Origin of the sequence: Asaia sp. VD9, assembly GCF_037150015.1 — a bacterium.
Taxonomy (GTDB): domain Bacteria; phylum Pseudomonadota; class Alphaproteobacteria; order Acetobacterales; family Acetobacteraceae; genus Asaia.
This window is the reverse complement of the sequence record NZ_JBBCQM010000004.1, coordinates 1-115343: the sequence shown is the minus strand read 5'-3', so window position 1 is coordinate 115343 and position 115343 is coordinate 1. Positions and strand designations below refer to the sequence as shown.

Annotated in this window: 86 protein-coding genes and 2 pseudogenes (1 of these 88 running past the window's edge); 38 read left to right on the top strand and 50 right to left on the bottom strand. The window is 61.0% G+C overall.

Going from position 1 to position 115343, the window contains the following annotated elements; translation table 11 throughout:
- The 7 genes from WFJ47_RS06890 to frc all read right to left on the bottom strand — a co-directional run.
- Positions 1-2273, bottom strand: the 5' portion of a protein-coding gene (locus tag WFJ47_RS06890) for a TonB-dependent receptor domain-containing protein (RefSeq protein WP_336761858.1). It extends 1021 nt beyond the left edge of the window; only the first 2273 of its 3294 coding nucleotides appear in the window; its start codon is at positions 2271-2273; the stop codon falls past the left edge of the window.
- 201 nt (positions 2274-2474) lie between these two features.
- The gene (locus WFJ47_RS06885; protein ID WP_336761857.1) at positions 2475-4328 is read right to left on the bottom strand and encodes a hypothetical protein; all 1854 of its coding nucleotides are present in this window, start codon (positions 4326-4328) and stop codon (positions 2475-2477) included.
- 205 nt (positions 4329-4533) lie between these two features.
- Entirely contained in the window at positions 4534-4821 is a 288-nt protein-coding gene (locus tag WFJ47_RS06880; protein ID WP_336761855.1) for a GNAT family N-acetyltransferase, read from the bottom strand.
- A 104-nt stretch (positions 4822-4925) separates the two neighbouring features.
- Positions 4926-5648, bottom strand: coding sequence for a YoaK family protein (locus WFJ47_RS06875; protein ID WP_336761854.1), 723 nt, complete (start codon positions 5646-5648; stop codon positions 4926-4928).
- Positions 5645-6838, bottom strand: coding sequence for a CoA:oxalate CoA-transferase (yfdE, locus tag WFJ47_RS06870; RefSeq protein ID WP_336761852.1), 1194 nt, complete (start codon positions 6836-6838; stop codon positions 5645-5647). The genes WFJ47_RS06875 and yfdE overlap by 4 nt, the downstream gene beginning before the upstream one ends.
- A gap of 8 nt (positions 6839-6846) precedes the next feature.
- A complete protein-coding gene (oxc, locus tag WFJ47_RS06865) occupies positions 6847-8568 on the bottom strand; it encodes an oxalyl-CoA decarboxylase (RefSeq protein WP_127101810.1) in 1722 nt (573 codons plus the stop codon).
- A 108-nt stretch (positions 8569-8676) separates the two neighbouring features.
- Positions 8677-9987: a formyl-CoA transferase gene (frc, locus tag WFJ47_RS06860; RefSeq protein ID WP_127101811.1), complete on the bottom strand. Its 1311-nt coding sequence runs from the start codon at positions 9985-9987 to the stop codon at positions 8677-8679.
- A gap of 302 nt (positions 9988-10289) precedes the next feature.
- Between frc and WFJ47_RS06855 the strand changes: the two genes are divergently transcribed.
- The 5 genes from WFJ47_RS06855 to WFJ47_RS06835 all read left to right on the top strand — a co-directional run bounded on the left by WFJ47_RS06855 (position 10290) and on the right by WFJ47_RS06835 (position 19441).
- Positions 10290-12053 (top strand): NAD(P)-binding protein, encoded by a 1764-nt coding sequence (locus tag WFJ47_RS06855; RefSeq protein WP_336761851.1) that lies wholly within the window; start codon positions 10290-10292, stop codon positions 12051-12053.
- Positions 12054-12074: 21 nt separating this feature from the next.
- The gene (gene nifJ / locus WFJ47_RS06850; RefSeq protein ID WP_336761850.1) at positions 12075-15827 is read left to right on the top strand and encodes a pyruvate:ferredoxin (flavodoxin) oxidoreductase; all 3753 of its coding nucleotides are present in this window, start codon (positions 12075-12077) and stop codon (positions 15825-15827) included.
- Positions 15828-16102: 275 nt separating this feature from the next.
- On the top strand, positions 16103-17056 hold the full coding sequence (locus WFJ47_RS06845; RefSeq protein ID WP_336761848.1) for a bifunctional enoyl-CoA hydratase/phosphate acetyltransferase: 954 nt from the start codon (positions 16103-16105) through the stop codon (positions 17054-17056).
- Between the two features lie 316 nt (positions 17057-17372).
- Positions 17373-18356: a putative oxygenase MesX gene (locus tag WFJ47_RS06840; protein WP_336761846.1), complete on the top strand. Its 984-nt coding sequence runs from the start codon at positions 17373-17375 to the stop codon at positions 18354-18356.
- 44 nt (positions 18357-18400) lie between these two features.
- Positions 18401-19441: a methionine synthase gene (locus tag WFJ47_RS06835; protein ID WP_336761844.1), complete on the top strand. Its 1041-nt coding sequence runs from the start codon at positions 18401-18403 to the stop codon at positions 19439-19441.
- Positions 19442-19504: 63 nt separating this feature from the next.
- Here the strand turns inward: WFJ47_RS06835 and urtE are convergent, their stop codons facing one another.
- The 5 genes from urtE to urtA are packed head-to-tail and all read right to left on the bottom strand — an operon-like array spanning position 19505 to position 25003.
- Positions 19505-20200, bottom strand: a complete 696-nt coding sequence (gene urtE / locus WFJ47_RS06830) for an urea ABC transporter ATP-binding subunit UrtE (RefSeq protein ID WP_127101815.1) — start codon at positions 20198-20200, stop codon at positions 19505-19507.
- A gap of 10 nt (positions 20201-20210) precedes the next feature.
- Positions 20211-20951, bottom strand: coding sequence for an urea ABC transporter ATP-binding protein UrtD (gene urtD, locus WFJ47_RS06825; protein WP_127101816.1), 741 nt, complete (start codon positions 20949-20951; stop codon positions 20211-20213).
- The gene (gene urtC / locus WFJ47_RS06820; RefSeq protein WP_336761841.1) at positions 20948-22072 is read right to left on the bottom strand and encodes an urea ABC transporter permease subunit UrtC; all 1125 of its coding nucleotides are present in this window, start codon (positions 22070-22072) and stop codon (positions 20948-20950) included. The genes urtD and urtC overlap by 4 nt, the downstream gene beginning before the upstream one ends.
- Positions 22069-23682 carry an urea ABC transporter permease subunit UrtB gene (urtB, locus tag WFJ47_RS06815; RefSeq protein WP_336761839.1) on the bottom strand — a complete coding sequence of 538 codons (1614 nt, stop codon included), beginning with the start codon at positions 23680-23682 and terminating at the stop codon, positions 22069-22071. The genes urtC and urtB overlap by 4 nt, the downstream gene beginning before the upstream one ends.
- Positions 23675-25003, bottom strand: a complete 1329-nt coding sequence (gene urtA / locus WFJ47_RS06810) for an urea ABC transporter substrate-binding protein (protein WP_336761838.1) — start codon at positions 25001-25003, stop codon at positions 23675-23677. The genes urtB and urtA overlap by 8 nt, the downstream gene beginning before the upstream one ends.
- Positions 25004-25128: 125 nt before the next feature.
- On the opposite strand from urtA, the gene WFJ47_RS06805 reads away from it, so the two are divergent.
- Positions 25129-28548, top strand: coding sequence for an ATP-binding protein (locus tag WFJ47_RS06805; protein WP_336761836.1), 3420 nt, complete (start codon positions 25129-25131; stop codon positions 28546-28548).
- Positions 28545-29432, top strand: a complete 888-nt coding sequence (locus WFJ47_RS06800) for a response regulator (RefSeq protein ID WP_336761834.1) — start codon at positions 28545-28547, stop codon at positions 29430-29432. The genes WFJ47_RS06805 and WFJ47_RS06800 overlap by 4 nt, the downstream gene beginning before the upstream one ends.
- Positions 29433-29451: 19 nt before the next feature.
- Here WFJ47_RS06800 and WFJ47_RS06795 read toward each other — a convergent pair whose 3' ends face one another.
- Genes WFJ47_RS06795 through gspG form a run of 12 tightly spaced genes read right to left on the bottom strand, consistent with a single transcriptional unit; the run spans position 29452 to position 40819 of the window.
- Positions 29452-30273, bottom strand: coding sequence for a type II secretion system protein GspK (locus WFJ47_RS06795; protein ID WP_336761832.1), 822 nt, complete (start codon positions 30271-30273; stop codon positions 29452-29454).
- Positions 30270-32699, bottom strand: a complete 2430-nt coding sequence (gene gspD, locus WFJ47_RS06790; RefSeq protein WP_336761830.1) for a type II secretion system secretin GspD — start codon at positions 32697-32699, stop codon at positions 30270-30272. Before gspD ends, WFJ47_RS06795 begins: the two co-directional genes overlap by 4 nt.
- Entirely contained in the window at positions 32696-33418 is a 723-nt protein-coding gene (locus WFJ47_RS06785; protein ID WP_336761828.1) for a hypothetical protein, read from the bottom strand. The genes gspD and WFJ47_RS06785 overlap by 4 nt, the downstream gene beginning before the upstream one ends.
- Positions 33415-34023 (bottom strand): type II secretion system protein GspM, encoded by a 609-nt coding sequence (gene gspM / locus WFJ47_RS06780; RefSeq protein WP_336761826.1) that lies wholly within the window; start codon positions 34021-34023, stop codon positions 33415-33417. The genes WFJ47_RS06785 and gspM overlap by 4 nt, the downstream gene beginning before the upstream one ends.
- Complete coding sequence (locus WFJ47_RS06775; protein WP_336761824.1) at positions 34020-35117, bottom strand: PilN domain-containing protein; 1098 nt, start codon at positions 35115-35117, stop codon at positions 34020-34022. Before WFJ47_RS06775 ends, gspM begins: the two co-directional genes overlap by 4 nt.
- Positions 35118-35136: 19 nt before the next feature.
- Positions 35137-35724: a prepilin-type N-terminal cleavage/methylation domain-containing protein gene (locus WFJ47_RS06770; RefSeq protein WP_336761822.1), complete on the bottom strand. Its 588-nt coding sequence runs from the start codon at positions 35722-35724 to the stop codon at positions 35137-35139.
- Positions 35721-36116, bottom strand: a complete 396-nt coding sequence (locus WFJ47_RS06765; RefSeq protein WP_336761820.1) for a prepilin-type N-terminal cleavage/methylation domain-containing protein — start codon at positions 36114-36116, stop codon at positions 35721-35723. The genes WFJ47_RS06770 and WFJ47_RS06765 overlap by 4 nt, the downstream gene beginning before the upstream one ends.
- On the bottom strand, positions 36113-36577 hold the full coding sequence (locus tag WFJ47_RS06760; RefSeq protein ID WP_336761818.1) for a prepilin-type N-terminal cleavage/methylation domain-containing protein: 465 nt from the start codon (positions 36575-36577) through the stop codon (positions 36113-36115). Before WFJ47_RS06760 ends, WFJ47_RS06765 begins: the two co-directional genes overlap by 4 nt.
- Positions 36567-37805, bottom strand: coding sequence for a type II secretion system F family protein (locus WFJ47_RS06755; RefSeq protein WP_336761816.1), 1239 nt, complete (start codon positions 37803-37805; stop codon positions 36567-36569). The genes WFJ47_RS06760 and WFJ47_RS06755 overlap by 11 nt, the downstream gene beginning before the upstream one ends.
- Before the next feature lie 8 nt (positions 37806-37813).
- A complete protein-coding gene (locus WFJ47_RS06750) occupies positions 37814-39583 on the bottom strand; it encodes a GspE/PulE family protein (protein WP_336761814.1) in 1770 nt (589 codons plus the stop codon).
- Entirely contained in the window at positions 39576-40364 is a 789-nt protein-coding gene (locus tag WFJ47_RS06745) for a prepilin peptidase (protein WP_336761812.1), read from the bottom strand. Before WFJ47_RS06745 ends, WFJ47_RS06750 begins: the two co-directional genes overlap by 8 nt.
- A gap of 8 nt (positions 40365-40372) precedes the next feature.
- Positions 40373-40819, bottom strand: coding sequence for a type II secretion system major pseudopilin GspG (gspG, locus tag WFJ47_RS06740; protein WP_336762076.1), 447 nt, complete (start codon positions 40817-40819; stop codon positions 40373-40375).
- 95 nt (positions 40820-40914) lie between these two features.
- Here gspG and WFJ47_RS06735 point away from each other — a divergent pair, with 95 nt between their 5' ends.
- A complete protein-coding gene (locus WFJ47_RS06735) occupies positions 40915-41328 on the top strand; it encodes a lytic transglycosylase domain-containing protein (RefSeq protein WP_336761811.1) in 414 nt (137 codons plus the stop codon).
- Positions 41329-41333: 5 nt separating this feature from the next.
- On the opposite strand, the gene WFJ47_RS06730 is transcribed toward WFJ47_RS06735, so the two are convergent.
- The 5 genes and pseudogenes from WFJ47_RS06730 to WFJ47_RS06710 all read right to left on the bottom strand — a co-directional run bounded on the left by WFJ47_RS06730 (position 41334) and on the right by WFJ47_RS06710 (position 51992).
- A complete protein-coding gene (locus WFJ47_RS06730; RefSeq protein WP_336761810.1) occupies positions 41334-43019 on the bottom strand; it encodes a glycoside hydrolase family 32 protein in 1686 nt (561 codons plus the stop codon).
- A gap of 150 nt (positions 43020-43169) precedes the next feature.
- Positions 43170-44771 (bottom strand): annotated as a pseudogene (locus WFJ47_RS06725) (glycoside hydrolase family 68 protein); the annotation flags it as partial.
- 568 nt (positions 44772-45339) lie between these two features.
- Positions 45340-46254 carry a LysR family transcriptional regulator gene (locus WFJ47_RS06720; RefSeq protein ID WP_336761809.1) on the bottom strand — a complete coding sequence of 305 codons (915 nt, stop codon included), beginning with the start codon at positions 46252-46254 and terminating at the stop codon, positions 45340-45342.
- Positions 46255-46596: 342 nt separating this feature from the next.
- On the bottom strand, positions 46597-50709 hold the full coding sequence (locus tag WFJ47_RS06715) for a Hint domain-containing protein (RefSeq protein WP_336761807.1): 4113 nt from the start codon (positions 50707-50709) through the stop codon (positions 46597-46599).
- Positions 50710-50726: 17 nt separating this feature from the next.
- Positions 50727-51992, bottom strand: coding sequence for an autotransporter strand-loop-strand O-heptosyltransferase (locus WFJ47_RS06710; RefSeq protein WP_336761805.1), 1266 nt, complete (start codon positions 51990-51992; stop codon positions 50727-50729).
- A 365-nt stretch (positions 51993-52357) separates the two neighbouring features.
- Between WFJ47_RS06710 and WFJ47_RS06705 the strand changes: the two genes are divergently transcribed.
- The 4 genes from WFJ47_RS06705 (at position 52358) to WFJ47_RS06690 (ending at position 56603) form a co-directional block, all read left to right on the top strand.
- Positions 52358-53290, top strand: a complete 933-nt coding sequence (locus WFJ47_RS06705; RefSeq protein WP_127101837.1) for a LysR family transcriptional regulator — start codon at positions 52358-52360, stop codon at positions 53288-53290.
- 191 nt (positions 53291-53481) lie between these two features.
- Positions 53482-54747, top strand: coding sequence for an NAD(P)/FAD-dependent oxidoreductase (locus WFJ47_RS06700; RefSeq protein WP_336761802.1), 1266 nt, complete (start codon positions 53482-53484; stop codon positions 54745-54747).
- Positions 54740-55885, top strand: a complete 1146-nt coding sequence (gene argE / locus WFJ47_RS06695) for an acetylornithine deacetylase (RefSeq protein ID WP_336761801.1) — start codon at positions 54740-54742, stop codon at positions 55883-55885. The genes WFJ47_RS06700 and argE overlap by 8 nt, the downstream gene beginning before the upstream one ends.
- Positions 55886-55925: 40 nt before the next feature.
- A complete protein-coding gene (locus WFJ47_RS06690; protein WP_336761799.1) occupies positions 55926-56603 on the top strand; it encodes a DUF1028 domain-containing protein in 678 nt (225 codons plus the stop codon).
- Between the two features lie 38 nt (positions 56604-56641).
- Here the strand turns inward: WFJ47_RS06690 and WFJ47_RS06685 are convergent, their stop codons facing one another.
- The 7 genes from WFJ47_RS06685 to WFJ47_RS06655 all read right to left on the bottom strand — a co-directional run bounded on the left by WFJ47_RS06685 (position 56642) and on the right by WFJ47_RS06655 (position 66093).
- Positions 56642-58264: a GMC family oxidoreductase N-terminal domain-containing protein gene (locus tag WFJ47_RS06685; RefSeq protein WP_336761797.1), complete on the bottom strand. Its 1623-nt coding sequence runs from the start codon at positions 58262-58264 to the stop codon at positions 56642-56644.
- A gap of 39 nt (positions 58265-58303) precedes the next feature.
- A complete protein-coding gene (locus tag WFJ47_RS06680) occupies positions 58304-60691 on the bottom strand; it encodes a TonB-dependent receptor domain-containing protein (protein WP_336761795.1) in 2388 nt (795 codons plus the stop codon).
- Between the two features lie 80 nt (positions 60692-60771).
- Positions 60772-61185, bottom strand: a complete 414-nt coding sequence (locus WFJ47_RS06675; RefSeq protein ID WP_127101843.1) for a RidA family protein — start codon at positions 61183-61185, stop codon at positions 60772-60774.
- 213 nt (positions 61186-61398) lie between these two features.
- Positions 61399-62823 carry a cytosine permease gene (locus WFJ47_RS06670; protein ID WP_336761794.1) on the bottom strand — a complete coding sequence of 475 codons (1425 nt, stop codon included), beginning with the start codon at positions 62821-62823 and terminating at the stop codon, positions 61399-61401.
- Positions 62820-64184, bottom strand: a complete 1365-nt coding sequence (gene hisD / locus WFJ47_RS06665; RefSeq protein WP_336761793.1) for a histidinol dehydrogenase — start codon at positions 64182-64184, stop codon at positions 62820-62822. Before hisD ends, WFJ47_RS06670 begins: the two co-directional genes overlap by 4 nt.
- 29 nt (positions 64185-64213) lie before the next feature.
- Positions 64214-64981: an SDR family oxidoreductase gene (locus WFJ47_RS06660; protein ID WP_336761792.1), complete on the bottom strand. Its 768-nt coding sequence runs from the start codon at positions 64979-64981 to the stop codon at positions 64214-64216.
- Positions 64978-66093, bottom strand: coding sequence for an alcohol dehydrogenase catalytic domain-containing protein (locus WFJ47_RS06655; protein ID WP_336761791.1), 1116 nt, complete (start codon positions 66091-66093; stop codon positions 64978-64980). The genes WFJ47_RS06660 and WFJ47_RS06655 overlap by 4 nt, the downstream gene beginning before the upstream one ends.
- 300 nt (positions 66094-66393) lie before the next feature.
- On the opposite strand from WFJ47_RS06655, the gene WFJ47_RS06650 reads away from it, so the two are divergent.
- The 3 genes from WFJ47_RS06650 (at position 66394) to WFJ47_RS06640 (ending at position 71080) form a co-directional block, all read left to right on the top strand.
- Complete coding sequence (locus WFJ47_RS06650) at positions 66394-67779, top strand: cytosine permease (protein ID WP_336761789.1); 1386 nt, start codon at positions 66394-66396, stop codon at positions 67777-67779.
- On the top strand, positions 67776-69407 hold the full coding sequence (locus tag WFJ47_RS06645; RefSeq protein ID WP_336761787.1) for an amidohydrolase: 1632 nt from the start codon (positions 67776-67778) through the stop codon (positions 69405-69407). The genes WFJ47_RS06650 and WFJ47_RS06645 overlap by 4 nt, the downstream gene beginning before the upstream one ends.
- Before the next feature lie 188 nt (positions 69408-69595).
- Positions 69596-71080 (top strand): aldehyde dehydrogenase, encoded by a 1485-nt coding sequence (locus WFJ47_RS06640; RefSeq protein ID WP_336761785.1) that lies wholly within the window; start codon positions 69596-69598, stop codon positions 71078-71080.
- Between the two features lie 144 nt (positions 71081-71224).
- On the opposite strand, the gene WFJ47_RS06635 is transcribed toward WFJ47_RS06640, so the two are convergent.
- Positions 71225-72649: an aminotransferase class III-fold pyridoxal phosphate-dependent enzyme gene (locus tag WFJ47_RS06635; protein ID WP_336761784.1), complete on the bottom strand. Its 1425-nt coding sequence runs from the start codon at positions 72647-72649 to the stop codon at positions 71225-71227.
- Between the two features lie 115 nt (positions 72650-72764).
- Between WFJ47_RS06635 and WFJ47_RS06630 the strand changes: the two genes are divergently transcribed.
- Positions 72765-73544: a helix-turn-helix transcriptional regulator gene (locus tag WFJ47_RS06630; RefSeq protein WP_336761781.1), complete on the top strand. Its 780-nt coding sequence runs from the start codon at positions 72765-72767 to the stop codon at positions 73542-73544.
- Between the two features lie 299 nt (positions 73545-73843).
- Positions 73844-74335 (top strand): lipocalin-like domain-containing protein, encoded by a 492-nt coding sequence (locus tag WFJ47_RS06625; RefSeq protein ID WP_233582016.1) that lies wholly within the window; start codon positions 73844-73846, stop codon positions 74333-74335.
- Positions 74336-74374: 39 nt separating this feature from the next.
- On the opposite strand, the gene hutG is transcribed toward WFJ47_RS06625, so the two are convergent.
- Both hutG and WFJ47_RS06615 read right to left on the bottom strand, forming a co-directional pair.
- Positions 74375-75175, bottom strand: coding sequence for an N-formylglutamate deformylase (hutG, locus tag WFJ47_RS06620; protein ID WP_336761778.1), 801 nt, complete (start codon positions 75173-75175; stop codon positions 74375-74377).
- Between the two features lie 19 nt (positions 75176-75194).
- Positions 75195-76574 (bottom strand): formimidoylglutamate deiminase, encoded by a 1380-nt coding sequence (locus WFJ47_RS06615; RefSeq protein ID WP_336761776.1) that lies wholly within the window; start codon positions 76572-76574, stop codon positions 75195-75197.
- 105 nt (positions 76575-76679) lie between these two features.
- On the opposite strand from WFJ47_RS06615, the gene hutI reads away from it, so the two are divergent.
- The 5 genes from hutI (at position 76680) to WFJ47_RS06590 (ending at position 83468) form a co-directional block, all read left to right on the top strand.
- A complete protein-coding gene (gene hutI, locus WFJ47_RS06610; protein WP_336761774.1) occupies positions 76680-77966 on the top strand; it encodes an imidazolonepropionase in 1287 nt (428 codons plus the stop codon).
- 96 nt (positions 77967-78062) lie between these two features.
- Positions 78063-78788, top strand: coding sequence for a histidine utilization repressor (gene hutC, locus WFJ47_RS06605; RefSeq protein ID WP_199751689.1), 726 nt, complete (start codon positions 78063-78065; stop codon positions 78786-78788).
- Between the two features lie 242 nt (positions 78789-79030).
- Positions 79031-80755, top strand: coding sequence for a urocanate hydratase (hutU, locus tag WFJ47_RS06600; protein WP_336761771.1), 1725 nt, complete (start codon positions 79031-79033; stop codon positions 80753-80755).
- A 14-nt stretch (positions 80756-80769) separates the two neighbouring features.
- A complete protein-coding gene (gene hutH, locus WFJ47_RS06595; protein ID WP_336761769.1) occupies positions 80770-82317 on the top strand; it encodes a histidine ammonia-lyase in 1548 nt (515 codons plus the stop codon).
- Positions 82314-83468, top strand: coding sequence for an alpha-hydroxy acid oxidase (locus tag WFJ47_RS06590; RefSeq protein WP_336761767.1), 1155 nt, complete (start codon positions 82314-82316; stop codon positions 83466-83468). The genes hutH and WFJ47_RS06590 overlap by 4 nt, the downstream gene beginning before the upstream one ends.
- Here WFJ47_RS06590 and WFJ47_RS06585 read toward each other — a convergent pair.
- From WFJ47_RS06585 to hisC, 4 genes are read right to left on the bottom strand one after another with little or no spacing between them, the layout of a single operon-like run.
- Complete coding sequence (locus WFJ47_RS06585; protein ID WP_336761765.1) at positions 83423-84397, bottom strand: 2-oxoglutarate and iron-dependent oxygenase domain-containing protein; 975 nt, start codon at positions 84395-84397, stop codon at positions 83423-83425. The genes WFJ47_RS06590 and WFJ47_RS06585 overlap by 46 nt on opposite strands.
- Positions 84390-85094 (bottom strand): HutD family protein, encoded by a 705-nt coding sequence (locus WFJ47_RS06580; protein WP_336761763.1) that lies wholly within the window; start codon positions 85092-85094, stop codon positions 84390-84392. The genes WFJ47_RS06585 and WFJ47_RS06580 overlap by 8 nt, the downstream gene beginning before the upstream one ends.
- Positions 85091-86482: an FAD-linked oxidase C-terminal domain-containing protein gene (locus tag WFJ47_RS06575; RefSeq protein WP_336761761.1), complete on the bottom strand. Its 1392-nt coding sequence runs from the start codon at positions 86480-86482 to the stop codon at positions 85091-85093. The genes WFJ47_RS06580 and WFJ47_RS06575 overlap by 4 nt, the downstream gene beginning before the upstream one ends.
- Entirely contained in the window at positions 86479-87645 is a 1167-nt protein-coding gene (hisC, locus tag WFJ47_RS06570) for a histidinol-phosphate transaminase (protein ID WP_336761759.1), read from the bottom strand. The genes WFJ47_RS06575 and hisC overlap by 4 nt, the downstream gene beginning before the upstream one ends.
- A 207-nt stretch (positions 87646-87852) precedes the next feature.
- Between hisC and WFJ47_RS06565 the strand changes: the two genes are divergently transcribed.
- The 13 genes and pseudogenes from WFJ47_RS06565 to ureG all read left to right on the top strand — a co-directional run bounded on the left by WFJ47_RS06565 (position 87853) and on the right by ureG (position 100117).
- Positions 87853-88662 carry a phytanoyl-CoA dioxygenase family protein gene (locus tag WFJ47_RS06565; protein WP_336761757.1) on the top strand — a complete coding sequence of 270 codons (810 nt, stop codon included), beginning with the start codon at positions 87853-87855 and terminating at the stop codon, positions 88660-88662.
- Positions 88663-88664: 2 nt separating this feature from the next.
- A complete protein-coding gene (locus WFJ47_RS06560) occupies positions 88665-89540 on the top strand; it encodes an ABC transporter substrate-binding protein (protein ID WP_336761755.1) in 876 nt (291 codons plus the stop codon).
- 7 nt (positions 89541-89547) lie between these two features.
- Positions 89548-90249, top strand: coding sequence for an amino acid ABC transporter permease (locus WFJ47_RS06555; protein WP_127101866.1), 702 nt, complete (start codon positions 89548-89550; stop codon positions 90247-90249).
- Entirely contained in the window at positions 90246-91007 is a 762-nt protein-coding gene (locus tag WFJ47_RS06550; RefSeq protein ID WP_127101867.1) for an amino acid ABC transporter ATP-binding protein, read from the top strand. Before WFJ47_RS06555 ends, WFJ47_RS06550 begins: the two co-directional genes overlap by 4 nt.
- A gap of 323 nt (positions 91008-91330) precedes the next feature.
- Positions 91331-93733: a TonB-dependent receptor gene (locus WFJ47_RS06545; protein WP_336761752.1), complete on the top strand. Its 2403-nt coding sequence runs from the start codon at positions 91331-91333 to the stop codon at positions 93731-93733.
- 123 nt (positions 93734-93856) lie between these two features.
- A complete protein-coding gene (locus WFJ47_RS06540; RefSeq protein ID WP_336761750.1) occupies positions 93857-94930 on the top strand; it encodes a HoxN/HupN/NixA family nickel/cobalt transporter in 1074 nt (357 codons plus the stop codon).
- A 25-nt stretch (positions 94931-94955) separates the two neighbouring features.
- The gene (locus tag WFJ47_RS06535) at positions 94956-95840 is read left to right on the top strand and encodes an urease accessory protein UreD (RefSeq protein ID WP_336761748.1); all 885 of its coding nucleotides are present in this window, start codon (positions 94956-94958) and stop codon (positions 95838-95840) included.
- Between the two features lie 57 nt (positions 95841-95897).
- Complete coding sequence (locus WFJ47_RS06530) at positions 95898-96200, top strand: urease subunit gamma (RefSeq protein ID WP_336761747.1); 303 nt, start codon at positions 95898-95900, stop codon at positions 96198-96200.
- Entirely contained in the window at positions 96184-96528 is a 345-nt protein-coding gene (locus tag WFJ47_RS06525) for an urease subunit beta (protein ID WP_336761746.1), read from the top strand. Before WFJ47_RS06530 ends, WFJ47_RS06525 begins: the two co-directional genes overlap by 17 nt.
- Positions 96525-98231, top strand: a complete 1707-nt coding sequence (gene ureC / locus WFJ47_RS06520; RefSeq protein WP_336761744.1) for an urease subunit alpha — start codon at positions 96525-96527, stop codon at positions 98229-98231. The genes WFJ47_RS06525 and ureC overlap by 4 nt, the downstream gene beginning before the upstream one ends.
- Positions 98231-98734, top strand: a pseudogene (locus WFJ47_RS06515) (urease accessory protein UreE); the annotation flags it as partial. The gene ureC and the pseudogene WFJ47_RS06515, both read left to right, overlap by 1 nt.
- Before the next feature lie 85 nt (positions 98735-98819).
- On the top strand, positions 98820-99506 hold the full coding sequence (locus WFJ47_RS06510; RefSeq protein ID WP_336761742.1) for an urease accessory UreF family protein: 687 nt from the start codon (positions 98820-98822) through the stop codon (positions 99504-99506).
- Entirely contained in the window at positions 99503-100117 is a 615-nt protein-coding gene (gene ureG, locus WFJ47_RS06505) for an urease accessory protein UreG (RefSeq protein ID WP_127101875.1), read from the top strand. Before WFJ47_RS06510 ends, ureG begins: the two co-directional genes overlap by 4 nt.
- Before the next feature lie 124 nt (positions 100118-100241).
- Here ureG and WFJ47_RS06500 read toward each other — a convergent pair whose 3' ends face one another.
- The 3 genes from WFJ47_RS06500 to WFJ47_RS06490 all read right to left on the bottom strand — a co-directional run bounded on the left by WFJ47_RS06500 (position 100242) and on the right by WFJ47_RS06490 (position 103578).
- Positions 100242-101306 (bottom strand): ornithine cyclodeaminase, encoded by a 1065-nt coding sequence (locus WFJ47_RS06500; protein ID WP_127101876.1) that lies wholly within the window; start codon positions 101304-101306, stop codon positions 100242-100244.
- Between the two features lies 1 nt (position 101307).
- A complete protein-coding gene (gene rocF, locus WFJ47_RS06495; protein ID WP_336761738.1) occupies positions 101308-102246 on the bottom strand; it encodes an arginase in 939 nt (312 codons plus the stop codon).
- A gap of 198 nt (positions 102247-102444) precedes the next feature.
- Entirely contained in the window at positions 102445-103578 is a 1134-nt protein-coding gene (locus WFJ47_RS06490) for an L-dopachrome tautomerase-related protein (RefSeq protein WP_336761736.1), read from the bottom strand.
- Between the two features lie 508 nt (positions 103579-104086).
- Between WFJ47_RS06490 and WFJ47_RS06485 the strand changes: the two genes are divergently transcribed.
- Both WFJ47_RS06485 and WFJ47_RS06480 read left to right on the top strand, forming a co-directional pair.
- Positions 104087-104776 carry a response regulator transcription factor gene (locus tag WFJ47_RS06485; protein WP_336761734.1) on the top strand — a complete coding sequence of 230 codons (690 nt, stop codon included), beginning with the start codon at positions 104087-104089 and terminating at the stop codon, positions 104774-104776.
- Positions 104769-106160, top strand: coding sequence for an ATP-binding protein (locus WFJ47_RS06480; RefSeq protein WP_336761733.1), 1392 nt, complete (start codon positions 104769-104771; stop codon positions 106158-106160). The genes WFJ47_RS06485 and WFJ47_RS06480 overlap by 8 nt, the downstream gene beginning before the upstream one ends.
- Here WFJ47_RS06480 and WFJ47_RS06475 read toward each other — a convergent pair.
- The 3 genes from WFJ47_RS06475 to WFJ47_RS06465 form a co-directional block, all read right to left on the bottom strand.
- Entirely contained in the window at positions 106150-108546 is a 2397-nt protein-coding gene (locus WFJ47_RS06475) for a TonB-dependent siderophore receptor (protein ID WP_336761731.1), read from the bottom strand. The two genes, WFJ47_RS06480 and WFJ47_RS06475, sit on opposite strands and share 11 nt — an antisense overlap.
- 355 nt (positions 108547-108901) lie before the next feature.
- Positions 108902-109651: a hypothetical protein gene (locus tag WFJ47_RS06470; RefSeq protein ID WP_336761729.1), complete on the bottom strand. Its 750-nt coding sequence runs from the start codon at positions 109649-109651 to the stop codon at positions 108902-108904.
- Positions 109651-111885, bottom strand: coding sequence for a TonB-dependent siderophore receptor (locus WFJ47_RS06465; RefSeq protein WP_336761727.1), 2235 nt, complete (start codon positions 111883-111885; stop codon positions 109651-109653). The genes WFJ47_RS06470 and WFJ47_RS06465 overlap by 1 nt, the downstream gene beginning before the upstream one ends.
- Before the next feature lie 531 nt (positions 111886-112416).
- Here WFJ47_RS06465 and WFJ47_RS06460 point away from each other — a divergent pair.
- Positions 112417-113538 carry a Fic family protein gene (locus WFJ47_RS06460; RefSeq protein WP_336761725.1) on the top strand — a complete coding sequence of 374 codons (1122 nt, stop codon included), beginning with the start codon at positions 112417-112419 and terminating at the stop codon, positions 113536-113538.
- A 363-nt stretch (positions 113539-113901) separates the two neighbouring features.
- Here WFJ47_RS06460 and WFJ47_RS06455 read toward each other — a convergent pair whose 3' ends face one another.
- Positions 113902-114972: a hypothetical protein gene (locus tag WFJ47_RS06455; protein WP_336761723.1), complete on the bottom strand. Its 1071-nt coding sequence runs from the start codon at positions 114970-114972 to the stop codon at positions 113902-113904.
- Between the last annotated feature and the right edge of the window lie 371 nt (positions 114973-115343).

The following is a 115343-nucleotide window of genomic DNA, read 5'->3' as shown; positions in this document are numbered from 1 at the left end:
TATGTGCCGGTCATGCTGTTATGGGTCAGCCGGCCATTGGCCGTAAGGGACAGGTGATACACCCCCTTCACGGCCATACCCGGCGATATGACGGGAATATCCAGTTCACCGAAGGCTTCATGGGTGTGATAGGCCCCGCCGGTCGCGGGGAGAACAGAATTGCTGCCATAAGGCAGGGTGGTTCCGTCGGGTTGCTGCCAGCCGAGATAATACGTGCCGGGGTCGAAGCGATAGGCCTCTCGTCGGTGTTCGTAGCCCAGATCCCATTTGGCATCGCCCGCTGGCAGCGTCAGCACCGTTGAGCTGATCTCCGCCTGGAGGTCACGCTGGGCGTTGACGTTGGTTGAGCGTGCATCCGCCGTGACATAGTCACGCGCTGCCGGTGTCATCTGGTTGTAGCCGAAGGGATTGAGTGGCGCACAAACGCTGCTGCGCGTCGCGATAGGCGCATTCTCATACCCGCTTGCGCAGGAAATCGTGCCATCCGCATTGGTAACGGCGTTCAGGGCATTGACCAGATTGGGAATGATGATGGAGGGCTGGGTGGTGACGTTGTGATAGCGCATGTATGCGCCACGGAGCTTCCAGTCGAAACGGCGGTTGAATGCGCGGAAGTCACCGTTGAACCCGCCTGCAAAACGATAGAAATCGAGTGACGTCCGGTAATATCCCGGATCGAGATCCTGATTGAGGCGGTTGAGATAAAAACGATCCGTGGGAAGGCCGTTTTCGGCCAGAGCCTGCTTGATCGTGCTGCGCTCGGTGGTGGTGAGAAAAGGATTATCGGTGCTCAGGGCCAGAGGGCCGGTCACCACGCTGTTCTGAAAATAGCTGCTGCTTCGCGGCCCTGCATCATTCGGTGTCAGGGCGTCGTCAAAGCTCGTCGTGCTCCATGTCCCTTGTCCGACCTGATTGGCGGCGTGGCTGCGTCCATACCAGCCCTGCCAGCTGGCATGAAGATGATCGGTAAGGTCGTAATGGCTGAGAAGAGTCAGATTCAGCTTGTCGTTGGGGGTCATGAGCTGCATGTAGTCGCGCAGGGCAATCCCGTTGCCGCCCAGGCCATAAGTGTTATCGCCTTTGAGCAATTTTCCGCTATCCAGAGAGACGAGTGACTGGCCGTCACGGCTGAACAGGAGCGGAGCGCCATTGGCCCCTGCAATGCCAGCATTTGCCTGACCGCCAAGCGTTGCGCCGTAGAGCCCGCCATAAACAGGCATGTCGCCGTAACTGCCAGTCAGAAGTGGCATGCCGGTGACGGAATTCTGAATGTAGCGCGTGCCCGCGCCCAGAACATAGGTGTAAGGGGCGCTCTGTCCGAGTGGCACGCGATGATAAGTGGCCGCATCGGCACCCATGGCGTCAGGGCGATCGCGCGAGGTCAGTCCGGCCTGATTGCGGTACTCCACGTCAAGAACAACCCCGCCCCGGTCGTGATCGAAGCCCGTACCCGCCTTGAATGCGACCTTTTCACCCGACGCGTCCATTTTCTGAGACCAGTTGCCCTGGCTCTCGAGCGAAACGCCCTTGTAATGGTCGTCCAGCGTATAGTTGATCACGCCTCCGACGGCATCGGCACCATAGGCCGCCCCGGCGCCACCAAGCCGGGTATCGACTGTCTTGATCAGGGAGCTGGGCAGGATACTGACATCCACCTGTGAACCGGGAGCCACGCCGTAAATCGAGGCTGTCGCACCGCCCGCCATGCGCATGCCATCCACCAAGGTGAGGGTCCGTTGTGCCCCGAGATTAAGCAGACTGACGAAGGACTGGCCCGCTCCAAAGCTGTTCTGGGTTCCCATGGGGGAATTGCCGCCCACGCTGGCGGCCGGGTTCTCGCGCAGCAGCGCCGTCCCCAGATCGTAATAGCCTCTGCGTCGGATCTGAGTGCCATCGAGGGTGGACCCTGCCATGACATTGGTCAGACGAGTCTGAGACAGGCGTGTGCCGGTCACATAAATCGTTTCGGTCGGGAGGGTCGGTGCGCTGGCCTGTGTCGTCAGGACCGTCGCCCTGTCGTTACGGCTGGTCGTCGTGGTCGCGGCCCTTTTCTTTTTCCGGACAGGGGTAGGGCGGGAGGAGGCCTGAGCCCTCTGCCCGGCAGGGTTGCCGACCATGCTTGCAGGGCCGGTGCCTCGCGCCCGATATCCGTCCTGAGCACGAGCCTGGGCGAGAGAAACGGACGAGGCGCAACCGGAAAGAAAAGCCGCAGCCAGCAGGCCACGCCTTCTACGGCTCTTGCCCCGGCGTGTCTGCGTGTCCGATTGTCTCATGCGCCTCTTTTCCCCTCATCTGCCTGATATCTGATTTCGCCTTTCCATGTACTGAACAGGGATGGCTGAGAACCGATAATGCACGGCGTGACTTCGGAAAGAACCGTCATGTTGTAGAATGAGCACAGTCGAGCGGAATGTCTTTCATTCTACCATTGTAACGTAATGCGGGGGGCGAGAATTATGAGGTCGAGGTTTCCTTTACTGGAACGGGAGATATCTGAAGGTCGCATACACCGTATTGCCGAAACTGGTGGGATAGACGGAATTTCCTTTGCCGTCATTGCCACGGAAGGCAAATTTGCGGATGTATGTATACTGTACGCCACCCATCAGACTGCCGTAGCTGCCATCGAGGAAGTGCCACCAGCCGCCTGCCGTCATGGAGGCGAGGGTTCGGGTTTGCGCTGTGCAGGTGCCAAAGGCGACGGAGCATCCCGAGAGGTTCTGGTCGGTCACCCCATAGCCATATTGCCGACCATCGCCAGCAAGATAGGAACGACGGGTATTCGCCTCGACACCGCCATAGAGATAGACGAGCACGGAGGGATCAGGATGTCCGATGAAGCCCAAAGCACCGCGGATCTGTGGGATGGGGGACAGGGCGCCGCGTCCGTTGAACGTTGCGTCGGGCAACTGCGAGGCTCCGTAGCGTCCAATACCCTGACCGGCGATAATATTGCCTGTAATCTGCAAGTCCGGCGTGAAGAAGGGCGCCGTGACGCCTGCGCCGACGCCGCCACCGAATTTGGTTTCCTTGTGGCTGCCGACGGAGTCCGGTGATTGGACGACGGAGCGGAACCAGCGGCCAAGACCAAATACCTCATAATGCCCTAAAGACGTGTCCACAGCGCCCTTGACCACCATATCAGGGACCGGATTATCGCTGTATTGCGTATTGGGGTTCAGCAGCAGGCCACCGGGATTGCTGTAGAAAACGCGTGGCCCTTCCTCGTATCCCGCAAGGGCCGGAAGCCGGCCTCCCGAGGCGATATCGGATGAATAGGCGACCGTGGCCTGAGGGTCTTCCACGGACAGGGCCAGCCAGTATTTCTGGTTCCAGTCCTTGCCAATCCGGATCTGGGGAACGCGGGTATAGGTGATGCCGGGTATCTGGTTGTTATCGACCACCGCCGGGAGCTGCTCGTTTCTGGGCTGCATGCCCTTCTGATAATTTGTGGCTAGGCTCCATGCCTGACCCATGAGCACGTGAAAGCCCCAATCCTTCTTGGTGAAGGTGAAATAACCCTGTCTCAATCTGGGCGTATATCCGCTTACCTGCACCGAGTTGGTCGTGCCGGCCGAGCCTCCGAAATCGGACTCGATATAGGCTTGCAGACGGATATCCCGCGTGGGGTTGGCTTCAAGCAGCGTGGAAAGGCGGGTCAACTGCGCCGAGAGACGCTCCTCGCTCAGACCATGATTGGGACTATTGGCATACGGGAAGGTATTCCATGCCGTGGCGGGGCCACTGGTCACGGTTGAGTCTCGCCAGACATTGGACAGATCCACAAATCCGCTCAGACGCACCGAAATATCCCCGATGCTGAAAATTGGCGGCAGGCGATCGACCGAGGTCTGGGTAATGGCAAGCGGGCTCGAGGAACTCAGATCGATGGATGAGGGTCTGTTCTGCCCAGCCTCGCTCGCCGATCGATTATCGGCCAGTTGGACGTCGGACCCGCCATGCTGCCCCTTATGCGCGAAGTTACCCTTGCTCCGGGACGACGCCGGGACACCGGTATGCGATGCGGAGGCCAGTCCCGTCGCGGGAGCGCTGAAAGGCTGACCGGCAGAAGGGGGCGAGCCCACAGATGTCGCGGTGGCGAGATCTGGAGTGTTGCCATGCCCCGTTTGGCGCAGGATTTTGCCGCTCTTCTTGATGCCATTGCGTGTCTGTCTGCGCTGCTCGATGGCGATGACCCGTTTTTCGAGGGCGCGTATCTGGTCCCGGATGAGCGTAAGCTCTTCGTCATCGCTCGCGGCGAAGGCAGGAACAGGCAGGGAAATCGCAAAGCCGAGCCCGGCTGCTATCAGGGGGATCCGGACGGCCAAACTAATCCGCTCTCGCACAGGGCCTTACCTTCTTCTTTTTTATTGTCCAGGTTAGTCCCGGAATGGCCCCCCCATATCAGGTAAAAGCATCGTCGTTTTTATCATTTGAAGTCTGACACTTGTTGTGATCACCGCGATCACTTCCAGATCCTCAACAGCAGTGCCGCTGACCAGGGCGGTCCTGCTCCAGTGCAGGGATCCAAGGTCAGGAGGAACGGACGCGTGTCAGGCGTGTCGCGAGTGCCGGATTTTCTTGCAGGATATGGCGTATGAACGCGCATCGAATGTCGACCACGTTTTGCGCCTCGACGAGCCGCTCCAGCACGCCGCAGACCAGGGCGCGCCCGATACCCTTGCCCCTGAAGATCGCGGGGACTTCGGTGTGCAGCAACACCAGCACCGTGCCATGCCACAGATAGGTGATAAAGGCTGTTGCCCCGTCCTGAGTCATTTCGAAGCGGTGCATTGCCGTGTTGTCAGTAATCGGGGGCATTGTCACTCCATGGTTGGGCCGGGTCGAAATAGGCCACGCTGGCGGGTTGGGAGCGTGATCCGCGCTAGAAAAGCCCCCGCCGGAGGGGCGGAGGCGTACACCGTTCAGAGATCCCTATGGAGATCGATCACGGTCAGAACGAGCACCACGACGGGAAGCAGAAGACCAAGGCTCGAAACCTGGCCAATGGTCGCCCCCACCATGGCGGAAAGCACATAAGTCACCCAGGAACAGGCCGGCAGAGCGACCTCCTTCAGCGCCGGGCGCTTGTCGGTCGGACGGACCAGGCTAAACCACTTCAGGAGATAGCGTCCCGTGAAGGCCTCGGAGAATTTGACGATGTTGTTGGTGACGACGATCGTCTGGAGCGAGACACCGCCAAATTTCGCCAGAGTTTCCCCCTGTATGCCCAGAGCAAGCGCGATCAGCGGCAGTTCCACACTCAGGCGCAGATCAGGGACGAGGCGAATGAAACTCACCACAGCCAGAATTGCCGCCATGATCAGCAGCCCCCAATAGGGCCAGCTCAGGAAACGCTTGATCAGGCTTGCCCCGATACATCCCAGGAAAAACAACCCGATTGCGGTGCCGATCGATCCTGCATTGGCCCAATGGTGAAGGGCCACCGCGCGGCCGAGTTGCACGGTATTGCCGGTCATGATGCCGGGGTAGATTCCCCCGACATCGACATAGGTCGTCACCTCGACAACGGAGACGACGAATGTCAGGCAGATCACCCGTCGAAGCAGGACGGCGAGAGAGACCTCCTTTTCCGGTTGGGCCGATGCGGCAGACACTCCGCCGCCCTGTGTCAGGACATTGGTCATGAGGGAGCCTTCTGCGGTGGTGCGAACTCGGCACGCAGCGACGTGGCGTGCTCGTCGAGCGCGGGTGCGCCCGCGCGTACCAGCGGGTCGTCATAGCCGCTGATCTTGACCGGATTGCCCGGCATTTTTAGTCCGCCCGCATCGATCACCATGTTGCGTGCCGCTGTCTGGGGCAGGGCTGCTGCCTCGGCTACGCTCAGCATCGGGCCAACCGGAACCCCCGCTTTTGCAAGCGCCTCCAGCCAATAGGCTGAATCCTGTTGCATCAGGGCTTGCTCAAGTACGCTCTTGAGCGCATCGAGATTCGTCATGCGGTCGCTGTTGTCGACGAAACGCGGGTCCGTGGCGATACCGGCGATACCCAGTGTGGCGCAAAGCTCGGTGAAGAGATGATTATTGCCACAGCAGATGACGATATGGCTGTCCTTTGTACGATACACGTCGAATGGCGCCATGGAAGGGTGGCGGTTGCCGATGCGTGGCCCCGCCTGACCGGTCGCCGACCAGTTCATGAGTGCATGTTGCAGGAACGCGAAGGTACCATCGAACATCGACACATCGACATGCGCGCCCTTGCCGGTGCGCTCACGCGCATAAAGCGCGCTCGCAATGCCGCAGAACATGAATGTCCCTCCGCAGAGATCCGAGAGCGAGGTGCCCCCGACACGTGTGGGAGGGCCATCCGGAAATCCGGTCGCTTCCATCATGCCGCTCATGGCCTGGACGATGGTGTCATAGGCCGGGGCATGGGCGAGCGGTCCGGTATGGCCGAACCCGGAGGATGACGCATAGACGAGGCGTGGATTGAGTGCAGAGAGCGCCTCATAGGAGAATCCGAGCCGGTCCATCACACCCGGACGATAATTTTCGCACAGCACATCGGCGCGTTTGACCATTTCGAGAAAAACGGCACGATCCTGCTCGTCCTTGAGGTTGAGGACGATGCTCTCCTTGCCGCGATTGACGAAGGAGAAATAGAGCGAGCGCTCTCCCACATAGGGGCCGTAGGTGCGCGTGTCGTCACCATGGCCGGGCGCCTCGACCTTGATGGTGCGTGCACCCAGATCCGTGAGAATGGTGGTGCCAAACGGGCCGTTCAGCACATGGGTAAGATCGATGACGAGCAGCCCCTCGAACGGCCCTGTCGCGCGATGCATAGGGACCTGGGCGGGTGTCTTGTCTGCGGACATGGTCGTTCTCACTTGCGCGCGTCGGTTTTCGGGTTGAGCTTGCTCAGATGGCCGCTTTCCGTGCCCACATGAGGATCGATCGCGACCGTGATCATGGCAGGCCCCCCGGAGGCGAAGGCGGTGTCGAGCGCCTTTTCGAGGCTGTCGGGCGTGTCGGCGTAATAGCCTTTGCCCCCGAAGGCCTCGATGATCTTCTCATAACGGCCATTGACCTCGAGCACGGTGACGCCGGGATCATTGCCGCCCCCACGATTGATGTCGTCTCCCCGGTAGATCCCGCCATTATTGAGCACTATCACCACGACATTCAGGCGGTAACGGCAGATGGTTTCGACCTCCATGCCGCTGAAGCCGAATGCGCTGTCACCCTCGATGGCGACCACGGGCTTGCCGGTTGTGATGGCGGCTCCGATGGCATAACCGAGCCCGACGCCCATCGTTCCCCAGCTTCCCGGATCGAGGCGGCGGCGTGGCTTGTCCATGTCGATGATATTGCGGGTGATATCGAGCGTGTTTGCCCCCTCATTCACCAGTACGTAATCACGCCCTTCCAGCTTCGACCGGATGGTCCCGATCGCAGTGAAGAAATTCATGGGCGTGGTCTTGGTGGCGAGGCGCTGCGTCATCTTCTCGGTATTGATGCGGCGTTTGTCTTCGATACGCGCCAGCCATTCCGCGGGCGCCCTGACCCCGGCCTTCTCCAGGGCCGCGCCAAGGGCCACCACGCAGGTGCCGATATCGCCGGCAATCGGCGCGGCGATCGGTCGGTTGCTGTCGAATTCCTCGGGGTTCACGTCGATCTGGATGAACTGGGCCGCAGGAGACCATTGCGGCGGCTTGCCATGGCCCAGCATCCAGTTCAGGCGCGCCCCGATCAGCAGGACGACATCGGCCTGGCCGAGCACGAGCGAGCGCGCAGTGGCAGCGGAGGCAGGATGCGTATCGGGCAGCAACCCCTTGGCCATTGACATGGGCAGGAAGGGAATGGCGGTGGTCTCGATCAGGCTGCGAATGGCGTCATCTGCCTGTGCATAGGCCGCGCCCTTGCCAAGGATGATCAGCGGAGTTCTGGCATTCTGCAACAGGGCGGCCGCACGGGTGATCGCCTCTGGAAGAGGTTGCTGTGCGCTGGCCGGGTCGACCACCTTGATCAGGCTCTGCGCCCCGGTCTCTGCGTCGAGTGTCTCGCTGAGCACGGCGGAGGGCAGGTCAAGATACACGCCGCCCGGCTTGCCCGAAACAGCGGCGCGCAAGGCGCGGGCGACTGCAATGCCGATATCCTCGGCACGATTGACGCGATAGGCCGCCTTCGCGAAGGGCTTTGCCGCCGTAAACTGGTCGAGTTCCTCGTAATCACCTTGTTGCAGATCCACGATCGCACGATCACTCGACCCGCTGATCAGGATCATGGGATAGCCATTGGTGGTGGCGTTGGCGAGGGCCGGCAGCGCGTTGAGAAAGCCGGGAGCCGAAGTGGTGAGGCAGACGCCGGGCTTGCGTGTCAGATAACCCGCGATCGAGGCCGCATGGCCCGATGGCTGCTCGTGACGAAAGCTGATGAAGCGCATGCCCTTTTCCTGCGCCAGTCGTGCCAGATCCGTGATGGGAATGCCCACGACGCCATAAAGGGTTTCGATCTCATTGAGCTGCAGCGCATCGATGACGAGGTGGAAACCATCTGTCTGTGCTGGGCCATTCTCGACCCCGGCCGATGATGTTGTTTCTGACATGGAATAAATCCTCCCGATCGCCCTCCCGTATCGTCGGGACGAAGGGGAGGGCGCGCGATTATGGGGAAGGGAAGGGGATGCCCCGTATCGGGCATCCCCTGGCGTCTGTCAGGCGCAGACGACTTTCTTCTTGCGCAGATCAGCGATCTGCTCGGGCGTGTAGCCGAACTCGCCCAGGATCTCGTCCGTATGCTGGCCCAGGAGCGGCGCAGCCTTGATGTCCGGGGTAAATTCGCTGAACTTGATCGGATTGATGGTCAGGAACGAGCCGCGCACTGGCTGCTGAACCTCAACGATCGTCCCGGCATCGCGCAGATCCTTGGACTCTGCGATTTCCTTCATCGAAAGCACAGGGGCGCAGGGTACGCGATATTTGGAAAGATGCTCGACCGCCTCGTATTTGTTCTTGTCCGCCAGAGATGCTTCGATTGCGGCGAAGATCTCGAACATATGGGTCTCACGTGCCTTGGTGGTGCTGTAGTGGGGATCGGTCGCCCATTCGGGCTTGCCGATAGCCTCACAGGTCGGGCCCCAGTCCTGCTCCTGCACGGTGCAGTAGATATAGGCGTTCTCGTCCGTCTCCCAGCCCTTGCATTTCAGGATCCAGCCTGGTTGGCCACCGCCACCGGCATTGGCACCACGCGGAACCGTATCGCCGAATTTTCCATCGGGATATTGCGGGTATTCTTCCAGATGCCCCACGCGTTCCAGACGCTGCTGATCACGCAGCTTGACGCGGCAGAGATTGAGCACCGAGTCCTGCATCGAGACGCTGATCTTCTGACCACGTCCAGTGCGCTCACGCGCAAAGAGGGCGGTCAGAACACCGATCAGAAGATGGTTGCCGGTATTGCTGTCACCCAGCGCAGCGGCCGAAATCAGAGGGCCGTTCGCGTTGCCGGGCGCCTGACCGTCCACATGGGGCAGTCCGTTCCAGTACCCGGTGGTGGAGGCAGCGCCACCCGCACATTGCGCCACGTTTTCATAGGCGCTGATATGCGACCATGGAGAGGCCTCACCGAAGCCTTTGACCGTGCCATAGATCAGGCGCGGATTGAGCGCGTGAAGGACATCCCAGCCAAAACCCATGCGGTCCATGGCGCCAGGACGGAAATTCTCCAGCAGGATGTCGGCCCATTTCAGGAGCTTCTCGAATACTTCACGCCCTTCAGGTGTTTTTGTATTCAACTCTATGGAACGCTTGTTGCTGTTCAGCATGGTAAAATAAAGCGCATCCGCATCAGGGATATCCCGTAGCTGACGACGTGTCACATCGCCCACGCCCGTGCGCTCGACCTTGATGACATCTGCGCCGTACCAGGCGAGCAGCTGGGCTGCTGACGGGACGGATTGCACGCCACCGAAGTCGATGACCTTGATACCGCTAAGGGGCTTCGTGTTTTCCTGTACTGCATTCATGATCGAGACTCCTGGTTTTTGCTTTTTTCTTGTCTGGTTCTTCGGAGATTCAACTCAAGACCCATGATGATATGGATAAATAAACGCCCGTGGGAATAGCGTTCAGGCTATGAACTATGACAATAAATGTTGATTTCAAAAATGATATTATGAGGGAACTTCTACCCAAAGAGCGGTTTACAAGGGGGTGTTCCGTGAATTCTCAGCGTAGAATTAGGATTTTGATTTGCCTCAATGAAAATACCGTCAATAAGAGTATATGATCACTTCTTGCAATAACGAATTCCATCATTTGGGATTCGATGATCGTTCGATTGGCTGTCGTTCAAATTCGGGCGAGTGAAAAACGAAAGAACAAGGAAAGCTTCCCGATGACCGAAAGGCTGCGAGACCTCAATCAGGCGCTTCATGTAAGAACCCGGATCGGTGTCGGCAGTCACCGGTCGCGACTGCCCCATTATGTGTCCTTCATGCCGCCATGCAATCATGCCTGCCCAGCCGGGGAGAATATCCAGGGCTGGCTCGCCCATGCCGAAAAAGGGGCCTTCGAAGCGGCCTGGCGTCTTCTGGTGCAGGAAAATGCGCTTCCTGCCATTCATGGGCGGGCCTGCTACCACCCATGCGAGGGGCAGTGTAACCGCGCCGGGCTGGATGAACCCATCGCCATTCACGAAGTCGAGCGTTTTCTCGGCGATCTGGCCCGCGAGAACGGTTGGAAAGTGTCGTGTGGCGCGGCGACGGGCCGGCGTGTGCTCGTGGTCGGATCGGGGCCTGCGGGTATTGCCTGCGCCTATCATCTCGCGTTGCTGGGCCATGCCGTCGAGATCAGGGAGGCCGCGCCACGGCCGGGGGGTATGATGGCATATGGCATTCCTGCCTATCGCCTGCCCATGGCGGTGCTCGATGACGAGATTGCCCGCGTTCTGGCCATGCCCGGCGTGACGCTGCGCTGCAACAGCCGGGTCGATGACCTGTCCCGGCTGATGGACGAGGAAAAATTCGATGCTGCCTTCGTCGCGGTTGGTGCCTCGCGCGCCCTGACCATGACGCTTCCGGTCGCGCAGGGGCGTCAGGCCGTGGAGGCAATCGACCTTCTGCATGCGGTTCGGGAGGGAAAACGCCCCGTCCTTGGGCGCGTGGTTGCCGTGATTGGTGGGGGCAATGTCGCTATGGATGCCGCGCGAACGGCGCGCCGTCTCGGGGCGCAGGAGGTGATCATGATCTATCGCCGTGATCGCGATCACATGCCCGCCCATACCGAAGAGCGCGAGGCGGCCGAGGCCGAGGGCGTGACCATACGCTATTGCAGCATTGTCAGGCGTTTCAGCGCACAGGGTGTCGAGATTGAGGCCGTCAGCCTCGACAGGGATAATGGCCTCACCCCGACGGGGGAAATCGACTGTATCCCTGCCGATACCGTCATCCTGGCCATTGGCCAGCACGCAGACCTTTCGCTCTGTGCGGGTTTTACGGACATTGTGATCGATCGCGGCGATGTGCTCGGGGTCGATGAGGCCTTCATGACCGGACATCGCGGTGTTTTCGCCGGGGGGGATTGCGTTCCCGGGACACGTACGATGACGACCGCCACCGGGCATGGCAAACATGCGGCCCGCGCGATTGATGCCTATCTGAGCGGGCTTTGCCTGCCCGTCAGGCACAAGCCCGAGATCGTGACCTTCGATATGATGCACATGCCCCTGCTCGTGATGGCAGGGCGCGCAAAGCCCCCCGAACTGCCCGCGGCACAGCGCGCCGGGTTTGAGGAGATCGTAGCCGGGCTGGTTGAAAAATCCGCCCGACGCGAAGCTGGGCGGTGCCTCTCCTGCGGGAATTGTTATGAATGCGATAACTGTTTTGCAGCCTGTTCGGAACAGGCCATCACGCGCCTTGGCCCGGGCAAGGGTTACGCCATCTCCGCAGCGCTGTGCACGGGATGTGGCGATTGTGTCGAGCAATGTCCCTGTACAGCTCTGGCCATGCGCCCCGAGCCTGTGGGCGCGGTCCTAGATGACGGGGCAATCGGGGAACCACTCTCACCCGTGAAATTCATGGTCAGAGCCTGAACGAGCCGAAAGGGCAGAAAAATGAGCAGGAAAACAGCCGCCCCTGAAGCGCGCGATCGGAAGGCAGCGGAGATGGGCGCGCAAGACACGACGCCCAGCAGAAGTCACGAGGCAGCCGCGCCAGCGGACAAGGTGACGGCCAAGATCTCTGCTTCGGGGTCAAGCCAGGGCGCGCCCTCGGCCTCGGCCAGACTGACCACGCTCGATGGCAATTCCGCGGTGGTGCATGTGGCCTATCGCGTGAACGAGATCTGCGCCATCTATCCCATCACCCCGTCATCGCCCATGGCCGAGACCGCCGATAGCTGGGCCAGTGCAGGGCTGAAAAATCTGTGGGGCAACGTTCCTATCGTGCAGGAGATGCAGGCGGAAGGCGGTGCTGCAGGATGCGTGCATGGCGCCCTCCAGAGCGGCGCGCTCACAACTACCTTCACCGCCTCACAAGGCCTGCTGCTCATGATCCCCAATCTGTACAAGATCGCGGGCGAACTGACCTCGACGGTCGTGCATGTGGCAGCGCGCGCGCTCGCCGCAGGGACCTCGTCCATTTTCGGCGATCATCAGGATCTGATGGCGGTGCGTCAGACCGGCTTCGCGCAAATCGGTGCGGCCTCGGTGCAGGAGGGGCACGATCTGGCGATCATTGCCCAGGCTGCGACCCTCGAATCCCGTGTGCCGTTCATTCATTTCACGGACGGATTTCGCACGTCGCATGAGTATAACTCGCTCGACATCGTGCCAGATGGGCAGATCCGCGCGATGATCGATGAAGATCAGGTTCGAGCCCATCGTGAGAGAGCCCTCAGTCCCGACAGGCCATTCATTCGGGGAACCTGGCAGAACCCGGATACCTATTTCCAGACCCGCGAGGCAGTGAACACCTATTATCTGCGTACTCCCGGCATTGTCAGGGCGGCGATGGACCGGTTCGCGGCCCTGACGGGGCGTCAATACGGCCTGTTCCGCTATGAAGGTGCGCCCGATGCCCGCCATGTGGTGATCGCCATGGGGTCCGGTGCGGAAGTCGTACGCGAAACGGCACTCTGGCTGAACGCCCATGATACGAAGCGCAAACTGGGGGCGCTGCAAGTCGTGCTCTATCGCCCTTTCGATGCAAAGGCATTTCTGGAGGCACTTCCAAAGACGATCGAACGTATCGCCGTGCTCGACCGCACTAAAGAACCCGGCGCCCCTATGGAGCCGCTTCATGCCGATATCGTGGGCGTGCTCGCCGAGGCCGTGGCGACCGGGCAGTTCCCGCATATGCCACGGGTGATCGGTGGGCGTTATGGCCTGTCATCGCGTGACTTTCATCCCGGCATGGCGCGGGCTGTATTCGACGAACTGGCCCAGCCGACCCCGCGCGCCGCGTTCACCGTCGGGTTGATCGATGACGTTACCCATCTGAGTCTCGAGTACGATGAAGGGTTCGATATCGAGCCTGCTGGCACGACGCGTTGCCTCTTCTATGGCGTGGGGGCAGATGGCACGGTGGGTGCCAACAAGAACAGTGTCGAGATCATAGGCGCTCTGAAAGGGCGCTATGCCCAGGCCTATTTCGATTACGACTCCCATAAATCAGGAGCAGAGACGGCGTCTCATCTGCGTTTTGGCAAGGCACCCATCACAGCCCCCTATCTGATCCGTCATGCCGATTTCATCGCCTGCCATAAATTCGAATTCCTCTTTCGGCGCGACCTGCTGGGGGCTGCCAATGAGGGGGGCATCTTCCTGCTCAACAGCCCTTTCGGACCGGACACCGTCTGGGAGCAACTGCCCCGCAAGGTCCAGGATCAGATCATCGACCGGAAGCTGCATTTTCACGTCATCGACGCCTCGCGTGTCGCCCTGGAAATCGGGCTCGGCCCGAGGATCAACACGATCCTGCAGACCTGTTTTTTTCATCTGACAGGCATTCTCCCTCAGGAAGAGGCCATCGCAGCCATCAAGGCGTTCATTCAGAAATCCTATGGAGCCAAGGGCGGAAATATCGTAGCGCTGAACAACGCTGCGGTGGATGCCGCTGTGGAGGCGCTGCACGCGGTGCCTGTGCCGCAGCGCGCCGAGGGAACGCGCGCCATGCCGCCTCTCGTGCCGGAAGACGCCCCTGATTTCGTGCATCGTGTCACGGCCGAGATCATGGCGGGGCGTGGCGAGATGATTCCGGTCAGCGCCATTCCGGCCGATGGTACGTTCCCTGGTGGTACAACGCGTTTCGAGAAGCGCAATATCGCCGTCGAGGTGCCGGTCTGGGAACCCGAGCGCTGCATCCAGTGCGGGCAATGCAGCATCGTCTGTCCGCATAGCGTCATTCGGGCCAAGACCTTTGAGACGACCTGCCTCGATCACGCACCGGCGGCGTTCAAATCGGCTCCGGTCAATGCAAAAGGGTATCCCGATACACGCTATACGCTGCAATTCTATGTCGAGGATTGCACGGGATGTGCAGTCTGCGTGGAGAATTGCCCTGCCATCGACCCCGAAACGCAGGAACGCGCCATCAACATGGCCGAAAAGATGCCGCTGCTTCAAAATGAGCGTCGGAATATCGGGTTTTTCGAGACCATTCCGGAGCTGGAGCGCATGAGGGTCAACCCCTCGACCGTGCGCGGTGTGCAGTTTCTCGAGCCGCTTTTCGAGTTCAGCGGTGCCTGCGCGGGATGTGGCGAGACACCCTATCTCAAACTCGTCTCGCAGCTATTCGGCGACCGGATGCAGATTGCCAATGCCACCGGCTGCTCGGCTATTTTCGCAGGCAATACCCCGGCGCACCCATGGAAAGCCAACGCCGAGGGGCGTGGTGTCGCCTGGTCGAACTCTCTCTTTGAGGATAATGCGGAGTTCGGTCTCGGCTTTCGTTTGGCCATCGACAAGCAGACAGAGCTCGCCCGCGCGCTGACAGAAACACTGAAAGCGCGTATTGGTCCCGATCTCGCCCGGGCTCTTCTGGATGCGCCTCAGGAGACGGAATGGGATTTTTCGCTGCAGCGCGCGCGCGTCAAGGCGTTGAAGAGCACGCTTGCAGCCTTGCCCGATGAGGCGCGTCAGGGCGAGGCCGAAACCCTGCTGAGCGTGGCCGACCACCTCGTACGTCGATCCGTCTGGATCATCGGTGGCGACGGGTGGGCCTATGATATCGGCTATGGGGGGCTCGATCACGTGCTGGCGCAGAATCGCAACGTGAATATTCTGGTGCTCGATACCGAGGTTTATTCGAATACAGGCGGTCAGTCCTCCAAGGCAACGCCGATCGGGGCTTCTGCCAAATTCGCCGCTGCTGGTAAACGAGCCCCGCGCAAGGATCTCGGCCTACAGGCCGTGTCGTACGGGAATGTCTATGTGGCCCAGATCGCCATTGGCGCTGATCCAGAGCAGGCGCTGACGGCCATACGTGAGGCAGAAGCCCATGACGGGCCGTCACTCATCATCGCCTACTCCCAATGTATCGCTCACGGCATCGATATGCGTGATGGCATGAAGCAGCAGGCCCGCGCCGTAGCGTCAGGATACTGGCCACTCTTTCGTTTTGACCCGGCGATGCGCAAGGAGGGCCTCAATCCGTTCCAACTCGACTCTCCGCGTCCGCGGATACCCTTCGAAGACTATGCCTATCGCGAACTGCGCTACAAAACCCTGTCGCGCACGGCGCCGGAAGAAGCAGAGCATCTGTTGCATCAGGCTCAGGCCGCAGCCTTCGAACGTTATCGCCTCTATGAGGATATGGCGGAACGCGACGGCAGGCGCTTCCTGCCTCACTGGGAGGACGTAGAGTAACGAAGGTGTGCTCAGCCGAGCGCGGCCTTCGCGCTCCCTCGGCATGGGGGCATTCTCTGAGTGGATACGCGCTGCTCCCGTTGGGCAGGAGAGGATGGGCGAGCCGTAATCACCGTGGCTCGGGCTGTTTCCCTGCCTCGCCGGCCATCAGATTTCCCCTGGGGGCACCCTTCCCCTCGAAATCGACCGCAGGTCCTCCATGCGTCGTTTCCCGCCCCCTTTATTCGGGGAACGACAGGGATGTTTCCTCACGGGCATGATCAAGAGACAAGACGATGACAGAAACACGCCTCAATAGCGCGGCAGATACGCGGCACACGGCTTTCGATGCGTTGATCGCACGCGCCAGAGCTTCGGGCGCCGTGCCCTACGCCATTGTCTGGCCCTGTGAAGCCCACGCCCTTGCCGGGGCCATAGAGGCGGCGCGCCGGGGAATTCTGATGCCTGTGCTCGTGGGCAACAGGGTTCTGATGGAAAGGGCCGCTCAGGAGGCCGGGTTGTCCCTTGTTTCGTATCGCGTGGTCGAGGCGGCTACACCCGAAGAGGCCGTGAGCGCAGCTATCGCTTTGGTTCATGAAGGGACGGTGTACGGGCTGGCCAAGGGCAGTCTGCACACGGATGTGCTCATGCATGGGGTCGTCGCGCAGGAGAGCGGTTTGAGAACCGATCGGCGTATGAGCCATGTGTTCATGATGGCGGTCCGAGGCCGGGCAGAGCCGCTTTTTCTGACAGATTCCGCCATCAATATTGCGCCCGATCTGACGACGAAACGGCATATCGTTCAGAATGCCGTCGATCTGCATCACGGTCTGGGTTTCGGAACACCGCGTGTGGCCATTCTCTCAGCGGTCGAGACGCTCAATCCCAGGATACAGGGAACGCTCGACGCGGCCTGTCTGAGCAAGATGGCGGAACGCGGCGAGATAACCGGTGCCATCGTGGATGGTCCCCTGGCCATGGATAATGCGGTCGATGCAGAGGCGGCATGCATCAAGGGTCTGACGTCGCCCGTAGCGGGGCGCGCGCAGATTCTGGTCATGCCCGATCTCGAGGCCGGCAATATCGCGGTGAAGACGCTCAGTTTTCTGGGGGAGGCCCGTTGTGGAGGGCTCGTGATGGGCGCGCGCGTGCCCATTCTTCTCACCAGCCGGGCCGATACCATCGAGGCGCGGCTCGATTCCGCCGCCATGGGCGCTGTCTATGCGCGCTTTTTGAACCAGAAAGCCTGAGAATGCGGCCTCAGCGGTCGAGGCAGGGCATTCACCCCGCGTTGTCCGATGTGGCTGACGCATGACACGCTATACGATGACCCCGCCCTCTCACTCGTTACGATGAGCTGTGCCGTCACGCATGAAATATGAAGATTCCTCATGGATTGATCAGAACAAATCATTTCCGCTCACGATAGCGCGCAGGCATAAACGGGACGCGCCCTGAAAACCGGTTCCCCGACATCACCAGCCAGGGCAGCGCAGGTCTTTCGGGTCATTCAGGTCTCGTTCCAGTGAGGCCGGACCGCGACCGGGTTTGGGAGGAAAGAACGACATGCAGCCCAGCGTCACATTCGACATCAGGAAAACCCGCTTCGATACCGGGTATTGTCCTTCTGATCAGACCCGGATCACCACCAACTTTGCCAATCTGGCACGGGGCGCCAATCGCGAGGAGAATCTTCGCAGCGTATTGCGAATGATCGACAACCGCTTCAACGCAGCAGCGCATTGGGATAATCCGGCGGGTGATCGCTATGCGCTCGCACTCGAAATCATCTCAGCGGAAATTCTGATCGATGATGGAGGTACCGAAGCGCGCTTTCCTGCCATCGAAATGCTCAACATCGATATCCTGGATCAACGGGAAGACCGGCGGATCAGGGGCATCGTCGGAAATAATTTCTCGTCTTATCTGCGCGACTATGATTTCAGCGTGGCCTTGCCTGCCCATAATGCGCAGCGGGCCGCGTTTGCGGTGCCGGATGATTTTGGTGTGCTGCACGGGCGTATCTTCAGAAATTTCCTCGCATCGGAAATCTATCGGAAGAACTTCGATAAATCGCCGGTGATATGTCTGAGCGTGTCCAGCGATAGGACCTATATCGCGACGCCAAACCGCCATCCGGTCCTGGGCGTGGAATATAGCCAGCATGATCCGTCTCTGACCGATCATTATTTCGGTCAGATGGGGCTGCGGGTCCGGTATTTCATGCCGCCTCAGGCAGTGGCACCGCTGGCATTCTACTTCCAGGGCGATCTGACGGCCGATTATACCGATCTCGAACTGATGGGCACGATCGCCACGATGGAAACATTCCAGAAAATCTATCGCCCTGAAATCTATAACGCGAACTCCGCTGCGACGGCGCGGTATCAGCCCAGCCTGCGCGCTCAGGATCACTCACTCACCCGTATCACCTATGATCGCGAGGAACGCACGAGGCTCGCGATCGAGCAGGGCAAATATGCCGAGGCGCATTTCGTCACGCCCTATCGTGATTTCCTTGCGCAATGGTCCGGGGCCTGTACCGCCTGATTTTTGCCACTCGCAATGCGACTCTTCATTCAAAGGCCTCGACCATGAATAAATTCCTCCCTACTTCCACGGCGGGTAGCCTGCCCAAGCCATCCTGGCTGGCCCAGCCCGAAACACTCTGGTCAGCCTGGCGATTGGCGGATCAGGATCTGGCAGAAGGGCGTCAGGACGCGCTCTCTCTGTCATTGCATGAGCAGGATCTCGCGGGGATCGATATCGTCAGCGATGGCGAGCAGACGCGCCAGCATTTCGTGACCACCTTTATCGAACATCTGAACGGCGTCGATTTCGAGAAGCGCGAGACTGTCCGGATACGCGATCGATACGATGCCAGCGTGCCGAGCGTGGTCGACGCGGTATCCCGATCCAGACCGGTTTTTGTCGACGATGCCAGATTCCTGCGTCAGCAGACGCGCAAGCCGATCAAATGGGCGCTCCCCGGTCCCATGACGATGGTCGATACCCTGTACGACAACCACTACAAGAGCCGCGAGAAACTTGCCTGGGAATTTGCCGGTATTCTCAATGAAGAGGCCCGGGAGCTGGTCGCGGCAGGGGTGGATATCATCCAGTTCGATGAACCTGCCTTCAACGTGTTCTTCGATGAAGTAAACGACTGGGGTATCGCCGCGCTGGAGCGTGCGAGCGCAGGTCTGACCTGCGAAACGGCCGTGCATATCTGCTACGGCTACGGGATCGAGGCCAATACCGACTGGAAGGAGAGCCTTGGCTCGGAATGGCGTCAGTATGAGGCGATCTTCCCGAGACTGCAGCGCTCGCATCTCGATATGGTGTCGCTCGAGTGCCATAACTCCCGCGTGCCGATGGATCTGATCGAGCTTATCCGCGGCAAGAAGGTGATGGTGGGGGCGATCGACGTTGCCAGCAGGAGCGTCGAAACCGCTGAGGAGGTGGCGAGGACCCTGCGCAATGCCCTGCGCTTTGTCGATGCCGACAAGCTGTATCCGAGCACCAATTGCGGCATGGCGCCTTTGCCGCGCGATGTGGCGCGCGGCAAGCTAAAGGCTCTGAGCGCCGGTGCGGCGCTGGTGCGCGCCGAACTGACAGGGAACCAGGCAGCCTGAACGCGCTCCCCCTTGGTCGGGCTTTTCGAGCAACCGAAAGCCCGGCCTTTCGAGGAGGTGCTTTCAGATAGCCACGTAGCGCCGGACCTCTTCGGCTTCCAGCGTCGCCGCGGCACCGGACACGACCACGCGTCCGCGATCGAGCACCACAATCTGCTGCGCGAGTTCGAAGGCGAAATCGAAATACTGCTCCACGAGCAGGATCGCCATATCGCCCCGCCGACGCAGGGCGTCGATCACCCGGCCGATATCCTTGATGATGCTGGGTTGAATACCCTCGGTAGGCTCATCCAGCACCAGAAGACGGGGCTTGATGACGAGTGCGCGCGCAATTGCAAGCTGCTGTTGCTGACCGCCCGAGAGATCGCCGCCGCGCCGTGTCATCATCTTTCCCAGCACTGGAAAGAGATCGAAAATCTCCTCCGGCAGGCGTCTTTCACCGCGTGGCAGCAAGGCAAGCCCGGTTTCAAGGTTTTCACGTACTGTCATGAGCGGGAAGATGTCACGTCCCTGTGGAACGGTCGCAATTCCCCGTCGTGCCCGCTCGTAGGCGGGCAGCGCGGTGATGTCCTCGCCCTCCCAGGTGATGCAACCGGAGGAGACTGCATGCATGCCGGTCACGGCGCGCAGGGTGCTCGTCTTGCCCACGCCGTTGCGCCCCAACAGACAGGTGACCGATCCGGGCTCGGCCTTGAGCGAGACACCGCGCAGGGCGATCGCAGCACCATAATGCAATTCGATCTGGTCGACATTCAGCATGACTGATCCCTCACCGTCCGAGATAGACTTCAATGACGCGCGGATCATTGCTGACCGTATCGAGCGGCCCTTCCGCCAGAACCGCGCCTTCGTGAAGCACCGTCACGGTCACATCCAGCGCCCGCACGAAATCCATGTCATGCTCCACCACCACAACGCTGCGCGTACGATTGATCTCGCGCAGCAACTCGGCCGTTTCGGCAGTCTCTGCATCAGTCATACCGGCTACAGGTTCGTCCACAAGCAGCAGATCGGGCTCCTGTGCCAGCAGCATGCCGATCTCGAGCCATTGCTTCTGGCCGTGACTGAGCCCACCCGCAGCGCGCGTACTTTCGGCACCGAGGCGGATGGTGGCGAGAAGCCCTTCGATACGCCGGATCTCATCAGGGGTCAGCCGGGCGAAAAGCAGCCTGTGCGGGCGTCGGAGGCCCTTGAGGGCGAGCAGAAGATTATCCCAGACGCTCAGGGCCTCGAACACGGTCGGTTTCTGGAATTTGCGCCCGATCCCCAGTTCGGCAATGGCAGGTTCGTCCAGACGGGTCAGGTCATGACCCCGAAAGGTGACGCTCCCCGTATCAGGACGGGTCTTGCCGGTGATGATATCCATCATTGTCGTTTTGCCAGCGCCATTAGGGCCGACGATCGCGCGCATTTCGCCCGGTGCAAGGGTGAGCGAGAGGCCGTTGATGGCCCTGAACCCATCGAAGCTGACGGAAACATCCCGCAAGTCGAGAAGAGCGGCGGTCGTCATGCATTCGATCCTTCAGGATTGGTGATTTCGGGCGTTACCTCCTCGTCGCGCTTGCGTGGCACATGGCGCAAAAGCCCCATGACGCCATTCGGCAGGAAAAGTGTGGTGGCGAGAAACAGGGCACCGAGCCCGTAGAGCCAGAATTCAGGCAGGATGGCGGTGAAGAGGGTCTTGCCGAAATTGACCAGAACTGCCCCGATCACAGCGCCCGTCAGCGTGCCACGTCCCCCGACCGCTACCCAGATCACGGCCTCGATCGAGTTGGCCGGAGCGAACTCGCCCGGATTGACGATCCCGATCTGAAGCACGTAGAGCGCGCCACCCAGCGCTGCGATAAGGGCCGAGACGATCCAGACCACAAGCTTGACCTGCTCCGGACGATAGCCAAGAAAGCGCGTGCGCGATTCAGTGTCGCGCACCGCTACCAGAACCCGGCCGTAGCGTCCTCCCATCAGAGCGCGCGCACCCATCAGTACTGCGCTGAGGATCACGCCGGTCAGCGCCAGAAGCACGGCCCGCGTGCTTGGCGCGGTGAGGTCGAAACCCAGCACATCCTTGAATCCGGTCAGACCGTTATTACCGCCGAAGCCAAGCCCGTTCTGGAAGAAGGCGAGCATCAGCGCATAGGTCAGCGCCTGGGTGATGATCGAGAGATATACTCCTGAGACGCGGGAGCGGAAGGCGAGCCAGCCGAACAGCCCCGCCAGCACAGCCGGGACACCCAGCATAAGCACCACGCCAACCAGAAAATGGTCCGATCCCCACCAATACCAGGGGAGGCGATGCCAGGAGAGGAACACCATGAAATCGGGCAGGTCTGCATTGCCATAGACCCCGCGTGCGCCGATGGCGCGCGTCAGGTACATGCCCATGCCATAGGCCCCGAGGGCGAAGAACGCGGCGTGACCGAGGGTGAGAATACCCGCAAACCCCCAGACCAGATCGACCGCGAGGGCAAGCAGGGCATAGGAGAGATATTTTCCGCAAAGCGTCACGACGAAAGGTGAGACGCTGAGTGCGCTGCCCTGGGGCAGCAGGCTGGCCAGCGCCAGAACGAGGGCGAGCACGACTACGAGGAGCGCCGTCCAACGCGCGCTGCGGAAGCTGAAATCGGTGCTCATGATTCGATCCCCCGACCGCGCATCGGGAACATGCCGCGTGGATGGCGCTGAATGAACAGGATGACGAGGACCAGCAGCAGGATCTTGCCCGAGACCGCACCGATCAGCGGTTCGAGTCCCTTGCCGCCAAGTCCAAGTGCGAGCGCCGCCGCCAGACTGCCCCAGAGATTGCCAACCCCGCCGAAGACAACGACGAGGAAGCTGTCGATGATATAACCCTGCCCGAGATTGGGGCTGACATTATCGATCTGACTGACCGCAACACCGGCCAGACCGGCAATGCCCGAGCCCAGACCAAAAGTAAGTGCGTCGACACGCGCCGTGCGGATCCCCATCAGGGCGGCCATGCGTCGGTTCTGGGTGACGGCACGCATATGCAGTCCGAGCGGGGTGCGTCGAAGCACCAGCATCAGGGCGGCCATGACAGCTATGGCGAACAGGAAGATGGCAAGGCGCACCGTGGTGATTTCAAGCCCGCCCAGCGCGAAGGCACCCCCGAGCCAGCCCGGTGTGGTGACGGCCACATTACTCGGGCCGAAAACGGAGCGCACGGCCTGCTGCAGAATGAGTGAAACGCCCCAGCTTGCAAGAAGCGTCTCGAGCGGTCGCCCGTACAGGAAGCGGATCACGCCGCGCTCGATCAGGATACCCAGCCCGCCGCTGACGACGAAGGCAGCGGGCAGAGCGAGAATCAGACTGAACGGCGAGAGCGCCGGGATATAAGCGGCAATCAGACGCTCGACGACGAAGGTCGTATAGGCGCCCACCATCATCAATTCACCATGGGCCATGTTGATTACGCCCATCACCCCGAAGGTGATGGCGAGCCCCATGGCCGAGAGCAGCAGGACGGAGCTCAGGCTCACCCCGTAGAAAAGATCCTGGGCGTAACTCCAGAGCCTGAGCCGGAAGTCGATGGAGGCAACGGCTTTTTTTGCGGCCTCGCGCGTTTGTGGCGCAAGAGCCTCAAGGGCTGCGGCCCGCGTCAGCAGTGACCTCGCGCCCAGTCCGCCTGTTTTTTTTATGGCGGAGACGGCGGCAAGCTGCGCGCTCAGGGCGACGGGCGGAGCGCCAGGGCTCAGCAGAATAGCCGCGCGCGCAGCCTCGAATTCCGCGCGCAGTGATTTGTTGGCCGGGTCGGCGCTGGCGTGATCCAGGGCGGGCAGCATCGAGGCATCGGGATGGGTGAGCATGCGCGACAGGGCGTCGTGCTTTTCGGCCCGGCTGCCCTGCGCCAGCAGGAGTTCGGCCCGCGCCGTGGCGAGAACCAGACGCACGCGGTTATTGAAACGAACCAAATGCAGGGTGGCGGGGTCGATGTCCGCATTCTGCTGGCCCGTGCGCGCATCGACCAGCCCCGTTCCTGCATGGATGTACACGCCCCCTGACCCAGCCATGAGCTTATGGGCGTCAAGTGCCTGCAGTGTCGCGAGGGCCTTGTCATCGCCGGATCGGCCGAGCGCCTCGATCCCGGCGATGATGGCGTCGAAATGCGGGGAGGCCAGCTGGGCATAGGGATCGGGTGTAGCCTCCTGAGCCCCGGCGGGGGCACAAGGCGCGCCGAGGACCAGCGCGAGGCACAGGGTGAAAGCGAGACCTGCCTTACGCATGATGCGATCCGAGGCAGGCCTTTTTCTGGGTGTCGTAATTTCCGCAATTGATGGGAGCGGTCCAGTCGCCTGTCAGATGCGCGGTTTCCGGCACATAAGGCGACCAGGCCTGGCCCGGCACCTCGTGGGGCGTCTGCCACACCACATTGAACTGCCCGTCATCCTGGATCTCGCCAATATAGACCGGCTTGGTGATGTGATGATTTGGCAGGACCTGCGCGATCCCACCGGTGAGGTTAGGCTGGCGCAGCCCCACCATGGCGGCAATGACCTTGTCATGATCGGTCGTGCCCGCCTTTTCGACGGCCTGCACCCAGAGATTGAATCCGATGTAATGGGCTTCCATCGGGTCGTTGGTTGTCCGTTTCGGATTCTTCGTGAATTTATGCCAGTCGGCGATGAACGCCTTGTTGGCGGGCGTATCGATGCTCTCGAAGTAATTCCAGGCCGCAAGCTGCCCGACCAGGGGCTTGGTATCCATGCCTGCCAGCTCCTCCTCACCGACGCTGAAGGCCATGACCGGAATATCGGTGGCGGTGATGCCCTGGGCCCCAAGCTCCTTGTAAAAGGGCACATTGGCATCGCCATTGATGGTCGAGATGACAGCGGTCTTCTTCCCGGCTGAACCGAAGGCCTTGACCTGCGAGACGATGGTCTGCCAGTCGGACTGACCAAAGGGTGTATAATTCACCATGATATCGGAATCCGCCACGCCCTTGGATTTGAGATAGGCCTGCAGGATCTGATTGGTGGTACGCGGATAGACGTAATCCGTCCCGATCAGGGCAAAGCGCCTGGCGCCGCCGCCATCCTCGCTCATGAGATAATCGACCGCCGGAATGGCCTGCTGATTGGGGGCCGCTCCCGTATAGAATACGTTGCGGCTGCATTCCTGCCCCTCATATTGCACGGGATAGAACAGGATGCCGTTCAGCTCCTCGAAGACAGGCAGTACCGATTTGCGTGAGACGCTGGTCCAGCAGCCAAAGACCGAGGCCACCTTGTCCACACTCAGAAGCTGACGGGCCTTTTCGGCAAAAAGCGGCCAGTTAGAGGCGGGATCGACCACCACGGGCTCGATGGGACGCCCCAGCAGCCCGCCCTTGCGATTCTGGATATCCACCAGCATCAGCATGACATCCTTGAGCGTCGCTTCGCTGATTGCCAGTGTACCCGAAAGTGAGTGCAGAATGCCGATCTTGATGGGCTCGCCCGAAGGCGCGGCGGCACGCGCGCGGCCGGTTCCGGCCAGCATCGCAGCGGAAGCGGCGAGGGTGAAACGGGCAAAGGCGCGGCGTGAGACGGGCGGGAGGGAGGTCATGGTGATCGGGTTCCTTCTCGGATGCTTCCCGATTTGGTCCCAAAACACTGCATTCGGCCTATACGCAGTCTTGCGTATCCTGGGCTATGTTGCGTCTTTCAAAAGGCTGATGAGAAGGTTCCGGAATGAAGATGCCGCTCAATACGCCGCTTCGCGGGGACACGGCGCGCCTGCGCATCGTCCGTATGCGCCGCGACTACAATGCCTGGGTGGCTGATCAGTCAACCGAGGATTATGCCTTGCGCTTCACCGCCCGGAGCGCACGCGCCGCCACGCCCTGGCGTGCGGCCCTGACGGCTCTGGGGTCCATATCCTTTATGGCGCTTGAGGCCGTGGGTGCCACATTGACCCTTGCGTTCGGGTTCGGGAACGTTGCGCTTGCCGTTCTTGTCGTATGCGTGGTGATTTTTCTTGTCAGCTTGCCCATCACCATTGCGGCGGCAAGGAGCGGGCTCGATATCGACCTGCTCACGCGGGGCACCGGGTTCGGATATATCGGCTCGACCCTTACCTCCCTGATCTATGCCAGCTTTACCTTCATCTTTTTCGGGATCGAAACGGCCATCCTGGCGGCCATGCTGGCCCGTATCGACTCACTGCCCACCTGGCTGACCAATGTCATCGCGGCGCTGATCGTCATCCCTCTCGCAACGGGAGGTTTCCGGTTTCTCGCACGTTTCCAGAGTCTGACTATGCCGGTCTGGTTCGCGCTCAATACGGTTCCCCTCGTGGCGGTGTTGTGGCTTCACCCGGAATGGATCGGAAGCTGGGTCGGATTTTCTCCCCCCTCGGTTCAGGGAGTCAGTCTGATTGCGGTAGGGAGCGCCGCCTCCGTCATGATGGTGCTGATCTGCCAGAGTGCAGAGCAGGTCGATTTCCTGAGGTTCCTCCCGGAGCGATCCGGCCGGAACCGCATAGCCTGGTGGGCCTCGGCCCTGATTGGCGGCCCCGGATGGGTGGTGCTCGATGCCGTCAAGATTCTGGCGGGTTCCTTTCTGGCCTGTGCCGCGCTGCGCCTCGGTATGGCGCCCGATGACGCCACCCAGCCCCAGGCACTCTACACGCTGGCCTACGGCACGCTGCTTCCGCCACCTCTGGCATTGACGGCCACGTTTTTCCTGATCCTTGTGGCCCAGACGCGTATCAACCTGACCAATGCCTATGCAGGCTCCCTGGCCTGGTCGAATTTCTTCTCCCGCCTCACTCACGGACATCCGGGGCGGGTGTTCTATATTTTCTTCACCATTGGCATGGCTCTGGTCCTGCTGGAGTCAGGCATCGTGAATTCGATCCAGACCGGACTGGTGTTTTATGCCGTTCTGGCCGCTTCCTGGATGGGGGCTATCGTCTCCGATCTGGTGCTGTGCAAGCCGCTCGGACTGAGCCCCCCGCGAATAGAGTTCCGGCGCGCGGCATTGCCGGACATCAATCCTGTCGGACTCGGCGCCATGCTCGCCGGGGTGGGGCTTGGCCTTGCCGCACTCTCGGGTGTGCTCGGCGCCATCGCTCATGCCTTTGCGCCATTCATGGCTCTTGGCATGGCGCTATGCGTGGCCCCTCTTATTGCTGCCGGTACGGGCGGCCGCACCTATCTGGCCCGGCGCCTGCCGCGCAGCCGGGCGCAGGATCGGGCACAGGATCGGGCACTGACCTGCGTGATCTGCGAGCGCGTCTATGAGGCGCCGGACATGGCGCATTGCCCTGCTTATGGGGGAGCGATCTGCTCGCTCTGCTGTTCATTGGATGCGCGTTGCCATGACCGATGCAAGCCTCCCGCCACGCGGCTGGCCGCCCAGATCACCCGGCCTCTCGATTATCTGCCACCTTTCGTCGGGCGGGCGCTGCGCCACCCTGCCGGACGTTTCGCCCTCATCTTTGCTCTCGTCTTCACCATGCTGGGAAGTGTGGCGCTCTCGTCCTTCGCCCGGAACCATCCTTATCTATTGCTCGGGATGGGAGCAGCGATCGGCTCCATGCTGGCGGTCCTTGCGCAGCAGAGCCAGCGCGCCGCAAGGGAAGAGACCACCCGTCAAACGCAGTTGCTGCTCAACGAGATAGCCGCCCATGAGCGAACGGACGCCGCGCTGATACGCGCCCGTGAAAAGGCCGAGGCGGCAAGCCACGCCAAGACACGGTTTCTGAGCGGGATCAGCCACGAGATCCGGGCACCGCTCAACACGATCATGGGCTATGCCCAGATTCTCGAAGCGGACCCGCGTTTACCCCCTGATCGGCTGAATGCGCTGAGAACCATTCGCGAGAGTGGCGATCACATGACCGCGCTTCTGACCGGGCTGCTCGATATCTCGCGCATCGAGGCGGGGCGTATCGAGATCTATCGGGATCGTATTCCTTTCGCGCAATTCCTGGACTCGGTGGTGCAGATGGTGCGTCCCCAGGCCGCGGCGAAGGGGCTGGAATTTGTCTACAAGCCAGGCACTCTGCCCCAGATGGTCAATGGCGATGCCCACAGGTTGCGCCAGATTTTGCTTAATCTGCTCTCCAATGCCATCAAGTTCACCGAGAGCGGCCGGGTCACGCTCAGCGTCATCTGGCAGCGTCAGATTGCCGAATTCGTGATCGAGGATACCGGGCCAGGCATTGCTCCGGAGGATCATGAGCGTATTTTCGAACCATTCGAACGCGCCGCGGGCGATGCCATACCGGGCACAGGGCTCGGCCTGACCATCACGCGTCTGCTGACAGAGATCATGGGGGGAGAGCTGACCTTTACCGCGTCACAGGAGAACGCGTCGCACGGCACCCGCTTCCGGGTACGCCTGTTTCTTTCTGATCGGGAGGAGACGGCGGCACCCCGTCTCACGCAATTGCCAGTCGCATATGAGGGCAAGCCGCGGCGCATTCTCGTGGTCGATGACAATCCTCGGCATTGCGAAATGCTGACCGAAATGCTTGCGCCTCGGGGATTCGAGGTGGAGAGCGCGGCCAATGCACGGGACTGCCTTGAGCGTCTTGCCCGGTTCAGCCCCCATCTTCTGTTGCTCGACCTGTCCATGCCAGGGATGAACGGACGCGACCTGGCGCTATCGATACGCGAAACCCATGTGGGGGCGCTGCCGATCATCTTCATCACCGGGAATATGGCGGAACTCGCGGCGCAGCGCGTGTCCTCACTCGACGACTGTCCCGTTCTCGGCAAGCCCGTCGATTTCGTGGCGCTTTTTGAGGCGATGGGGCGCCTCCTTGGGCTGGAATGGACGCTTCGCGCACGGCGCGATGACAGTCCTGTGCCAGCTCCAGTGACGCGTTCTCACCCGGACCCGTCCCCCGCCATCGCTGATGCGCAGACGGCGCTCCCCCATGGGGCGGCGGATGCGTCAGCGGGTCAGGTGCTGCCGAACGTAGCGCGTCTGCGTCTGCTCCATCATCTCGAGCGCGGTGATCTGCGCGGGTTTCGCGTGGCGCTGGAAGATCTTGCAGGCGCGCACCCTGCCTTGGAGCCCCTGCTGCATCCCCTGCGCGAGGCAGCAGGTGGTTATCGCCTGGCAGAGCTCTCCGCATTGCTGGGCGGAGAGCGCCCATGACCACCGAGCGTCCCGTCATTCTGGTCATTGATGATGATCCGGCAGCGCTCGGGATGATGGATGCCGCGCTGGATGAGGCCGGGTTTGGTGTGCTTCTGGCCCAATCGGGTCAGGCGGCTTTTGCGATCATGACGCATCAGACGCCGGATCTGGCTCTGGTCGATGCGATGATGCCCGGCATGAATGGCTGGGAAGTCTGCGCACGTATGGCCTCGGAGCCGGAACTGGCCGCCATTCCGGTCATCTTCATGACGGGGCTGACCGAAATCGAGCATGTCCTGCGTGCCTTCGACGTAGGCGCCCAGGATTACGTGACCAAGCCCTTTCATTTCGATGAGGTGCTCGCGCGTATCCGGGTCCGTCTTGCGGCCAGTCAGCAGGTCCGTGCAGCGCATGCGGCCCTTGATCGGGCCGGGCGCTATCTCTTTGGTCTCGATCTGCATCGCCGTCAGATCGTCTGGAGCACGCCACAGGCGGCGGAGCGCGTGGCGCAGTTGCCGGTCGATCTCGTGGAGGAGCTTTCGGTGCCGGAACTGGACGATCTGGCGCCAGGGTCCCTGCTGGGCCATTGGATGATCGGTGAGTCGCCCTACAAGATCCTGTTCGTGGGGCGAGAGGGACCGGAAACCCTTGTTCTGAAGATCGCGCCCGTTCCAGCCGCACCCGAGATCGTCTTGCAAAAGGCACTCGGCCTGAGTGCGCGCGAGGCCGAAGTATTGCTCTGGATCAGCAGGGGCAAGTCGAGCCGTGACATCGCTGATATTCTCAAGGTCAGTTCGCGCACGATCGATAAGCATACGGAGCAGCTTTACAACAAGGCTGGCCTCAGCGGCCGCGCTGCCGCTGCTGCGACAGCCTCCCGACTTCTCCGCGAGGCCGAATGAGGCGTTTGGCCGTTTCGGCCTAGTCTGGCGCTGACGCCAGACGCAGGGGCGTCGAGCCGGTGCCGGGGGCGATCAGCCAGGTTGCGGCCCGGCGTATCATGCCGCCCTGACCATCCTGCACGTCAACGGTAATCTCGATGCTCTCGGCGCGGTGTCCGCCTGGCCGCGCAGCAGGGAGGGGAGACCCGCCTGACCGGGTATAGGCGGCACGGATCACCGGATCAGCAAGCGGTGTATGGGGCGCTTCAGGCTGCGTGGCCGAAAGATGGGGACGCAGGCAGGCGAGAAGCGCGGGCGTCATACCAGAAACCAGGCCGAGTTCCCCGATCGTCTCGAAGGCCGCGTGCGGGGGCTGATACGGCAGGCCAGCGGCGAGATAGGCGTTGCGCTCGCTCGCGGTACTGGAGGAGGCAGGGCTGCGCCAGGCGATGATATTTGCGGCCAGGGACTCGGCGCGCGCAGCGTCGGCCCCGCACTGAGCGATCAGCGCCTGAAGAAGAGGGCGCTCGGCGAGGGAGGGGTTGATCAACCCAGCCTCGGAACGGAGCCGGATCGTCAGGATCATCCCGTCTACGTTTTGCTGATGCGGCGCGTTATCTCCTGCCCAGTGTTGCCCGGACGAGGCCATGGCGTGGAACACCCCACTCCATAAGGCGCCTTCGGCGAGCGTCTGCATCTGGGTGGTCCGTCGCGCGAGGCGCATTTCGCGGAGCTCCGAGCCTGCCGCAGCGAGAATCATGGCCACCAGAAAGGCCAGCCCGGCGAGCGTCCAGAGCGTGATCAGCAGCGCAAAGCCGCGTTCGTCGGCTTTGCGCGCTCCGGAGAAGGGGGGTGCGCTCACCGATCCAGATGGAGGGATTCGCGAATGCGCTTTTGCGGATCGCTGCTGCCCGTACCATGCATCGGGGTAAGTTCATCCGGCACATTGGCCGCGTTGGGGTGGGTGTCGCGCAGATCTTCCATCAGATTGACCGCGTCGCGCTGGTCGTGAATGACATGAGGCGTGATCAGGATCAGCAATTCGGTACGTTGTCGGTTGTTGTTCTGGGTTCCCGCCAGGAAGCCAAGCACGGGAATATTCTTGAGCCAGGGTATGCCGCTATTGGCGCGGCTCGAATTCTCCGTAATCAGCCCGGCAAGCCCGACGGTCTGGCCGTCCTGCACCACCACGCGCGAGTTCACGGAGCGATCGTTAAAGGTCGGGTTTGCGGCACTGCTGGTATTGCTGGCGGCATTGGCACTGACCGAACTGACCTCCTGCGAGACGTCGAGCGTCACCAGACCGCTCTGGCTCACATGAGGGGTGACCTCCATGATCACGCCGGTCGGCTGATAGGTAAACTGATTATAGACCGACGTGCCGATGGTGCTGGATTGCGAGCCGATCTGGACCGGTACGAGCTGCCCCACCTGCAGGCGTGCGGCCCTGTTATCCTGCACCATGAGCTGGGGCGAGGAGAGGACATGCACGGTCGTGACGTTCTGAAGCGCGTCGATGGCGAAGGGTGCGCCACCACCACTGGCCCCACCGATGATGAAGCCGGGCAGGGTATGGCTGAACGCCGCTGTGGCGAGAGTTCCTGCGGTGATGCTCTGGCTGTTATTGCTCAGCACCCCGTTGATGCCGCCTGATTTGAAAAAGAACTGTGTGCCGTATTGCAGCGCATCGTTCAGCTGGACCTCGGCGACCACCGCGTCGATCCGGACCTGGAGCGGCATGACGTCGATACGGCGCATCATCTGCTCGATATTGTCGCTTTCCTGATCGGTGCCGTAGACGAGTACGGCGTTGTGCTGCGCGTTTGAGAGAATGCGCAGCGTATTGGTGTCGTGGCTGCCGCCCGTTCCGCTGCTGTCGAGCCCACCCAGAAGCGGGTTGTTGAGCGCGGGATTCTGCTGCGCGCCACCTCCCAAAGCCTGACCCGCGTTCTGGCCGCCATTTTGACCCGTCCCGGCGCCGAGGCCGGTCAGGCCCCCGGCCAGACCGCCACCGCCCAATCCTCCTGCACCGGTCGCGCCGCCGAGACCGCCCGTGCCGCCATTGCCACCACCCATGGCGCCATTCATGGCCCCAGTGAAACCCGTCTGAGTGTTCTGGCCGGACGTACTGCTGCCGGGCGGCAGGGCCGTCACGTTATCCGGGGTGAAAGCCTGTTGGAGGGTATAGGTGACGTCGTTCACGCTGGAATTCTGGACATAATAGATGTGCCAGCTTCTGATCGTGGCGCGTCGATGGCGCTCGATCAACGCGAAGAGCCTCTGTGCATCCTCGATATAGCGCGGTGCGCGCGCGACGACGAGCACGGCGTTCACACGTGCCAAAGGCAGGACCTGAACAAGCTGTGAAAGCGAATTTCCTGTGCCGTGCAGCGCCGATTGCAGGGCGCTCGCCATGTCCTTGGCATTGCCGGAGTCCACGGGAAGAAGCGCGTAGGATTGGGCGCTCAGCCAGTCTACGTCAAAGGCGCGTATCACCTCGATCAGCGCGTTGCGTGCCGAGGGATCGCCGCTGACCAGCAGGGCATTGCTGCTCTCGACCGGGGTGATCCGTGCGCCTCCCTGCACAAAGGGTGTGAGGGCGTGGGCGAGGGTGCTCGCCTGCGCATAGCGCAGGGGAATCATCGCTTCTCCCCCGACAGAAAGACTATCGGCCATCCCTGCTACGGCGCTCTGGGCGGCGCCCGGCGCCGCCTGGCTGGGTACGACGCGATAGAGTCCGTCCTGATGGATCAGCACGGCGTGAACCTGTGAGAGAAGAACCTGCAATGCGGGTAATATCTGGGCGTTGGTGAGGGGCTCACTCGTGCGCAGGGTCACCTGGCCCCGAACCGCCGGATCGATCGCATAATTCACATGCAGGATATCATTGAGTATCTGCGCCACGGCATCGCGTATGTCGGTATCGGCGAAATTCAGTGAAATCTGCCCTATGCCCGTTGTCTGGCCTGAAACCGCCAGTCTTGGCACGGCTTCGCGGCCGAGGCTGTAACGAGCGCCCTCCGATGCGGCAGTTGTCCCAAGCCGCCCCTCGGTCATATCGGCAGGGTAGCCTGTCAGGGGCAGTTTCTCCGCCAGGGGCTTTGGTTTGCCCGGACCCTCGTCGCAACCGGAGAGCGCCAGACAGAGCGCGAGTGGTAATGCCAGACCGGACGGCAGACCGGATGGTAAAGCCGGACGAAGACACAGGCCTGGCGCCGTCAGGCGGGTGGCGGAGCGCAGCCATGTGAGGGAAGAGCGAAGCGCGGCGGCGCGGGGCACAAGGATCATTGAGGCATACCTGAGGGAACTTGATCGATCGGGGCAGGGTTGGGCGCGGCAAGGTCTGACGGCGGTGAGCGGAGAGGCGCAGGGCCGGGAGGAGGTGACTGAAGTGTGGACTGCCCCGAAGAGGGTTGATCCGGGGCTACGGCATCCGGATTGGCCGGGGGGGCGAAGTCCAGGGGGGGAGCTGATCTGCCCCCGGAGGGAGGCGCGAATCTGTCTCCTGGAGACGGGCCGTTTCCTTCCCTGTCGCGGTCGGGGGCCAGAATCTTCTCGCCCTGCGCATCACGCACGCGCACCCGGCCTTTCTCGATACCGGTTACGTGCCAGGGGCCAATATGGCCCCCCAGAGGAACGACAATCCCGCGGTCATGGCCAGGAACCATGAAAATGGCGCGCAGCGGGCCCGTTCCTTCAATGATGCCCGACAGGCGAGGCACCCCGTCCAGCTTGTCAGCGGAAGGTGCGGGGCGACGGCTGGGGCTGAAAAGGGGGCGCGCCAGGATCTGCGCACGCCAGGCCTGAGCGCGCTCGGCAGGGGATGCCGCAGTTCCTGGCGCGGGCATGGCGGTGCTTATGCTTGTGCTTGAGCTCGGCGGCTGCGCCAGAGCCTTGCCCGACAAAACCGGTGAGGCGCCTGTGAGGAGGGGGTGGACAATGCCACCCGTCAGCAAGGCCAGCGCCAGCCACCCGGCCTTTCCCTGCGGGTAGACGAAGCGCGTCATAATGCGTTCGCCTTGCCGGAGCGGAGCAGTGTATCACTGCGATAGGCATAGACATTCATCTCGCATGCCATGCGGTCGGTCGTGCCATCCTCGTTCTCCGCTGCATGAAGGTGCAGCGCATCGACGGCCATGGCCGGGGCCTCCGTCTCGAAGGCAGTCAGCACCTGGATGAGTGCGGCATAAGGGCCGGTGAGTGTGACATGCAGGCCGATCCGCCGGTAACGTCCCTCACTGAGCGGGGGAAGGGTTTCGCTGCTGCTTAATTCGACGGAAAACGCGGTAGAAAGATGTTGAAGCCGGTCCTGCAGATTGGCCCCCGCAATGGCATCGCTCCCCCCCGTGATAAGGCGGGATTCGCCGGTGGCACGACGCGCTGCGGTCTGACGCAGATGGGGGAGCGTCTCTTGCAAGCGGGTCATGCGGGCCAGTGTCTCGCGCTTCTGCGCGATATGTGCCGCGCGTCCGGCATAGAGCCCGATGAGGGGGCCGAGACACAGAAGCCAGACGAGCGCCAGGCCGCTCAGCAGCAGTCCGATGGCCAGTAACTGCCCTCGCCGTCCTTCGGGGAGATCGCGGCTCAGCCGTTCCGTCAGCCGCAGGCTCATGGCGTGCGCCCCTTCACTGTGCCGATCTCGGCCCGGATCGAGAACAGGCTGGCTCCGCCCAAGCCTGCATGGGTGGTTCCCTGCGTTGAGAGCCGCGTGACCGGTGCCACGAAATCGGGATTGCGAAGAACTGGCGTGCGGCTAAGCGCCTGAATGAGGGCCGTTGGCTCGGTAGATTGTCCGCTGATCAGCACCTGTCCCTGCCTGAGACTCAGATCGGTCAGAAAGCTGGCGTCCGAGAGCGCGTCGGTGAGCGCTGCGAGCACGTCAAGCGGATCGCCCCAGCGCGCACGCGCATGGCGCATCAGGGCATCGCCTGCCTGTCGGTCCTCGATCTGTCGGCGCAAGGCGCTCGCCTCCAGCGCGGCCGGACGCAGCGCAGTAATACTTGTATCGAGCGTGGCAAGGCGCGCGGACTGGGCCTGCAAGCCGAGCCCCATGACTACGATGAGGACGCATAGGGCGCCCAGCGCGATCAGGCGCGGATTGCGTGCGCCCCTGTCCCGCCAGCTCGAGGCTTTCGATGCGAGCGGGATCTGCCGGGTACTGCCAGTTTCGGCGATGCTGTCGGGTGCCTGGCCCAGAGGGGCCAGGCGTGCAAGGACTGGAGTCACGATCTGGCGTGGCACGAGCGAAAGCAGCACCGTGATCTGCCCAAGCGCCACATCCCGACGCGTGATCTCATGTGTCCAGAGAACCATGTCCGGCGCGAAAGGGGTCAGACGATCCATCTCATAGCCAAGCACGGCATCGAGCGTGCCCTGTGCGGCCAAAGGCAGGGTCACACTGCGCTGCATGATGCGTCTGCCTTGCAGGACAAGGATGCATCGCGCCCGGCGGCGCGTTCCTTTGAGCGCCGTGCGGCACCGGGCCAGCACGTCGGAATCCTGATCTGCAACTCCCTCCAGCATGCCGGTGAAGCGCGTTTCTCCCTGATCGAGCAATGTGAGTGCGAAGCCGGAAGGAATTTCACGGATCTCGAGGAGAGGGCGTGACGGCAGGATGCGAAGCCGCCCCAACCCGTCCTTCAGGTATTCAGGCACCAGAGACACAAGCTGTCGGCCCCACCAGTCGAGAAAGATGCGGCCCGTCATGCGCGCCGTTCCGCGCCGGTCACGGGCGCGGATCCAGCAGCGGGGCAACGACGATATCGGGCCAGTGCCGTGGATCGCCGGGTGGAAAAACCAGTCGAAGCTTCACCAGAGCGGGCAATCTGCTGCCGTACCATGTCGTGTTCCAGTGTCCGTCCGAATAATAGCTGCAGTCGAGGCGCGCCACGCCGTCGAGCAGGAGGCGCGTCTGCGGGGGAGGGGCTGGCTCGATCACGTGCCTGTGAGGTGTCCAGATCAGCACAAGCCGGTGGTCTTCAGCAACAGAGAGTCGCAAATCTGCCCGGCTATCGGGGCGATCATCCAGCGCCCGTGGCGCGGGGCCACGCAGCACAAGACCATGGGCCTGCCCGACAAAGAGGGGACCGGCCTCCGTATTTCCCGGATCGGCATGCGCGAGGATCTGGCGCAACAGACGATCGAGTGACCCGAGATCGCCTTGCGCGGACAAGGCCATACGCTGACGTTCGAAAACCCGTGTCGCCGCGTCGAAGCCCTGATGCAGAACCGCAAGAAGCAGGGCGAAAACCGCGAGAGCGATCAGCATTTCAAGCAGGGTGAAGCCCTGCTCGGACGGGGGTCTCCGGCTCATGGCGTTTCAGCCTTGCCAAGACGCAGGCTGGTCAGCGTGACCGATCGTCGTCCTGAGGCGGTGAGCGGATCGGGCCAGGATTCCGTGACGGCAACATGATACAGCACCAGAGAGCCCGAGACTTCTCGCGGCGTCATTACGACATGCCAGGCAAAGCCGCTGCCATCCTCACCACTTTGGGCATAGCTGCCAGGTCGCATGCCATGGCCGATCGCCGCCATATGGGATTGTGCGCGTGAAAGCGCCTCATGTTCCGCATTGGCGCGATGGGTGGCCCCCACGCCATCCAGCATGCCCTCGTAAAGTACCCCCAGCGAGAAGGCGACGATGATGAAGGCGATCAGGACCTCGATCAGGGTGAAGCCGGATTCGGCATCGGCGGGCGCACTCATCCGCCATGCGCCTCTACCGCGCCGGTCAGCCAGTTTACCCCGATGGTCATGCGATAGGGGCCGCTGGAGAGCGCGATCACAGACCCCCTCGCGCTTCCATCGGGGTAGAACACGAAGCGGCTGGGCGTGAGAGGGCTTATGCTGCCGAGCTTCAGAGCGTGGGCCGCTTGTCCCGAGATCTGATAAAGGCCTGCCTGCGGTGCGACGACAAACGCGACCTCCTGACCGCGATAGAGTGCGGCGGCATGGGCCTCGCGCATGGCAGAGGCGATTTCGCGCGCGGCGTTGCGCAGATCGAGGCGTGCCGAACGCGGCGGCCCCCTGCCGATAAGCAGGGCGGTGACAAAACCCATGATCACAAGCACCACGAGCATTTCAAGCAGGGTGAATCCTCTCTCCCCGCGACTGGGGTCGCCCTGCGCCCCTGATTGGATCGGAAGAACGTCGCGCTTACTGGGCAAGGTCGTTCAGGCTCAGCATGGCGAGCAGGAGCGAGGAGACGATACCGGCTACCATCAGCCCCATCACGATGGTAATGGCGGGCACCAGCACGGCCACGAGACGCTGTATGGCCAGGCGCGCCTGATCTTCGTGGATATCGGCGGCGCGCAGGGCCATGGGGCCGAGCTGGGCCGTTTCCTCCCCTAGTTGCAGCAGATGCACGAGGCGACGCGGAAACAGGCGGGATTCTTCCAGAGGTCGCGCCAGGCGCCCGCCCGACTTGACGCTCTCGGACGCTGCCGCAAGGGCGTCGAGCGCTGCCAGATTGCCAAGAGAGTCGCGTACAATCGCCAAAGCGCCGAGCAGGGGGACGCCATTGGTCAGCAATGTTCCCAGAATGCGTGCCAGGCGTGCGGCCAGAATTTCTGCCAGAAGCGGCCCCAGGCCAGGCAAGCGAAGCATCACCCCGTCCACGGCGCGCCTCGGCGTGGGCAAAGCGAGGACGCGCCGGACGAGCACAACAGAGACCCCCACCGCCAGGAGCATGGCCCATCCATAATGGCCAATCAGGGCGCCCGACTGCACGAGCATCTGCGTCGAGCGCGGCAGGGCGACACCATTTTGAGCAAAGAGCGGCGTGAACTGGGGCAGGACTTTCGTGAGAAGCAGCGTCACGGAACCGATGGCCGTCAGGGTCAGGATCGCCGGATAGATCATCGCCGATTGCACCGTGGCGGCCAGGGCGCGCTCGCGTTCGAGCAGATCAGCCAGTCGCGCCATGGTTGGAGCCAGATCCCCCGTAGCTTCGGCTGCGCGAACCATGCCGAGATAGAGTTTCGGAAAACTGTCCGGATGAGCGCCCATGGCCTGATGCAAAGCGCGCCCATCCCGCACCTGATCCCGCACGGCCCCGAACAGCGCTGCGCTGCGCGTGCCGCCGCGCGTCGTCTGTGCTGTCTCGATCAGAAAGCGCAGGGCGCGATCGATATCCTGTCCCGCGCCGAGCATGACCGCGAGCTCGCGTGTGGCGGCAGCCAGTTCGTTGCGTTTGAGCCCGCGTCGCACGAGCGCGAGAGACGGGCCGGACAGGCCGCGCAACAGGCCGGGTCGGGCCGAGGGGCCAACGCGTATCGGGATATGACCGAGCCGGCGCAGAGCGGCTACGGCCTCGGCTTCGCTCGCCGCTTCGAGCGACCCCTTGATGAGCGCGCCTTGCGTATCGATGGCCTGATAGGCGTAGCGTGACACGAGGCCGCTCACAGCGTGGCGCGGACGCTGCGCGTCACGTCTTCGATCGTGGTTTCACCCGCCAGAGCCGCTCTGAGCCCTGCCGTGAAAAGCGGCACCATGCCCGCCTCGATCGCCGCGCGCTCGATGGCAAGGTGATCGGCACGCGCAAAGACGAGCTTCTCGATCGCCTCATCCGGCTCCAGCAATTCGGCGATGGCGAGCCGTCCCTGATATCCGGTCTGCCGACACTGATCGCATCCTGTCGCATGGTGCAGCACCACAGGCGCGTCACCCGCTAGAGCGCGCAGATCGAGGCGATCGATCAGGGATTGTGGCGGCGTGTAGGGTGTCTTGCAGGCCGGGCAGAGCCTGCGCACCAGGCGCTGCGCTAGCACACCGCGCAGCACGGCGGTCATGAGATAGTCTTCGACACCCATGTCGCGCAGGCGGATGATCGCGGCGGAGGCCGAATTCGTATGCAGAGTGGACAGGACCAGATGCCCTGTCAGCGCGGCCTGCACGGCGATCTGCGCCGTTTCGCCATCACGGATTTCACCGACCATGATCACATCGGGGTCCTGACGCAGAATGGCGCGCAGGAGGCTGGCAAAGCTCAGCCCGATCTGGGGGCGGACCTGCACCTGATTGATTCCGGTGAGCTGATATTCGATCGGGTCCTCGATCGTGACCAGCTTGCGCGTGACCGCGTTGAGATCTGTCAGACCGGTATAGAGCGTGGTGGTCTTGCCTGAGCCGGTGGGTCCCGTGACCAGCACAATACCATTGGGCAGATCGAGCAATCGACGCAACCGCGCTACCAGATCGGGCGCGAGCCCGAGTGTGGTGTAGTCGAAGCGCACGCTCGACCGGTCGAGAATACGCAGGACCAGTGTCTCGCCATGCAGGGACGGAATGGTCGAGACACGAAAATCGATCTCATGGCCGCGCACGGCCAGCTTGATGCGCCCATCCTGTGGCAGGCGCCGCTCGGCAATATCAAGGCGCGCCATGATCTTGATGCGCGAGAGAATGGCCGGGATCAGCTGGGGCGAGAGGGTCTCGACCTCATGCAGTACGCCGTCATGACGATAGCGGATACGCAGCCTGTCCTCGAAGGGCTCGATATGGATATCAGAGGCCCGTGTCTCGACCGCGCGACCGATGATCTGATTGACCAGCCGGATAACGGGGGCCTCAGAGGCCAGATCCTTCAGCCGTTCGGCATCTTCTTCCAGAGGGGCCTCTTCGCCCTCCTGTTCCTGTGAGGCCGTGCTTTCCTGCGGGTAGAGGCGTTCCAGCGCCGCCTCGAGCTCGACCGGCAAGGCGACGAGCGCCACGACCTCGCGCCCCGTTGCCGCCTGAATGGCATCGGGGGTGAATTGATCGAGGGGGTCTCGCATGGCGAGCTGCAGCGTCGTTGCATCTGCCGACAAAGGAACGACATGGGCATCGCGCAGGAAACGCGCATTCAGCAGATCGGGGAGAACGGGATCGGCCGGGTAGAGGGTCGGGCTGACGCGTTCGACGCCTAGAAGCTCCGCATAGCTCCGGGCCATCAGCGCCTCGGATACGAGGCCGAGCTGCAGGAGGATCTGATCCAGCCTGCCATGATTCTGTTCGGCGGCGCGCGTTGCGCGCTCGATGCCACGCCTGTCGCAACGCCCTGTCTCGATAAGCAAGCGCGCCAGTGCGTCGAGAAGGGGAGTTGCCGAGGGGCCCTCCACTGGACTATTCACCGGGGCAGTCACCGGGGCAGTCACCGGGGCATTCATCGGGGCCGTCGTGGGGTCAGCCAAAGGGCCAGCCGGCAGTCTGACAGAGCCACCCTCCCCAGAGCGCGAGAGCCAGACCGGGGCCGAAAGGAATTCTTTTCGAGGCGTTCAGGGATTGTCCTCTGACAAGGGCATTGAGCGCTGCTCCGGCCAAAGTTGCCAGCGCCGCAAAGAGTATGATTTCGGGCATGAGCATGGGGCCGAGCCACCCTCCTCCAGCGGCAAGCAGCTTGGCATCGCCTCCGCCCAGCCCGTCCCGGCCGCGCAGCCAGCGATAGAGCATGGCAATGGCGACGAAAATCAGCCAGGCGAGAAGCGCTGTCAGGGCATGGATGTGAAAAACCGCCTTGCCTTGCAACGCGGCGAGTATGAGGCCCACGGCCAGTAGGGGCTGGGTGAGGGTATCGGGCAGGGTCATGCTTCGGAAGTCGAGCGCCGCCAGCAGAAGCAGGATCCATCCGAATACACAGCCTTGAAGGACGGGTGACACAGGGGAGGCCACGAACCCGTGGGCGTGGACGGCCAGATCCGCACTTCCCGCCACCGCCAGGGCCCCGAGTTCGATGATGGGGTGGAATGGATCGATGGAGGCTGCGCATTGACGGCATTTGCCCTTTTGCAGGGCATAGCTCACCAGAGGCACCAATTCCCGCGCGCTCAACACCGCGTTGCAGACCGGGCAACGCGATCTTGTGAACCAGGGTGACCGGCCTTCAGGCAGGCGCCATGCCAGAACCCCCATGAAAGAGCCGATTACGGGCGACACGACCAGAAGCGAGGCGGAAACGGGCGGGAAATGGATCATGACCGGGCTCAGGGGTTGCAGATCATGGCAGCGCGATCGGTGGTGACGTTCCTGGCTCCGCCGGAGCAGAGATCGTAATCATGGCCAGGGCGCTCCGAAGGGGCACTATAGATATAGGGGTGATGCCAGGGGTCCTTGGGGTCTGTCCCATCCTTGAGATAGGGGCCGTTCCAGTTTTCCGCGCCTTGTGGCCGTTCGATCAGGGCATGCAGCCCCTCTTCCGTGCTGGGATACCCCCCCATGTCCAGCCGATAGAGATCGAGTACTTCGCCCAGACGCTGGATGGATTGATGGGCCACGGAATTACGCGCGCCTCCGAGCTGCCTGAGCGCGGCCGGGGCCACGAGCCCGATCAGGAGCCCGAGGATCGCGATGACCACCAGCAATTCGAGCAGGGTGAAGCCCGCTTCATCGACACTGTGTTCGAGGGGGCGCTCATGGTTCTGCTGGGGCATGGTTTTAGGCGTTCCGATCCCGGTTGATTGTGTTAGCGTATTGAAAAGGCGCATCAGAATCGATCCCGAAAAGAGATAAAGGAGGAAGGCGCATCATGGCAGTCGCCTATGCCAGCTGCATGATCTTCGTCGCGTCGCTTTATCATCTGCCGCCGCGCATCCTGCCCTCCATCCTTTCTGTCGAGCAGGGGCAGGTCGGGCTCATGCATCACAATACCAACGGCACGGATGATCTGGGGCTCATGCAGGTGAATACGCGCTGGGTTGAACCGATTGCCCGCTTCACCCATGTGGCGCCCGAGGTGGTCTATCGCAATCTTCTGTCCCGGCCCTGCTACAATATCAGCGCGGCGGGCGCGATCATGCGTCTCTATCTGAACGAGACGCATGGGGATCTGATGCGCGCCATCGGTAATTACCATTCCCATACTCTCGCCCTCAATCTTGCTTATCAGCAGCGCGTTCTCGGGTCGGCACGGCGCCTGTTCGAGCCTCCGCATCCCGGCTGACGTTCTCAGGGGGCCAGTTCCGCCACGCGTAACCGATCGATCGTGATCGCCGCCCTGTCTGCGGAAAGGCTGAGCCCCGTGCTGTGACTGTCAGGGAAAACCAGATCGGTCATGCGCACCTCACCTCCATTGGCGAAGACCTCGACCGAGCTGCGGTCGATCGCGACGTGCAGGGTCAGAACGCCCCGTTGCGGGGCGATGTGAGCGATGTGCACGGGACTGAAATCGGGAGAGAAATCTGTTCGGCCCGAATGACTGCGATCCAGCGTCAGAAGCTGATTTCCGAAATCATAGCGGAGCGTCGTGCCTTCATGCCCGTCATCGGAACGGCGCAGAATCAGCTTCGCTACGCCCTCTTTTTCGCTGCGCAGCATCAGGCTGATATCCTGTACCCTCTGCTTCATGCCGATCTGCATCGTTTCGCCCGGGGCGATAACGCGGCTCGGAAAGGCGCGTGGCGCGTGGGACTGGACGAGGCGCGCATAGTCCGGCACCGGCGCCTGCAGCAGGACGGGCTGTCCTGCGCGGGTTTCGAGGCTCAGACAGACTGGCAGGGACATCTGGCCGCGCCACGGGAAGCTTGGCAGGCGGTCGGCATAAGCCCAGTTGTTCATCCAGCTGACAAGACAGCGCGCGCCGTCTTTTGTATTGGCCAGGCGAATGGCCGCGTAGTTATCGGCGCCATGATCAAGCCAGTGATAGGCGGAGGGGTCTGCGCCTCGCGGTGGCAGGTCATCAGCCGTGAAATGCGTTCCGTCGAAATGGCCGATGAAATATTGAACGCCTGAGCCCCCGGCGATGCTCCACGGATTGACACTGACGATCATGATCCAGCGCATGTCGCGGGTCCGGCCGTCCAAAGGCAGGGGAATGAGCACCGGCATTTCCCACAACATACCCGGCTTGCGATAACCATTGGGCTGGAAGTCGCTCAGAAAATCCCAATGGATCAGATCTTTCGAGCGATAGAGTTTTACGACCTGCGCATCGGCGACGACCGTCGTCATGACCCAGTACTGGCCAGGTGCGTACCAGATCACGGATGGATCGCGGAACTGTTTCGAGTCCGGGTTAAGGGTAAGGACGGGATTGCGGTCATGAGGCTCGAAATGCCCGCCCTGATCGCGGCTGATCGCCAGGGATTGGGCCTGCGTTCCATCCGGGTGGTTCGGGTCGCGGTTGAAAACAGTGGTGTAGAGCGCGAGCAGCGCCGGTTTGCCGGGAGTGCCCAGTCCAGACCGGTTGCGCTGATCGAGTACGACCGAACCGGAGAAGATATCGCGACCGGGGGAGGCGGGCAGCGCCACCTTCTGCTCCTGCCAATGCAACAGGTCGCGGCTTGTGGCGTGCCCCCATGAGGTATGACCCCAGACCATCCCCGCCGGATTATACTGGTAATAAAGATGCCAGAGCCCGTTGAGCAGGATGGGACCGTTCGGATCATTCATCCAGTGCGCAGCCGGGCTGTAACGCAGGGCAGGGCGCCACTGTGCCGTCTCGGTTTGGGCGGCGGCAGGGGCGGCATGGGCGCCGGAGAAGGATCCGCTGCCAAGGCTGGGATAGAAGGAAGCACAGGCGAGAAGAAGCGAAGGAACGCGCCGCCTGAATCTTCGTGTCCTGGCAGAAGCTCGGATCGTATCGAGGAGGAGAAGAAAGCCGTTCACTCGGGGCTGCATCGTCACCTTCAGCATGGGCGTGGCGGTCTGATGTCATATGTCCCTGAGGGCCGCAATCCGGGCGGTTCAGGGCTCGTGTCCAGGGAACGCAAGCGGCCCGCCGGATAAGTCCGACGAACCGCTCTTGTCCCTGTGGTTGGTGTTGCCGCCGGCAACCAGCAAGGGTTACTGGCTGGTTTTCAGGAAGGACTGCATGCGGGCATTGGTATCAGCCCCGAATGCCGTTCTCTGGCTGATAAGATCCTGAATGAAACCAACGATGTTGATATCGGCGCGGTTCGCGGAGATATCGCCATAGCCGCCAAGTCCGTTATCCCCATAGCGCGTGTCCACGATGGAGGCATCGCCACGGATGCGGACTTTGACCGTTGGAGAGAGCGCGCCGCCACGACGCCCCTCGACCGTATCGATGAAGGATTCGACCAGGCCATCGGGCATCACGTAATGCGAGTAGGACTGGAAGGCGCGGGGGTTCTGGTTCGGGTTCGCGTCATAATCGGTGCCCGCTGCCTCATTCAGATCGGTCGGATTGCCGAGCATCAGACCACTGCCGTAATTCATGGGCTGGAAATCGCTGCGAATACCATTGCCCACGAAGCCATAGACACCATCAGGTCCATCGACACCCGCCGCATAAGTCGTACGATGGCTGATGGTGAAGATGTAGTACTTGCCGTCCTTGATATACATCTGGGGACGTTCGGTCTGGTCGTTCACGCAATTGGCCGAGATGAGAGGGGGCAGGAATTTCCATTTGGAAAGGGAGGAATCCTGCGCCACGGCGAGGCCGATCGCGGCCTTCTGGTAATAGGCGCCGCTATCGAGAACCTGCTGCACCGTTTCTGCATGCGGGTCATTGGCACGATAGCCGAGATCTTCAGCCGTGCAATTGGCCACACCGCGCTGACCGGCTGTATTGCCCTCGAACACCATGTAGTTCACGCCGGGATGCTGCGGATCCTCGAAGGTGAACGGGTCACGGAAGTTGTAATAGGGGTTCTGCGCGCCATTCTGATAAAGCACGCCATCGGGGCGCAGCAGCGGGGTATGCTTCGTGAAGCCCGTGAACCACACATGCGTGAAATCGGCATGGATCTGGCCAAGGCTCTGTGTGATCACTGCCTGGGAGGGTGTGATATCCTGACCTGAAGCGTCACGATTGAACGCCATATCTGTGTAGAACAGCGAGACCTGGTTGCTCGTCGGATCGAGCAGACGCATCGAGCCCGACCATTCTGCGGTGATCGTGTAGGTCGTGCCGGCGAAGACCTGCTCCTGTGCGCCTTCGGGGATCAGGTGACCGCCATAGATCCAGCCACCATTGACTGGACGCTGGCTCGCCGGGATACCTGCGCGACGATAGAAATAGCCGATGCGGGCATGGGTATGACGGTCGTCGAAGCCGTATCCGGCATTCTTGTCGGCGGTGAGACAGAAAATGACTTCCCAGCCATTATAGCTGAACTGATTGGCCTTCTTGTCGATGAGCGTCCACGTGTCCCAGACCCAGACATCGGGGTTGGTAGCCGGGAAATCCGCGGGAACATTCGGCATTACGAGCTGACCCGGCAGCGAGTTCTGGCCTGCTCCGACGGAGGTGTCCGAATGCGCCTTGATCTGCATGGCATCCGCACGCGTCCACTTTGCGGTGAAGCTGTCCTGAGGATCATAGGCCTGCTGGCTGTGAATCGTCGGGAGTGGGAAACCAGGCACGCCGTTGAGCGAACTCCCGGGGAAGATCCGTCCGCCATGGGGCATCATGCCCGGATGGGGCGATACGCGCAGGGATTCACGCAGTGCCTGCGGGCTGATCTGGGCGGACGCATTCTGTCAAGCAAAGGTTGCGACCACAGAACCGGCCAGCAACAGATTGAACACAGACTTTGTTCTGGATTTGTTCAGCATGTCACCCTCGATTGGTTAAGTCTCTCTGCCCAAGCGTTCTGCGACGTCGCAATCGAGGCAGGAATAATTTCCCACCGTGATTATGGGCCAAGGCCGATCATCGCTCGAGGACTTGATCACGAATCCGTTATGAGAGTCAATCGCACTTTAACGACAGTTTAATGGCAGAAAAGAGACGGCTTAAAGGCTCAAATTTGGCGCCATGAAACTACGATGGTATTTGGATGATATTATCTCTATTTACTTGGGGTAAGATAATATTTTTCATGAATATGAAGCGTATAAATTGTGACGATACGCCATCATTCCCGTTATAAAATGATACCCATCAAGATCTATGTAGGGATATGAACACCCCTCTCGGGAATTTTGCGAAGTGCGATGACAAAGGGAGGCGCTTTACCAGGGAAGTGCCGGGTTCCTCGATGCCTCAGGTCAATGGCGTTTCGACGCCATGGTCGATCGATTTCGCGAGCTTGATGAAGGCCCGGAGATAGGCGATGGCCTCATCATGTTCCCGATGGCCGAGGAAGATCTGCTTCGCAAGTCCATGTTCTCCGAGACGCACGGGATGAAGGGAAAACTGCTCTCGATGCTCCTCGACCAGCCAGCGCGGCAGCACGGCTACGCCGCGTCCATGAGCCACCATCAGCAGCATGATATCCGTGGTTTCGATCGGTCTGTGCGCTTGCGGCGTGATTCCGGCCGGGTGCAGGAACTGGGTGTAAATATCCAGACGCTCGATCGGTACGGGGTAGGTGATCAGAGTTTCGGATGCGATCTGTTCCGCAGAAACCCATTTCTGCCCACGCAGCGGGTGATCGGGCCCGACGACCAGTACCAGTTCGTAGTCGAATACAGGGGTGAAACGCAGCCCTTCCTCGTACAGGGGGTCCGGGGTGACGAGCAGATCGATATCATGCCCCAACAGCGCGCCCAGTCCGCCGAACTGGAATTTCTGACGCACATCCACATCGACATCGGGCCAGAGATCGAGATAGGGCGCCACCACTCGCAGGAGCCACTGATAGCAGGGATGGCACTCCATACCGATACGCAGCTTGCCACGTGCGCCAAGGGCGACCTGCCTGATACGCTCTTCAGCCAGAGTAAATTGCGGCAGAACGCGTCGGGCAAGCGTCAGGAGCGCCGTTCCCGCAGGTGTGAGGACCAGCTTTCTGCCTTCACGTCGCCAGATCTCCACCCCGAGCGCGCGCTCCAGCTTGCGAATGGCGTGACTCAGGGCGGGTTGGGTGAGGTTCAGCCGCGCGGCCGCCTTCGTGAGCGAACCCTCGCGCGCCACTTCATCAATGATCTTCAGGTGATCGCGATCAAGCCGGCTCATAAATGGTCCTGACATAAGAGATTTTCATGCTGAGCCATCAGGATATCAGCAATGTTCATGGAAGCAATCTCGTCATTGGCTGCATCCTGGACGCAGGGCGCAGTATGGCCGGGCGCAGTATGGCCGGGCGCAGTATGATTGAGAGCGCAAGAGGGTGGACGTCATCTCCGCCGGTCACGGTCGTGTGGGGAGCTTGTCGGATCACGCGGGCACCTGCATGCGAGATCGAGGATCGCAGGGGATGATCCATGAGGGGGATGGGCAGCTTGAGATAACCTTCCAATCGGTCCTGCAGACCTGTTCCCGCCCGGTAGGGTTGACCGGGCGGGTGACAGTCATGGATCAAGCCTGCGCGACTCTGATGCCCGGCGCGTCGGCAGCGATGATCGCATGATCGTCTGTGTCATCATCGAGCAGATAAGGCCCGCAAGCAGCAACCTCGATACTCAGGATTCCCATGCTATCCGGGTCACGCCTGCCGAGCGCGAGCTGTCCAGCACCTGTGGTCCAGCGCAAGGAGGATTCATCGGCCGCGTACCATCCCTCCTGCGGGAGAGACTGGAGATGGGATGAAATCTGCTTCTGGCTCGCGGCGTCGAACAGGGAGATTTCTCCGATCAGAAGTCCCAGCATGCGTCTGTCATCACAGAATGGACCGATCGTATCGCTCGGCCTTGATGCCCGCGAGCAAAGGGTCAGTCGCTCTACGCCCGCAGGTACTCGGAAGACATGTCGGCGTTCAATGACCCGCATTGCCTCGATCTTCTCGCCCGAAGGGGTGAGCAGATGAAATGCGGGGTCATCGGTCATGGGAGGCAGAGAGGTCGGCGGTTCACCGTCCCGGCCCAGGATCTGCCGATATATTGGCTCGACAAACGCCCGGGACGTCTCGAGCGGGGCGGCAGCGTCATGCGCCCAGCTTTTCGGACGGAAAACGTCGCCAACGCGGATGACATTTCCCTCCCGGCGGTAGGCAGCCTGGTGGAAACTCGCGCGATTGCCGGTGTCGAGATAGCTCTCTGTCAGCAGACCATTGGCCGAGATCACCGCGTGTTCTTCGGTCTCGATATGGAAATACTCGAACTCCGCGATGGAGGTGTCATAAAAGATCGTCCGCCCATTCACGAGCATCCGGACGGGTACGAAACAGCCATTGAGAAAGAGACAGTGCTCGGCCGTGATGAGCAGATCCTGATTGGGAACGTTTTCCGCAATGGCATCCTTGCGGATACGTACCGGATATCCTGCCATATCGGGCTTGCATTCGTGACTCACGCGATGATGGCGTGAGCCGATCCAGCTCAGCGGGGCCACACCCTGCACCCCGTCACGCCAGACATGCACCAGATCGCCAACACTCAGTGTCTCCACCGCTGCCGGGCCATTCGGGGTGCTGATCAGCGATCCGGCCAGGAAGCAGACGAGAAGCAGATATCCCGAACCGCTCGGCTCTTCGATGAAGGCGCCGCCTTGCCCGTTATAGTCGCTATTGGCCAGTGTGACCGTGGCGACGGCCTTGCCAGCGCTGAGGACGGTCAGCGTGTTGCCCACGACCGTAGTGCTGTAGGCGTCGTTGCCCGCCGTCAACTCGGGGAAATAGAGATAGCTGCCCGATTGGAGAGAGGCGTTCATGACGCGGGTGAGGGTTTCATTGGAGAGTGAGCCATCAACGACCAGCGTCCCGCCGGACTGGACCGTCACTCTGCTGAGGGTGGTGCCGCTCGCGACCGCACTGCCGCCCGCTGAAACGATGACATCGCCCAGAAGCTTCCCTGCCGAGGAGGCGATGGTCACATTTGTGGCGATCCCCCCGGAGGAGACATAGACATTCCCACCTGAGAGGGTGAGGTTGGAGAGTACGTTGCCGCCCTGCGGGCGCAGCATGGCGATCGCACTACCACCCTGGAGAACGGTAACGACTCCTCCCGGATTGGCGAGGCTGTTGATGATCGTGCCCCCGGCGCTGACATTGACGACACCGCCGCTATTGATGGCCCAGTCGACGGCCACGCCGCCATTGATATTGGCACTTCCGCTGGCATCGACCAGCGCGCCATACGCCGTCCCCCCATTGACGTTGAGTTCACCCTGCGCTCCGACATAGCTGCTCGTCGCAGACCCGCCCATGACAACCTGAATGCCGTAGCGACCGATCTGCGTCGCGTTGGCCATACCTCCGGCCAGAACATTCTCGACACCGCAAGTATTGGTATCTGAGCCGGTCAGGACCGTTTTCGAGGTTGTGCCTCCTGCTGCAACATTCAGGATCGCGGCTTTGCCTGACACCGTGGCATTCTGGATGACACTCCCCGAACTGGTGAAGACCGTCACACTGGTCGTGATCGCGATGTTCGAGGTCACGTTGCCCGAGCCGACGAGGCTGGCACTCGCTCCCTGAAGGAAGGTGACATTTGCCAGATCAGTCGAATGGGTGGTCGAGAGTGTCGCCCCCGCGCTGAAGGTTGCGCTCGCACCGGGGGCGACAGTGATGTCGGTTACTGTGCCGCCCTTGGAGACATAGAGGGCACCCGCATTACCGCCAGACGTGCCACTGATCGTTACATTGGAGGCAGCCCCCCCGTTGAGGATAACGGCTGACCCTCCGTGATCCAGCGTGAGGCCTGATGCGATACCCCCATTGCTGACGGTCTCCACCCCGCCATTACGCACGATCGTGCCGATCGACTTGCCCCCGGCCAGCAGGATTTCCTGACCATAGCTGTCAATGATATTGCCGTTGGCAACGGCGCCGCCAGAGAGGGTGATGGTTCCGATGCCATCGGGTTGCAGAAAGCCTCCGGCGGAGCCAGTAGCCGTGACTCCCGAGAGAATGCCTCCCGATCCGGCAGTGATCGAAGCCGCCAATCCGGATACGACGCCACCCGACATCAGACCGCCTGCGGCAATCGTGACATTGGCGCTGGTCGTGACCGTCGTATTGAGCGCGGTCCCGCCCGAAGACAGGGTCTGGACGCCGCCTGAAGAGACCACCGTATCGCGCGCAACACCTGGACCGGTCACTTCCTGCCTGCCACCGGCAAGAAGCGTCATCGATTGCGTAATACCGCTATTGGTAATGACGGTGCCGCTGCCACGGGCGCTGGCAAAGGCGCCAGTATCGACGATGGGGTTGTAGGCGGCGCCTCCGCTGATACCCAATGTGCCCCCTGCCTGTACATGGGCCGCATCGAGCGTCCCTCCGGTCTGCTGGATCGTGCCGCCCGAAAGGATCGTTGCAGATGTGGTAATCCCGCCCGCAAGGGAAAACCTGCCCCCATTGCCGATGACCGGCAGAACGGCAGAGGCCCCCGCGGCCACGATTGCGGATCCGTTGGCGATCAGGGTCGTAGCCGAGGCGATGCCCCCGGACGACACCATCATCAGGCCGCCATTCTGAATGCGATCCTCAATGGTCGTGCCTCCGGCGCGGACATTGATCTGCCCATAGCCATTGACGATGTTGTCTCTCGCGACAGCACCATTGGACACGTTGAGCGTCCCGACACCGACAGGTGTCAGGCCGAAGGCGGAGGTTCCGCTCAGGGTCAACCCTACGGCGCTACCGCCCGATTGAAGCGTGACGACGGCATTCATTCCGGAGACGAGGCCACCCGAAACCACGCCATTCAGGCTGACCGTTACTGTTGCGCTCGAATTGACTGTGTTCCCAAGCGCGGTCCCGCCAGAAAGAACAGCCTGGGCGCCGCCTGAAAAGAGCACCGTGTTGAGTGCCACGGCCGCATTCGTAATCTGAGCCGAGCCGCCGGCTGCAAGAGCGACACCCTGTATTGCAATGCCGTCCGCTATGAGGGTGCCGGAGCCTGTCACGCTCGTGGTCGCACCGGAAGCGACGTTCGGGTTGTAGTTTGTGCCGCCCGTGATGTTCAACGCGCCCAGGGTCTCGATCCTGGCTCCGCTGACGAGGCCACCCGACTGGTTCAGTGCGCCGCCTGCATGGATGGTATCATCCAGGCTTGTGGCGCCCGTCTCCACGTTGAGCGTTCCAGTGATCTGGTTTTCCCGGCTCGCGCCGCCCGAGCCGATCGCGGCGCTGGCATTCGCCATGATTTCGGTCTGAGCGAGCGTGCCGCCCGTGGTGACCACTGCCGTGCCGCCTGACAGGATGGTATTGCCGGTAGCCAGTCCGGCATTCGCGACGAGGAGCGATCCTCCTGACGCTATGGTGACATTGAGGCTCGTCCCGGCAGAAGTGACCTCGGTCGAACCCGAGGCGATTGTCGCCATGCCTCCCGGAGCGACCTGAGTGTTGACGGCGGTGCCGCCCGAATAGACAGGAATAACGAGATTGACGCCCCAGGCGCCATTGACGGACAGGGTTCCGGCGCTTGCGATCTGGGTGTTCGACACGGCGCCACCCGATACACGGATGACATCGCCGGCCCCGGCCGAGAGATTGCTGGAGCTCTTGCCGAACCCCACGGTTGTACTGGTCATGCCTACCTCTTGATTTTTTAATTTTTATTCTTGTTTTTCAGGTGAAGGGCGGAGTTCAGAACCTTGATCACATGACCGGGCGTGATGAGCCGCGTGCACTCGAATTGCCTTTCGGTGTTCTTGTGACGGGGGCACCAGAGAAAATCATGGTGATCGAATTTCTCGCTGGCGTCGTTCCAGCAAGAATTGCATGAGTGCCAGTTGATCACCCGGAATTCGGTGTCGAATTCATTCGTCGGGTGAGTAAAACCGGAAATCATGACAACTGGCGTACGGCTCGCCCAGGCGAGCCAGGAAAGTCCGGAAGAGAGGCCGACAAAGGCGCTTGCATGACGCAGCCAGCGCACGCGCTCACTCAGGGGCCGATCACCTGTCTGATCTTCGGCGCCATGGGGGATGCGGTTCCACATGATGCCGGCACCGTAATAGGGCGACTTGTCGATGCAGATGACCCGATAACCCTGCGCGCGTGCCCAGACGACCAGAGACAGCCATCCCTCGGGGTTGTTCCAGTATTTGCATTGCGTACTCGCCTGGGTCGCGATGCAAATATAAGGTTCTTCGATCGGCGGTGTATCTGTGTCGGGAGAGCAGACAATCGGCCGTGTTTCCACAGGCGGGACGCCAAGGATATAGGCAGCTGTCTTGTGTAGGCCGACGTGGCGGAAATCAGTGGGCTGATTCAGAAATTCGGGGTCATCGAAGAAAAGCCCCAGAGAATAGCTTGCATAGGCATCGTCCATGATGGCGCAGGCGCGCGCGTCACTCGCGGTCAGAAACCGGATTTCGGGATAATTCCCTGCTAGAAGCGCGATGAGTGCGGCATCCATGATGCACACAAGAGTCGCACCATGGATCTCGCCGAAGCGCGCAGCATAGGGAAACCAGGCCAGCGCATCCCCCAGCGTACTGACCGGCATCTGGATAACCACGATTTTCCCGGCGCAGTCATAGGCATGGCTGAGCACTTCCGATCTGATGCCGGTCTCATCCGTTTCCTCGACGAGAATATGGAAGCGGTTGAAATAGCGCTTTGACGAAGTGATGAAGCTGCCGCAGGAGCAATGGGAAAAGAGGATATTGCCGCTATCGAGATCGCTCAGTGTCAGGCACCATTCCCCGGTGCCGCGCGTGGGCAGACTGATGCGGGCGCCTGCATTGAAATCGAAACGTATGCCCGAGCTATGGGCAAGGGTGGGCAGGGTTGAAGGGGGCAGATACCCGCCATGCGGGGGCAGCTCGGGCGCTGCCTGACGTTCGATAACCTGTTCATCTGTGCCCATGACTCGCTGTTCGTCCGGATGGTGCTTCTATTCGCCCTGCCGTGCCCTGCGTTTTCTGCCCTATGGGGATGATCGCGATGGCACGATCGAGATACGAAGACGGTGGACAGGGTGGACGCGGTGATTCAGGAGCGGCCGATCACGGATGCGTGTGTTCGGCTCAGTCGCTGTTCCTTCGATCGGATGTGTCACGCATCGAAACCAGGTCTTCTGTTACAGCGGATATACGCCGGTAGAAGAATACGTGGGGCATGGCGCACGAGCCGGAAAGGGTTTCCAAACGCGGTTGTTGAAGACATGCTGCAGGGTGCGGCTGTCGATCCTGGCCTGACGCTGTGCCGCACAGCCTGCGCTGGAGTTTCCCGATGCGTTATACGTTGCGCCAACTCGAATATTTCGTCGCAGCGGGTGAGGCCGGATCGATCCGTCATGCCTCCGAGAAACTGTCCATTTCCCAGCCCTCGATCTCGACGGCGATTGCCCATCTTGAAATCGAACTCGGTGTGCAGCTTTTTGTCCGACATCATGCTCAGGGCCTCTCCCTGACGGGCGTTGGCCAGATACTCCTGGTCGAAGCCAAGAAAGTGCTTTCCATGGCTGAAAGCCTCCATGCCATTGCAGCCGAGGCCACCGGGCAGGTCAGGGGGCAATTGCAGGTCGGGGCGATGGTCACGCTCGCTCCCATGATTATGCCGGAGCTCGCCTATAATTTCAGGCAGACCTTTCCCGCAGCGGAGATCAGCCAGCGCGCTGCCAACCATGAATGGCTCGGTGAAAAACTGAGCAAGGCGGAACTCGATCTGGCCATCACTTATGATCTCGCCTTGCCTCCCGGCATCGCATTCGAACCTCTGGCCAGTCTGCCGCCCCATGCGCTGGTTGCTCAGTCTCACCCTCTCGCCGAGAGGGGAGAGGTCACGCTCGAGGAGCTGGCAGCAGAGCCACTCATCCTGCTCGACCTGCCCCTGAGCCGGCACTATTTCAATGAGCTGTTCGAGCGAGAGGGCCTGCGTCCGACCGTCTATGCGCGAGCGGCCGAGCAGGAAATCGTGCGCACCATGGTCGCGAATGGTTATGGCTATACGCTGGCCAATGTGCGCCCCCGCTCCGATCGCGCGCTGGATGGCAAGCGTCTTGTCCGGTTGCGGCTGAAGGGCGCCCATCGCCCCATGGTCATCGGCATGGCCATGCGCCAGGGAGAACGCCAGTCGCGACTTCTGGAGCATTTCATTGTGCATTGCCGTGCCTCGATTTCGGATCAGACGATTCCCGGAATGTGCCCGCTCGATGAGGGGTAGCGAGTTCGTGCGGCGGGGCGGGGCCTGTCGGGCAGACTGGCGCGGTAAAATCGGTCCGGGTGAACTCTTAGGAAAAGGCTAATCAAGGCTAATCAATTCGATTGTTTCGGCTGGCAGATCATTTCAATACAAGAACGGAAAGATCTTCTGAAAATTGGAAGAACAGATCTTTTCAACGGGAAATCTCTGACATGACAGTTGAAATCGTCGATACTCTCGTCATTGGCGGTGGTCAGGCCGGCGTGGCGATGAGCGAGCATCTTCGCCTGCACAATGTACCGCATCTCGTTGTCGAGCGCGGGCGTATTGCCGAAAGATGGCGAAGCGAGCGCTGGGATTCCCTCGTGGCCAACGGTCCAGCCTGGCATGACCGCTTTCCCAACAGGCATTTTGACGGTACCGCGCCTGATGGCTTCGTGCCCAAGGAAGAGATCGCCGCTTATTTCGAGGCCTATGCACGCCAGATCGATATGCCCGTTCGCTGTGGGGTCGAGGTGCGCAAATTATCCCGTGCGTCATCGGGGCAGGGGTTCGAGGCTCAGATGGATGCGGGTACCATTCAGGCGCGTAACGTCGTTGTGGCAACTGGCCCTTTCCAGAGGCCCCTTGTTCCTGCCCTTATCCCGCAGACCCCCAATCTGTTCCAGACCCACTCGCAGGGATATAAGAATCCTTCCCAGCTGCCTGAAGGCGGCGTGCTGGTGATCGGTGCAGGGGCATCGGGCGTACAGATTGCCGAGGAACTCAAGCATGCGGGGCGCGCCGTCTGGCTTTCTGTCGGGCCACATGACAGGCCTGCACGGCGCTATCGCGGCAAGGATTTCGTCTGGTGGCTGGGCGTTCTGGGTATGTGGGACATGAAAACCCCGGGCCCGGGAACGGAACATGTGACGATTGCCGTCAGCGGCGCGCAAGGTGGCCACACGGTCGATTTCCGTACACTCGCCGCAAGCGGTATCACGCTCGTAGGTCGTACGCTCTCCTGCCATGAGGGTGTGCTCTCTTTCGACACGGATCTGCAGAAGAACATAGAGGCAGGCGATGCCAATTACCTCGCCATGCTCAATGCGGCTGATGCCTATGTTGCCGCTCAGGGGCTCGACCTGCCCGAAGAGCCGCAGGCGCATCGGATTGGCGAACTGCCGGAGTGTGTAACGGCGCCCCTGACCGAACTCGATCTGGCAAAGTCGGGGGTAACCAGCATCATCTGGGCGACTGGCTATGGCTATGACTATGGCTGGCTCGATCTGGACGTTCTGGATGCGCGCGGTGCGCCGCGCCATGAGGGGGGCGTCTCGGTAGAACCGGGGCTGTATTTCCTCGGATTGTCCTGGCTTACCCGCCGTGCTTCGCCTTTCATCTGGGGTGTATGGCATGACGCGGCCCGCCTGGCCGCGCATATCGCCCCCGACCATTCCGCGCAGGGCCAGGCGCAGGATGATGTAATGCATGTCTGATCTCGTTGCGCTGCTCTCGACCCTCGTCGGGTTTCCCAGTCTCTGCGGCACTCCGAATGGGGAAATCATCGACTGGATTGAGGCGCAGCTCCTTGCTGCGGGCGCGCGCGTACAGCGTATTCCAGGCGAAGTGCCGGATCGGTTCAGCCTGTTTGCGATCATCGGACCTGAGGCGCCAGGGGGGCTCATACTCTCGGCCCATGCCGATGTCGTGCCCGTGGCGGGTCAGGACTGGTCGAGTGACCCGTTCATCCTGACGCGCCGGGGTGACAGGCTTTATGGCCGGGGAAGCAGCGACATGAAGGGGTTTCTGGCCTGTATGCTCGATGCCGCGCAACGCGTGGCCGCGCATCCCATACCGCTTTCCAGACCGTTATACCTTGCGATTTCCCATGATGAGGAGTTGGGCTGCCTGGGTGTACGCTCCCTGCTGCAGGCTCTGAGCGCGGGGCCGGACCGTGCCATACAAGGATGTATCGTGGGGGAGCCGACGCAAATGCAGGTTGCGCTCGCGCACAAGGGCAAGACAGCGTTCACGATCGCCTGTCATGGCGTCGCCGCCCATTCTGCCAATCCGGGACAGGGGCTGAACGCCATTACATTGGCAGGCTCCATGATCCATGCGGTTTCCGCGCTCCAGGAAAAGATAGAGATAAGCGAGCGTCGGGACGGCCGCTTCGCCGTGCCATTCTCGACGGTACAGGTCGGTCTGGTGTCGGGTGGAGCAGCGCTCAATATCGTGCCCGATCATTGTGTTCTTTCTGCCGAGATGCGTCTGCTGCCGGGCTATGAACCCGGCCCCTATTTGAACTGGCTGCGGGAGGCGGGCGCGCGGGCCGTGGCGGATCTGGGCGGTGGCAGGGTCGAGATTGAGGTCACGAATGCCTATCCGGGTCTGGATATGGAGCCGGGTGGCGCGCTCTGCGCTACCGTTCTGCGTGAGGCCGGACGCAATCATACCACCACGATCGATTTCGGGACCGAGGCGGGGTTGTTTCGGGAAATTCTGTCTCTGGATTGCGTGGTGTGCGGCCCAGGCTCGATCGATCGCGCGCATAAGGCGGATGAGTACATCACAGAGGCCGAGCTCGAAGAGGGCGCACGTTTTGTCGATGCGCTCGTCGCGCGCCTCAGATAACCGCGATACCGGAATTTCCCGGCAGACAGGAGGGTCACCCATGACGTTTTCCATCATCGCGCGCTGCGCCAGAACCGGGCAATTCGGCATGGCGGTGGCCTCGTCATCACCCGCAGTGGCCAGCCGCTGTGCTTTTGCCCGTGCCGGTATCGGGGTTGTGGCAACGCAGAACGTGACCGATCCGAGACTGGGTCCCAGAGCGCTCGCTCTGCTCGAAGCAGGGGCCTCTGCGCGCGAATGTCGTGACATCATGATGCGTACCGCCGCTTTCAGTGCCTTCCGGCAAGTGTTGATTCTCGATGCGTCGGGCCGTTCAGCCTATTGGGCAGGAGAGCGTATTCTGGGGCGTCACGGTCAAGCCTCCGCAGACGATGTTTCAGCGGCCGGAAACATGCTGGCGGATGAGGAGATTCCTCGGGCCATGGTCGCGTCATTCAGCGCATCCTCCCCTGAACTCGAGCTCGGGGAGCGTTTGCTTCTCTCGATGGAAGCTGCGCTCGCCGCTGGGGGTGAAGAGGGGCCTGTCCATTCAGCAGGATTGCTCATCGTCGAGGCACAGAGCTGGCCGTTGACCGATCTGCGGGTGGATTGGAGCGAGGCGCCTCTTGCGGCCCTGCGCGGGCTGTGGGCCCTCTGGCAACCTCAGATGCATGATTACGTCACGCGGGGGCTGGACCCGACGACAGCCCCTTCTTATGGCGTACCCGGCGATTCCTAAGTCGCTCAATCGAGACGCAGGCCCACAGGGCTGGCGTCTCAGTTGCCTTGCGCCAGAATCATCCTGGCGGCCATTTCGCCGATCATCATGCTGGGCGCGCTGGTATTGCCGCTGATCAGGGTTGGCATGATCGAGGCATCGGCGATACGCAGCCCGTCTATCCCGCGCAGTTTCAGATCCGGCGTCACGACCGATTGCTCATCGATCCCCATGCGGCACGTTCCTGCCGGGTGAAAGACCGTTGCTGCGCTCGCCCTCAGATAGGCCATGATCTCGGCAGGCGTTGTGACCGACGCACCCGGGGCGATTTCGATACCTCGTGCGCGTGCGAAAGGCGGCTGGGAGAGAATGTGGCGGGCGATCCCGATCCCTTCGCAAAGCGTTTCGAGATCATGGGGATCCGATGCGAAATTGAAATCGATCTGAGGGTTCAGCGTGCCGTCGGTGGCCAGCCGGACTGTCCCTCGGCTTTTGGGACGGAGCACGCAGGTATGGATGGCAAATCCATGCCCCCATTCAAAGAGCCGACCACGTGGGCTGCGATATCCCGGGACGAAATGGAACTGGATGTCCGGCACCGCGCCCTCGGCCAGCTTCGTCCGGGCAAAGCCGCCGGCCTCAACATAATTTGTGGTCAGCCAGCCCTTGCGCCCGAGCGCGAACTGCCAGGGCGCGCTCAGGACCTTGGGCAAAGCGCGCGTTGAGAACCCCAATGTGCGTGGGTCGGTGGAGCGCAGGGTCACCAGACCATCCAGATGATCCTGGAGGTTCTGGCCGACGCCCGGCAAGACATGAATGGGAGAAATCCCGGCGGCGATCAGATTGGCGCTTGATCCGATGCCCGATGCCATCAGGATCTGGGGAGATCCGATGGCGCCGGCACAGAGAATGACCTCGCGGCGGGCGCGCAATGTCTTCACTGTGCCTTCATGTTCGATTGAAATTCCGCATACGCGGCGGTTCTCGATCAGGAGGCGACGTGTCTTGGCTCCCGACAGAACGCATAATCCTGGACGCTCTCGTACAGGATGGATGAAAGCGCGGTAGGCGCTCAGGCGCAGGCCGTCGCGCTGCGTGACATCATAAATGCCCACGCCCTCGAGCTGTGCTCCGTTGAAGTCAGGATTATGCGCCAGCCCGGCTGCGATGCCCGCTGCGACGAAATCACGCGAGAGGGGGTTGATGTCGCGGGGAGTGACGACATCGAGCGCCCCGTCACGACCGTGGAATTCCGCTCCTGGCGCATCGACCGTTCGATGGCTGCGTTCGAGCGACCTGAACGCATCGAGCACCTGGGGCCATTCCCACCCTGTACAGCCGAGAGACGCCCAATGGTCGTAATCAGAGCGATCCCCGCGAATATAGATCATGCTGTTGAGCGTGGTGGAGCCGCCCAGGGCCTTGCCGCGTGGTACGTGAATGCGCCGATCGAGAAGGTGATGCTGCGGGGTGGAGTAGAACTGATAGGCCAGTTTCCGGCTGCGATAGAGCGTAAGGGTGCCGGCCGGGATGCTGATACGCGGCGTGCGGTCGCTCCCGCCGGCCTCGATCAGCCCCACCCGAAAGCGCCCGTCGGCGCTGAGTCGATTGGCCAGAACGCAACCGGCCGAACCAGCGCCGATGACGAGGTAATCGAAGGTCTGGGTGAGATCATCGGACATGGCATCCTCCTTCCTGCGTGGGGCGGGGTTCGCCTCGGTTCAGAACCCGGTCGAGAAGGTAGCGAGACAGGCAAAGGACGGTGCGACGTAATAGGTCGAGGTGCCCGCGACCATTCCCGTGCTGTAGACACCCGAGAGGTAGTGGCTATCGCCAAGATTGACGATATTCAGGCGCAGGCTCGGCTTTTTGAGAAAACCGATGTCATGGGCGCGTGCGCCCAGCATCATGTCGACCTGCTTGTGTCCAGGGATACGTTCATCATTCATGAATGTCCCATATTCCTTGTCGAGATACTTCATCGAGACGCTCCCGAAGAATGTGCCATCGTCATATTGCACGCCGATCGCGCCCATCCAGCGCGGTGCGGATGGGGCGACCTTGCCACGGGTGGCATAGGTGGTCGCACCCATGGTGATATTGTTATCGGTGGTGGCGTAGAGATATTCGCCCGACAGATAGGGCGAGAGATGGTGCCAGGGGGCCAGGCCGATTTCCGCATCCACGCCACGTGTGGTCAGCCCGCCCGCATCGAGGAAGTAGGGGACGGCATCCACATACTGGTTGATGGCGTGGTGAGTCATGTTGTTGTTGAACAGCGTGACAGACCCCGTCACCCAGCGATCATGGTACCGCGCGCCCAGCTCCTCGGCGATGCTGTATTCATCGCGCAGATTGGTGCTGGCGGTTTGATAGAGGCTCGGGTCATAAGGGCTGTTGTACTGGTTATAGAAGGCCGAGCCGATCGGTATACGAAAGCTTGTCGTCGCGTTCGCAAAAACCTGTACATGATCATTGATCTTGTAGCTGATCGACATGCGCGGCAGAGGCTGGGCGGTATTGTAGCTGGTGGCGTATTGGGGGCCCGGCTGTTGCAGCGTCCCGTTACGCGCGGCCATGACTTCCTTGAACGCCAGATTGATCAGCAGCCGGTCATTCAGCAGCCGCAATTCATCGCCGATATAGAGGCTGACCATCTGCGTGATGGTGTGATAGCGCCAGCCGCTCAACTGTGTGCCGTCATCGAGATGCAGATAGGATTTCGACACATTTCCGGCTGAGTCGATAGCCGAGAAGGGCTCATTCACGTTCATGTCCGTGTAGCCATACCAGGCACCGAAAACGAGATGGTTGTGCCGCGTGTCGTAATGGAGCGCGGCATTGAGCCCGGTCAGGCTCTCATGCTCGTCGAAATCCCAGCGCGCTGCCACCGAGCCGTCCTGGGCATAAGGCGCGCCTGCTATCGCGCCATCGACGGGCTGCGTACCGTTATAGAATGTGCCGCTCGTGGGGAGGGTATACACCCCGAGAGGATAATTACCGAAACCGCGATAGAAATAAGGCGTGACGTTGAGGGAAAGGCGGTCGGTCAGGGCAAAATGCGACTGGCTGCTCAGGAAGTAGTTGGTCCAGTTGGTTCCGTAGCCCTTGTAATAATTGGCATCCCCAAACTTGTAGATGCCATCCAGGTTGATGCCGCCCCCCAGTCCTTTTGCCTGCCAGTCGGACAGGGTTGGCGTGCTGTACCAGGCTGTATTCTCATTGTTATAGGTGAAGGAGAGCGCCGTATTGCTGTTTGGCGCCCAGTCCTTGATGGCCTTGAAATCGACGTGCCGACGGTTATTGCGGCCCGGGCCGCGCCAGGCCTGACTCGTCAGGTTCGAGAACGAGGCAAAGGCGCGCAGGCCGGTATGGGCAATCTCGCCACTATCATACCGTATGTATTGGCGGTTCATCTGGTGCGAGCCATAACTCACATCGACCTGGCCCGAGCGCGTGTATTGCGGGTCGCGCATGCGTACATTCATGGTTCCGCCCGCGGAATATACGGTGGGCATTTCGATATCGGGCGCACCCTGCTGAAGCTGAACCGCTTCCATGTTCTCCGTATCCACCCATTCGGAGGAGTTGGGCGTGTAGTTATCGGGGTCATTCATGGGAACGCCCTCAAACAGAAAGCCGATTTCCTGCTGGTTCAGACCGCGCACGCTCACGGCAGACTGATCGGTCACGCCAAAGGGGTCACCCATGGCGACATTGGCGCCGGGCGAAAGATTGACCAGAGCCAGAGTATTGGAGGCCGGGGATTGCTTGGCGATATATTCATGTTCGACAGTACTGATCGAGCGTGCCGCTGTTTCCGGGCGGATCAGCCCCCCACCCGGGCGATGGCGATTAGCCGAGATGCTGATGGTCTCGCCTGGGCCGCTTGCCGTACGGGGAGAGGCTTTCTTTGCTGACCGCGATGCGGAGGACTGACCTGGCGTCGCGGCTGTTGGCGCCCCGACAGCAGAGGGCGTGCGATGATTGCGGGTCACATGGGGGCTGGAATGCTTGCCAGAGGTGACCGCTGCCGCCTGCGCATATCCCCCGAGCAGGAGGAAGGTCGATGACAGGAGCAGGCAAGAGCGCGTGGGTTTCGTCTGCATGGCGGTATCTCTGAGCGGGAGGTTCCCCCGGCCTGTGAGGCGCGGGGCAGGGGGGTGGGAAGGCTTAGGGGGGGCGCCCCTCAGTCTGGCAGCACCGCGATCACATCGACCTCGATCAGCCATTCCGGCCGCGCAAGGGCCACCACCACCAGCCCCGTGAATACCGGGAACACGCCTTTGAGATGCTTGCCCAGGACGCGATAACACGTCTCGCGATGGCGGATATCGGTGAGATAAACCGTGACCTTGCAGATATGTGAGAGGGTTGATCCGGCCTCCTCCAGGAGAAGGGTGATGTTCTGCATGACCTTTTCGGCCTGCCCGGCGGGATCGCCGATCGCGATATTTTCCCGGGTGTCGAGATCCTGAGGAACCTGACCGCGCAGATAGACGGTCTTACCGGCTACGACCGCCTGACATAGATCGTTATCGAGATTCTGTTCCGGATAGGTATCTTTCGTGTTGAATGGCCGTATGCGGGTGTGAACGGGCATGGAGGTCTCTCCCCTGACTTGCAATTTTCTATCGTAATTCGGTGCGATGAAGTAATGATCGCAAGGTGACGGCCTGAATGAAAGAAGGGAGATATGGGGAAGAGCTTCGGAAAAAACTAAGAAGACACTAACGCGGGAACGATCCCCGATTGGCCCCGGCAATAATGGCCTTTTGGCGCGCTGCAGGGCGAAGCGAGGGGGGCGTTATTCCCTTTACGGTCGCGTGCGGGCCCAGGCCCAGTAAAGAGCGCCAGGGACAAAGATGCCGAGTACCCACGAGAGATCGATCCCGTCCAGAGAGCGGGCTATGCGGCCAGTATAGAGACCATTTGACAGGAATGGGATCTGGACGAGCACGCCCAGCGCATAGCATGCAAGTGCCGGGCGATTGGCCGTGCCGTAAATGCCGCCGTCGCGGCGAAAGAGCGATTCCATATCGTAATGGCCGTGACGGACCAGATAATAATCGACCAGATTGATCGCGGTCCAGGGCGAAAGCACGGCCAGCAGGAGCGCAATGACATTATCGAGAATGGTCAGCACATTGCCACTCAGCATTTCGGTGATCAGCGCGCAGAGCAGAAGCAGGATGAGGGCGGCCATACCGCGTGCACGACCGGTCGGGTGCCAGTTCTGGCGAAAGGTCTGCAGGAAGGTGAGGGAGGACAGGGCCGCGCAATAGATCTGCATCGTACAGCTCACGAGTGTCGAGATCATCACGACCAGAAACAGGATTGCGGGGAGGATCGCGCCCCAGGGGCGTATCGCATCATACATCGATCCGCTGAACCCGGTGCTGCCAATGAAGGCCCCGATGACCATGGGGTAGGCCGTGCCCAGAACACTGCCAGCTAGACAGACCACGAAGGCCGTTCTCTCGCCTGTGCTGGAAGGAAGATAACGCGTGTAATCGGAGACGTAAGGGGCATAGGCGATCTGCCACAGCACACCGAGAGAGAGGGCCTTGAGGAAGTCATGCGGGGCAGGAGCTGCCCAGATGGCCTGGGCCAGATGCCCCTGGGCCAGATCCAGATAGGCCAGTCCGACCAGAAGGAAGGCCAGCGAGGCCACAGGGATGAATCCTGCTATGAACCGCTCGATCAGATCATGACCGATCATGCAGAGAAGGGCCGTGATAAGCACGGTGCCCCAGATGGGAAGCTGCCCGAACCCGCTGCCGAACAGGCTGCGCGCCTCCTCTCGCCCGATCGCGAAAAACGTGGTGGTGAAGCCGACATACATGATGATGATCACTGCAATGATCAGCAGGCTTCCAGTCGATCCAAACTGTCCGCGGGTCTGCTGCATTTGGGGAATGCCGAGATGAGGCCCCTGGGCGGCGTGAAGCGCCATGAACACGCCTCCGACGATATTCCCCGTCAGAATGGCAAGAAGAGACCAGCCGAGCGAAAGATGGCAGATACCGGGATAGAGCAGCCCTGTCATGACTGCCATGACATTCTGGTTGGCCCCCACCCAGACCTTGAAAAGCGACCAGGCGTTGCCGTGGCGACGAGCCTCGGGAACGGGAAAGATCGTCTCATTCTCGATGGAAAGGGGAGGGGCGTCGTCCATCGGTCGGGTCTCATTCTGTCCGGCAGGGGAAAGGTTCACGGTGGTGGGCAGGGCGCGGCTCATGACGTCGGCATATTAGCGGCAGGAGGAGGCAGGTAATCCGATCCGGGGGTCGGCTGTGGGCGCGCCGCTGAGACAGCACGGGCATGACCCGGGAATTGCTCATACTGTGCCAGTCTCTCCGCATGGCGCGCCGCCTCAGGGTAGGCATTCTGCGCGACACGCGCGAAGGACATGCGCTTGGTGAAATCATGCACGGAGAGCGGGGAGTGGGTTCTGGCCGCCCGGTTGGTGGGAAGCACCGCATTGGGACCCAGCACGTAATTGCCGAGCGTGACGGGCGTCGAGGTGCCCAGCAGAACCTCGCCCGCATGCCGGATGCGCCCCAGATCGGCCATCGGATCGGCAGTGAGAATTTCCAGATGCTCGGGCGCATAGGCATTGGTGAAAGCGATGGCGGCCTCCATGGTGTCGGTGAGGAGTACGCCACCATGCGCGCCGCAGAGCACCGCGCGCGAAAAAGCGGCCCTTCCCGGATCCATGGCGGCCCAATGCACGGGCAGGGCCTCCATGACGCCTTCAGCCACGCGCCGACTGCTGGTGACGAGCCATGCGGAAGAATCCGGACCGTGTTCGGACTCGATGATCAGGTCCAGGGCGGCCAGAACAGGGTCGACGCTGTCATCGGTCAGGATGATGCTCTCGCTCGGTCCTGCAGGAACGCCAGGGTCGAGCCGGTCGCTCAGAAGGCGTTTGGCCGCGACCACATAGGGGCTGCCCGGTCCCACGATCTTGTCACAGGCCGGAATGGTCTGCGTGCCATAGGCGACAGCTGCGACGGCCTGGGCTCCGCCGCTCTTGTAGATGTCAGTTACGCCAATCAGCCTTGCTGCGGCGAGCGTGCCGATATCCACGCTGCCATCGGGGGCAGGAGGGGTGATGATCACGAGGCGCGGTACGCCCGCGACCATGCCGGGGATGGCGGTCATGGCCACCACGCTCGGAAAACATCCCTTGCCGCGCGGCACATAACAGGCGACCGATTCAATGGGGATCGTCCGATCGCCCGCCCAGACGCCTGGACGCACTTCGATCATCCAGCTCTCTTCGGGTTTCTGAGCTTCGTGGAAGCGCCTTATGTTGCCGATGGCATAGCGCATGGAGTCCAGAATCTCCGGGTCCATCGCCTCGATGGCCGCGTCGATCTCGGCTTCAGTGACCTTGAGTGCAAGATCGGGCTGCGTCACCTTGTCGAATTGCCGGGCAAAATGACGCAGGGCGTCATCACCTTCCTGGCGGACGCGCTCGATGATGGGCGCCACCCGTTCGAGATAAGGGGTGAGGTCGCTTTCCGTGCGGCGCAGCAGCTCCGCGGGAATGGAGGCTGCCCCTGAAAAATCATGAAAACTGATCCTGTCGGTCATGAGGCGCATTTCCGGATAGAAGGAGGGAATCAGAGGGAGGCCAGCGCACCGCCATCGACATAGAGGGTCTGACCAGTCACGTAGGCAGAAGCATCAGAGCACAGGAACTGGAGAGGCCCGGCGAGATCCTCGCCGATACCGAAGCGACCGAGCGGAATGCGCGCGCGCATCTTTTCCTGCCATGTGGCATCCTCGAAAAACGGCGCTGTCATGGCTGTGTGAAAATAGCCGGGCGCCAGGGCATTGACCCGTATCCCCCTGGGCGCCCATTCGACGGCAAGGCTACGCGTCATGCCAAGAATGCCGGATTTCGATGCGCTATAGGGTACGGCGCGCGCGATGCCTGTGGCTGCAGCAAGTGAGGCGAGATTGACGATACTGGCCCCCGATCCCATCAGACGTGCCGCGCGCTGGGCGACGAAGAAGGCCCCTCTGAGATTGGTATCCAGTAACTGATCCCAGAGGGCCTCATCCACGGCGTCGCTTGCACAGAGTTTTTCATCCCCGGCATTATTGAGCAGGATATCGAGCGGTTGGCCGGAAGCTGCAACGGTCGAGAATGCGGCTTCAATGGAGGAAAGCGCCCGGACATCCATCACCAGAGCGTTCATCACGCCGCCTCGCGCCGTGGCCATCGCACAGCACTCCTCGAGCGCGGAGGCATGACGCCCCGTGACCCATACCTGGGCACCGGCAGCGGCCAGATGAAGCGCCATGGCCCGGCCAAGGCCCCGACCGGCGCCCGTCACCAGGGCAGTTCTGCCCGCGAGAGAAAACAAGGCGGATGCCTGGGTCATGGATGCGCCTCCCAGGGGGCTGCGCGCAGGTCAGAATCCTTCCCGTTCGGGGCGATCAGGATCTTGGGAGCGTTATCCGGCGCTGTGTCCTCAAGAGGGGCGCCCTTTGCGTCAGTCAGGCGGGCATAGAGCATGGGGAGTGCCTCAAGCGGAAAGGCAGGGCTCAGAAAATAGTCGAGATGGGGCGCAAGCTCAGACAGAAGCGCAAGCGCTTCGGTCATTTCATGTGCGTACGCGCTCACGCCCAGGAGAGTCAGTTCGCGCTCCACAATCCGGTTGAGATCGAGAGGAGAGGCGCTGTCGAAGATGCCCGCCAGCACGAGCCTGCCACCCGGAACGAGCTGGTCGCCAAGCATCTCGATCACGCCATGAGATCCGGTCGTGTCGATAGCCAGCGCGAGCTCTGCCTGTGACGCCTGTGTCTCGTCGGTCCCGCCGGCACTCCCGCGCAGACACGCAGTCCAGAGCTCGGGCTCGGGCGGCAGGGAGCGCGTACCGAGAGAGGTCTCGAGCATGCGGCTGCGTCCCGCATGACGCTCCAGCAACCAGACAACGTGCCCCCTCCGCCTCAGGAGAAGGGCGCAGAGACCGCCTATCGTTCCGCCCCCGCAAACAAGAACGGGCTGAGCTGGCATGGGATTCAGGCGGTTCAGCGCATGAAGCGCCACTGAGAGCGGCTCGACCAGGGCCCCGTAGCGCAGGGGGAGCGCGATGGGATAAGGCAGGAGCTGGGTGGCCGGAAGCACGACCTCCTGGGCGAAACCACCTTCGCTTCCTTCCCCCACAAAAGCAAGATCCGGGCAAAGATTGGCTTGCCCGGCGCGACATCGGGTGCACGCGCCGCAACCAAGACGGGAATCGGCGATGACGGCCTCGCCGCAATGCAGCTCACCGCAATTCGAGGAGATTTCGGTGATGATGCCGCAAAATTTATGGCCGGGAATTCGGGGCGTTGCGGTCAACCAGCGCCCTGTGCGGTAATTATGCAGATCCGATCCGCAAATCCCGGCATAGGCCACACGGATGCGAACATGGCCTTCGGAAAGAGGGGAGAGGCGGGGTATTGGCGCGATGCGAATATCGCCTGCGCCATACAGGCGTGCTGCCAGCATGTAATTGGCCTCCGTCCCGGCGGGAAGATGCGCTCGATTTGGCTCAAGCAGTTATAAATATAATGTCATCGAAATGAAAAGAGAGGCGGCCAAGTCAGGCGCATAGGTTTTTCCGGATCAAGGCTTCAGGAAATATGCACCAGAAAGCGGGCGCGCCCACTTCTAGTCGCGATCCTGTATTGATATGATTTCATAATGATCCGAAACGGCAACGTGAGGGCGCGGGATTTCTGCGGTTTGGCGTGGTTTGTCGGTGTTTCACCAGAATAACCATGTGCAAAACGGGCAGGGAGTGACAGGATGGAGCGTATCGGCACAGTGGAAGCAGAAACGATTTATCCGATTCCCGCCGCCAGACGTCATGGCCGGCCCAGAGACCTGTTCACGGTCTGGTTCGGTCCCAATCTGATGATGCTGACCGTGGTGACGGGGGCGCTGGCGACAACCCTGTTCGGGCTCTCGCTGCTCGAGGGGCTGCTGGCGCTTCTGATCGGCAATCTGGTGGGGGGCGTCTTCATGGCGCTTCATGCGGCGCAGGGGCCACGGCTCGGCGTCCCGCAGATGATCCAGACGCGGGGGCAATTCGGGCTCTATGGTGCTGTGCCGATCACGGCCATCATCGTGCTGATGTATGTCGGATTTGCCGCGTCCAATCTCGTGCTTGGCGCGGAAGGACTACAGGCCTGTTTCCCGACGCTCGGACGCTTTCCCGCGATTGTCATCATCCAGATCGTATCGATCGCGCCTGCGATCCTGGGCTATCACGTCATCCATGTTGCGGCACGCATTCTCACCGTGGTTTGCGGCGCGGCGGTGCTCGTCTGCCTGGGCTATGTCGCGCTCTATCATGGGGAGATGCACGGCGCGACGGCCTTTACCAATGGGTGGACCGGCTTCCTGCGCACGCTGTCCCTCGCGGCGCTCTGGCAGATCGCCTATGCGCCTTATGTTTCGGACTCATCGCGCTATCTTCCCGCAGGGCCGGCTAGCGAGCGTCACGCTTTCCTTGCCTGTTTCTCGGGCTCGATCTCGGGCTCGATGCTGGCCATGGCGCTGGGCGCAGTCGTCGGCAGTCTGGCCGGAGGGCAGCATGTGGTGCAGTCGCTCATGGGGGTACTGGGCGTGGCCGCCATACCCGTGCTGCTGGCATTCTCTCTGGGGATTGCGGTGGCCAATGCCATGAACGTGTATTGTGGCGCGCTCTCGACCCTGACGGTAGCGCAGACCTTCAGCACGCATCGCCATCACGGTCAGGGCATGCGTCTGGCCGTGACAATCGTGCTCCTGGTTTTCGCCTTCTGCATGGCCACGCTCATGGCGGATGGTTTCATGGCCGCTTATAGCGAGTTCCTCGAATTGCTGATGTGCGTCATGATCCCATGGACCGCCATCAATCTCACCGATTACTACCTGCTGCATCACGGCGAATATGACGTGGCCTCGTTCTTCAAGCGCGATGGCGGGATCTATGGCCATTGGAACCTGCCCGCCCTGATCTGCTACGTGCTGGGGCTGGTCATCCAGTTCCCGTTCCTTTCCACCGCACTCTATACGGGCAGCATGGCGCGAATCCTGGGGGGCGTCGACATCTCCTGGGTAGTCAGCCTGCTCGTCACGCCGCCGCTTTACATCCTGAGTGAGCGGCATTTCCGGTCCAGGGTACTGCCGGGCGGAGAAAACGCATGATGCTGCTTCATAACGCACAATTCATCATGCCGGATCAGACGCGTCTGGGCGGGGCCATGCTCATACGCGATGGCCGTATCGCTGCAATGGGGCCCGATGCCGCAATAATCGCGCAATGTCCCGACGGGATCGAGCGCCGCGATCTGAAGGGGGCCGTTGTCCTGCCCGGATTCATCGATAGTCATCTCCATTTGCGCATGGGAGCGGAATATCTGTCGAATATCGGCCTTCGCGACTGCCGGAGCATGCGCGATGTTCTGTCACGCGTTGCGCGCTTTGCGGACGCGCATCCCGAGCGTCCCTGGCTGATCGGTCTGGAATGGAGCTACGGCTATCCAGACCTGCCGCCCGAGGGTTTCGATCGGGCCATGCTCGATGCCATTGTGCCCGATCGCCCAGTGTTCCTGTACTCGGGTATGGCTCATGCGGTGTGGGTCAATAGCAAGGCGCTCGAGTATGCCGGGATCGATGCCTCCACACCCGATCCAGAAGGGGGCGAGATCATGCGACGCCCTGATGGCACGCCTTCGGGCTGGCTAAAGGAATGGGCCGGTCGGCTTGTGGCCCGTCACGTACCGCCTATGGATGAGGGCATGCTGCGCGACGGCGTGATGCGCGTTCTGGACGAGATTGCCGCATGCGGCATCACTCGTGTGGAAAGTGCAGCTTATGATGAGGGGCTGTTCCCGATCCTGCACGATCTTGAGCGTCAGGATGCGCTTACCTGTCGTATCGGCATCATGGTCGAGATGCCGCCTCCCGCCTTTTCTGCCGAGCGTCTCGCACAGGTCGCGTCGCTGCGCCGGACTTATGCCTCGCCAGCCTTGAGTCTCGATGGCGTGAAGTTCTTTCTGGATGGTGTGCTCGAATCCCATACGGCTTCCATGCCGCAGGGCTACCGCGATCGCCCGGATGAGCAGGGGACGCTGGTCTGGCCGGTGGCCGCCTACAAGCAGGCCGTGCAGGCGGTTTCAGAGGCGGGATTCCAGATTTGGACCCACGCCATAGGCAGCGGCGCCATCACGCTTGCGCTGGACGCCTATGCCCAGACCCCGGACGAGACCCGCGCGCTCAGGCACCGTGTCGAGCATGTCGAGATTCCTCTCGAGGCGGATATGGCGCGCTTCGCCTCCCTCGGTGTGGTGGCCTGCCTGCAGCCAGTCATGGTGGCGCCTTCGGATGAGTGGATGGGTATGGGTGGCGTGTGGGCGCAGCGCGTTCGGCCCGAGGAGCATGAGCGCGCTTTTCCCAATCGCTCGCTGCTCGATCAGGGCGCTCTGGTTGCTTTCGGCACGGATTGGCCGATCGTCTCGCTTTCGCCTTTACGCGGTGTGGCCAAAGCCGTGACACGGCGCAGCAGCGAGGACGGGACGGTGTTTGTGCCCGGTCAGGCCATCGGCCTGGATGAAGCGCTCAACGCCTATAACGCCGCCGGGGCGTTTGCCTGCCATCGTGAACAGGATGAGGGCGCGCTGCGTGTCGGGAACTGGGCGGATCTCGTGGTGCTGGCGCGCGATCCCGCAGCCTGTCCGCCCGACGCAATCCGGGACATTCCGGTGTTGATGACAATGCTCGCGGGAAAGCCGGTGTTCGAGCGCGAACGTCGAGACGTCGCAGAGAACGCCTGAGAGACGAGGGTCATCCGGCCCAGCGTCGTTGGATTGATGCCCGGGGGGCGCGCGCTCCCAATCCCGGGCATTGAGAGGACCTTGTGCAGCAGATGCGCGGGTCTTGGCGCAGGGCCTGTCCGGGCCACCATGAAGGGCGACTCGTCGGTCTGTTTCGGGACATCCTGCAGGAAGAAGAAAGAGAAATCATGAGCCGGACAGTTGAACATTTCACGACAGCCGCAGCGGTGCTGTCTTTCAGGACAGGATGCTGGATCGACGGGCGGTTCATGCCCGCCCAGGACAATGCGCGTTTCGAGACCATTAACCCGGCGACTGGCGAGGTTCTGACTGATATCGCCCGGGGCAAGGCCGCCGATATAGAACTGGCCGTGGCCAGTGGGCGCAAGGCGTTCAGAAGCAGGGTATGGTCGGGCATGACCCCCGCCGGGCGCAAGACAATCCTGTTGCGTCTTGCGCAATTGCTGCGCGATCATCTTGAAGAAATGGCGCTGCTCGATACGCTCGACGTGGGTAAACCCATCGCTGATACGCTCTCGATCGACGTGCCGGGCGCAGCAGATATCCTGCAATGGCATGCCGAGGCGCTCGACAAGATCTATGACGAGATCGCGCCCACAGGTGGGCGTGATCTGGCCATGATACGCAAGGTGCCTCTTGGGGTGGTGGGCGTGGTGGTGCCGTGGAACTTCCCGCTCGATCTTGCCATCTGGAAAATCGCGCCCGCCCTCGCCGTGGGTAATTCGGTTGTGCTCAAGCCTGCCGAGCAATCGCCGCTTTCGGCCCTGCGTCTGGCTGAGCTTGCCGCCGAGGCGGGTCTGCCAGAGGGAGTGCTCAACGTGGTGCCCGGTCTGGGCCATGAGGCCGGGCAGGCGCTTGGACTGCACCAGGATGTCGATTGCCTGGCCTTCACCGGTTCGACGGAGACGGGAAAACGCTTTCTGCGTTATGCGGGAGAGAGCAACCTGAAGCCTGTCTGGCTCGAGACGGGGGGTAAAAGCCCTTCACTCGTTTTTCCCGATGCCGATCTGGAGGCCGCAGCCGAAAGAGCTGCGTGGGGGATTTTCTTCAATCAGGGGCAGATATGCTCCGCCAATTCACGTCTTATCGTGCATGAAAGCCTCGCGGATGAAATGATCGCTCGTCTCAAGGGCAAGGCAGAGGCGCTCGTGCCGAGAAATCCCCTCGATCCGGCGACACTGCTTGGCCCCATGGTCTCGAATGAGCATGCCGATCGTGTCGCCGGCTTCATTCAATCGGGCAGGGAGTATGCGCGCCTCGTTGCCGGAGGCGGTCAGATCAGCATCGGGCGCTCACGAGCCTATGTCCAGCCCACGGTGTTTGCCGATGTGCCCCCCGATTGCGTTCTGGCGCGCGAGGAGATTTTTGGTCCGGTACTGGTCATTCAGACATTCAGGGATGAAGACCATGCGGTCGCTCTGGCCAATGACACCGTCTATGGTCTGGCGGCGTCGCTCTGGACCCGCGATCTGGGCCGGGCGCTCTCGCTTTCCGAGCGACTGGAGGCGGGGACGATCTCGGTGAATACGGTTGATGCGCTTTCACCCATGACGCCTTTCGGAGGGCTGAAGCAATCGGGCTACGGGCGTGATTTGTCGCTGCACAGCTTCGATAAGTACACCGCGCTCAAGACGGTCTGGGTCAAATACTGAAATTCCCACCGGAAGGTCCATTCGGGGGGTGGCTTTCTCTACTCCTGAGACGCTGCCAGCCTCGGATGCGGCACATGCGCTCGCCATGGCCGACAGGGGGTAGGGGGGGGAAAGCCGGGGCCTGAGCCCCGGCGCCGCGCGTCATCACCGCATGAGTGAAGGCAGGTCTCGCATTACGTCCAGGATGCTCTCGCGCAGAATGCTGCCGATCCTGGCAATTTCCCCCTCTGTCAGGACCAGTGGCGGAGAGAGGATCAGGATATGGCCCAGAGGGCGCGCAATCAAACCTTTCTCCTGGGCCTTGCGGGCGACCAGCATGCCGATATTGAGTGCTTCGGGGAACAGTACCTTGCTCGCCTTGTCCCGGACGAACTCGATTCCGATCATGAAATGGCTGCCGCGTACTTCGCCGACGATGTCGATATCTCCCAGGGCGCGTAGGGTGTTTTCGAACAGCTTGCCGGTCACCCGCACACGCTCGGGAATCTGCTCGGCCTCCATCAGGGCGATATTGGCCAGACCGGCCGCCGCTGCCGCAGGGTGGCCCGCATAGGTCATGCCATGGGTGAAGACACCGTCCGGGCCTGAAATCACCTCATGGATTTCATCGGTCATCAGGGTTGCGGCGAGAGGCTGATATCCTGACGTCACACCCTTGGCTACAGTGATCATGTCAGGCTGTGTTTCGAAGACGGCTTCCGATGCGAAGAAATGCCCCAGACGTCCGAACGCCGTGACCACCTCATCGGCCACGAATTTGATCTCGTAGCGTCGGCACAGCTCCTGAATGCGCTTGTGATAGCCGGCGGGCGGTACGATGACCCCTCCGGCTCCCATGATCGGCTCGCCAATGAAACAGGCGATGTTCTCGGCCCCCAGGCGTTCGATCTGCGTGCGCATGTCGTCGATCAGGGCATCGAGGAACTCGGCCTCGGTCATGTCCGCCCCTTCACGCCAGTAATGCGGCTTTCTCAGGTGATGAACGATCCCCTCCGCCTTGGACCATCCCTTGGAATAGGGCGGAGTTGTCATGGCGATCGAGAGATAGGTCGAGCCATGATAGGCCCCATGACGGCTCAGGACGAGCTTCTTGGTCTTGTGACCGAGACGTTCGTAATAATGATGCAGGATACGCACGGCGCCGTCATTGGCGACCGAGCCGGAATTGGAAAAATGGACGCGGGTGAGATTGCCCGGCGCCAGCGTCGCGAGTTTTTGCGCCAGCGCCGCGGCGGCGGGATGGGTGAAAGTGTAGAAGGTCGAATAGAAGTCGAGCGTCGAGAGCTGCTGGGCGATCGCGTCGATGATTTCGCGTCGTCCATGGCCGACATTGACGCACCACAATCCGCCAATGCCGTCGATCAGGTCACGGCCGTCGCTGTCACGTACCATGGTCCCCTTGGCCGACACGATGGCCGTACGGGCTCCGGGCTTCTTGAGCCCGTTGAGATCGGCCCAGGACTGGACGAGATGGGCGTCGGCGGCGAGAATGGCCTCGGTGGTCTGGGGCAGGACAGGACCGGCTGATCCGGCATTGCTGGCGCCGGTTTCGAAGTTTGTGTCGGGCATGGTTTCTCTCCCTGGACGAACAGGGCTGCGACAGGGCGCAGCGCAACGGATCGAGACTAGGACTGTGAGAAAGGGCGCGTATATCGCCCGAAAGGGGTATGCGCGGATGGAGGATATGCGGCCCGGTCTGCTTGGTGCGGCGATTTCGTGTCTCAGTGGGCCGGATTTTCCGGAGGCATTGCGACTATGGCTCGAGGCCTGTCTGCGTTCGGATAATCTGACCATTCTTGCCTGTGCGCCTGATGCTGCACCGCGTTGTCTTTATTCGCATGCGCAGAGCCGCGCCGTTCATGCCGGGTTCGAAAGCACCTACTGCACCGGGCTTTATCTGCTCGATCCGTTTCACACTCTCGATCGCAAGGCAGCACCGTCCGGGGTGTATCATCTGCAGGACGTGGCTCCAGATCACTTTCACAAATCGGAGTATTACACGCAGTATTATCAGAAAACGGGAATCGTCGATGAGATGGTCTATCTCGTCCGGATCGGTTCTGCGTATTCGGTGCATCTTTGTCTCGGTCGGGACGAGAGCTCGGGCGTCGCGTTCAGCGCCGAGCAGAGAGTAAAGGCTGCGTTACTGACCCCGGTGATTCAGGCTCTGGCGATGCAGCACTGGTCCGATCTGGAAATGCACGGGCATGAGCGTGAAGTAGACCGTGCGAGCCTGTTCTGGGCGCGTCTGAAGGAGGGAGAGGGAATCACCCTCACACCGCGACAGGCGCAGACGGCACTATTAATTCTGCGCGGCCATTCATCTGAGTCAATTGCCACGATTCTCGGTGTCAGCCCGCAGACGGTGAAGGTTTTCAGGCGGCAGATCTACGCGCGCTGCGGCATTTCCTCCCAGGCCGAGCTTTTCTCGCTGATGATGCCGGTTCTCCTGCGTCTCTCCTGATCGGGAGAGAGGGGGAGACTATTCGTTGGCGCGGGTTCCAGCGCCACACACGCAAGGCTGCTGCGCGGGAGATGACGGGGCGCATTGTTCAGGGCCGGGGCCTGTCGTTACGCGGGTGCGCCGGTGTGCTGCCTGGGCTGAGCGCAGGGATGTACTGGCAGTGTTGCGGAGCACGCTCTTGTGTAGGGCGCCCGGGAGCGCCTATCAGATATCAGAACAGGAGATCTTGCGTTGAGGCCGTGACGGCTGTTCGGGCGCACTATAGATCAACAATGCCAATAATGAACGAGACAGACAGCATGGCTGATGAGACGATCGAAGAAAAGCCGCTAATCGGCGATGCCCTGTATCGGGCGCTGATCGGGACCTGGCAATTGCTCTCCTACAGCGTCGAGGAACAGGGCACCGCCTGTATGGTACCTGCCATGGGCGAGGCCCCGCGCGGCCGGGTGATTTTCACGCCTGATGGCTGGGTCGCCTTCAATCTCGAAGGGGAAGGGCGGGTGCCCGCCCAGACCGATGCCGATCGGGCGGCGCTGCTTCAGACCCTCGTTTCCTATATCGGTCGGTATCGTATCGAGGGAAATGCCTGGATCACTCATATCGAGACTGCCTGGGTGCCGGAATGGGTGGGTTCGGAACAAAAGCGTTTCGTCTCGATCCGCGGAGAATTCGCCGACGTATCGACTCCCTGGCGTTTCATGCCCAATTGGGCCCCCGACCGGCTGACCCGCAGCCTTATCCGGTTTCGCAAGATCCAGTCAGACCCTTCCGCCCTGCATATCGCCTGAAGCGGCGCGTTTTCGCGCCCGATGCAGTCAGAAGAGCCGTTATGGTCGCCAGGAGGCGACCTGCCGGAGCACGGGCACGAGAACGGACTGGCTGCGTTTCGTACCGGCGCTGCTGATTGTCCAGGGAGCCTCCTCGCGCTCGAGATAGGTGCTCTGCGCCATTTCCATCTGCAAGGCATGGATATTGTCATGGGGCTGCCCATAATGGCGCGTGGTATAGCCCCCCTTGAAACGGCCATCGATCACATGGCTGAACAGGCTTTGTGACTCGAGCTCCTGTGCCACGAGGTTGCGCAGCTTGGGCGCGCAGGATGCGCCGTCATTCGTCCCCAGATTCAGATCCGGTAACTTCCCCTCGAATAGCCGGGGTACCCGACCGCGTATCGAATGCCCGTCCCAGAGCACGGCCCATCCCCAGAGCGCCTTGAGACGCGCGAGTTCAGCGGCAAGGGCATCGTGATAGGGTTGCCAGAACAGGGCGCGCCGCGCAGCAATTTCCGTCGTATCGGGGCCCATACCCTCATGATAGAGCGGTGCGCCATCGAAGCTGGCCTCGGGTACGAGCCCCGTCTTGGGGCGGCCAGGATAGAGCGTGGCATCGTCCGGGCCGCGGTTGAGATCGATCACGTAGCGGGAATGCGTCGCGGCCAGTACACCGATGCCCAGTTCGGGCGCGAAATCATAGAGCTGCGTCATGTGCCAGTCCGTATCGGGTCTGGCCTGCCCTGTGGCGGTCATGCGCGCCTCCTGGCCGGGAGCAAGAGCCAGCCCGGTATGGGGGAGGGCGATCAGGACGGGTAGTTCGCCTCGGGTAAGGGTGAAGAACGCAGTCTCTGTCATGATGGGGCCTTTTGCGTTTTCAGTGCTGCAACCGTCTGACGACGTCGCGAAAGCGCGCCTGAATGGAGGCTTCCTGAGGATGGTGGCCGTTTTTAATTACCCAGCGGCCTCCCGCCAGGACATTCCGGACAGGAAGCGTGGCGCGGGCGAAGATCATGCCATCGAAGAGCGCGTCATTCTGAAGGTCGGGCAGGGCGAAATCCGCTTGATCCAGAGTACAGAGATCGGCGCGATGATGGAGGGCGAGTTTGCCGCCCCCATGAGCGCAGGCCTGCGCGCCACCTTTGAGCGCAGACTCGTACAGGAAGCGTCCTACCGAGCCGAGCATGCCCTCCGGCAGGGCACAACAGCGCTTTTGGGTGGCCAGGCGACGCCCGTATTCCAGCAGGCGCAGTTCCTCGGCGACCGAGGGCAGGACATTACTGTCCGTCCCGATCCCGAAACGCCCATGGCGGGCGATATAGGGCTCCAGGGGGAAGAAGCCGTCGCCCAGATTCGCCTCGGTGACCGGGCAAAGACCCGCCACGGCGCCGGAAGCAGCCAGACGCAGGGTTTCGTCGTGATCCAGATGGGTGGCGTGAACGAGGCACCAGCGATGATCGACCGGAACCTCATCCATCAACCAGGCGACCGGTCGCCTGCCGAGATAATCGAGGCACTCCGTTACCTCACGCTGCTGCTCGGCGATGTGGATATGGATCGGCAGATCGGGGGCGATCATGCCCAGCATTTGTGCAAGATTCTGTCGGTCGACAGCGCGCAGGGAATGCAGGGCCAGCCCGTGCTGCACCATGATATCGCCCCCATGCCGGGCAGTGATGGCGCCCAGGATCTCGGCGATGAAATCGGGATCGCTGCGGAAACGCGCCTGTTCGGGGGCCAGGGCGCGACCGAACCCGGCATGACTGTAGAGCGTGGGCAGGATCGTGATGCCGATACCGGCTTCTTGCGCCGCATCGATGACGGCCAGGGCCATTTCCGCCTTGTTATCGTAGGCGTTTCCATCGGGCGTGCGGTGTAGATAGTGAAATTCGCCAAGCTGGGTGAACCCGGCCTTGAGCATTTCCAGATAAAGCTGAGCAGCAATGGCGCGCATGTCGTCCGGTGTGACACGCGACGCAAGAGCGTACATCTGCTTGCGCCATGTCCAGAAGGAATCCGCCGGGTCTCGCCTTGTTTCAGCCAGTCCCGCCATGGCGCGCTGAAAGGCATGGGAGTGGAGGCTGGCGAGAGGCGGCAGGGCGATATCACACAGGGTGTCGCCGGGCTGCGGCTTCTGATTGGCCTCGATATGGGTGAAGCGGCCATGGCTGTAGGACAGGCGTACATCGTGCCGCCAGCCTGACGGGAGAAAAGCCTGCCGCGCGAAAACCGCGCCACCCTGATCGGTCTCACTCATGACATACCCCGAAATGGCTGGTCAGCGCGATTGTCGTTGCGCGTTCATACTCTAATAACTAGACATGTATAGATAAGTCAGGTCAAGAAGAAGGTTGCCGATCATATGTGGGACAGGCTCTGGATCGATGTGCATCTGGCCACAATGGATCGCGGCGTGGCTACCGGCTTGGCTTCTGGTATGGCCACCGGCCTGTCTCCCGTGTCCGATCGCGTTACGGATGCGGACGGAAATCTCGGCATAGTGCGTGATGGTGCCCTTGCCGTCCGGAACGGGCATATCGCATGGGTGGGGCCGCGCAGCGCCCTGAAAGCGGCTCCGGAAACCCTGGCGCGCGAGGTCATCTCCTGCAACGGCCACTGGATGACGCCGGGTCTGATCGATCCGCACACTCATCTGGTTTATGCGGGCGATCGCAGCGGCGAATTCGCCGAGCGTCTCGAGGGTGTTTCCTATGAGGCCATCGCTCGGCGCGGGGGCGGGATCCTCTCCACCATGAGGGCCACGCGTGAAAGCAGCGAAGACGAGTTGCTCGCAGTTTCCCTCAAGCGGGCGCGGGCTCTGGTGGCGCAGGGTGTTACTACCGTCGAAATCAAATCCGGCTACGGTCTGACCCTGCGGGACGAGATGAAGCAGTTGCGTGTGGCGCGTCGTATCGGTGCATCCCTTGGTCTGCGTGTGCGGACCAGCTTTCTGGGGGCTCATGCTGTTCCACCCGAATATGCCGGGCGTCGCGCGGCCTATGTCGCGCATCTCTGCGAGGATATTCTTCCAGCCGTGGTCGAAGCCGGTCTGGCTGATTACGTCGATGGATTTTGCGAGGGAATCGCCTTCCAGCCTGAGGAGATTGCGCGCCTGTTCGAGACCGCTCAGGCTCTGGGACTGTCGGTGCGTCTTCATGCCGATCAGCTCTCCGATCTGGGGGGAGCCGGGCTGGCTGCCCGTTTCGGGGCGCTGTCCGCTGATCACGTGGAATATGCCAATGAGACGGGGATCAGCGCCATGGCGCAGGCCGGTACGGTCGCCGTGCTTCTGCCGGGGGCATTCTATTTCGTCCGGGAGACGCGCCTGCCGCCGATCGACGCGTTTCGTCGTTACGCTGTGCCGATGGCGCTGGCGACGGATTGCAATCCAGGGACATCGCCTGTGCTTTCTCCTACGGCGGTGATGAACATGGCCTGCACCCTGTTTCGCCTCACCCCGAGTGAGGCCCTTCTCGGGCATACGCGCCATGCGGCGTCGGCGCTCGGGCTTTCCGCTGTTTGCGGAGCGCTGGCGCCTGGCCTGGCAGCCGATATGGCGGTGTGGGACGTGAGCGCCCCGCATGAATTATCCTACTGGATTGGCGGCGTGCGCCCCGTAGGGCGGGTGTTCGGGGGGCAGCCCGATTGACGGCACATTTCGCCAGGCTGATGGACCATGGCCATGATGCGCCGCGACCCGGTATAGACGGTAATGATTCCTGACCATGATGAGAGGCGCAAACGGGTGAGCACAGTTCTGGGCAAAGACAGGCCGGCCGCACGATACGAGCAGGTGAAAGCCTATATCATGGAGCGGATCGAGGGCGGCGAGTGGGGCGTGGGTCATCGCCTGCCCTCCGAAAGCGAGCTTGTCGAGATTCTGGGTGTCTCGCGCATGACCGTGCATCGCGCCCTGCGCGAACTGACGAGCGAGGGTATCGTAACGCGGGCTCAGGGTGTCGGTACCTTCGTGGCCGAACCTGCCCAGCAGGTGGAATTGCTCGAGCTGCGTGATATTGCCGAGGATATTGCCGCCAATGGCCATCGCCACACCACGCGTATCGTCACGCTCGAGGCGATACGCGCTGACAGCGATCTGGCCATGGCCTTCGGGCAGAGGCCGGGCGCGCGGCTCTTTCATTCCATCATCGTGCATTACGAGGACGAGACCCCGCTTCAGGTGGAGGAGCGTTTCGTCTCGCCTCACTTCGCGCCGGATTATCTCGAACAGGATTTCACTCTTTCGCATCCGCATCGTCATCTTTCGGCCATCGCCCAGCCCGAGGAAATCGAGCATGTGGTTTTCGCCGTGACCCCAAGCCTTGCCATCTGTTCCCTGCTCGACCTCGATGAGCCAGAGGCCTGCCTGCAGCTCATGCGTCGCACCTGGGTGGATGGGCGCGTGGTGATGAAGGGGATTTTCACCTATTCCGGCAGCCGATACAGTTTCGTTGGGCGGTATCGTCCCTGATCCCGGGGCAGAAAGTGTTTATGCCACGAATCTACGCGCCGTTCGTAGCCCGCATGGTAAGGCGGCGCGTCCTGGCTATCGGGCATTTTCCATAGCCTCCATAGCTGTTGGTTCAGCGCGTCTGTGAAGGCACGGGGTGGGTGACGTCCGGTCGTTTGGATGTCGTGACAATTCCTGATTGACAATCCTCGATCACCTGAAGCACCTTAACATGTATATACAAGTTAAGATCAGGAATTGTCATGTGCTCCCGGTTTGCCTCACCCGACACTGCGTCCCTTCCCGCATCCTCTCCCCGTCTTGCCAATGACCGCGTGATACGCGCGGCCACGGGCACGACGCTCAGCGCCCGTTCCTGGCAGACAGAAGCGGCCTTGCGGATGTTGATGAACAATCTCGATCCGGACGTGGCCGAAAAGCCCTCCGAACTCGTCGTCTATGGCGGTATCGGGCGGGCAGCACGCAACTGGGCGTGCTACGACCGGATCGTCGAGTCCCTGACTGCGCTGGGCGCCGATGAGACCCTCCTGGTCCAGTCGGGCAAGCCGGTCGGCGTGTTCCGGACCCATGAAAATGCGCCCCGGGTGCTGATCGCCAACTCCAATCTTGTGCCGCATTGGGCAAATTGGGACCGGTTCAATGAACTCGATCGTGCCGGGTTGATGATGTACGGCCAGATGACCGCCGGTTCATGGATCTATATCGGCAGCCAGGGTATTGTGCAGGGCACCTACGAGACTTTCGTCGAAATGGGGCGCCAATCCTATGGCGGTTCCCTGGCAGGGCGCTGGATCCTCACGGGCGGGCTCGGGGGCATGAGCGGGGCTCAGCCTCTGGCGGCCGTCATGGCCGGGGCCTCGATGCTGGCCGTGGAATGTGAAGCGAGCCGTATCGAGAAGCGTCTCGAAACCGGTTATCTGGACCGCAAGACCCAGTCGCTGGATGAGGCGCTGGAGTGGATCGACGAGGCCTGCCGGAACAATCGGCCGGTTTCGATCGGATTGCTGGGGAATGCGGCCGAGATCTTTCCCGAGATATTGCGGCGGGGGATCCGACCTGATGCCGTGACCGACCAGACCTCGGCGCATGATCCGCTCAATGGCTACCTGCCTGCCGGATGGACGCTCGATCAGGCCGCACAGAAACGCGTCACGAACCCCGCCGAGGTCGAGCAGGCCGCGAAGCAGTCGATGCGGCTTCAGGTCGAGGCGATGGTCGGCTTCCACCGGCTGGGTGTGCCGACCTTCGATTATGGCAATAATATCCGGCAGATGGCGTTCGAGGTGGGCTGTGAAGAGGCGTTTGCCTTCCCCGGCTTTGTACCCGCCTATATCCGGCCGCTTTTCTGTCGCGGTGTCGGACCGTTCCGCTGGGCGGCGCTTTCGGGCGATCCGGAGGATATCTACAAGACCGATGCCAAGGTGAAGGAGCTGCTTCCGAACGATAAGCATCTTCATAACTGGCTCGACATGGCCCGGGAAAAGATCCAGTTCCAGGGTCTTCCGGCCCGTATCTGCTGGGTCGGTCTGGGTGATCGCCATCGTCTGGGCATGGCTTTCAACGAGATGGTTGCCAAAGGGGAGCTCAAGGCCCCCGTCGTCATCGGCCGCGATCACCTCGATAGCGGCTCGGTGGCCAGCCCCAATCGAGAGACCGAAGCCATGCGCGACGGCTCGGATGCGGTGTCGGACTGGCCCCTTCTCAACGCCCTGCTCAACACGGCTTCGGGTGCGACCTGGGTCTCGCTGCATCATGGCGGTGGCGTAGGCATGGGCTTCTCGCAGCATGCGGGAATGGTCATCGTGGCGGACGGAACGGAAGAGGCCCGGTCGCGGCTCGAGCGCGTCCTGTGGAATGATCCTGCGACAGGCGTCATGCGCCATGCTGATGCCGGTTACGAGATAGCGACCGATTGTGCGCGTGAGCAGGGGCTGAACCTGCCGATGATCACCTCCGTCAAGTCGTAAGGAACACGCCTGTCATGTCGGATACGATGATTCTTACCCCTGGTGCGCTCGATCTGGCGGGTCTGCGGCATTTCGTCGCTCATGCCCCCGCAATCCGGCTGGATGACGAGACCGAGCAGCGTCTGCGCGCGGCGGCACGCTCGGTCGATCGGATCGTTGCGGGGGGCGCTGCGGTCTATGGGGTCAATACGGGGTTCGGCAAGCTCGCCAAGACCCGTATTCCAGACGGAAAGCTGCGCGACCTGCAACGCAATCTAGTGCTCAGTCACGCCGCCGGGATCGGCAAGCCGATGCCCGAAACAGTGGTGCGACTGATCCTGTTGCTCAAGGCCAATGGTCTGGCCCGTGGCTATTCGGGCGTGCGCTTCGAAATCGTCCAGCTGCTTCTCGACATGCTCGACCACGGCGTGATTCCCATGATCCCCGAGAAGGGATCGGTCGGTGCCTCCGGCGATCTCGCCCCGCTTGCGCATCTCTCGGCCGTGGTGATTGGCGAGGGAGAGGCCTTCTACAAGGGGGAACGCATGGCCGGGGCCGAGGCTCTGGCCCGTGCCGGTCTCGCGCCCATCGATCTCGGCCCCAAGGAGGGGCTGGCGCTGCTCAATGGCACCCAGGCCTCCACCGCCCTTGCGCTCGCAGCCCTGTTCGACGCCGAGACGCTCCTGCAATCGGCGCTCATCACCGGCGCGCTGACGCTGGATGCCGCGCGCGGTACCGATGCGCCTTTTGACCCCAGACTGCATGCGTTGCGGGGGCAAAAGGGGCAGATCGACTGCGCTGCGGTCTATCGGGCGCTCATGGCAGGGTCGGCCATACGGGCCTCACATGAGATCGATGACGAGCGTGTCCAGGACCCGTATTGCCTGCGTTGCCAGCCCCAGGTCATGGGCGCGGCGCTCGACTCCCTGCGTCACGCGGCAGGCGTGCTGCTGATCGAGGCCAATGCGGTTTCCGATAATCCGATCCATTTTCCGGATACGGATGAAATGATTTCGGGTGGAAATTTCCATGCGGAGCCAGTCGCGATCGCGGCGGATCTCATGGCGATCGCCATATCGGAAATCGGGGCCATCGCCGAACGGCGTCTGGCGCTGCTGGTCGATCCGAGCATGAGCGGCCTGCCGCCCTTTCTGGTCGATGATAGCGGGGTCAATTCCGGTTTCATGATCGCCCAGGTCACCGCAGCGGCGCTGGCTTCAGAAAACAAGACGCTCGCTCACCCCGCCAGCATCGACAGCCTGCCGACTTCTGCCAACCAGGAGGACCATGTCTCGATGGCAACCTTCGCTGCGCGGCGTCTGGGCGATATCAATGACAATGTGCGCTGTATCCTTGGCATCGAATATCTTGCCGCGGTGCAGGGGCTGGATTTTCTCGCGCCGCTCACCTCTTCCGCTCCTTTGGTCGCGGCCGCCACTTTGTTGCGGGGTGAGGTACCCTTCTATGCGCAGGATCGTCTTTTCACGCCGGATATGGAAGCTGCCAATGCGCTCATTCGTAGCGGTGCCCTGACTGCGCGCGTTTCGGCGCTCATCGCCTTGCCCAGCCTCGACCCGGCATGACGCGTGCTCTGCCCGATGACGGCGCATTCGCGGATATGGCCCGGCAGGCCCGGCGGCGTCTGCCGCGTCTCTTTGCCGATTATCTGGATGGCGGCGCGCATGGTGAGGCAACGCTCCATGCCAACAGGGCGGCTTTCGGTCGTCGTGTACTCCTCCCGCGGGGGCTGAGGGACGTCTCGCAGATCGATCTGACGAGCGGCTTTGCGGGAATGACGCTCGATGCGCCATTTCTGCTCTCTCCGGTCGGCTTTGCAGGGATGTTCCATCGCGATGGCGAAACCGGCGCGGCGCAGGCCGCCCGGAATCACGGCGTGGCATTCGGGGTGTCGAGCTTTGCCATCGACCCGCTGGAGCGTATCGCGACCAGTAATGCGTCTCTTCTGGCGCAGATCTATGTGCTGCGCGACCGCGCGGTGACGCGTGACATGCTCACCCGCGCCCGTAATTGCGGGATCAGTAACCTGATCCTGACCATCGATACCCCCATCACCCCGCTACGTGAGCGCGATAGGCGTAACGGCTTTCGCGACCGCACCCGCCCCAGTCTCGGGCAGTGGCTTGGTCTGGCCTCACGCCCGGCCTGGCTTGTCGACAGGATGCTTGGCCAGGGCAATATCATCGGCAATATGGCCTCCTATACCAGCGCAAGAGGGGTGCTCGCTCAGGCGCGCGATATTGCCGGTCGGATCGATCCGACCCTGGTCTGGCATGATCTCGACTGGTTGCGTCATGAGTGGCAGGGGGCGCTTCTGGTCAAGGGTATCCTGCACCCTGACGATGCCCGTCAGGCTGCTTCCTGCGGGGCCGATGGTTTGATCCTGTCCAATCACGGCGGGCGCCAGCTCGATCCGGCGCCTTCGCCGCTCGACATGCTCGAGGAAATCCGTGAGGCGACCGGGGACGCTATTCCCCTGATCGTCGATGGCGGCATACGTCATGGCGGTGATGTCGTCATGGCGTTGGCCCTTGGGGCAAGGGCCGTCTCTTTCGGGCGACCCTGGGCCTGGGGGCTTGCTGCGCGTGGCAAGGCTGGTGTGGAGGACGGGCTCGCCCGGCTCAGGCGGGAAACGGTCGATATCATGGCCCTGACGGGCCACACCACGATTCACACCCTACGAGGTGCCGGCGCCTCGGTGCTGCGCGCTTTCTGAGAGTCGCGGATACGCCCGATAATATAGTCGCCAGCGAGAACAGGAGGGTCGCAAGGCACTTGTGAGACGGGCAAAGCCAGATCGCGGGGGTCGATCACGGCGTCATAATCGGGATCATAGAATGTCGCGAGGGAGACGCGCTCCCGTCCCGAGCGGTTGGTGACACGATGGGGGGTCGAGACATAGCGCCTGTTCGACCAGCGGCTGAGCAGATCCCCGATATTGATGACGAGCGTGCCCGGTATGGGCGGCGCGGCCATCCAGGTTCCGGTCAGGTCCTGCACTTCCAACCCCCCGGTCTCATCCTGCCAGAGCAGCGTGATGCAGCCATAATCCGTGTGGGGCGCCACGCCGAACTGGTCCGCTAGGCGGTCTGCAGGATGGGGCGGATACCAGATAGCCTGGCTGCGCTGCAGCGGGCGGTCATATTTTTGTGCAAAGAAGTCCGGCGCGATCCCTAATGAGGCCGCCACGGCCTGAAGCAGCACGCGACCGCACGCACCGATCGCTTCAAAATAAGCCTCCATTGCGGCCCGGAATGCGGGGCGGTTTTCAGGCCAGAGATTGGGACCGCGTAAAGGCTGTCCGGCGAGTACGGCGGGATCATCTGCTGGCAGATCGAGCCCGATCTGGAAGAATTCCTTGTAATCGGGATTTTGCGCTCCCTGCATGGTGGTGCGATTGAGTGCGTTGAAGCCGCGAACCGCCTGTTGCGGTTTGCAGGTCAGTTTCTCGGTCATGGGAGCGTGGAAGAAATCGAGCGCCTCGTCATGGACGGCGCGGATCAACGCCTCATCGACCCCGTGATTGCGGATATAACAAAACCCCGATCGGGAAAACGCGGCGCCGATGGCCTGACCTGTTTGCGCGAATTTACCCTCTCGTGCCGGAGCGAGATCGATGACGGGCAGGAAATCGGATTCAGACATGACGAGCTCCATCTGACGGAACAGAGGCGGGCAGGGCGATGCACAGGCAGAGCGGGGCGGGGGGCCGTATCCTCGCGAGAACGATTTTCCCGGTGGCTACGGTGTCATGGGGTGCAAATTCAGGCGCGGGCGTGACACTCAGTGAGGCCGTGCAGCGCAGCGTCTCTCCGGGGCGCAGGAGACGGGTCTCGACCCTGGGGGCTGGATTCGGGGGAGGGGCTTCTCCGTCTGCCGAGGCAGAGCCGGTTGAAACAGCATCGAGTTGCCACGTGCCTGTGAGGGGAAAAAGCCATGATTCTCCTTCAGCCGGGGTGTCGAAACGTGCGCCATGACAGATGAACCCGGATGAGCCTCTGCCTGTTGGACCCGTCGCCTGAGTGACCATGAGGTTGATCACGCTCAGGATTTTGCCATGGCACTTCGCCTCTATCGGCTCACCGCCCGCAAACTGCGCTGTGGCACCGCAGCCTCGTAGCAAAATTGGAAGACCCCCGGCAGGGATGAGATCAAGCGCATCATCACCCGTCAGTGCCAGAGAGCGCGTCATGCCGGGAAAGAGGGAAAAAGCACCATCCTTGGCGATCTCGGCCAGGCTGAGCCGCCATCCGGCGCCTCGAGCGATCACGCGGGTAACGCCCCCGCCATTGCGCCAGGGCTCGGCAGGAAGCGTGGCGAGGTTCAGGGAGGGCGGAATCATGGCTCCGGGAGCAGCTTGCCCGGGTTGAGAATGTTCCTGGGGTCCAGGGTGGCCTTGATCGCGCGCATGATATCGAGTGCCACCGGGTCATGTTCCGCTCCCATGAAGGCCTTTTTGGCGAGGCCTATGCCATGCTCCCCGCTTGCCGACCCGCCGAGGGAGAGGGCGCGCGCCACCAATTTGTGATCGAGTGCCCGTGCGCGTTCCAGCCCCGCCTCGCCGGGCGGGACGAGCATGACGGTATGAAAATTGCCGTCTCCGATATGGCCGACGATGGGGGCGACCAGACCTGAAGCGTCGATATCCTGTTTCGCGCCCAGGATCATGGCGGTGAGCGCCGAGATCGGGACGATGGCATCTGTCGAGATCCCGATATGACCCTGTCGGTAGGCCAGGCAGGCCCAGTAGACAGCATGGCGCGCCTTCCACAGAGCAGCCCGTTCGTCATCACGCGTACTCCACAGAAAATCTGCCCCCCCATTATCCTGACAGAGCCCTTCGATAGCGCTGATCTGCTCGTTGACAGAGTCCGGCCCCCCTGAAACCTCGAAGAACATGGTGGGCAATGCGCGATAGCCCTCAAGGCGAGAATAGAGGATGCAGGCCTCCATCTGCACCTCATCGAGCAGTTCCATGCGCGCGATGGGAATGCCCATCTGCATGATCTGAATGGCGGCCTCCACGCAGCCTCCGAGCGTCTCGAACTGGCAGATCGCAGCTGCGGTCACTTCCGGGATACCCTGTAGCCGCAGCTGGATTTCGGTCACGATTCCGAGCGTGCCTTCCGAGCCGATCATCAGATGCGCCAGATCGTAACCCGTTGCAGATTTGCGCGTGCGTCCCCCCAATTGCGTGACCCGCCCATCGGCCAGAACCACGGTCATGCCCAGTACATTTTCCCTGATAGTCCCATAGCGTACCGCCGCCGTGCCCGAGGCGCGCGTGGCGCACATCCCCCCGATCGTAGCTTCGCCTCCGGGATCGACCGGAAAAAACAGCCCTTCATCGCGCAGGTGAAGATTGAGGGCCTGTCGGGTTACGCCCGCCTGCACCCTGCAATCCAGATCAGCGGCATTGACTTCGATGATGGATGTCATGCGCGACAGATCGAGCGAGATCCCGCCTTCCAGAGCGTTTACCTGCCCTTCGAGCGAGGTCCCGCCGCCGAAGGCCACAACCGGGAGGCTGTGCTCATGACATAAGGCGAGTGCCGCCGAGACATCCTCTGTGCTTTCAGCGAAAAGGACGGCATCGGGTTCATGGCTCAGGTGATAGCCCTCGCCATGGCCATGCTGCTCGCGCAGCGCTGCGCCGCGTGAAAACTGCGTGCCAAAGCGAGCTTCCAACGCAAGCAGGGCGGTTTCCCGTCCTTCGGATGCTTCTCTCATGCCACAATTTTCCCAGTGTCACGCGCCGTGGCCGCGAGGGCAATCAGGGTGTTTTTCAGCGCGGCCAGAAAGCGATCATTATCCTCGGGCAGGCCGATACTGACACGGATGCGGTTGCGGAATCCGCTTTCTTTCCACGGTTTGACGATCACGCCTTGCGTCAGCAGATGCTCGGCCACCCGATCGGCGTCATAGCTCAGCCGGAAAAAAAGGAAATTCGCACAGGAAGGCGCGATCTCGGCCACGACAGGCGCGAGCGCTGCCCGCACCCGTTCGCGCTCGGCCACGGTCCGGGCTACGCTGTCGCGCATATGGTCCTGCCCCTTCAGCGCAGCAATGGCGGCGATCTGTGCGGCGATATTGGTATTGAACGGATCGCGCACTGCCTCGAGCGCCTGAGTGACATCCGGACTGCTGGTCATGGCATAGCCCATGCGCAGCCCGGCGAGCCCCCAGGCCTTCGAGAACGTTCCAAGCACGATCCAGGGGCGGGACTGCGCCCGAAGCACCGTGCGCGCATCGGGATAGGTGGGGTCATGCTGAGCGTATTCCCGATAGGCTTCATCGATCACGAGAAGGCAGTCCTCGGGGCAGGCAGCAATGAGTTCGGCCAGAGCCCCGGCCGTCATCATGCAACCTACGGGATTGGACGGGTTGGAGAGGATCAACATGCGCGTTGGGCGGGAAACGGCCTCGATGAGCGCCGATAGATCGAACTGCGCATCTTGTGTGACCGGTATGGCCTCTACCTTCGCGCCCATGACTTCGGCATTGAGAATATGCAGCCCGAAAGAGGGGAGTACGGTCACGACGCGGTCGCCCGGCGAGACAGCGCCTTGCATGATCATGCGAATGAGTTGCTCGGAACCGTTGCCGAAGACAAGAGAAGCGGGGTCCTGATCCAGAAACGCCGCAAGCGCTTCACGCAGCCGGGACTCGGATTCGGGATAGAGAGCAATGCGGTCGAGCAGGGTGCTGAGCGCCTCACTTATGCCAGGCGGTGGCCCGTGGGGATTTTCGTTGCTGCCGAGCTTGACGATACGATCGATTCCGTAACGTTCCCTCACCATATCGGCGGCAAGACCTGCGTTATACACGGGGAGCGATTCTATTTCGGGCCGACAGCGGAAAAGCGGGGTGTGTTCCGAAGAGCAAGACGACACGGGCGAATCCCATTCTGTATTTGTATATACAAGTCTAAGAAGATTTGGAACGTAATTGCAAGCATCCTCATGCTGGCGCCTCGTGGGAATGATCACGCCTAGGCGAGGAGAGGGTGGGACGAATTTTTCGTTGCGAAATCACATTGACCTTTCCTGTCTAGACAACATAGGCTGATCTCGAATGATACCCGTGAAGAGGCCGTTTCCATGAGATCCTCCTTCGTTCCTTCATCAGACGAGATTGCCGGTTTTCAGAATGACGGGGCGGTTGTGCTCCGTGGCGCATTCGCACCCTGGGTGGAAACGCTGAGAGAGGGTGTGGCGCGTCTCATGGCCGATCCGAGTCCGCTCGAGCGGTCCTATCATCCCGAGAATTCGGCGCCATTCTTTCAGGATCTGTGCAACTGGCAGCGTATCCCCGAATTCCGGCGTTTCGTGGAGGATTCACCGCTGGGTGCGCTCGGCGCAGCGCTGATGGGCGCGCATCAGGTTCGGTTTTTTCATGACCATGTGCTCGTCAAGGAGCCAGGCACGTCGCTTGTGACACCCTGGCATCAGGACCGGCCCTATTATTGCGCGCGTGGTCCCCAGACGGTCAGCTTCTGGATACCGCTCGATCCTGTCCCGGCCGCTGCCGCGCTGGAATGCGTCGCAGGCTCCCATCGCTGGGGCGTGGACCATAAACCCATGCGTTTCGATGGGACCCCGCTTTATGCGGGCGATGAGAGCACCCCGATGCCCGATATCGACGCCCATCGTGAGCGGTACCGCATCATCTGTGCCGATATGGCGCCCGGCGACGCCGTAGCGTTCGATTTCGGCACGGTTCATGGCGCCGGGGCCACGATCGGAGCCAGCGTCAGGCGGCGTGTCTTCTCCGCGCGTCTCGTAGGCGATCATGCCTGCTTTGCTGATCGTGGCGGGAAAGGCTCTCCTCCCTTCGCCCATCTTGCCCTTTCTGAGGGTGACCCGTTGACCGGCCCGGATTTTCCCATTCTCTTCCAGGATGCCGCCTGAGCATGAAATGGCTCGGGATGCTCTGCGCCGGCGCCATGCTGCTGACAGCGCCCGGCGCTTATGCGGGGTGCCTCGAGCGCGTACGCACGGCGGGAGTGCTGCGTGTCGGGAATGGCCTTCTGGGCGCACACCCCTCACTCTGGCAGGACGCAGAGGGGCGATATCACGGGATCGATGCCGATCTTCTGGCCGAGCTGACGCGTCGACTGGATATTCCGAAATCGGAGTTCATCATTACGGAATGGTCGACCATCGTGCCGGGGCTCAAGGCAGGACGCTGGGATATCGTGCTGTCGGATGTCAATATCTCCGAGGAGCGCCATCTGCGGGGGCATGTCCTGTTCTCGACGCCCTATTTCATGCTGTACGACTATGTGATCGTGCTTGAGAACTCGCCCATATGGCGTCTCGAAGATCTGCGTGGCAAGATGGTTGGCTCCGTCATGGGAACCAATGATTCGGCTACGGCGCATAGGCTGGTGGAGCAGGGTTACGCGCAGGACGTGGCCGATTTTGAAACATTCGGCGATCCGTTCATCGCCCTCAAGAACGGCCAGGTCGCGGCGGTTATCGTCGATCAGGGTACGCTCCACGCCCAGAAGGAGCATTTTCGGAATCTGCGTACCGTCGGTGCGCCGCTTTTCTATACGCCCAAGACTCAATGGGCGCAGGTGCAGGCCAGGGCGCCCTATCGTCTGGGCAGTGAGGGGGTGGTGGTGCCTGAGCACTGCCCCGATCTTCTCGCAGCCATCGATACCGCCCTCGACGCCATGCGTAAGGATGGCACGATCAGGACCATCCTGAAGCGCTACGGCGTATGGGAACCCCAACAGGATCATCTGATCGTCAGCCAGGCGGATTCGTCTCACAAGGAGTAGCGCGTCCATGCTCGATTTTTTTCTGGAAGCGCGCGATCACCTGCCCTTCCTGCTGCGCGGGGCAGGGGTGACGCTGGAATTATCCAGCATCGCCATGGTGATTGGCACAATCCTGGGATTCGGAGTGGCCATCGGTCGACGTTCGGCGAGCCGCTGGATACGCTATCCGCTCAATGTATTTGTGGAGATCATGCGCGATACGCCGCTGATCGTGCAGCTTCTGCTCATCTATTTCGCCCTGCCCGAATGGGGACTGACGCTCAGCGCCTTTACTGCCGCGATTGTCGGTCTGTCGCTCAATCTGGCGGCCTATGTCTCCGAGGTTTTTCGCAGTGCGATCGAGGCGGTGCCTCTGGGGCAGAGAGAAGCGGCGCTCTCGCTTGGCATGTCCGGATTCATGCTGTACCGGCGGGTGATCGTTCCCCAGGCGGGGTTGGCCAGTGTCCCCATTCTGGGCGGATATTTCATCGCCCTGCTCAAGGATTGCGCCCTGGTCTCTTTCATCTCGGTCAATGAGCTTCTGCGCCATGCCACGATCGTGATCTCCGATACGTTCGACAGCATGAATATCTATCTGCTGGTGGCCATCATTTATTTCTGCATCAGCTTCGTCTGCTCGCGCCTGATCCACAGGCTGGAAAAGCACCTCACACCCGCAATGCGACCGATACCTGTTGCGCCGACCATGGAAAAGGAGGGCGTGCGATGAGCCCGGTTCTGGTGGTTCGGCAGGTAGCCAAACGCTATGGGGAGCATGAAGTGCTCAGGAGCATAGATCTCTCGGTAGAAAAGGGGGAGGTCGCCTGCCTGATCGGCCCGAGCGGTGCAGGGAAATCGACCCTGCTGCGTTGTCTTAATTTCCTCGAGAAGCCGAGCCAGGGCGAAATCACCTTTCTGGGCGAACGGCTCTGCGCGGAAGACGGCAATCTGTTCCGGATAGCGCCGCCGCGTACCTTGCAGGCCGCCCGCGCGAGAATGCCCATGGTCTTCCAGCACTTCAATCTGTTCACGCATCGGACGGCCATCGAGAACGTCATGGAAGGTCCGGTAATCGTGCTGCGCCGCCATCGCGATGAGGCGCGGGAGATCGCCCGGACCCATCTGGCACGCGTGGGGATGTCGGGTTTCGCCGATCATTATCCGGATCAGTTATCGGGGGGGCAGAAACAGCGCGTCGCCATCGCGCGCGCTCTGGCCATGTCTCCCGCGCTGATGCTCCTCGATGAGCCCACGAGTGCCCTTGATCCATCACTCGTGCGAGAAGTGGAAACCGTGATTCGCGATCTTTCTGCCGAGGGTATGACCATGGTTGTGGTCAGTCATGACATGCGTCTCGTGCGTAGTATCGCCACGACGGTGCACCATTGCGCAGGAGGACATATCACGGCGAGCGGTGCGCCTGACCGCCTTCTTGGGGGAGAGAACCCTTCCTTCAATATCCCGGTTCCTGCTGCTGCGGCAGGCTGAAGGGGCATTTTTCCCAACCCATCGTTACTTGTCTAGACAGGCAGAAAACAGCGATCTCCTCACCAGATTTTTGCTCCGAGCGTCCTTCAGGTGGGAATTTTGTTCGCGATTCGCAAAGCGACATAGCGATTCGGAATCGTTACGAATAATATTGACCATACTCGTCTATACATCTTAATCTTCAGATAACGAGCCGCCAGCATGGCAGTCTCTCCCTGAAACAGCGTCGGCCTCACGCCATCGGGTCGTGAGCCGTTTGCCCCAAGCGACGGTATTCTCTCATGCGTATCATTTCGTTTTCGAAACTGTACCTGATATCGACGATGCTTGTTTCCGCAGTTTCATTGCCTGCTCATGCGACAACAGCTACCCAGCCCGGAAAGACAAAAGCGGCCCATGGCAAACGCGGTGCCGCGACTGAACGGAGCGGTATTCCCGCCGCAACACCGAAGTCTGTCGGAAAATCCGCCGTCTATCTGAGTTCGACCTCTGAGACGTTTGACGTGAAGGCCGCCCATATCACGCGCGGCGCTCTGGTGACCGTCAGCCAGAAGCTCCTCTCCCAGGCGCCTGCAGGGACCAACCCGTTAAAGGTCCTGTCTCAGTTGCCTGGGATCATGTTCCAGTCTGCTGAACCCCAGGGCGTTGATATCTGGTCACAGCAGCTTTTCATGCACGGATTTCAGCAGCAGCAAATTGGCTTCACTCTGGATGGCATGCCTTTGGGGGAGCAGACGCTGCGCATGTATAACGGGCTGAACTCGCTCCTCGCCATTTCAGCCGAGAACGTCGCGCGTATCGATATATCGCAATCAGCAGGGGCAGAGGAAATCGCTTCGACGAGCAATCTGGGCGGATCTTTTGCCTATGTCTCGCGCGATCCGGCGCATAAGCTGGGGGGAACCATCAATCAGGGCTTTGGCAGCTATGCCAATTTCCATACTTTCCTGCGCCTTGATAGCGGAGATCTCAACAAGACGGGGACGCGGTTTTTCACGTCCTATAGCCGTCAGGATGGTCAGATCTGGAAGGGGACGGGAGACCAGTTCGTGCAGCAGGTCAATGCCAAGCTGCTTCAGCCAATTGGTCATGAAAGTTACTTTTCGGCCTATTTTGACTGGGCGGATGAGCATCAGTTCTCGACACCCGACACCTCGCCCGAGATCATCCAGAAGGTCGGGTATGGCGTGACCAACTACTATGACGGCAAGCAAAGCGGGCTTCAGGCGGCAATCAATGCGGCCAACGGGATCTTTCCGGCATCCTTTGCCGGCCTCGCTGATCCGGAGGACTCCGCATATTATGATGCGACGCTCAACAGCGCCGATTATCTGGCCGGCATGCGTGCCCATTTGCAGATGACCGATCACCTGGTCTGGGACAGCACAGCCTATGGCCACGGTGCCATCAACCAGTCGACCTGGACCACGCCCTATTATCCCTCTCCCAATGGGTCGCCGCTGTCCGAACTGCGCAAGGCGCCGGGAGTCAAGCGCGTGGGTTTCCTCTCACGCATGCAATACCAGACCCACGAGAATACACTCGGGGGCGGCGTCTGGTACGAAAATAACAGCTATCAGACCCCGCAATATGTGTTTGAAATGCCCAACATCGTGGACGGCAAGCTGACGTCGCCACTGCCCAACCCACTTGAGTACTGGAAGCACCCTTTCGCCCAGATCTTCAATCAGGACTACAGCACGAACACGTTTACGGCTTTCGTGCAGGATACGTATCGGCCGATCGAGCATGTGGCGCTTCATTTCGGCTTCAAATCCGTGCTCAACACCACTCGTGTCGGGAATGGTTATGCGAATCCTGACTATTATTCCCCCACAACCGTGCTCGCGAGCGGCGTCGGCCTGACCACAGCCAAGGCCTTTCTCCCGCATATCAGCGGAGACTGGCACTTCCTGAGCCATCACGAGCTGTTTTTCGACATCTCGGAGAATGTCCATACCTATGCGCAATGCGGCTATAAGCTTTGCGCGTCCCCCTTTGCCGTTACCCAGACCGCGTTCGATCAGGAGCGCAAGTCGATCCGTCCCGAAACGGCCTGGACCTATGCTGCAGGGTATCGTTATTCGAGTGAGAAAGTCGGTCTGTCGATCTATGGCTACCGTACGAATTTCAATAACCGGTTGCAGCAGGTCGCCTCGGGTTCATCGGTCAATCCAATTTCCGCAGTTTCGAATGTGGGCGGCGTGACCATGAATGGTGTCGATACGGCTTTGACCGTCATGCCGATCCATAATCTCGTTTTCACCAATAGCTTCAGCTATGACCACGCGACCTATGATCAGAACCTGACGGCGGCCGGAACGACCTATGATCTCAAAGGTGTACAGGTCGTCAATTATCCACGCTACATGTATAAAACGCGCCTCTCCTATGACTGGCAGGGTCTGACGGCCTATGTGGACGCCAGCTTCAACAGCAAACGCAACTATTCCTATACAGGCGATGTGAAGGTGCCGTCCTATTGGCTCTCCAATCTCGGCATCCAGTATAATCTGATGCGTATTCCTTCCATCAAGCGCAGCCTGCAGCCGGTCAAGGATTTGACCCTCTCGCTCAGCATCACCAATCTGCAGAACACCCATTACATTGCGACGATGGGAGAGAACGGCAATCCGCTCAGCATTGCCAGCGGGGCCATGGCCTATCAGTCCTTCCTGATCGGCGCGCCCCGCATGGCATTTGGTTCCATCAGCGCAAATTTCTGAGCGGTTTCCGCTTCCTTGGACGGGCAAGCGTGCCGGGTGGGCAGGGCCGCCGCGAACCCGGCAAGCTGTTGTGATCGCGATCCGGCTGCGTGAACGCGCTAGCGCATTGTAAAACCAGATGAAATGGCTCAAACTGCTCCCAGTCGCATGGGCGGGGGGGGGGGGCGAGTTCTGGATATCAAGCGTGTCGATCTGCGCAGGCGAGCCTTCTTCCTTCTTGGGGGGCTTGGGCTTTTGAATGCCCTGGTCTGGCTTGGGGCATTTTCCCTTTTCTCGGGGCATCCGCTCCTTATGGGCGCTGCGGCGCTGGCCTATGGTCTGGGACTGCGTCACGCGCTGGATGCCGATCATATTGCGGTCATTGATAACGTGACGCGGGCGTCGCTCCGCGAGCAGCGCAGTGCTCAGGCAGCGGGACTGTTCTTTTCCCTTGGCCACTCCACGATAGTCTGCCTCGCCACGCTCGGCGTTGTGCTGGCCGGGCAGCGTTACCGGGCCAGCCTGGCGGATATTGCGGCGCGAGGAGGTCTCATCGGTGGCTGGGTTTCGATCCTGTTTCTCGTCCTGATCGCCGTGATCAACGGGCTGACCTTGCGGGATTTGTGGGGGCAGCGTGGCCAGATCGTGTCGGGTTCGGAAGGCACCCTTCCGTCTCGTGGCATTGCCCGTCTGGTCGCTCCTGTGCTCGCCCGCGTCTCGGTCAGTTGGCATCTTTATCCGATCGGCTTCCTGTTTGGGCTCGGTTTCGATACCGCATCGGAAATCAGCCTTCTAGGTATCTCGATTGCCCAGGGGGAGCGTGGTTTGCCGCCCTGGGAGATCATGATGCTGCCCCTGCTCTTCGTGAGCGCGATGGCATTGCTTGATACGGTCGATAGTGTGCTCATGCAGGGGCTCTACTCCCGCGCGGGACAAAGGGCGCGGCTCAATCTGGGCCTTACACTTGTTTCCGTTTTGCTTGCCCTGTCGATCGCGGGCGTCGAACTGGTTTCGATGCTGTCCGACCATCTGAGCCTGTCTGGCCCTGCCAGCGTTGCGGCAGAGTTCGTTTCCAGCCATTTCGAGATGATCGGCGCCCTGGTTTTCGCCTTGTCGGTTTTCTCCTGGCTATGGCTCCGTTTGACGCGTGTTCAGGCTCCCCTGACCGATGCGGCTTTGTCCGATCCGCTCTTCGGCATCACGGGAAAAGATCGATGAGACCTCGGAATCGCCGGAGCTCGGTATGCTCACTGCGGCTCGTGTCATGACGGCGCCTTCCGCAACCCGGCCGCTCACGGCGGGGACCGAGCCGGGGTTGCAACGTGCAAGAGGCTGGTTCGGGCTCGACGTCAAGCAGCGTGACGGGCGCACAGTCATGGCAGATCTGGTGCAGGGGGGCTGTTGTCGCCTGCTTTTTCCCCGCGTGGAAACGCCCATGCTCGAGGCCGTCACGGTGAATATCTCGGGCGGTATGGCAGGAGGGGATCGTATCGAGGGGCGTATCGGCTGTAGGGCGGGAACGCAGTTACTCGTTACCTCACAGGCCGCCGAGCGTGTCTATAGGGCGCGGGCAGCGGACCCGCCCTCGGAGATCGATCTGACCTGTCGCCTTGAGGCAGGAGCCTGCCTCGACTGGCTGCCTCATGGCACATTGTTTTTTGATGGAAGCGTCATGCGCCGGGTCATGCGGGTCGATATGGCGGCGACAGCCCAATTTCTTTATCTTGAGAGCCGGATTTTCGGGCGGACCGGATCGGGCGAGATCGTCGAAACTCTTGCGCTGCGCGATCGGCTGACAATTCGCCGTGAGGGCAGGCTCATCCTGGAAGATCTCCTGCGGCTTGAGAGCAAGACCGTGTCTGGCCTTCTCGCCTCCAAGGCCGCTGGCGACGGCGCGCCCGCCAATGCTACGCTGATTCTGGTTTCTCCCCGGGCAGAAGCGTTGCTCACCCCGGTGCGAGAGGCATTGGAAGCCGGGTATACTGGCAGTTTCGCCGCCTCGGCCTGGAATGGCATGCTGGTGGTGCGCGGGATTGCATCGGGCGGTTGGGCGCTGGAAAAGACGATCAGGCATATCCTGCCGATCCTGCGTGGTGGTCGCCCCATGCCCGCCACGTGGAGATCGTGAGCTGATGGCTGTATTCGACGATCATGACCGCATATCTGAGATGGAGTTGAGCAGGACATGAAACTGACCCCTCGGGAAAAGGACAAGCTGCTTGTGGCCATGGCCGCGCAGGTGGCCAGACGGCGGCTCGAGCGGGGTGTTGTGCTCAATTATCCCGAGGCCGTAGCCCTGATCACCGACCACGTGCTCGAGGGCGCGCGCGATGGCCGAAGCGTGGCGGAACTCATGGCCAGTGGCGGCCGGGTTCTCACGCGCGATCAGGTCATGCAGGGCGTGGCCGAGATGATTCACGACGTGCAGGTCGAGGCAACCTTTCCCGATGGTACGAAGCTGGTGACTGTCCATGACCCGATACGCTGAAACTTTGCCCCCCGGCGCCGTCCCCGGCGAATTGCTGCCGGCGGAAGGGGATATCGCGCTTAATGAGGGCCAGCCACGCCTGCTCGTTCTGGTGACCAATACGGGAGATCGTCCGGTGCAGGTGGGAAGTCATTATCATTTTGCCGAGGTCAATCCAGCGCTTGTGTTCGACCGGGACAGGGCGCGTGGCTGGCGTCTGGATGTTCCGTCCGGTGGGGCAATACGCTTCGAGCCGGGGCAGGATCGGGAGGTCACACTGGTCCCGCTGCGCGGCCTGCGCCGCGTGATCGGGTTTCGGGGGGATGTCATGGGGAGTGTTGATCCATGATGCGTCTTTCCAGACATGACTACGCTGCCCAGTTCGGTCCCACGACCGGTGATCGGCTCAGGCTGGCCGATACGGCCCTCATCATCGAGATCGAGCGCGATCATACGATCTATGGCGAGGAAGTCCGTTTCGGCGGGGGAAAGACCATTCGTGATGGCATGGGCCAGTCGCAGCGCACGCGCGCCGAAGGGGCCATGGATACCGTGATCACCAATGCGGTCATCATCGACCATTGGGGGATCGTGAAGGCGGATATCGGCATTCTCGACGGGCGGATCGCCGGAATCGGCAAGGCGGGAAATCCCGATATTCAGCCCGGCGTGGATATCATCATCGGGCCGGGCACAGAGATCATTGCGGGCGAGGGCAAGATCGTCACGGCGGGCGGCATCGACAGCCATATCCACTATATCTGCCCGCAGCAGATCGAAGAGGCCTTGTCCTCAGGCGTTACGACAATGCTGGGTGGCGGCACCGGACCGGCGAGCGGCACCACCGCGACCACCTGCACGCCGGGGCCTTGGCATCTGGAACGTATGATCGAGGCGGCCGAAGGTTTTCCCGTCAATCTCGCTTTCGCGGGCAAGGGCAATGCCTCGCGGCCCGAGGCGCTGGAGGAGATGATCAGAGCCGGCGCGAGTTGTCTGAAGCTGCATGAAGACTGGGGTTCCACTCCGGCCGCCATCGATTGCTGCCTGAGCGTCGCAGACCGGATGGATGTGCAGGTCATGATCCACTCCGACACGCTCAATGAGAGCGGTTTTGTGGAGGACACGATCGCTGCGTTTCAGGGGCGCACGATTCACGCGTTCCATACCGAGGGCGCCGGAGGGGGGCATGCGCCCGACATCATCCGCGTGGCGGGTCTGCCCAATGTGCTGCCGTCTTCCACCAATCCCACACGGCCCTTCACGGTGAACACGCTCGACGAGCATCTGGATATGCTGATGGTCTGCCATCATCTGGATCAGCAGGTGCCCGAGGACATTGCCTTTGCCGAGAGTCGCATCCGACGCGAAACGATTGCGGCGGAAGACATCTTTCACGATATGGGCGTGCTGTCGATGATGTCCTCGGACAGTCAGGCCATGGGGCGCGTCGGAGAAGTGCCGCTGCGCACATGGCAGACCGCACACAAGATGAAAATCCAGCGCGGCGCCCTGGCCGATGATGGCGCGGCCGATAACGCGCGGGTCAAACGCTATATCGCGAAATACACGATCAATCCTGCGATCGCGCATGGGTTGTCCCATGAGGTCGGTTCGGTTGAAACCGGCAAGCTGGCCGATCTGGTACTCTGGGAGCCCGCATTTTTTGGCGTGAAACCCGAGCAGGTGATCAAGGGGGGCATGATTGTCTATGCCATGATGGGTGACCCGAATGCGTCTATCCCTACACCGCAGCCGGTGCATGGCCGCATGATGTTTGGCGGGTTCGGTCGCGCGCTTGCGCGGACCAGCCTCACATTCGTGTCCCAGGCGGCGCTTGAGGATGATATCGGTGCGAGGCTCGGGCTCGAGCGTCGCCTCTCGGCGGTGCGGAACGTGCGTGGTGGAATCGGCAAGCGCAGCATGATTCATAACGATGCCATGCCCCATATCGAAGTTGATCCCGAAACTTATGAAGTGCGGGCCGATGGCGTGCTCCTGACGTGCGAGCCCGCCGAAATCCTGCCCATGGCCCAGAGGTATTTTCTGTTCTGATGACCCGTATTCTCGAAATCCTTCCTGCCGGGAGCTGGCTTGAAGCCGATGCGAGCGGTATTTTTGCTGCCGATTATGAGGGACGGCATCGCCGAAGAATGATGCTGACACTGGCCAGTGGCGAGAAGATCCGTCTGGAACTGGAGCATGCACGGCTTCTGCGCGGCGGTGACGGTCTGCGTCTGGAAGATGGTCGGACCATTCTGGTCAGGGCCTTGCCCGAAGATCTCATGGAAGTAACCGCCCACGGCACGCTGCAATTGCTGCAACTGGCCTGGCATCTGGGTAACCGCCATTTGCCGGCGGCTATTGGCGAACACGCCATACTCGTGAGGCGAGACCATGTGATTGCGGACATGATCGGCGGGCTGGGCGGGCACGTGCGGGATGTCGAAGCACCGTTCGACCCGGAGAGCGGGGCTTATGCCGGTCGGTCAGGGGGGCATGCAGGGGGCGGACATGCTCATGACCATTCCCACGGGCATGAACATCATCATCACCACCACGACCACCATCACGCCCATGCGCGCGCCCAGGAAACCGACGACGGCGTCGGCCTGAGCCTGCAGGGTGGCCACGATCACGCGCATGGCTGAGGAGGAAACTCCGGACGGGGCAGGGGCATTTCTGCGTCTGCTCTCCTGGGTATCCCCTGCCTTTCCGACCGGCGGCTATGCCTATAGTCACGGGCTGGAATGGGCGGTGGAGACAGGAGATGTGCATGACGTCGCGACGCTTTGCGCCTGGATTACCTGTCTGTTCGACCATGGCGCGCCCGGTAGTGATCTGATTATCCTCCAGGAGGCCTGGCGCATGGGCGCAGAGATCGAGCCCTTGAGAGAACTCGCGGCTTTCGCCTGCGCGTGCGCCTCTTCGCGCGAGCGTTATGAAGAGACGATCTATCAGGGGGAGGCTTTCCTGAAGGCAGCTGACTCCTGGCAGGTTGCCCCCGAGCCGGAAGCCCTGCGGGGACAGCGCTGGCCGCTTCCCGTGGCGCAGGGCATGGTCTTCCGGCGCGGCGGGATAAGCAGGCATCAGGCGCTTTTGGCAGGAGGGTATGCCACGTTGGCCGCGCTGGTTTCCTCTGCCGTTCGGCTTGTGCCCCTGGGCCAGACGGACGGGCTGCAGACACTTGCCCGCCTTGACCCGTTGCTGGTCAGGCTCGTTGCGCTCACTGGCGCTCGAACACTCGACGATGTCGGAGGCGCCTGTTTCCGCTCCGATCTCGCTGCCATGCATCACGAAACCCAGACGACAAGGTTGTTCAGAACATGACCCAGGCAAAACACGGCCCACTGCGCGTGGGAATTGGCGGCCCCGTCGGAACGGGCAAGACGGCGCTGATGGATGCGCTATGTCGCGTTTTTCGCGATGGGTATAATATCGCCGCCATCACGAATGACATCTATACGCGCGAGGATGCCGAATTCCTGACGCGAGCGGGCTCGCTTCCCTCTGAACGGATCATGGGGATCGAGACCGGCGGGTGCCCCCATACGGCCATACGTGAGGATGCCAGCATCAATCTGGCCGGCATCGCTGAACTGACCGAGCGCTTCGAGGGGCTGGATCTGGTTCTGGTCGAGAGCGGTGGCGATAATCTCGCGGCGACGTTCAGCCCGGAGCTGGCCGATCTGACGATTTACGTCATCGATGTCTCGGCCGGGGACAAGATTCCGCGCAAGGGCGGCCCTGGGATCACGCGCAGTGATCTGCTCGTGATCAACAAGATCGATCTGGCCCCTTATGTCGGCGCCGATCTTGGGGTGATGGATCGTGACAGTCGCAAGATGCGCGGCGCGCGTCCCTTTGTTTTCGCGAATATCAAGGCCGGTCAGGGCGTGGCCGAGATCGCCCGCTTCATTGTCGAGCAGGGAGGGCTCTGACGGCGTCCTGCCATACGCCTCGCCCGGTTTCCTGAATCTGGGCAGGCCATGACGATCCACATGATCGCTGGAATGCAGGCGTTCGGCGGGCCGGTTGCGGACGACTGCCCCGCGGAGCGTTGCTCTAGCTGATCCCGGTCGCGCGCTGCACCATGCCAAAGAGGTCGCGCGGATCATCCGGATCGGCCAGCATATCCAACCGTTCATAGAGCCCGGTCCCGGCGATATTATCGCGCACATAGCGCAGGGCCGAAAAATCCTCGATCGCAAACCCGACCGAGTCGAACAAGGTGATTTCGCTCTGGCTTCTCCGCCCGGCGGCATCCCCTGTCATCACCTGCCAGAGTTCCGTTACCGGGTGGTCCTCCGCCAACTGCTGGATTTCGCCCTCTATGCGGGTCTGGGGCGGATATTCAACGAAAATGGCGGCGCGCGTCAGGATGTCGCGGTGCAACTCGGTCTTGCCGGGGCAGTCGCCACCCACGGCATTGATATGCACCCCGCTTCCGACCATGTTGTCGGAGAGTATGGTGGCGCATTGCTTGTCGGCGGTCACGGTGGTGATGATATCCGCCCCTTCGACCGCCTTTTCGCTGCTTTCGCATATCGTGATGTCAAAGCCGAGCCCTGCGAGATTGCGTCGGCATTTTTCCGATGCGGCGGGGTCGATATCGAAAAGCCGCAACGTGGTGATCCCGAGCAATTCTCGAAAGGCGATCGCCTGGAATTCGGATTGTGCGCCATTGCCGATGACGGCCATTACACGGGCGCCTGCCGGGGCCAAGTGCGTGGCTGCAACGGCCGACATGGCTGCGGTACGCAGCGCGGTGAGTACGGTCATCTCGGATAACAGCACCGGATAGCCCGAGGCCACATCGGCCAGCATCCCGAAAGCTGTCACGGTTTGCAGGCCTTCCTTCATGTTCTTCGGATGGCCGTTGACATATTTGAAGCCATAGAGCGTGTGATCGCTCGTCGGCATCAGTTCGATCACGCCCTCTGCCGAATGCGCTGCAATGCGTGGTGTCTTGTCGAATTCGGGCCAGCGTCTGAAATCTGCCTCGATATAGGCCGCCAATTCTCTCAGAAAACGATTGATGCCAAGGGTATGAACCAGTGCCATCATGTTCTGTACCGAGACGAAGGGCACGAAGGCGAGGGGAGAGGGAGCGGGACCCGTCAGCGCCATGTCAGTATGTCCTTGTCTTGCGTTCGAGAACGCGCCGCCCGAACAGGCTGGCCGCCAGATCAGTCATGAGGAGCGCCGTACGGGCCCGCACATCCAGAAAAGGGTTGAGCTCCGCGAGATCCAGTGACGTCACGAGGCCACTGTCATGCAGGATCTCCATGATCAGATGAGCTTCACGGTAGGTCGCCCCTCCCGCAACGGTGGTGCCCACAGCAGGGGCGATTTCGGGATCGAGAAAATCCACATCGAGGCTCACATGAAGCCTGCCTCCTGCTGCGCGTACCCGGTCGAGAAAGCCGTTCAGAGGCTGGACAACGCCTTGCTCATCTATTGCGCGCATATCGAAAACCGAGATGCCGATTTCAGCGACATGGCGCTTTTCTGCCTGATCGACCGAGCGAATGCCCATCATGCACACATGATGCGGATCGACCGTCGCGACCGGGGGCGGGCACGCCTCAAAGCCGGGCTGCCCCGTGAAATAAGCGACCGGCGTGCCGTGCAGATTACCGCTGGTGGTGGTGTGAAGCGTGTGCAGATCCGTATGAGCGTCTAGCCAGAGCACGAATTGCGGTTGTCCCCGTTCCTCGGCATAGCGGGCAACGCCGCTGACCGTACCCGCCGACATGGAGTGGTCTCCGCCCAGAAAAATGGGGAAATCGCAGCTGCGCGCCATTTCATAGGCCCGTGTGCTGACGGCTTCGGTCCACGCGATGATCGCATCGAGGTTGCGTACGGCGGGGTTCGAGTGGCTTACTGCGGTCAGGGCAGAAGGGGTGGCATCGCCCACATCGGTGACTCCCCAACCAAGTTCCTCCAGCATTTCGGGCAGACCGGCGATACGAAAGGCAGTCGGTCCCATGATGCATCCCCGTTCGGAGGTCCCGCTCTGGGTCGGAACCCCCAGGATCTGGCACGTCTTCGTCAGGGACGGTTTCATGATATCTCCTCATCGTGCAAGGCCGCGTGAAAGCGTGCCGGGGCCAAAGATCATATGCCCGTGGCAGGTACGGGGCGTCGTGCCGCTTATAGGCCATTCCCTGTTTGCGATCATACCGTCAAGAGAAGGATCTTTCGGGTATTGTCAGGGCGCTCGGTCGGGCGTCTTCCTCACCGTATTGCCTTGGCGCTGACATGATCAGGGCGGGAGGGGGACAGAATAAAGAGCAAAGGGCTGGCGTATATGCGATTTTCCTCCATTGAACCGGGAGAGGCGATCGAGTTGTGCGACTGGGAGCCAGAGCGTGTTATCCTTGTTCAGGAACGGCGCGTCGGCCCAGTGCAGTCGATGATCCCTGGCGAGCATGGTGATCTTGCCATCCGGGTCGCGGCGATAGAGCGTGTCGTCGCGCAGTGCGGTGAAATAGAGTCTTCCTTTGCTATCCATGGCGCTGCCCCCGATAGGCGGGATATCGGCCCAAGGTTCGACGGTGGCGGCCAGTTCCTTGTCGGAAAGGTTCGGATCATCGAGTGCAGCGGTAGGGATGCGTGACCAGGGGCCAGCAAGCGGACCGAAATACAGGAAGCGCCCGTCAGGACTCACCTCGAGCGGGTCGGCATTGATGAGCATCGGCGTGCCATCGCCCTTGCGCAGAACCTGCCCGTCAACAACGATGGGGCGCCCGGGCTGCGCCATAGCGGCGGGGTTGCCAGCCAGAACGCGGCGGACCCCGCCACTCGCCAGATCGAGCACCAGTAGCGCGCCGGTCCCTGCATCCGTCAGATAGGCATGCGGCCCGTTGAAACGGATATCATCGACATAGCTGCCTACCGGTGCGACCTCCGGCCCCAAAGGGTAAATCCGCAGGATTGTGCCTTTGGAGGCGTCGATCCGAACGAGCTTGGCACCGTCCTTGACGGGAGGTCCGCCGAATTCCGGTGTGCCGGTATCGACAACCCAGACCGTGCCTTCGGGATCGACGTGCAGCGCGTTGACATTCACGAAGCGCTTTCGAGCATCCTGCCCGGGTGCCCAGCTATTCCATTCCTTATCAGGAAAGGGGCGTATTCTGTTCCCCTGAGTCACAAGGGCGACCGAAGGACCGGGGAAGCCCGTCCAGCGAGGCCCTCCCACCAGAACATGCCCACTGGTCAAGGCTACAGCATTCCAGTCCAGGGTAGTGCTCGTCGCCACAAGATTCAGCGCTACCCCTCGGGCAAGGGAGGGAGGGCAGGAGAGCAGCATGCCGGTCGTAAGCATGAGGCCACATATCAACGCGATCGAGGGGCGCGCCTTGCCCGTCTCTGCAACTGTTCTTGAGGGGGGGATCATGGGAAAACTCCGGGTTGGCCATGGGCGGGAGGCAACGGGTCACCGTAGGAACGTGCGACAGCCCGCATTGTCTCCTGCCCACCCTCCCAAGCCCCGTCGGGTGATCGTCACCGGGAGGGATGGTATGGAGGAGGAAGTTGAGAAAAGGTTTCGGCAGACCCTATGAGATGAAGGTCGCGCTGTGTTCCCCGCAAGGGAGCGGGTTCCTTCGCAGCGCAGGGTTCATGGATTGCCTGTGCGTCCGGGCAATGCGGGGATGGGGAGAAGGGGGCGGGCATCCGTTTTTTTCCATCAGGGAATGAGTCAAAAATGAGACGTCATGACCGAATGATGCAAGAAGGCACATAAAGAACCCTTAGGGGCAGATATGATACTTCCATGCCGCCTTCGCCCGGCCCCGCCATGGGAGCTGCCCGCGCGAGAGGGGGTCAACGCCATGGCAGCCTGATCCCTATGGCATCTCCGCGCGAGGAACGATATCAGGATATCCTGCGCAACGGAGTGCCCCATGACCTGCGATGGCAAGCGCGTTCTCATGATCGAGGATGATCTTTCCCTTCTCTCCCATGCAATCGGAGCCATGGAGGAATGGGGGATGGACGTGACGATGGCGAGTGACGGCGCGACGGGGCAGATCCTTGCTCTCGACGCTGGATGGGATTGCATTGTCCTCGATCGTCGCCTCCCGATGACGGATGGACTGTCCATTCTCAAATCCATGCGTGTCGCAGGGCTCGAGACCCCGGTTCTTTTCCTGACCACGATGGACGGCATACGCGACCGTGTGGAGGGATTGCGGAGCGGTGCCGATGATTATCTGGTCAAACCCTTCGCGCTGCCGGAGCTCCGGGCGCGGATCGAGACGCTTATGCGCCGCGCCGATCAGCCTGCCAACCGTACCCGTCTGGTCTTTGGGGATCTGGAGCTCGATCTCGTAAGGCGGGAGGTGTTTCGTCGTGGCGTGAAGCTCTATATCCAGTCTCAGGAGCTGGCTTTGCTTGAATATTTCATGCGGCATCCGCTCACTGTCCTCTCGCGCACAATGCTGCTTCAGAACGTCTGGGGGATGGATTTTCCGGTGCACACAAATCTCGTGGAAACCCATATCAGCCGCTTGCGCGAGCGGCTGGGGCGTGACGCCGCGCCAGTTCTGCATACCGTGAAAGGCCAGGGCTACGTGTTGCGTCACGATGGGTGACGTGCCGGGCCAGGGTCGCCAGGGACAGGCACTGCCGGTTCTTAGGAGTACGTCTTTCAGGATCATTGCGTCGTTTGCGGTCTGTCTCGTCGTCTGCGGTATGGCAGGGGTGGTCTGGTCCGGAACGAGGGGCATAAACCAGCTCGACGGACAGATGCGCCTGACCGTCATGAATGAATGCAATGAGGCGCTGAGCAATGCCGGTCAGCACGATGTGGCGCATCTCGCGCCGGTCATGCGCGATTTTGTCCGAAGCGAGCCCGGCTTCTACTATCTCCTTCAGGATCGGCCGCAGAATGTCGTGGCCGGCAACATGTTTCATCTACGTCCGGTCGCAGGATGGCGGATGCTCTCATGGACGCATCGTACCAGGCCGCCCGAGCGGCGCCCGGTACTCGGCTTCGGTACGGTTCTGAATGATGGTGGTTATCTCTTCGTCGGCATGGAGGGCGCGCCGCTCCAGACGCTCAGACGAGGCTTCTTCATTACGCTCGTCTGGTGCATGGCGGGTTTCCTGCTGATCGGTGTGACGGGCGGCTATGGTATGAGCCGCATGCTGCTTCGCAGGATCGAGGTCATTAGTCAGACCGCGCGCGATATCATGGAGGGCGATCTGTCGCGGCGCTTGCCCCTGACCGAAATGGATGACGAGTTCAATCACTTGTCGGCGAGTCTGAACGCCATGCTCGACCGAAACGAGGCGCTTCTGGCGCGGGTGCGTCAGGTTACGGATGATATCGCCCATGACATGCGGCGCCCACTGGCCGATCTCGGTCGTCACCTCGATAAGGCCGGAAGCTCGATCACCGCGTCGGAAGGCGTGATCGCGCTGGATCTCGCGCGCGCAAGCCTGAATGAGGCTCTGGAGATCTTCGCGTCGCTGCTCAAGCTGGCCCAGCTCGAGGCCTATAGGGAAATCCCGGATTCTGGCCGGATCGATATGACCAGAGTTCTCGAGACACTAGCGTCGCTCTACGGGCCTGTGATCGAGCAGCATGGCCAGTACTGGCACCAGGAACTGGCGGCGAAACCCTGCATGATCGAAGGCAGTTGCGTCCTCCTCACGCAGGCTTTGTCCAATCTGCTGGAAAATGCCACGCTGCACACGCCGCCGGGCAGCCATGTGAGTCTCTCATCGCAACGGGGAGAGGCTGAAATGCTCATCCGCCTCGATGATACCGGCCCCGGCATCGCTACGGCCGATCAGGAGCGTGTTTTCGAGAAGATGGTGCGGCTCGATGCGAGCCGCCATGTGCCGGGCAACGGGATCGGACTCAGTCTGGTGCGCGCCATCATTACCCTCCATGGTGGCACCATCGCGCTGCATGACAACGCACCGGGGCTGGGTATCGAGATTTGCCTCCCTCTGGTTGTCACATCTTGAGCGTGAGCTGAAAGGTCACGGCGCGGCCCGCTGCGATGCGAGAGTAGTTGGTATAGACGCGGTCATAGTAGCGCTTGTTGGTCAGGTTCTGCAGATTGGCCTGCAAATCAAGCGTACGCGTGATCTGGTAATCCGCGACCATGTCGAGGCGGACATAGGCGGGCACCCAGGTCTGGTTATTCACATTGGTATAGCGCTTGCTCATATAGGTCAGACCACCACCGGCCTTCAGGCGTGGCAGGATCTTGTAAGTACTCCAGAGCGCGATGGAATTACCCGGTGTGTAGGGGAAGCGCTTGCCCACATTGGCATGGGTCGGGCCGCCATCGATGACCGTACTGTCCAGATACGTCCAGCCGCCGAACATCTCCCATTTCGGCGTGATGCTGCCTGCAACGTTGATCTCCGCGCCACGAACGCGCTGCGTCCCGGCGTCAATCTGGTTGCCATAGCCATCCGATACCTGGGCATTGGTCATCTTGCCGTCGAAGAGCGACCCTGTGATCGAGAAACGTCCGTTGAACAGATCGGCCTTGGCACCGACCTCGATATTCTTGCCGTTCTGAGGGGCAAGCTTGTTATTGGCGGTCGAGAGCGCGATATGGCCATCCGCTCCGGCATCGACGCCGACGGGGTTGGAGGCAGTGGCGTAGGAGAAATACAGGCTGACGGGCTTGATGGGCTTGTAGACCGCCCCGGCCTGATAATTGATGAAGCTCTGGTTATTGCTCAGCCCGACATTGCCCTGAACCGCAGAGGTCATGAACCGGTCGAAGCGCACACCACCATTGATCAGAAGGTGGTCGCGCAGCATGCTCATCGTATCGAAGGCATAGGCCGAGCCGGTAGTAACGTTCGTATTGAGCGGGGCGATGCCCGGCTCGCCCAGCGTGTAAGAGCCAAGCCAGGGATTATGGGCGCTCCAGCTACCGAGATTGGTGGCCGAGATGCAGTTATAGGCGATGGTGCAGGGGCCACCATTACGCAGATTATGACCGCCTGAATCGACAACATAATATTCGTTGCGTGTCAGACGTTCGCGCGAGAGCTCGATGCCGGTATTGATGGCGTGGTGGATCGGCCCTGTGTCGAATGTCCCGGAGACCATGGCTTGTTCCTGGAAATTATCCGTATGGAACTTGCCGGATTTGGCTTCGAGCAGGATGGTCTGGTTGTTGACGGCCGTGCTCTGCCATTGCGGATTGGTGGCGATATAATCGTATTGCGTGCTGGTCCATTGGAGCGTGTTCCTGAACATGAAGTCCTTGAACAGGTCGCGTTCCAGAATGATCTGGCCGAGATCGGTTGTACTGCGCTCGAAATCGCGATCTTCCAGCCCAAGCACGGTGCTGCGGGGAATTTTCAGGGGCTCGTGGGTGATCTTGCTATAGGGTGCGGAATAATCCGGCATGTCGAAAGAATAAAGATGGTAATAGCCAAGGGTCAGGCGCGTCTTCGTGCCGAGGCCGAAAGCGAGTGAGGGGGAAACACCCCATTTATGGCCGCCAATCGGCGCACGACCCGCCGTGTCGCCATCGGCCCCCATTGCATTGAGGCGAAACGCGGTTGTACGTCCGATTTGACGATTGATATCGAGCGTACCGCGCTTATAGGCGGCAGTACCAAAGCCGATCTGGCCGGAGGTCAGATTGCCAAGCTGGGCTTTCTTGCTGATGATGTTGATCTGCCCGCCCAGACCGCCGCGTCCGCCATAAACGGAGCCTGGTCCCTTGAGCACCTCCATTTCCTCGACGTCGAAGACTTCACGCTGGCTCACGCCGCTATCACGCAGCCCGTCGATGAACATGTTGCTGTAGGAGCCAAAGCCGCGAATGACCGGGTAATTGCCGCCCGGAATGGCATAGGCATCACCGCCGCGGAAGCTGACCCCGGGCACGGTGCGCATGGCGTCCTCGAACGAAGTCGCGTTGACCAGTTTCATCTGGTCTTTCGTCACGACCGAGACAGAACGAGGCGTATCGAGCAGCGAGGCGGTGAATTTGCGATTAGGGGAGATCCCGGTCAGCAGGGGGTGTGACTTGCCGATGACGGTCAGGTCCTCGCGCCCCACGCCCTTTTCCTGCGAGGCATAATTCGCGGGGTGCGCCTCCGGCGGGGGCGTGACGCCGGCCGCCTTCGATGCCGTATCGCGCTTCTGGTTAGGCGCGTGGTGGATGTTGTCGTGCCCGATTCCGCCTTGTCCCGCACCTTTGTGGTGCATGAGCCTCTGAGGCGGGGTTGCGCGCTTCGTGGGGTGCCCGGTAATCGGCTCGCTGGCCTGTGTCCCGACTACGGCGGATGAGGGAGAGGATAATTCTGTGCTCATGAGCGCCAGAGCGGCAAGTGTGGCGGATCGTCGGATAAAGGTCGGAGCGAGAAAACTCATGGCACCCTGCGAATATGATAATGCGTCGCAGTTGCTATGTGTCTTTCTGTTTCCAGGCAATTGAATTTGCGCGGGATTGGGAAAGCTTAATGAAACTGGAATTCCCAGCTTTCCCAATCACCGCGGCGGGCCAGAGGATGCCAATCCTGGTCCGTTACCCTTGGCCCTGAGGCCATGGTTTGAGGATGGAAGCGCGCGCCCAATCGGGATGCGCGCTATCCGGTGTGAGCCTTGGTGCACGTCCCTAAGTGTAGTTTTCGTATCGAGGTAGGGCGATCGTCATCCAATCGGGAAGATCGCCAAATCCTGTGCCGTGCTTTGACTGCACCGCGCTTGTCATCTTGTCGCCCCAAGTTCAATCCGTGGACTTTGCGTTGCCTGTCAGATGCGCACAGGAAGAGGCTCTCTCCGTACGGCCAGCGGTCCAGAGGAGGGCGGAATCGAAAAGGCACAATCCCTGCGGCGAAACCATGGTGAAGGTGGCATTATCGAGGAACATCATGACGCGGCGCGCGGGCGCCAGACTCTCGTAATCCATGGTCGCGCCTTTCTCATAGCCGAAGATCGCGGCCTTTTCGGGTTGACCGTAAACTGTTGCGATGATCGTTGCTCCCAGCCCCGGCTTGCCCCAGCTCATGGGGCTTTGCCTGGTATAGGCATTCACCAGACCGGCAGGCAGGCCGCCGCTCATCGGGTGAGGGGCATTTACGAGCCAGAGATAGCGCTCCTTTTCTGTCTCGCCGAAATCAACGTCATGGCGCTTTCCTGTCATGGCAAGATCGTCAAGACTGTCATTCTCCCAGGTCAGGAGCGGCTTTGTGGCTTCGCGCCAGGCAGGGCTGACATTCTTGCCCGAGACGGTCGAGGAGAGAACGACCATATCCTCTGCAACTGCTTCTGGTCGGGTTTTTTCGGAAAGCGGATGCACCGTGAAGCCAAGCGTGGTGATATGGGCGATGGCGGCATCGTCCACCGTGCGATTGGGGCCGTCTGTCTTGCACAGATAGGCAATGCGGATGGGCGCGGCCTCTGCTCTGGTGATGAAGGCACAGGGGAGCAAGGGCAGGAGTAAGAGCGCGAGACGCCGAAGAGAAAAACGAAACATCAGAATTCCACCATGGTACGCAGCGAGAAGCGACGCGCGTCGCCCATCGAGACGAAGTAGCTGTTCACGGCCGAGGGATAATAGGTAAGGTTCGACAGGTTCTTGATATTGAACTGGACGTTGACCTTGTGTCGCGCGATGACCCGGTCATAGGTCGCAAACAGATCGCCTGTCGTATAGGCAGGCAGGAAAAAGCTGTTCGCTGAGTCGCCGGCGCGCTGGCCGACATAATGGGCGTCACCGCCCAAACGCAGCCTGTCCTCACCGAAAACCGGACCGAGATCGTAAGCCAGTCCGAGCGAAGCCGTGTGACGCGCCGCGTTCCAGAGTTGCTTGCCTGCGTAGAGCGGGTCTTTGGTCGTGGCGCCGTCCATATAGGCGTAGCTTCCGATCATGCTCAGGCGCTTTGTCACCTGACCCGCCAGATCGAGCTCTATACCGCGTGACCGTGCTGCCCCTGCCGTGCGGTAATCGGTCAGGTTGGTGGTGGTGTTATATTGCGAGACCAGCACATTGCGCTTGTGTATGTCGTACAAAGCCAGCGTGCCCGTGACGCGGTTGCGCAGGGCCATTTTCACGCCGAACTCATAGGAACGCCCCTTTTCAGGCTGGAATCCTGAAGTGAGAACCAGCCCGCTCGAGAGAGGGGCAATGGTCGAGGCGGGTCTGAGGGATTGGGTGTAGCTGCCATAGAGCGACCATGAGGGCGCCAGACGGTAGACGAGTCCCGCCTGAGGCAGAAAGGCCCCGTCGCCGATATCCGTATTGGCCTTGAATGGGCGTCCACGCCCGGCAATCTGCCGGTAGCTCAGGTAGCGCACACCACCCACGACAACCCATCGCTCGCCCAGCTTGAACGTGTCGCGCAGAAAGCCTGAATAATCATGCAGATTGTCGGTCTGGTCACTGTCGCTGGCCGATATCGTGCTGGACGGGTTCTCGAGCCCATAGACCGGGTGCAGGTAGCTGAAGGTGTATTTGCTCGACTGGCGCAGCAGATCGCGACGATAGATCAGGCGGTATTCGCCATCCATGCCGATCTGGATCGTCTGTTTGAACCGGCCGATCGTAACGGGTCCATCCAGATAGGCGGTTCCATAAGTATCCGAACTATAGGCACCATGGGTGGCATCATTGCTGCGGCTGAGTATGCCCTTCGCGACATTGACGCCTGTCACACGCAGCTGATTGGCGTCGTAGGTTTCCTGATTATAGCTGAAATTGACATGGGCCGACCAACCCGCGCCAAAGCGATGATCGAGCGATATCTGGCCCAGATGACTCTGTCCGGTCATGCGGTTTAAATTTTCGTCCAGACGGCGCGTGGCCGGAATGTCGAGCGGCTTGTTGGTGCGTGGATCGAGCGCGGTGCCGCGGTCAAACGGATAAAGGTAATCGCGAAATTCGTACCAGGCCGTGACCTGCGTTTTTCGCCCCAGCCATGCCAATGAGGGCGCAATAAGCGTTTCCTGATGCATGCCGAAATTGCGCCAGTAATCCTCGGAAATCCGGTCGAGCACGAGGCGATAGGCCAGCTTGCCTTTCCCGATCGGGCCGGTTGAGTCGAGCATGCCTTCGAACCCGTTCTTGCCTCTGCCATAGGTCGAACCCATCACTGAGGCGACGGTTTTGGCTTCAAGACGGGGTTTCTTGCTGACGATATTGATGACGCCGCCAGGGTCCATGATGCCGTAAAGCAGTGAAGAAGGACCTTTGAGCACTTCCACACTGTTTGCAGCAGCGTTGAAACCGCGGCCTTGGACAAGCGGCATGCCATTGTGCATGATCGACCCGTCGCGATTGCCGCCGAAGCCGCGCTTCATGATGGTGTCCTGCGTGCCGGCCAGAGTGTTGCCTTGAGTAATGCCACTGACATTGATCAGTGCATCGTCAAGATTGCGTGGCTCCTGATCGCGGATGACCTGGGGAGAGACGATGTTGACCACCTGCGGAATGTTCAACACCGACGTTGTGGTGCGCAGGGTGGAGGCATCGGGAGTCGGCTGATACCGTGTATCCGTAATCTCTGGCGGCGGGGTGGCGCGCCCTGTGACCGTGATCAACTCATCCGTTTTCTGAGATGTCAGCGTATTCTGCGCTTTTGCCTGCCGGGTGGAGGTCTGATTGAGCGTTGGCATGCTTAGAGGCGAGTTCGGCGCGTCGCTGGGTGAGGCGGCCCGGACCGTTACAGGGAAAACACCCAGACAGAGCAGGGGAAGGCAGTACTTTTTCATAACACTCCAGAGAAGGTTGTGGGCGTGGCTTGGTGCCCGGAGGGCGAAGACAAGCACCCTCGTTTGTCTCGAATGGAGCGGAATTATATGCAAATGATTCGCATAAACATGATTATTGCCCGAGATTGGGAAACTTTAAGGCAGCGTCACGTTGCCTCCCACAACGTCGGACCGGCGGGAACAAATCGCGTGCGCCGCAGTCGCGAAGCAAGGGCGTGTCTGCCTCTTGATGGAATGGCTGTGCAAAATATATTACTCGATATAAGTACTCTGGGTAGTCTGAGTCACTATTTATAACGATTTTAGTTATCTATCTCTACTTTTTGCTGTTTATTTCTATTATTGGATAAACAATCCGGGAAGGCAAGGGCTGATTCCGAAGGTTCTCGTGGCTTGTGATTTGCCCGTCATGATCGGGTGAAGCGTTTTGAGAGTTCGACAGGTGATGTCGGCGAGAATGAGAGATTGATATCCTTTCTATCAATCATGAAAGACTGATATGGTGATCGATAGATGGTGGGGATATCGATCATGCGTTGGAACTGGCAGCTTCAGGACTGGACATGTTTCCAATTTGATAGGGCTCGTTTTGAAGAAGCTGAGAAGCGACTTTTGAAAGGTTCGGGCGTCGTCGTCGGGTCCATGCAACATCTGGACAACGCGGCCACTCAGCATCTTGTCGTGCAGTTGCTGTCTCAGGAAATGGTGCAGAGCTCGGCTATTGAGGGCGAAGTGCTTGATCGTGCAAGTGTGCAATCATCGATAGCTCGACAATTAGGCTTTGCCGCAGACAGGCGTCGCTCCAGCCCCGCTGAAGCAGGCGCTGCGGAATTGATGACCGATCTCTATAGAAACTGTTCGACGCCTCTGACGGATCAGGGCCTGTTCGCCTGGCATGCCATGCTGATGAATGGCCGTCGCGATCGGGAGGTTATTGGTGGTTATCGCCAACATAAAGAAGCGATGCAGATTATCTCTGGTCCCGTGCATGCTCCGCATATTCATTTTGAAGCGCCACCTTCCGAGCGTGTGCCTGCGGAAATGGCCCGATTTGTCGATTGGTATAACGAGACAGCGCTGGGTGGTACAGGCCCGTTGCCTGCGTTGGAACGGGCCGGGATCGCTCACCTTTGGTTCGAGACCATTCATCCTTTTGAAGATGGGAATGGTCGCCTCGGTCGGGCTCTCGCTGAAAAGGCTTTGGCGCAAAGTCTCGAAACCCCGGTAGTGACGGGGCTGGCCGCAACCATCAATGCTCATAAAAAAGCGTATTACGATGAGCTGCACCGGGCGAGTACATCCAATCACATCGAGAGCTGGATGGCATGGTTCGCAAGTATCGTTCTCGAGGCACAATCCCGGACAATTGCCACGATCAGTTTCGTCGTGGAAAAGACGCGCTTTCTGGATGGTCTGAAAGGACAGATCAACCCTCGCCAGGAGAAAGCCGTACTCCGGATGCTGGCTGAAGGAATAGACGGATTTCAGGGTGGTTTGAGCGCCCAGAACTATCGCGCGATCACAGGAGCGACGTCCGCCACAGCCACGCGCGATCTAACGGATCTGGTTGCACTTGGGGCGTTCATCAGGACTGGCGAGAACCGCTATGCCCGTTATTCTCTCAAGCTCGATCACTATCTTCCAGCGAGCTGAGTGGTTTTGGGCGGCTGGGTTGACGAATTGTCGCCTTTTTTGCTTCGAAAGCGGTTCGTTTCGGTTGTGTTCAGTGCATAGCGCGTTTTGGTCAAAGATCAGTTGCACAACTCTGCGCTGGCGAAATGGAAGACACATTCGACAAACAATATAGGCCTCTCCCTGCGGGTTGCGATGTGTCGCGCATGCCTGAGTCCGTCGAACATAGAATCTCTGCGGATACAGTTTGTGTCATGACACCATTTATCACCTCGGGATGCCGTGCGGTCTCTGAGTATGGGAATAGCTAACGCACTTTTCTACATCAGCAGATACTGGCCATATTCGTTGTTATAATCGTCTTAATGGCCAGCATGAGTTTGGTCAGCAGGCCTTTAAGGCGGGAGATCCTTTCACAGGATATGGAGCCGGTGGCTCGGTGAAGGGCGCAGTTTTTTCACTCTTCATTTCCTCTGCCAGTCGTTCTGCCTCAGCCTCTTCCAACTTCCTCAAAGCGGTGCGCGTCACATATTTGGCTTTTTCGAGATTGCCGGTTAGCTTGCATCTCATGATTTCTGCCTGTGTTGCACGAGGCAGCTTTGCAGGTTGCTTCCAGATCGCGTCCAGCAGGTCCAGATCTCGCCTGGCCCTATCGCACTGTGCAACATGGCGTGCTTTCCATGCGGCGATCTCCGCTTGCCTGAGTTCCTCGGTCTTGCGGCAGAGTTCATTGAGCCATTCCCTGCATGTGTCCCGCCTGAAGATCTGCTGAAGCAGCTCACGGTTCTCTCTCCGCAGCCGCGCATTGGCCTCTTCGCGTTCTGTCGGCACAGGCAGACAAAGCGGCTCGGGCGGCGTGGTACGCAGGCCCAGATGCCAGAACACGGTTTCCAGCAAATAGCGCAGGATCTCGGCCAGCATTTTCGGAAGCCGTTCGATTTCCTCATCGAGGTGGGAGAGGCGTTTCTTCTTCGAAAGGACGAACACCTTGTCGTACAGAGTACGGCGCTCTCTTTTCATTTCCTGCAGCTGTTTTCCGGTCTGAAAGAGCTGCCTGCGCGTGTCTTCAATCTGCGCAAACAAAGCTGCGCCTTGTTCATCGACAGAGCGCTTGGGACCATACGCCAAAGGCGGTCTTGCATTCAGCACCCTGCGGCACGCCCTGGCTTCGTGCTTCCACTGCTGGATGTAGTAAGCAAAGTTCGGTGGCAGCTTATCGATACGAGCCAGCGAAACGATCTTCGATTGTCTCTGCGGCGGCTGTGACGGCCTTGTTTTCGTAGCCGTTTTGGCAAATGCTTCGGGGTCACGCGTCAGTTCCTCGAAGGGCGGCAGAAGCAGACCGCTCTGCTCTGCGTGATGTTCCATCGCAGCTGTCTCCAGAGCAGCACGCTCCAGAAGCGGTTTGACTGCTATCCTGATATCACCGCGTTTCGGTCTGGCGGCGTCATCCACCAGAAACTGGCGGAAATCCCTCATGCGTGTCTTCGTCAGGCGCGTGAAAGACCCGATCAGAACACCATCAGCCGTCTCGATTATATGTGCGTTCTTGCGGGTATCCTGCCGGTCTCCAGCACGCATGACCCAGTCCCTTGTTTTCAGCAGGGTGCGGAAGCGATGCAGCTGATTATCCGACTGCGCCCAGAGAGAGGCGATGGTCTTCTTTGCTTCCACAAGATCCAGCCCCTGTCGCTCGGCCATACGACGTGATTGCGAGGTGTAGGCTGCACGTGGAAGGGGTCGTGACGCGTGTTCTGAATTGGAAGGAGCAGATGATGTGTCAGGAGATGCTGGGACTGATAGTTGCTCATTAATGGTAACAGGTC

What these genes read in the sequence shown, in the direction of transcription:
- WFJ47_RS06880 (WP_336761855.1), bottom strand. Translation starts at nt 4,821, where the DNA reads ATGCCCCCGATTACTGACAACACGGCAATGCACCGCTTCGAAATGACT.
- WFJ47_RS06875 (WP_336761854.1), bottom strand. Translation starts at nt 5,648, where the DNA reads ATGACCAATGTCCTGACACAGGGCGGCGGAGTGTCTGCCGCATCGGCC.
- yfdE (WP_336761852.1), bottom strand. Translation starts at nt 6,838, where the DNA reads ATGTCCGCAGACAAGACACCCGCCCAGGTCCCTATGCATCGCGCGACA.
- oxc (WP_127101810.1), bottom strand. Translation starts at nt 8,568, where the DNA reads ATGTCAGAAACAACATCATCGGCCGGGGTCGAGAATGGCCCAGCACAG.
- frc (WP_127101811.1), bottom strand. Translation starts at nt 9,987, where the DNA reads ATGAATGCAGTACAGGAAAACACGAAGCCCCTTAGCGGTATCAAGGTC.
- WFJ47_RS06855 (WP_336761851.1), top strand. Translation starts at nt 10,290, where the DNA reads ATGATCGTTCGATTGGCTGTCGTTCAAATTCGGGCGAGTGAAAAACGA.
- nifJ (WP_336761850.1), top strand. Translation starts at nt 12,075, where the DNA reads ATGAGCAGGAAAACAGCCGCCCCTGAAGCGCGCGATCGGAAGGCAGCG.
- WFJ47_RS06845 (WP_336761848.1), top strand. Translation starts at nt 16,103, where the DNA reads ATGACAGAAACACGCCTCAATAGCGCGGCAGATACGCGGCACACGGCT.
- WFJ47_RS06840 (WP_336761846.1), top strand. Translation starts at nt 17,373, where the DNA reads ATGCAGCCCAGCGTCACATTCGACATCAGGAAAACCCGCTTCGATACC.
- WFJ47_RS06835 (WP_336761844.1), top strand. Translation starts at nt 18,401, where the DNA reads ATGAATAAATTCCTCCCTACTTCCACGGCGGGTAGCCTGCCCAAGCCA.
- urtE (WP_127101815.1), bottom strand. Translation starts at nt 20,200, where the DNA reads ATGCTGAATGTCGACCAGATCGAATTGCATTATGGTGCTGCGATCGCC.
- urtD (WP_127101816.1), bottom strand. Translation starts at nt 20,951, where the DNA reads ATGACGACCGCCGCTCTTCTCGACTTGCGGGATGTTTCCGTCAGCTTC.
- urtC (WP_336761841.1), bottom strand. Translation starts at nt 22,072, where the DNA reads ATGAGCACCGATTTCAGCTTCCGCAGCGCGCGTTGGACGGCGCTCCTC.
- urtB (WP_336761839.1), bottom strand. Translation starts at nt 23,682, where the DNA reads ATGCGTAAGGCAGGTCTCGCTTTCACCCTGTGCCTCGCGCTGGTCCTC.
- urtA (WP_336761838.1), bottom strand. Translation starts at nt 25,003, where the DNA reads ATGACCTCCCTCCCGCCCGTCTCACGCCGCGCCTTTGCCCGTTTCACC.
- WFJ47_RS06805 (WP_336761836.1), top strand. Translation starts at nt 25,129, where the DNA reads ATGAAGATGCCGCTCAATACGCCGCTTCGCGGGGACACGGCGCGCCTG.
- WFJ47_RS06800 (WP_336761834.1), top strand. Translation starts at nt 28,545, where the DNA reads ATGACCACCGAGCGTCCCGTCATTCTGGTCATTGATGATGATCCGGCA.
- gspD (WP_336761830.1), bottom strand. Translation starts at nt 32,699, where the DNA reads ATGATCCTTGTGCCCCGCGCCGCCGCGCTTCGCTCTTCCCTCACATGG.
- WFJ47_RS06785 (WP_336761828.1), bottom strand. Translation starts at nt 33,418, where the DNA reads ATGACGCGCTTCGTCTACCCGCAGGGAAAGGCCGGGTGGCTGGCGCTG.
- gspM (WP_336761826.1), bottom strand. Translation starts at nt 34,023, where the DNA reads ATGAGCCTGCGGCTGACGGAACGGCTGAGCCGCGATCTCCCCGAAGGA.
- WFJ47_RS06775 (WP_336761824.1), bottom strand. Translation starts at nt 35,117, where the DNA reads ATGACGGGCCGCATCTTTCTCGACTGGTGGGGCCGACAGCTTGTGTCT.
- WFJ47_RS06770 (WP_336761822.1), bottom strand. Translation starts at nt 35,724, where the DNA reads ATGAGCCGGAGACCCCCGTCCGAGCAGGGCTTCACCCTGCTTGAAATG.
- WFJ47_RS06765 (WP_336761820.1), bottom strand. Translation starts at nt 36,116, where the DNA reads ATGAGTGCGCCCGCCGATGCCGAATCCGGCTTCACCCTGATCGAGGTC.
- WFJ47_RS06745 (WP_336761812.1), bottom strand. Translation starts at nt 40,364, where the DNA reads ATGATCCATTTCCCGCCCGTTTCCGCCTCGCTTCTGGTCGTGTCGCCC.
- gspG (WP_336762076.1), bottom strand. Translation starts at nt 40,819, where the DNA reads ATGCCCCAGCAGAACCATGAGCGCCCCCTCGAACACAGTGTCGATGAA.
- WFJ47_RS06735 (WP_336761811.1), top strand. Translation starts at nt 40,915, where the DNA reads ATGGCAGTCGCCTATGCCAGCTGCATGATCTTCGTCGCGTCGCTTTAT.
- WFJ47_RS06730 (WP_336761810.1), bottom strand. Translation starts at nt 43,019, where the DNA reads ATGCTGAAGGTGACGATGCAGCCCCGAGTGAACGGCTTTCTTCTCCTC.
- WFJ47_RS06720 (WP_336761809.1), bottom strand. Translation starts at nt 46,254, where the DNA reads ATGAGCCGGCTTGATCGCGATCACCTGAAGATCATTGATGAAGTGGCG.
- WFJ47_RS06715 (WP_336761807.1), bottom strand. Translation starts at nt 50,709, where the DNA reads ATGACCAGTACAACCGTGGGGTTCGGCAAGAGCTCCAGCAATCTCTCG.
- WFJ47_RS06710 (WP_336761805.1), bottom strand. Translation starts at nt 51,992, where the DNA reads ATGGGCACAGATGAACAGGTTATCGAACGTCAGGCAGCGCCCGAGCTG.
- WFJ47_RS06705 (WP_127101837.1), top strand. Translation starts at nt 52,358, where the DNA reads ATGCGTTATACGTTGCGCCAACTCGAATATTTCGTCGCAGCGGGTGAG.
- WFJ47_RS06700 (WP_336761802.1), top strand. Translation starts at nt 53,482, where the DNA reads ATGACAGTTGAAATCGTCGATACTCTCGTCATTGGCGGTGGTCAGGCC.
- argE (WP_336761801.1), top strand. Translation starts at nt 54,740, where the DNA reads ATGTCTGATCTCGTTGCGCTGCTCTCGACCCTCGTCGGGTTTCCCAGT.
- WFJ47_RS06690 (WP_336761799.1), top strand. Translation starts at nt 55,926, where the DNA reads ATGACGTTTTCCATCATCGCGCGCTGCGCCAGAACCGGGCAATTCGGC.
- WFJ47_RS06685 (WP_336761797.1), bottom strand. Translation starts at nt 58,264, where the DNA reads ATGTCCGATGATCTCACCCAGACCTTCGATTACCTCGTCATCGGCGCT.
- WFJ47_RS06680 (WP_336761795.1), bottom strand. Translation starts at nt 60,691, where the DNA reads ATGCAGACGAAACCCACGCGCTCTTGCCTGCTCCTGTCATCGACCTTC.
- WFJ47_RS06675 (WP_127101843.1), bottom strand. Translation starts at nt 61,185, where the DNA reads ATGCCCGTTCACACCCGCATACGGCCATTCAACACGAAAGATACCTAT.
- WFJ47_RS06670 (WP_336761794.1), bottom strand. Translation starts at nt 62,823, where the DNA reads ATGAGCCGCGCCCTGCCCACCACCGTGAACCTTTCCCCTGCCGGACAG.
- hisD (WP_336761793.1), bottom strand. Translation starts at nt 64,184, where the DNA reads ATGACCGACAGGATCAGTTTTCATGATTTTTCAGGGGCAGCCTCCATT.
- WFJ47_RS06660 (WP_336761792.1), bottom strand. Translation starts at nt 64,981, where the DNA reads ATGACCCAGGCATCCGCCTTGTTTTCTCTCGCGGGCAGAACTGCCCTG.
- WFJ47_RS06655 (WP_336761791.1), bottom strand. Translation starts at nt 66,093, where the DNA reads ATGCTGGCAGCACGCCTGTATGGCGCAGGCGATATTCGCATCGCGCCA.
- WFJ47_RS06650 (WP_336761789.1), top strand. Translation starts at nt 66,394, where the DNA reads ATGGAGCGTATCGGCACAGTGGAAGCAGAAACGATTTATCCGATTCCC.
- WFJ47_RS06645 (WP_336761787.1), top strand. Translation starts at nt 67,776, where the DNA reads ATGATGCTGCTTCATAACGCACAATTCATCATGCCGGATCAGACGCGT.
- WFJ47_RS06640 (WP_336761785.1), top strand. Translation starts at nt 69,596, where the DNA reads ATGAGCCGGACAGTTGAACATTTCACGACAGCCGCAGCGGTGCTGTCT.
- WFJ47_RS06635 (WP_336761784.1), bottom strand. Translation starts at nt 72,649, where the DNA reads ATGCCCGACACAAACTTCGAAACCGGCGCCAGCAATGCCGGATCAGCC.
- WFJ47_RS06630 (WP_336761781.1), top strand. Translation starts at nt 72,765, where the DNA reads ATGCGGCCCGGTCTGCTTGGTGCGGCGATTTCGTGTCTCAGTGGGCCG.
- WFJ47_RS06625 (WP_233582016.1), top strand. Translation starts at nt 73,844, where the DNA reads ATGGCTGATGAGACGATCGAAGAAAAGCCGCTAATCGGCGATGCCCTG.
- hutG (WP_336761778.1), bottom strand. Translation starts at nt 75,175, where the DNA reads ATGACAGAGACTGCGTTCTTCACCCTTACCCGAGGCGAACTACCCGTC.
- WFJ47_RS06615 (WP_336761776.1), bottom strand. Translation starts at nt 76,574, where the DNA reads ATGAGTGAGACCGATCAGGGTGGCGCGGTTTTCGCGCGGCAGGCTTTT.
- hutI (WP_336761774.1), top strand. Translation starts at nt 76,680, where the DNA reads ATGTGGGACAGGCTCTGGATCGATGTGCATCTGGCCACAATGGATCGC.
- hutU (WP_336761771.1), top strand. Translation starts at nt 79,031, where the DNA reads ATGTGCTCCCGGTTTGCCTCACCCGACACTGCGTCCCTTCCCGCATCC.
- hutH (WP_336761769.1), top strand. Translation starts at nt 80,770, where the DNA reads ATGTCGGATACGATGATTCTTACCCCTGGTGCGCTCGATCTGGCGGGT.
- WFJ47_RS06590 (WP_336761767.1), top strand. Translation starts at nt 82,314, where the DNA reads ATGACGCGTGCTCTGCCCGATGACGGCGCATTCGCGGATATGGCCCGG.
- WFJ47_RS06585 (WP_336761765.1), bottom strand. Translation starts at nt 84,397, where the DNA reads ATGTCTGAATCCGATTTCCTGCCCGTCATCGATCTCGCTCCGGCACGA.
- WFJ47_RS06580 (WP_336761763.1), bottom strand. Translation starts at nt 85,094, where the DNA reads ATGATTCCGCCCTCCCTGAACCTCGCCACGCTTCCTGCCGAGCCCTGG.
- WFJ47_RS06575 (WP_336761761.1), bottom strand. Translation starts at nt 86,482, where the DNA reads ATGAGAGAAGCATCCGAAGGACGGGAAACCGCCCTGCTTGCGTTGGAA.
- WFJ47_RS06565 (WP_336761757.1), top strand. Translation starts at nt 87,853, where the DNA reads ATGAGATCCTCCTTCGTTCCTTCATCAGACGAGATTGCCGGTTTTCAG.
- WFJ47_RS06560 (WP_336761755.1), top strand. Translation starts at nt 88,665, where the DNA reads ATGAAATGGCTCGGGATGCTCTGCGCCGGCGCCATGCTGCTGACAGCG.
- WFJ47_RS06555 (WP_127101866.1), top strand. Translation starts at nt 89,548, where the DNA reads ATGCTCGATTTTTTTCTGGAAGCGCGCGATCACCTGCCCTTCCTGCTG.
- WFJ47_RS06550 (WP_127101867.1), top strand. Translation starts at nt 90,246, where the DNA reads ATGAGCCCGGTTCTGGTGGTTCGGCAGGTAGCCAAACGCTATGGGGAG.
- WFJ47_RS06545 (WP_336761752.1), top strand. Translation starts at nt 91,331, where the DNA reads ATGCTTGTTTCCGCAGTTTCATTGCCTGCTCATGCGACAACAGCTACC.
- WFJ47_RS06540 (WP_336761750.1), top strand. Translation starts at nt 93,857, where the DNA reads ATGGCTCAAACTGCTCCCAGTCGCATGGGCGGGGGGGGGGGGCGAGTT.
- WFJ47_RS06535 (WP_336761748.1), top strand. Translation starts at nt 94,956, where the DNA reads ATGCTCACTGCGGCTCGTGTCATGACGGCGCCTTCCGCAACCCGGCCG.
- WFJ47_RS06530 (WP_336761747.1), top strand. Translation starts at nt 95,898, where the DNA reads ATGAAACTGACCCCTCGGGAAAAGGACAAGCTGCTTGTGGCCATGGCC.
- WFJ47_RS06525 (WP_336761746.1), top strand. Translation starts at nt 96,184, where the DNA reads ATGACCCGATACGCTGAAACTTTGCCCCCCGGCGCCGTCCCCGGCGAA.
- ureC (WP_336761744.1), top strand. Translation starts at nt 96,525, where the DNA reads ATGATGCGTCTTTCCAGACATGACTACGCTGCCCAGTTCGGTCCCACG.
- WFJ47_RS06510 (WP_336761742.1), top strand. Translation starts at nt 98,820, where the DNA reads ATGGCTGAGGAGGAAACTCCGGACGGGGCAGGGGCATTTCTGCGTCTG.
- ureG (WP_127101875.1), top strand. Translation starts at nt 99,503, where the DNA reads ATGACCCAGGCAAAACACGGCCCACTGCGCGTGGGAATTGGCGGCCCC.
- WFJ47_RS06500 (WP_127101876.1), bottom strand. Translation starts at nt 101,306, where the DNA reads ATGGCGCTGACGGGTCCCGCTCCCTCTCCCCTCGCCTTCGTGCCCTTC.
- rocF (WP_336761738.1), bottom strand. Translation starts at nt 102,246, where the DNA reads ATGAAACCGTCCCTGACGAAGACGTGCCAGATCCTGGGGGTTCCGACC.
- WFJ47_RS06490 (WP_336761736.1), bottom strand. Translation starts at nt 103,578, where the DNA reads ATGATCCCCCCCTCAAGAACAGTTGCAGAGACGGGCAAGGCGCGCCCC.
- WFJ47_RS06485 (WP_336761734.1), top strand. Translation starts at nt 104,087, where the DNA reads ATGACCTGCGATGGCAAGCGCGTTCTCATGATCGAGGATGATCTTTCC.
- WFJ47_RS06480 (WP_336761733.1), top strand. Translation starts at nt 104,769, where the DNA reads ATGGGTGACGTGCCGGGCCAGGGTCGCCAGGGACAGGCACTGCCGGTT.
- WFJ47_RS06475 (WP_336761731.1), bottom strand. Translation starts at nt 108,546, where the DNA reads ATGAGTTTTCTCGCTCCGACCTTTATCCGACGATCCGCCACACTTGCC.
- WFJ47_RS06470 (WP_336761729.1), bottom strand. Translation starts at nt 109,651, where the DNA reads ATGTTTCGTTTTTCTCTTCGGCGTCTCGCGCTCTTACTCCTGCCCTTG.
- WFJ47_RS06465 (WP_336761727.1), bottom strand. Translation starts at nt 111,885, where the DNA reads ATGAAAAAGTACTGCCTTCCCCTGCTCTGTCTGGGTGTTTTCCCTGTA.
- WFJ47_RS06460 (WP_336761725.1), top strand. Translation starts at nt 112,417, where the DNA reads ATGCGTTGGAACTGGCAGCTTCAGGACTGGACATGTTTCCAATTTGAT.